The sequence below is a fragment of the Bacillus sp. FSL H8-0534 genome (assembly GCF_038005885.1).
Taxonomy (GTDB): Bacteria; Bacillota; Bacilli; order Bacillales; family Bacillaceae_G; genus Bacillus_A; species Bacillus_A pseudomycoides.
Map to the genome: position 1 here is coordinate 1,557,132 of NZ_JBBOUC010000001.1, position 115,343 is coordinate 1,672,474.

123 protein-coding genes, 2 pseudogenes, 3 riboswitches and 3 other annotated features (2 of these 131 cut by a window edge) are annotated in these 115,343 nt (G+C 35.7%); of the genes and pseudogenes, 37 read left to right on the forward strand and 88 right to left on the reverse strand.

Features of this window, described 5'->3' with window-relative positions; all coding sequences use genetic code 11:
* The 10 genes from ccsB to MHH71_RS08235 form a co-directional block, all read right to left on the reverse strand.
* Positions 1 to 640: the 5' portion of a c-type cytochrome biogenesis protein CcsB gene (gene ccsB / locus MHH71_RS08190; RefSeq protein ID WP_003196285.1), read on the reverse strand. 518 nt of this gene lie to the left of the window's left edge; 640 of the gene's 1,158 nt are visible here — the first part of the coding sequence; its start codon is at positions 638 to 640; the stop codon falls past the left edge of the window.
* Positions 641 to 654: 14 nt separating this feature from the next.
* On the reverse strand, positions 655 to 2,280 hold the full coding sequence (locus tag MHH71_RS08195; RefSeq protein WP_033799629.1) for a cytochrome c biogenesis protein ResB: 1,626 nt from the start codon (positions 2,278 to 2,280) through the stop codon (positions 655 to 657).
* A 149-nt stretch (positions 2,281 to 2,429) separates the two neighbouring features.
* Complete coding sequence (gene resA, locus MHH71_RS08200) at positions 2,430 to 2,951, reverse strand: thiol-disulfide oxidoreductase ResA (protein WP_003206580.1); 522 nt, start codon at positions 2,949 to 2,951, stop codon at positions 2,430 to 2,432.
* A gap of 187 nt (positions 2,952 to 3,138) precedes the next feature.
* Complete coding sequence (gene rluB / locus MHH71_RS08205) at positions 3,139 to 3,867, reverse strand: 23S rRNA pseudouridine(2605) synthase RluB (protein WP_018764251.1); 729 nt, start codon at positions 3,865 to 3,867, stop codon at positions 3,139 to 3,141.
* A gap of 288 nt (positions 3,868 to 4,155) precedes the next feature.
* Positions 4,156 to 4,686 carry a spore maturation protein SpmB gene (spmB, locus tag MHH71_RS08210; protein WP_018780997.1) on the reverse strand — a complete coding sequence of 177 codons (531 nt, stop codon included), beginning with the start codon at positions 4,684 to 4,686 and terminating at the stop codon, positions 4,156 to 4,158.
* Positions 4,683 to 5,279: a spore maturation protein SpmA gene (spmA, locus tag MHH71_RS08215; protein ID WP_016114058.1), complete on the reverse strand. Its 597-nt coding sequence runs from the start codon at positions 5,277 to 5,279 to the stop codon at positions 4,683 to 4,685. Before spmA ends, spmB begins: the two co-directional genes overlap by 4 nt.
* Entirely contained in the window at positions 5,272 to 6,393 is a 1,122-nt protein-coding gene (locus MHH71_RS08220; protein WP_006094225.1) for a D-alanyl-D-alanine carboxypeptidase family protein, read from the reverse strand. Before MHH71_RS08220 ends, spmA begins: the two co-directional genes overlap by 8 nt.
* 109 nt (positions 6,394 to 6,502) lie before the next feature.
* Entirely contained in the window at positions 6,503 to 7,417 is a 915-nt protein-coding gene (locus tag MHH71_RS08225; protein ID WP_003206588.1) for a superoxide dismutase, read from the reverse strand.
* 350 nt (positions 7,418 to 7,767) lie between these two features.
* Positions 7,768 to 8,259 (reverse strand): DUF3907 family protein, encoded by a 492-nt coding sequence (locus tag MHH71_RS08230; protein WP_018764247.1) that lies wholly within the window; start codon positions 8,257 to 8,259, stop codon positions 7,768 to 7,770.
* A gap of 23 nt (positions 8,260 to 8,282) precedes the next feature.
* Positions 8,283 to 8,672 (reverse strand): hypothetical protein, encoded by a 390-nt coding sequence (locus tag MHH71_RS08235; protein ID WP_003196277.1) that lies wholly within the window; start codon positions 8,670 to 8,672, stop codon positions 8,283 to 8,285.
* Positions 8,673 to 8,891: 219 nt separating this feature from the next.
* Between MHH71_RS08235 and mprF the strand changes: the two genes are divergently transcribed.
* Positions 8,892 to 11,474, forward strand: a complete 2,583-nt coding sequence (gene mprF, locus MHH71_RS08240) for a bifunctional lysylphosphatidylglycerol flippase/synthetase MprF (RefSeq protein WP_006094224.1) — start codon at positions 8,892 to 8,894, stop codon at positions 11,472 to 11,474.
* Between the two features lie 5 nt (positions 11,475 to 11,479).
* Here the strand turns inward: mprF and MHH71_RS08245 are convergent, their stop codons facing one another.
* Positions 11,480 to 12,262 (reverse strand): hypothetical protein, encoded by a 783-nt coding sequence (locus tag MHH71_RS08245; RefSeq protein ID WP_006094223.1) that lies wholly within the window; start codon positions 12,260 to 12,262, stop codon positions 11,480 to 11,482.
* A 429-nt stretch (positions 12,263 to 12,691) separates the two neighbouring features.
* On the opposite strand from MHH71_RS08245, the gene deoD reads away from it, so the two are divergent.
* The 4 genes from deoD to MHH71_RS08265 all read left to right on the forward strand — a co-directional run bounded on the left by deoD (position 12,692) and on the right by MHH71_RS08265 (position 16,365).
* Positions 12,692 to 13,399 (forward strand): purine-nucleoside phosphorylase, encoded by a 708-nt coding sequence (deoD, locus tag MHH71_RS08250; protein ID WP_000110708.1) that lies wholly within the window; start codon positions 12,692 to 12,694, stop codon positions 13,397 to 13,399.
* 187 nt (positions 13,400 to 13,586) lie between these two features.
* Positions 13,587 to 15,401 (forward strand): sensor histidine kinase, encoded by a 1,815-nt coding sequence (locus MHH71_RS08255; protein ID WP_006094221.1) that lies wholly within the window; start codon positions 13,587 to 13,589, stop codon positions 15,399 to 15,401.
* A 107-nt stretch (positions 15,402 to 15,508) separates the two neighbouring features.
* The gene (locus MHH71_RS08260; protein WP_033798761.1) at positions 15,509 to 16,039 is read left to right on the forward strand and encodes a tyrosine-type recombinase/integrase; all 531 of its coding nucleotides are present in this window, start codon (positions 15,509 to 15,511) and stop codon (positions 16,037 to 16,039) included.
* 131 nt (positions 16,040 to 16,170) lie between these two features.
* Positions 16,171 to 16,365, forward strand: coding sequence for a DUF3924 family protein (locus MHH71_RS08265; protein WP_003206602.1), 195 nt, complete (start codon positions 16,171 to 16,173; stop codon positions 16,363 to 16,365).
* Between the two features lie 66 nt (positions 16,366 to 16,431).
* On the opposite strand, the gene MHH71_RS08270 is transcribed toward MHH71_RS08265, so the two are convergent.
* The 3 genes and pseudogenes from MHH71_RS08270 to MHH71_RS08280 all read right to left on the reverse strand — a co-directional run bounded on the left by MHH71_RS08270 (position 16,432) and on the right by MHH71_RS08280 (position 17,927).
* Complete coding sequence (locus MHH71_RS08270) at positions 16,432 to 16,683, reverse strand: hypothetical protein (RefSeq protein ID WP_240516943.1); 252 nt, start codon at positions 16,681 to 16,683, stop codon at positions 16,432 to 16,434.
* Positions 16,684 to 16,747: 64 nt separating this feature from the next.
* A pseudogene (locus MHH71_RS08275) lies at positions 16,748 to 16,894 on the reverse strand (zinc ribbon domain-containing protein); the annotation flags it as partial.
* A gap of 187 nt (positions 16,895 to 17,081) precedes the next feature.
* A complete protein-coding gene (locus MHH71_RS08280; protein ID WP_006094213.1) occupies positions 17,082 to 17,927 on the reverse strand; it encodes a DUF72 domain-containing protein in 846 nt (281 codons plus the stop codon).
* 134 nt (positions 17,928 to 18,061) lie between these two features.
* Between MHH71_RS08280 and MHH71_RS08285 the strand changes: the two genes are divergently transcribed.
* Positions 18,062 to 19,315, forward strand: a complete 1,254-nt coding sequence (locus tag MHH71_RS08285) for an ATP-binding protein (protein WP_006094211.1) — start codon at positions 18,062 to 18,064, stop codon at positions 19,313 to 19,315.
* 400 nt (positions 19,316 to 19,715) lie between these two features.
* On the forward strand, positions 19,716 to 20,153 hold the full coding sequence (locus MHH71_RS08290) for a hypothetical protein (protein WP_018764239.1): 438 nt from the start codon (positions 19,716 to 19,718) through the stop codon (positions 20,151 to 20,153).
* A gap of 70 nt (positions 20,154 to 20,223) precedes the next feature.
* Here MHH71_RS08290 and MHH71_RS08295 read toward each other — a convergent pair whose 3' ends face one another.
* Positions 20,224 to 22,263, reverse strand: a complete 2,040-nt coding sequence (locus MHH71_RS08295) for a transglycosylase domain-containing protein (RefSeq protein WP_029426973.1) — start codon at positions 22,261 to 22,263, stop codon at positions 20,224 to 20,226.
* Between the two features lie 312 nt (positions 22,264 to 22,575).
* Here MHH71_RS08295 and MHH71_RS08300 point away from each other — a divergent pair, with 312 nt between their 5' ends.
* The 3 genes from MHH71_RS08300 (at position 22,576) to MHH71_RS08310 (ending at position 25,124) form a co-directional block, all read left to right on the forward strand.
* A complete protein-coding gene (locus tag MHH71_RS08300) occupies positions 22,576 to 23,196 on the forward strand; it encodes a DUF47 domain-containing protein (RefSeq protein ID WP_000231447.1) in 621 nt (206 codons plus the stop codon).
* 11 nt (positions 23,197 to 23,207) lie between these two features.
* Positions 23,208 to 24,206, forward strand: coding sequence for an inorganic phosphate transporter (locus tag MHH71_RS08305; RefSeq protein WP_006094199.1), 999 nt, complete (start codon positions 23,208 to 23,210; stop codon positions 24,204 to 24,206).
* 117 nt (positions 24,207 to 24,323) lie between these two features.
* Positions 24,324 to 25,124, forward strand: a complete 801-nt coding sequence (locus MHH71_RS08310) for a sulfite exporter TauE/SafE family protein (RefSeq protein WP_018764237.1) — start codon at positions 24,324 to 24,326, stop codon at positions 25,122 to 25,124.
* A 292-nt stretch (positions 25,125 to 25,416) separates the two neighbouring features.
* On the opposite strand, the gene MHH71_RS08315 is transcribed toward MHH71_RS08310, so the two are convergent.
* On the reverse strand, positions 25,417 to 25,641 hold the full coding sequence (locus MHH71_RS08315; RefSeq protein WP_003196257.1) for a hypothetical protein: 225 nt from the start codon (positions 25,639 to 25,641) through the stop codon (positions 25,417 to 25,419).
* A gap of 373 nt (positions 25,642 to 26,014) precedes the next feature.
* Between MHH71_RS08315 and MHH71_RS08320 the strand changes: the two genes are divergently transcribed.
* Positions 26,015 to 26,527, forward strand: a complete 513-nt coding sequence (locus MHH71_RS08320; protein WP_033798759.1) for a Crp/Fnr family transcriptional regulator — start codon at positions 26,015 to 26,017, stop codon at positions 26,525 to 26,527.
* A 22-nt stretch (positions 26,528 to 26,549) separates the two neighbouring features.
* Here the strand turns inward: MHH71_RS08320 and hmpA are convergent, their stop codons facing one another.
* A complete protein-coding gene (gene hmpA / locus MHH71_RS08325) occupies positions 26,550 to 27,758 on the reverse strand; it encodes an NO-inducible flavohemoprotein (protein ID WP_018781005.1) in 1,209 nt (402 codons plus the stop codon).
* A 308-nt stretch (positions 27,759 to 28,066) separates the two neighbouring features.
* Between hmpA and MHH71_RS08330 the strand changes: the two genes are divergently transcribed.
* Complete coding sequence (locus MHH71_RS08330) at positions 28,067 to 28,264, forward strand: hypothetical protein (protein WP_016131282.1); 198 nt, start codon at positions 28,067 to 28,069, stop codon at positions 28,262 to 28,264.
* 53 nt (positions 28,265 to 28,317) lie between these two features.
* On the opposite strand, the gene MHH71_RS08335 is transcribed toward MHH71_RS08330, so the two are convergent.
* On the reverse strand, positions 28,318 to 29,154 hold the full coding sequence (locus tag MHH71_RS08335) for a hypothetical protein (RefSeq protein WP_006094191.1): 837 nt from the start codon (positions 29,152 to 29,154) through the stop codon (positions 28,318 to 28,320).
* A gap of 126 nt (positions 29,155 to 29,280) precedes the next feature.
* Here MHH71_RS08335 and MHH71_RS08340 point away from each other — a divergent pair, with 126 nt between their 5' ends.
* Positions 29,281 to 30,057: a class I SAM-dependent methyltransferase gene (locus tag MHH71_RS08340; RefSeq protein WP_018781007.1), complete on the forward strand. Its 777-nt coding sequence runs from the start codon at positions 29,281 to 29,283 to the stop codon at positions 30,055 to 30,057.
* A gap of 35 nt (positions 30,058 to 30,092) precedes the next feature.
* On the opposite strand, the gene MHH71_RS08345 is transcribed toward MHH71_RS08340, so the two are convergent.
* On the reverse strand, positions 30,093 to 30,302 hold the full coding sequence (locus MHH71_RS08345; RefSeq protein ID WP_016114037.1) for a hypothetical protein: 210 nt from the start codon (positions 30,300 to 30,302) through the stop codon (positions 30,093 to 30,095).
* 306 nt (positions 30,303 to 30,608) lie between these two features.
* On the opposite strand from MHH71_RS08345, the gene MHH71_RS08350 reads away from it, so the two are divergent.
* Positions 30,609 to 32,147 carry a bifunctional metallophosphatase/5'-nucleotidase gene (locus MHH71_RS08350; protein WP_018764232.1) on the forward strand — a complete coding sequence of 513 codons (1,539 nt, stop codon included), beginning with the start codon at positions 30,609 to 30,611 and terminating at the stop codon, positions 32,145 to 32,147.
* A gap of 43 nt (positions 32,148 to 32,190) precedes the next feature.
* Positions 32,191 to 32,451, forward strand: a binding site (T-box leader).
* A 57-nt stretch (positions 32,452 to 32,508) separates the two neighbouring features.
* Positions 32,509 to 33,864 carry a branched-chain amino acid transport system II carrier protein BrnQ3 gene (gene brnQ3, locus MHH71_RS08355; protein WP_006094185.1) on the forward strand — a complete coding sequence of 452 codons (1,356 nt, stop codon included), beginning with the start codon at positions 32,509 to 32,511 and terminating at the stop codon, positions 33,862 to 33,864.
* 27 nt (positions 33,865 to 33,891) lie between these two features.
* Here brnQ3 and MHH71_RS08360 read toward each other — a convergent pair whose 3' ends face one another.
* The 9 genes from MHH71_RS08360 to gltP all read right to left on the reverse strand — a co-directional run bounded on the left by MHH71_RS08360 (position 33,892) and on the right by gltP (position 41,757).
* Positions 33,892 to 34,155 (reverse strand): DUF3992 domain-containing protein, encoded by a 264-nt coding sequence (locus MHH71_RS08360; RefSeq protein WP_003196240.1) that lies wholly within the window; start codon positions 34,153 to 34,155, stop codon positions 33,892 to 33,894.
* Positions 34,156 to 34,425: 270 nt separating this feature from the next.
* Positions 34,426 to 35,058, reverse strand: a complete 633-nt coding sequence (locus tag MHH71_RS08365) for a response regulator (RefSeq protein WP_003196238.1) — start codon at positions 35,056 to 35,058, stop codon at positions 34,426 to 34,428.
* A gap of 1 nt (position 35,059) precedes the next feature.
* Positions 35,060 to 36,112, reverse strand: a complete 1,053-nt coding sequence (locus MHH71_RS08370) for a sensor histidine kinase (protein WP_003196236.1) — start codon at positions 36,110 to 36,112, stop codon at positions 35,060 to 35,062.
* A complete protein-coding gene (gene liaF, locus MHH71_RS08375) occupies positions 36,112 to 36,852 on the reverse strand; it encodes a cell wall-active antibiotics response protein LiaF (protein WP_016114031.1) in 741 nt (246 codons plus the stop codon). Before liaF ends, MHH71_RS08370 begins: the two co-directional genes overlap by 1 nt.
* Positions 36,853 to 36,960: 108 nt before the next feature.
* The gene (locus tag MHH71_RS08380) at positions 36,961 to 37,623 is read right to left on the reverse strand and encodes a PspA/IM30 family protein (RefSeq protein WP_003196232.1); all 663 of its coding nucleotides are present in this window, start codon (positions 37,621 to 37,623) and stop codon (positions 36,961 to 36,963) included.
* 44 nt (positions 37,624 to 37,667) lie between these two features.
* On the reverse strand, positions 37,668 to 38,024 hold the full coding sequence (locus MHH71_RS08385; RefSeq protein ID WP_006094181.1) for a lmo0954 family membrane protein: 357 nt from the start codon (positions 38,022 to 38,024) through the stop codon (positions 37,668 to 37,670).
* 200 nt (positions 38,025 to 38,224) lie between these two features.
* Positions 38,225 to 39,541 carry a Na+/H+ antiporter NhaC family protein gene (locus tag MHH71_RS08390; RefSeq protein WP_006094179.1) on the reverse strand — a complete coding sequence of 439 codons (1,317 nt, stop codon included), beginning with the start codon at positions 39,539 to 39,541 and terminating at the stop codon, positions 38,225 to 38,227.
* A gap of 105 nt (positions 39,542 to 39,646) precedes the next feature.
* A riboswitch (SAM riboswitch) is annotated at positions 39,647 to 39,751 on the reverse strand.
* 150 nt (positions 39,752 to 39,901) lie between these two features.
* A complete protein-coding gene (locus MHH71_RS08395) occupies positions 39,902 to 40,420 on the reverse strand; it encodes a DUF402 domain-containing protein (protein WP_018781009.1) in 519 nt (172 codons plus the stop codon).
* A gap of 65 nt (positions 40,421 to 40,485) precedes the next feature.
* Complete coding sequence (gltP, locus tag MHH71_RS08400) at positions 40,486 to 41,757, reverse strand: glutamate/aspartate:proton symporter GltP (protein WP_003196226.1); 1,272 nt, start codon at positions 41,755 to 41,757, stop codon at positions 40,486 to 40,488.
* Positions 41,758 to 42,254: 497 nt separating this feature from the next.
* On the opposite strand from gltP, the gene MHH71_RS08405 reads away from it, so the two are divergent.
* Positions 42,255 to 43,496 carry a murein hydrolase activator EnvC family protein gene (locus tag MHH71_RS08405; protein ID WP_006094176.1) on the forward strand — a complete coding sequence of 414 codons (1,242 nt, stop codon included), beginning with the start codon at positions 42,255 to 42,257 and terminating at the stop codon, positions 43,494 to 43,496.
* A 206-nt stretch (positions 43,497 to 43,702) separates the two neighbouring features.
* Entirely contained in the window at positions 43,703 to 43,867 is a 165-nt protein-coding gene (locus tag MHH71_RS08410) for a hypothetical protein (RefSeq protein WP_006094174.1), read from the forward strand.
* Positions 43,868 to 43,951: 84 nt separating this feature from the next.
* On the opposite strand, the gene MHH71_RS08415 is transcribed toward MHH71_RS08410, so the two are convergent.
* The 12 genes from MHH71_RS08415 to MHH71_RS08470 all read right to left on the reverse strand — a co-directional run bounded on the left by MHH71_RS08415 (position 43,952) and on the right by MHH71_RS08470 (position 55,391).
* Complete coding sequence (locus MHH71_RS08415; protein WP_033798758.1) at positions 43,952 to 45,310, reverse strand: sodium-dependent transporter; 1,359 nt, start codon at positions 45,308 to 45,310, stop codon at positions 43,952 to 43,954.
* Between the two features lie 111 nt (positions 45,311 to 45,421).
* Positions 45,422 to 45,667 (reverse strand) — a binding site (T-box leader).
* 176 nt (positions 45,668 to 45,843) lie between these two features.
* Positions 45,844 to 46,461, reverse strand: a complete 618-nt coding sequence (locus tag MHH71_RS08420) for an NAD(P)-binding protein (protein WP_033798757.1) — start codon at positions 46,459 to 46,461, stop codon at positions 45,844 to 45,846.
* Positions 46,436 to 47,188 (reverse strand): sirohydrochlorin chelatase, encoded by a 753-nt coding sequence (locus MHH71_RS08425; RefSeq protein WP_006094168.1) that lies wholly within the window; start codon positions 47,186 to 47,188, stop codon positions 46,436 to 46,438. Before MHH71_RS08425 ends, MHH71_RS08420 begins: the two co-directional genes overlap by 26 nt.
* A gap of 1 nt (position 47,189) precedes the next feature.
* Positions 47,190 to 47,966, reverse strand: a complete 777-nt coding sequence (gene cobA / locus MHH71_RS08430) for a uroporphyrinogen-III C-methyltransferase (protein ID WP_033798756.1) — start codon at positions 47,964 to 47,966, stop codon at positions 47,190 to 47,192.
* A 249-nt stretch (positions 47,967 to 48,215) separates the two neighbouring features.
* Positions 48,216 to 48,428, reverse strand: a complete 213-nt coding sequence (locus tag MHH71_RS08435) for a DUF3906 family protein (protein WP_006094165.1) — start codon at positions 48,426 to 48,428, stop codon at positions 48,216 to 48,218.
* Between the two features lie 11 nt (positions 48,429 to 48,439).
* Positions 48,440 to 50,062, reverse strand: a complete 1,623-nt coding sequence (locus tag MHH71_RS08440) for a nitrite/sulfite reductase (protein ID WP_006094164.1) — start codon at positions 50,060 to 50,062, stop codon at positions 48,440 to 48,442.
* An 11-nt stretch (positions 50,063 to 50,073) separates the two neighbouring features.
* A complete protein-coding gene (cysC, locus tag MHH71_RS08445; protein ID WP_006094163.1) occupies positions 50,074 to 50,667 on the reverse strand; it encodes an adenylyl-sulfate kinase in 594 nt (197 codons plus the stop codon).
* Between the two features lie 12 nt (positions 50,668 to 50,679).
* Positions 50,680 to 51,816: a sulfate adenylyltransferase gene (gene sat, locus MHH71_RS08450; protein WP_018781014.1), complete on the reverse strand. Its 1,137-nt coding sequence runs from the start codon at positions 51,814 to 51,816 to the stop codon at positions 50,680 to 50,682.
* A 45-nt stretch (positions 51,817 to 51,861) separates the two neighbouring features.
* Positions 51,862 to 52,566: a phosphoadenylyl-sulfate reductase gene (locus tag MHH71_RS08455; protein ID WP_006094159.1), complete on the reverse strand. Its 705-nt coding sequence runs from the start codon at positions 52,564 to 52,566 to the stop codon at positions 51,862 to 51,864.
* 85 nt (positions 52,567 to 52,651) lie between these two features.
* On the reverse strand, positions 52,652 to 52,795 hold the full coding sequence (locus MHH71_RS08460; RefSeq protein WP_003196202.1) for a YezD family protein: 144 nt from the start codon (positions 52,793 to 52,795) through the stop codon (positions 52,652 to 52,654).
* A 69-nt stretch (positions 52,796 to 52,864) separates the two neighbouring features.
* A riboswitch (SAM riboswitch) is annotated at positions 52,865 to 52,973 on the reverse strand.
* 106 nt (positions 52,974 to 53,079) lie between these two features.
* Positions 53,080 to 54,396, reverse strand: coding sequence for a diaminopimelate decarboxylase (gene lysA, locus MHH71_RS08465; protein WP_018764217.1), 1,317 nt, complete (start codon positions 54,394 to 54,396; stop codon positions 53,080 to 53,082).
* A gap of 331 nt (positions 54,397 to 54,727) precedes the next feature.
* Positions 54,728 to 54,910: riboswitch (Lysine riboswitch) on the reverse strand.
* Between the two features lie 88 nt (positions 54,911 to 54,998).
* Positions 54,999 to 55,391: a DUF3888 domain-containing protein gene (locus MHH71_RS08470; protein WP_018764216.1), complete on the reverse strand. Its 393-nt coding sequence runs from the start codon at positions 55,389 to 55,391 to the stop codon at positions 54,999 to 55,001.
* Positions 55,392 to 55,598: 207 nt separating this feature from the next.
* On the opposite strand from MHH71_RS08470, the gene MHH71_RS08475 reads away from it, so the two are divergent.
* Together MHH71_RS08475 and pssA are read left to right on the forward strand one after the other, a co-directional pair.
* Positions 55,599 to 57,485 (forward strand): LTA synthase family protein, encoded by a 1,887-nt coding sequence (locus MHH71_RS08475; protein ID WP_033798754.1) that lies wholly within the window; start codon positions 55,599 to 55,601, stop codon positions 57,483 to 57,485.
* Positions 57,486 to 57,864: 379 nt separating this feature from the next.
* On the forward strand, positions 57,865 to 58,572 hold the full coding sequence (pssA, locus tag MHH71_RS08480; RefSeq protein WP_026008425.1) for a CDP-diacylglycerol--serine O-phosphatidyltransferase: 708 nt from the start codon (positions 57,865 to 57,867) through the stop codon (positions 58,570 to 58,572).
* A gap of 30 nt (positions 58,573 to 58,602) precedes the next feature.
* Here pssA and MHH71_RS08485 read toward each other — a convergent pair whose 3' ends face one another.
* The 21 genes and pseudogenes from MHH71_RS08485 to MHH71_RS08585 all read right to left on the reverse strand — a co-directional run bounded on the left by MHH71_RS08485 (position 58,603) and on the right by MHH71_RS08585 (position 77,258).
* Positions 58,603 to 59,574 carry a 2-hydroxyacid dehydrogenase family protein gene (locus MHH71_RS08485; protein ID WP_006094154.1) on the reverse strand — a complete coding sequence of 324 codons (972 nt, stop codon included), beginning with the start codon at positions 59,572 to 59,574 and terminating at the stop codon, positions 58,603 to 58,605.
* A gap of 150 nt (positions 59,575 to 59,724) precedes the next feature.
* The gene (locus tag MHH71_RS08490; RefSeq protein WP_003196190.1) at positions 59,725 to 59,889 is read right to left on the reverse strand and encodes a DUF4025 domain-containing protein; all 165 of its coding nucleotides are present in this window, start codon (positions 59,887 to 59,889) and stop codon (positions 59,725 to 59,727) included.
* Positions 59,890 to 59,958: 69 nt separating this feature from the next.
* Positions 59,959 to 60,981 carry a histidinol phosphate phosphatase domain-containing protein gene (locus tag MHH71_RS08495; RefSeq protein WP_006094153.1) on the reverse strand — a complete coding sequence of 341 codons (1,023 nt, stop codon included), beginning with the start codon at positions 60,979 to 60,981 and terminating at the stop codon, positions 59,959 to 59,961.
* Positions 60,982 to 60,993: 12 nt separating this feature from the next.
* Complete coding sequence (gene hisE, locus MHH71_RS08500; RefSeq protein WP_006094152.1) at positions 60,994 to 61,317, reverse strand: phosphoribosyl-ATP diphosphatase; 324 nt, start codon at positions 61,315 to 61,317, stop codon at positions 60,994 to 60,996.
* A gap of 12 nt (positions 61,318 to 61,329) precedes the next feature.
* Positions 61,330 to 61,635 (reverse strand): phosphoribosyl-AMP cyclohydrolase, encoded by a 306-nt coding sequence (hisI, locus tag MHH71_RS08505; RefSeq protein ID WP_016114006.1) that lies wholly within the window; start codon positions 61,633 to 61,635, stop codon positions 61,330 to 61,332.
* Complete coding sequence (gene hisF / locus MHH71_RS08510; protein WP_018764211.1) at positions 61,632 to 62,390, reverse strand: imidazole glycerol phosphate synthase subunit HisF; 759 nt, start codon at positions 62,388 to 62,390, stop codon at positions 61,632 to 61,634. Before hisF ends, hisI begins: the two co-directional genes overlap by 4 nt.
* A complete protein-coding gene (gene hisA / locus MHH71_RS08515; protein ID WP_018781017.1) occupies positions 62,384 to 63,103 on the reverse strand; it encodes a 1-(5-phosphoribosyl)-5-[(5-phosphoribosylamino)methylideneamino]imidazole-4-carboxamide isomerase in 720 nt (239 codons plus the stop codon). The genes hisF and hisA overlap by 7 nt, the downstream gene beginning before the upstream one ends.
* Positions 63,076 to 63,705 (reverse strand): imidazole glycerol phosphate synthase subunit HisH, encoded by a 630-nt coding sequence (hisH, locus tag MHH71_RS08520; RefSeq protein WP_006094151.1) that lies wholly within the window; start codon positions 63,703 to 63,705, stop codon positions 63,076 to 63,078. Before hisH ends, hisA begins: the two co-directional genes overlap by 28 nt.
* The gene (hisB, locus tag MHH71_RS08525) at positions 63,706 to 64,290 is read right to left on the reverse strand and encodes an imidazoleglycerol-phosphate dehydratase HisB (RefSeq protein WP_006094150.1); all 585 of its coding nucleotides are present in this window, start codon (positions 64,288 to 64,290) and stop codon (positions 63,706 to 63,708) included. It lies immediately after the preceding gene.
* Positions 64,290 to 65,579 (reverse strand): histidinol dehydrogenase, encoded by a 1,290-nt coding sequence (hisD, locus tag MHH71_RS08530; RefSeq protein ID WP_006094149.1) that lies wholly within the window; start codon positions 65,577 to 65,579, stop codon positions 64,290 to 64,292. The genes hisB and hisD overlap by 1 nt, the downstream gene beginning before the upstream one ends.
* A gap of 14 nt (positions 65,580 to 65,593) precedes the next feature.
* Positions 65,594 to 66,229: an ATP phosphoribosyltransferase gene (gene hisG / locus MHH71_RS08535; protein WP_018764206.1), complete on the reverse strand. Its 636-nt coding sequence runs from the start codon at positions 66,227 to 66,229 to the stop codon at positions 65,594 to 65,596.
* Positions 66,205 to 67,467 carry an ATP phosphoribosyltransferase regulatory subunit gene (gene hisZ / locus MHH71_RS08540; protein WP_006094148.1) on the reverse strand — a complete coding sequence of 421 codons (1,263 nt, stop codon included), beginning with the start codon at positions 67,465 to 67,467 and terminating at the stop codon, positions 66,205 to 66,207. Before hisZ ends, hisG begins: the two co-directional genes overlap by 25 nt.
* A gap of 350 nt (positions 67,468 to 67,817) precedes the next feature.
* On the reverse strand, positions 67,818 to 68,396 hold the full coding sequence (gene leuD / locus MHH71_RS08545; RefSeq protein ID WP_018764205.1) for a 3-isopropylmalate dehydratase small subunit: 579 nt from the start codon (positions 68,394 to 68,396) through the stop codon (positions 67,818 to 67,820).
* Entirely contained in the window at positions 68,374 to 69,768 is a 1,395-nt protein-coding gene (gene leuC / locus MHH71_RS08550) for a 3-isopropylmalate dehydratase large subunit (protein ID WP_006094147.1), read from the reverse strand. Before leuC ends, leuD begins: the two co-directional genes overlap by 23 nt.
* A complete protein-coding gene (gene leuB / locus MHH71_RS08555) occupies positions 69,768 to 70,832 on the reverse strand; it encodes a 3-isopropylmalate dehydrogenase (RefSeq protein WP_003196166.1) in 1,065 nt (354 codons plus the stop codon). The genes leuC and leuB overlap by 1 nt, the downstream gene beginning before the upstream one ends.
* A gap of 87 nt (positions 70,833 to 70,919) precedes the next feature.
* Positions 70,920 to 72,440 (reverse strand): 2-isopropylmalate synthase, encoded by a 1,521-nt coding sequence (locus MHH71_RS08560; protein WP_033798753.1) that lies wholly within the window; start codon positions 72,438 to 72,440, stop codon positions 70,920 to 70,922.
* 1 nt (position 72,441) lies between these two features.
* The gene (gene ilvC / locus MHH71_RS08565; RefSeq protein WP_006094145.1) at positions 72,442 to 73,452 is read right to left on the reverse strand and encodes a ketol-acid reductoisomerase; all 1,011 of its coding nucleotides are present in this window, start codon (positions 73,450 to 73,452) and stop codon (positions 72,442 to 72,444) included.
* 27 nt (positions 73,453 to 73,479) lie between these two features.
* Complete coding sequence (gene ilvN, locus MHH71_RS08570; protein ID WP_016113993.1) at positions 73,480 to 73,992, reverse strand: acetolactate synthase small subunit; 513 nt, start codon at positions 73,990 to 73,992, stop codon at positions 73,480 to 73,482.
* Positions 73,989 to 75,689, reverse strand: coding sequence for an acetolactate synthase large subunit (gene ilvB, locus MHH71_RS08575; protein ID WP_006094143.1), 1,701 nt, complete (start codon positions 75,687 to 75,689; stop codon positions 73,989 to 73,991). Before ilvB ends, ilvN begins: the two co-directional genes overlap by 4 nt.
* Before the next feature lie 73 nt (positions 75,690 to 75,762).
* Positions 75,763 to 75,991 (reverse strand) — a binding site (T-box leader).
* A 16-nt stretch (positions 75,992 to 76,007) separates the two neighbouring features.
* Positions 76,008 to 76,904 (reverse strand): branched-chain-amino-acid transaminase, encoded by an 897-nt coding sequence (ilvE, locus tag MHH71_RS08580; RefSeq protein ID WP_006094142.1) that lies wholly within the window; start codon positions 76,902 to 76,904, stop codon positions 76,008 to 76,010.
* Between the two features lie 157 nt (positions 76,905 to 77,061).
* Positions 77,062 to 77,258: pseudogene (locus tag MHH71_RS08585) on the reverse strand (hypothetical protein).
* Positions 77,259 to 77,315: 57 nt separating this feature from the next.
* On the opposite strand from MHH71_RS08585, the gene MHH71_RS08590 reads away from it, so the two are divergent.
* Positions 77,316 to 77,555, forward strand: coding sequence for a DUF3911 family protein (locus tag MHH71_RS08590; RefSeq protein WP_016113990.1), 240 nt, complete (start codon positions 77,316 to 77,318; stop codon positions 77,553 to 77,555).
* 193 nt (positions 77,556 to 77,748) lie between these two features.
* The gene (locus MHH71_RS08595) at positions 77,749 to 77,988 is read left to right on the forward strand and encodes a YkuS family protein (RefSeq protein ID WP_003196153.1); all 240 of its coding nucleotides are present in this window, start codon (positions 77,749 to 77,751) and stop codon (positions 77,986 to 77,988) included.
* A gap of 351 nt (positions 77,989 to 78,339) precedes the next feature.
* On the opposite strand, the gene MHH71_RS08600 is transcribed toward MHH71_RS08595, so the two are convergent.
* Positions 78,340 to 78,429: a hypothetical protein gene (locus MHH71_RS08600; RefSeq protein WP_016113989.1), complete on the reverse strand. Its 90-nt coding sequence runs from the start codon at positions 78,427 to 78,429 to the stop codon at positions 78,340 to 78,342.
* A 115-nt stretch (positions 78,430 to 78,544) separates the two neighbouring features.
* A complete protein-coding gene (ytfJ, locus tag MHH71_RS08605; protein ID WP_018764198.1) occupies positions 78,545 to 78,946 on the reverse strand; it encodes a GerW family sporulation protein in 402 nt (133 codons plus the stop codon).
* Between the two features lie 355 nt (positions 78,947 to 79,301).
* Here ytfJ and MHH71_RS08610 point away from each other — a divergent pair, with 355 nt between their 5' ends.
* The gene (locus tag MHH71_RS08610; protein ID WP_003196147.1) at positions 79,302 to 79,664 is read left to right on the forward strand and encodes a hypothetical protein; all 363 of its coding nucleotides are present in this window, start codon (positions 79,302 to 79,304) and stop codon (positions 79,662 to 79,664) included.
* 33 nt (positions 79,665 to 79,697) lie between these two features.
* Here the strand turns inward: MHH71_RS08610 and MHH71_RS08615 are convergent, their stop codons facing one another.
* From MHH71_RS08615 to MHH71_RS08625, 3 genes are all read right to left on the reverse strand, one after another.
* Positions 79,698 to 81,041 (reverse strand): TrkH family potassium uptake protein, encoded by a 1,344-nt coding sequence (locus tag MHH71_RS08615; RefSeq protein WP_006094139.1) that lies wholly within the window; start codon positions 81,039 to 81,041, stop codon positions 79,698 to 79,700.
* Between the two features lie 715 nt (positions 81,042 to 81,756).
* Positions 81,757 to 81,912: a hypothetical protein gene (locus tag MHH71_RS08620; protein WP_016113985.1), complete on the reverse strand. Its 156-nt coding sequence runs from the start codon at positions 81,910 to 81,912 to the stop codon at positions 81,757 to 81,759.
* Positions 81,913 to 82,084: 172 nt separating this feature from the next.
* Positions 82,085 to 82,504, reverse strand: coding sequence for a MarR family winged helix-turn-helix transcriptional regulator (locus MHH71_RS08625; RefSeq protein ID WP_003206336.1), 420 nt, complete (start codon positions 82,502 to 82,504; stop codon positions 82,085 to 82,087).
* A gap of 508 nt (positions 82,505 to 83,012) precedes the next feature.
* Between MHH71_RS08625 and MHH71_RS08630 the strand changes: the two genes are divergently transcribed.
* Together MHH71_RS08630 and MHH71_RS08635 are read left to right on the forward strand one after the other, a co-directional pair.
* Entirely contained in the window at positions 83,013 to 83,456 is a 444-nt protein-coding gene (locus MHH71_RS08630; protein ID WP_006094138.1) for a YrvL family regulatory protein, read from the forward strand.
* 67 nt (positions 83,457 to 83,523) lie between these two features.
* On the forward strand, positions 83,524 to 84,078 hold the full coding sequence (locus tag MHH71_RS08635; protein ID WP_006094137.1) for a thioredoxin family protein: 555 nt from the start codon (positions 83,524 to 83,526) through the stop codon (positions 84,076 to 84,078).
* Positions 84,079 to 84,106: 28 nt separating this feature from the next.
* Here MHH71_RS08635 and bacA read toward each other — a convergent pair whose 3' ends face one another.
* A complete protein-coding gene (gene bacA / locus MHH71_RS08640; RefSeq protein ID WP_003196138.1) occupies positions 84,107 to 84,901 on the reverse strand; it encodes an undecaprenyl-diphosphate phosphatase in 795 nt (264 codons plus the stop codon).
* Between the two features lie 193 nt (positions 84,902 to 85,094).
* On the opposite strand from bacA, the gene MHH71_RS08645 reads away from it, so the two are divergent.
* The 4 genes from MHH71_RS08645 (at position 85,095) to MHH71_RS08660 (ending at position 88,007) form a co-directional block, all read left to right on the forward strand.
* Entirely contained in the window at positions 85,095 to 86,453 is a 1,359-nt protein-coding gene (locus tag MHH71_RS08645; protein WP_006094136.1) for an MATE family efflux transporter, read from the forward strand.
* Between the two features lie 74 nt (positions 86,454 to 86,527).
* Complete coding sequence (locus MHH71_RS08650) at positions 86,528 to 86,701, forward strand: hypothetical protein (protein ID WP_006094135.1); 174 nt, start codon at positions 86,528 to 86,530, stop codon at positions 86,699 to 86,701.
* 18 nt (positions 86,702 to 86,719) lie between these two features.
* Positions 86,720 to 86,869 (forward strand): hypothetical protein, encoded by a 150-nt coding sequence (locus tag MHH71_RS08655; protein WP_003196135.1) that lies wholly within the window; start codon positions 86,720 to 86,722, stop codon positions 86,867 to 86,869.
* A gap of 229 nt (positions 86,870 to 87,098) precedes the next feature.
* On the forward strand, positions 87,099 to 88,007 hold the full coding sequence (locus MHH71_RS08660; protein WP_006094134.1) for an aminoglycoside phosphotransferase family protein: 909 nt from the start codon (positions 87,099 to 87,101) through the stop codon (positions 88,005 to 88,007).
* Between the two features lie 255 nt (positions 88,008 to 88,262).
* Here MHH71_RS08660 and MHH71_RS08665 read toward each other — a convergent pair whose 3' ends face one another.
* The 4 genes from MHH71_RS08665 to MHH71_RS08680 all read right to left on the reverse strand — a co-directional run bounded on the left by MHH71_RS08665 (position 88,263) and on the right by MHH71_RS08680 (position 91,075).
* Positions 88,263 to 89,036 carry a hypothetical protein gene (locus tag MHH71_RS08665; RefSeq protein WP_006094132.1) on the reverse strand — a complete coding sequence of 258 codons (774 nt, stop codon included), beginning with the start codon at positions 89,034 to 89,036 and terminating at the stop codon, positions 88,263 to 88,265.
* A 23-nt stretch (positions 89,037 to 89,059) separates the two neighbouring features.
* The gene (locus tag MHH71_RS08670; protein ID WP_016113977.1) at positions 89,060 to 89,506 is read right to left on the reverse strand and encodes a flavodoxin; all 447 of its coding nucleotides are present in this window, start codon (positions 89,504 to 89,506) and stop codon (positions 89,060 to 89,062) included.
* Positions 89,499 to 89,651: a hypothetical protein gene (locus tag MHH71_RS08675; RefSeq protein WP_167535671.1), complete on the reverse strand. Its 153-nt coding sequence runs from the start codon at positions 89,649 to 89,651 to the stop codon at positions 89,499 to 89,501. The genes MHH71_RS08670 and MHH71_RS08675 overlap by 8 nt, the downstream gene beginning before the upstream one ends.
* 245 nt (positions 89,652 to 89,896) lie before the next feature.
* Positions 89,897 to 91,075, reverse strand: a complete 1,179-nt coding sequence (locus MHH71_RS08680; protein ID WP_371391149.1) for a M20 metallopeptidase family protein — start codon at positions 91,073 to 91,075, stop codon at positions 89,897 to 89,899.
* 314 nt (positions 91,076 to 91,389) lie between these two features.
* Here MHH71_RS08680 and MHH71_RS08685 point away from each other — a divergent pair, with 314 nt between their 5' ends.
* The 5 genes from MHH71_RS08685 (at position 91,390) to dltD (ending at position 95,708) form a co-directional block, all read left to right on the forward strand.
* The gene (locus MHH71_RS08685) at positions 91,390 to 91,536 is read left to right on the forward strand and encodes a teichoic acid D-Ala incorporation-associated protein DltX (protein ID WP_006094128.1); all 147 of its coding nucleotides are present in this window, start codon (positions 91,390 to 91,392) and stop codon (positions 91,534 to 91,536) included.
* Positions 91,537 to 91,548: 12 nt separating this feature from the next.
* The gene (gene dltA / locus MHH71_RS08690; RefSeq protein WP_006094127.1) at positions 91,549 to 93,063 is read left to right on the forward strand and encodes a D-alanine--poly(phosphoribitol) ligase subunit DltA; all 1,515 of its coding nucleotides are present in this window, start codon (positions 91,549 to 91,551) and stop codon (positions 93,061 to 93,063) included.
* Complete coding sequence (dltB, locus tag MHH71_RS08695; protein ID WP_018781031.1) at positions 93,060 to 94,226, forward strand: D-alanyl-lipoteichoic acid biosynthesis protein DltB; 1,167 nt, start codon at positions 93,060 to 93,062, stop codon at positions 94,224 to 94,226. The genes dltA and dltB overlap by 4 nt, the downstream gene beginning before the upstream one ends.
* A 70-nt stretch (positions 94,227 to 94,296) precedes the next feature.
* Positions 94,297 to 94,536, forward strand: a complete 240-nt coding sequence (gene dltC / locus MHH71_RS08700; RefSeq protein ID WP_003196126.1) for a D-alanine--poly(phosphoribitol) ligase subunit DltC — start codon at positions 94,297 to 94,299, stop codon at positions 94,534 to 94,536.
* Positions 94,533 to 95,708: a D-alanyl-lipoteichoic acid biosynthesis protein DltD gene (dltD, locus tag MHH71_RS08705; protein ID WP_018781033.1), complete on the forward strand. Its 1,176-nt coding sequence runs from the start codon at positions 94,533 to 94,535 to the stop codon at positions 95,706 to 95,708. Before dltC ends, dltD begins: the two co-directional genes overlap by 4 nt.
* Before the next feature lie 17 nt (positions 95,709 to 95,725).
* On the opposite strand, the gene MHH71_RS08710 is transcribed toward dltD, so the two are convergent.
* Entirely contained in the window at positions 95,726 to 96,823 is a 1,098-nt protein-coding gene (locus tag MHH71_RS08710; protein ID WP_006094124.1) for an NAD(P)H-dependent flavin oxidoreductase, read from the reverse strand.
* Between the two features lie 117 nt (positions 96,824 to 96,940).
* On the opposite strand from MHH71_RS08710, the gene MHH71_RS08715 reads away from it, so the two are divergent.
* Positions 96,941 to 97,849, forward strand: a complete 909-nt coding sequence (locus tag MHH71_RS08715) for a S66 peptidase family protein (RefSeq protein ID WP_006094123.1) — start codon at positions 96,941 to 96,943, stop codon at positions 97,847 to 97,849.
* Positions 97,850 to 98,202: 353 nt separating this feature from the next.
* Here MHH71_RS08715 and MHH71_RS08720 read toward each other — a convergent pair whose 3' ends face one another.
* The 3 genes from MHH71_RS08720 to MHH71_RS08730 form a co-directional block, all read right to left on the reverse strand.
* Entirely contained in the window at positions 98,203 to 98,601 is a 399-nt protein-coding gene (locus MHH71_RS08720; RefSeq protein ID WP_003196121.1) for an SseB family protein, read from the reverse strand.
* A 112-nt stretch (positions 98,602 to 98,713) separates the two neighbouring features.
* Complete coding sequence (locus MHH71_RS08725; RefSeq protein ID WP_006094122.1) at positions 98,714 to 99,283, reverse strand: cysteine hydrolase family protein; 570 nt, start codon at positions 99,281 to 99,283, stop codon at positions 98,714 to 98,716.
* Entirely contained in the window at positions 99,283 to 99,705 is a 423-nt protein-coding gene (locus MHH71_RS08730) for a carboxymuconolactone decarboxylase family protein (RefSeq protein ID WP_018764186.1), read from the reverse strand. Before MHH71_RS08730 ends, MHH71_RS08725 begins: the two co-directional genes overlap by 1 nt.
* Before the next feature lie 126 nt (positions 99,706 to 99,831).
* Here MHH71_RS08730 and MHH71_RS08735 point away from each other — a divergent pair, with 126 nt between their 5' ends.
* Positions 99,832 to 100,290, forward strand: a complete 459-nt coding sequence (locus MHH71_RS08735) for an Lrp/AsnC family transcriptional regulator (RefSeq protein ID WP_003196118.1) — start codon at positions 99,832 to 99,834, stop codon at positions 100,288 to 100,290.
* 96 nt (positions 100,291 to 100,386) lie between these two features.
* Positions 100,387 to 100,569: a DUF3913 family protein gene (locus MHH71_RS08740; protein ID WP_003196117.1), complete on the forward strand. Its 183-nt coding sequence runs from the start codon at positions 100,387 to 100,389 to the stop codon at positions 100,567 to 100,569.
* Positions 100,570 to 100,628: 59 nt separating this feature from the next.
* On the opposite strand, the gene MHH71_RS08745 is transcribed toward MHH71_RS08740, so the two are convergent.
* On the reverse strand, positions 100,629 to 101,642 hold the full coding sequence (locus MHH71_RS08745) for a CPBP family intramembrane glutamic endopeptidase (protein ID WP_033799626.1): 1,014 nt from the start codon (positions 101,640 to 101,642) through the stop codon (positions 100,629 to 100,631).
* Positions 101,643 to 101,870: 228 nt separating this feature from the next.
* On the opposite strand from MHH71_RS08745, the gene MHH71_RS08750 reads away from it, so the two are divergent.
* Positions 101,871 to 103,328 carry an alanine/glycine:cation symporter family protein gene (locus tag MHH71_RS08750; RefSeq protein WP_006094120.1) on the forward strand — a complete coding sequence of 486 codons (1,458 nt, stop codon included), beginning with the start codon at positions 101,871 to 101,873 and terminating at the stop codon, positions 103,326 to 103,328.
* Between the two features lie 30 nt (positions 103,329 to 103,358).
* Here MHH71_RS08750 and MHH71_RS08755 read toward each other — a convergent pair whose 3' ends face one another.
* From MHH71_RS08755 to MHH71_RS08810, 12 genes are all read right to left on the reverse strand, one after another.
* Entirely contained in the window at positions 103,359 to 104,135 is a 777-nt protein-coding gene (locus tag MHH71_RS08755; RefSeq protein WP_003196114.1) for an ABC transporter permease, read from the reverse strand.
* Positions 104,135 to 105,037 (reverse strand): ABC transporter ATP-binding protein, encoded by a 903-nt coding sequence (locus tag MHH71_RS08760; RefSeq protein WP_018781039.1) that lies wholly within the window; start codon positions 105,035 to 105,037, stop codon positions 104,135 to 104,137. The genes MHH71_RS08755 and MHH71_RS08760 overlap by 1 nt, the downstream gene beginning before the upstream one ends.
* A gap of 14 nt (positions 105,038 to 105,051) precedes the next feature.
* Entirely contained in the window at positions 105,052 to 105,843 is a 792-nt protein-coding gene (locus tag MHH71_RS08765; RefSeq protein ID WP_018781040.1) for a hypothetical protein, read from the reverse strand.
* A complete protein-coding gene (locus MHH71_RS08770) occupies positions 105,840 to 106,538 on the reverse strand; it encodes an ABC transporter ATP-binding protein (RefSeq protein WP_006094117.1) in 699 nt (232 codons plus the stop codon). Before MHH71_RS08770 ends, MHH71_RS08765 begins: the two co-directional genes overlap by 4 nt.
* On the reverse strand, positions 106,538 to 106,915 hold the full coding sequence (locus MHH71_RS08775; protein ID WP_003196110.1) for a GntR family transcriptional regulator: 378 nt from the start codon (positions 106,913 to 106,915) through the stop codon (positions 106,538 to 106,540). The genes MHH71_RS08770 and MHH71_RS08775 overlap by 1 nt, the downstream gene beginning before the upstream one ends.
* Positions 106,916 to 107,042: 127 nt before the next feature.
* Positions 107,043 to 108,260, reverse strand: coding sequence for an acyl-CoA dehydrogenase family protein (locus MHH71_RS08780; RefSeq protein ID WP_006094116.1), 1,218 nt, complete (start codon positions 108,258 to 108,260; stop codon positions 107,043 to 107,045).
* A gap of 13 nt (positions 108,261 to 108,273) precedes the next feature.
* On the reverse strand, positions 108,274 to 109,461 hold the full coding sequence (locus MHH71_RS08785) for a CaiB/BaiF CoA transferase family protein (RefSeq protein WP_006094115.1): 1,188 nt from the start codon (positions 109,459 to 109,461) through the stop codon (positions 108,274 to 108,276).
* Positions 109,462 to 109,560: 99 nt separating this feature from the next.
* Positions 109,561 to 110,943, reverse strand: coding sequence for a putrescine aminotransferase (locus MHH71_RS08790; protein WP_006094114.1), 1,383 nt, complete (start codon positions 110,941 to 110,943; stop codon positions 109,561 to 109,563).
* Positions 110,944 to 112,437 (reverse strand): aldehyde dehydrogenase family protein, encoded by a 1,494-nt coding sequence (locus tag MHH71_RS08795; RefSeq protein ID WP_033798752.1) that lies wholly within the window; start codon positions 112,435 to 112,437, stop codon positions 110,944 to 110,946.
* A 204-nt stretch (positions 112,438 to 112,641) separates the two neighbouring features.
* Entirely contained in the window at positions 112,642 to 114,771 is a 2,130-nt protein-coding gene (locus MHH71_RS08800) for a sigma 54-interacting transcriptional regulator (protein ID WP_003196105.1), read from the reverse strand.
* Between the two features lie 138 nt (positions 114,772 to 114,909).
* Positions 114,910 to 115,158, reverse strand: a complete 249-nt coding sequence (locus tag MHH71_RS08805) for a hypothetical protein (protein ID WP_003196104.1) — start codon at positions 115,156 to 115,158, stop codon at positions 114,910 to 114,912.
* Positions 115,159 to 115,185: 27 nt separating this feature from the next.
* Positions 115,186 to 115,343 carry the 3' portion of an SAV0927 family protein gene (locus tag MHH71_RS08810; RefSeq protein WP_006094112.1) on the reverse strand. The gene runs 133 nt beyond the window's last position, so the window shows 158 of its 291 coding nt (coding positions 134-291); its start codon lies beyond the right edge, outside the window — the gene reads right to left on this strand; its stop codon occupies positions 115,186 to 115,188.

The window sequence follows — 115,343 nt, forward strand, 5'->3', positions numbered from 1 at the left end:
TATATTTCATCTCGACTTTTTGTTCATTTTTATCCACCCATTGAAACTTTGCTTCATATTTTGTTGCCGAATAAACTGTTGTTACCGCTATGAATCCGACAGCGCAAACGAGTGTAAACACAACTGTTTCTAACCAAAATGTCCGTTTCGTCCTTTTTGACTGATCTACATTTTTAAGCAAATATATGACACCTGTAATAAAACTAATTGCTAAAATAGCTTGTCCAGCTGCGGCCGTTGTTACATGAATATGTAGCCAATTACTTTTCAACGATGGAATAAGCGGTGAAATTTCTCTCGGAAACATACTTGCATATGCAATTAACAAAAGGGCTACTGGTAAAGCGAATAATCCGACTATGCTTACACGATACATGAAATACATAACAATAAAAGCACCAACAAGCATCATGCCGAAGAATGTACCAAACTCAAAGAAATTACTTACTGGTGCATGCCCTGAAGCGATCCACCTTGTTACAAAGTATACAGTTTGAGCGACAAATCCTAAAATTGTTATGGTTATACCTATATTTGCCCACTTCCGACCTTTTTCTTTAATCGCCCCCCCGAAGAACAGTGTTGCAATTAAATAGAAGATGAAAGCGGCAAATAAGAAATTACTGCTGATTTGCACCATATATTCTCCCCACCTCAACTAATTTTTTGATCATTTACTTTGTCGTATGGTTGTGGAATTGTTGTTCCTTCAAGCACTTTCTCAATATCTTTCCGCAAGCCAAACCAGTTTTTATTTGTATGGCCAGCAATCCACCATTCATCTTTAACACGTTGTATCCAGATACGACGATGATTCCAATACATCCCTTGAATCACACCAACCATGAAGATAAATCCTCCGATTCCAAGAATCCATAGTGTCAAATCTTTTCTCACAATAAGCCCCGTTGCATTTCGCATTTCTACTCCTGCAAAGGTCATTTTATATTGATTATTTCCTTCTGGTTCTATGTTTTGTTGTATACCTACAAAACTCACTTCTCCTTCTGGCGTCTCTGGTGTAAACATTTTAAAAACGAAAGCTGGGTTGTTCGGAATCTTTGTTTTTGTATTGGGCTGACCATTCTCATCAAAATAAAAATCAGGAAAATAACTTAATAATTTTATAGAATACCCATCTCCTAAATCGTATGTTTCTTTTGGATTTTCTAAGTTAACTTTAATGGGTTTCCATTTTTTCTGATTGTCTTTTTTCTGTAAAGAAAAAGACATACTACCAAATTCATTTTCTTTAAAATCTAGTTGATATAGAGCAAACTGATCAAATTTTAACGGTTCATTCACTTTAATTTTAGATTCCTTTACCTTTTCTAACTTTGGTTTTTGTCCAGCTATATTTTCTTCTACAACTTTATACAATACAGCATTTGTTTGGTAGTTTTTAGCGATCATTTTATCGCCTACACGCTCAATCGCATCATTAAATACTTTATCATCTTTACTCTTGTCATAAACTTCTTTTATAAACTTTTCATTCTTCAAATAATATTTCCCATCAGTTCCTGGGATCTCTTTTGTTTCCCCATCACGTAGCCACAGTGCTTCATCCACATACATACTCGGAAGAAAACGTAGCATTGCTCCGAATAGAAAAATGATAAGACCGATATGATTCACATATGGACCCCAGCGAGAAAATCTTCCTTTTTCCGCTAAAATATTTTCGCCTTCGACTCTTACACTGTAATTTTTTTTCTTTAAATTGGCTTGAATCTGTTCTAAATCCCCCTCTTTTGGAGAACCTGTCCCATACAATCGTTGTCTCTTTAAAAAACTTGGGTGTCTTTTTACACCCTGCTTTTTTAAAGCTTTATAAAGCGGAATTACACGATCTAAACTACATATCACAAGTGACACACCAATCGACGCAATTAAAATTATATACCACCATGAGCTATATAATTTATTAAAACCCAATTGGTAATATAGTTGTCCAAGAAAACCATATTCCTGTTCATAATATTCACTTGGTGTAACACCTGGAGGTATATACATTTCTTGCGGAAATATGGTTCCAACTGCTGATGCTAATAGAGTGATAACAATGAGCCATACCCCCACCTTTACGGAAGAAAAAAAGCTCCAAACTTTATCTACTATCGTTCTCGTATGAATAAGAGAGCGCCGGGCACTCCCCTCATATCGCATATCTAATAACCTCGTATCTTCCTTGTTTTCAAAAGGTTTCCCGCAAGCTTCACAAAAAATTGTGCCTATTGGATTTACATGTCCACATTCACACTTTATCTGTTCCAATATTCTCACCGCCTCTTGTTTCTATTTATCATTGTATCTTCCAAACGCAAGTTACCGCAATACTCAGAATTTTCAAGATAGGTACTAAGACGAAGCAAAGCACCTTCATCTATCAAACTCTTTTACTATTCGTTATGTAAAGGCTTTCTTTACTAAGGAGTAATTTTCTTTAAATATTCCTCCATTTGTTCCTTTGTTTGTGTACCAGTAATTTTCTCGATTACATTTCCTTCTTTATCAATTAAAAATGTTGTTGGCAGTGGACCAACGCCATATGTACCAATTATTTCTTGCCCTTTATCAATCGCAACAGGGAACTTTAATCCATATTGATTCACAAAATTCTTCACCGCAATATTCGTTTCATCTGCATCTAATGCGATGATTTCAACGCCTTTTTCTTTATATTTAGGATATAATTCATTCATATAAGGCATCTCTTTTTCACACGGTTTGCACCACGTTCCCCAAAAATTTAAAAATATCCCTTTTCCTTTCAGGTCATTTAGCTCGATTTTTTTTCCTTCTAAATCTGAAACAACAAAGTTAGGTGCTTTTTTCCCGATTTGCATTTTTTCCTTATCAACAAAAAAACCTTGATAAAGTGTGAATCCTACTGCCACGCTTAAAATAAGCAAAATGAGAATGCGAAATAGTAAGCGATTCTTCTTCATACTCTCTCCCCTCTCTTTGATGAATTTATATGTAAAAAATTTCTGTAACTACTAACTTGTCCTTTATTTCAAGCATTTGTTTATTTTAATATATATGCCTCCATAATCACTCACCAAAACGATCGGTTCAACTAATCATCCATAGGGGATAAAACTCCCCCCACGGATGGAAGTTTCACTTTACCACTTATCTCGGCTTTGTAGAAGCAAGCGCACGTAATTGTTTTACTTCATGAGGTGATAACTCTCTTGCATCACCAGGGCGTAGACTTCCTACTTCTAAGAAAGCATAACGTTCACGTTTTAATTTCATTACTTTACAGCCAAGCGCTTCAAACATACGACGAACTTGACGATTACGCCCTTCATGGATCGTTAATTGTACAATTGCCATCTCTTTACGCTTATCCCAAGAAAGGATTTTCACACGTGCTGGTGCTGTCTTTCCATCTTCTAATACAACACCTTTTTCTAACATGCGAATTTTCTCTCCTGTTAATGGGCCTTTTACTTTTGCAACATATGTTTTCTCAACTTTATATTTTGGATGCATCAATATGTTTGCAAAATCACCATCGTTTGTCATAAGAAGTACGCCAGACGTATCATAGTCTAAACGACCAATTGGGAATAGGCGCTGTGTGATTTCAGGGAAAAAGTCTGTAACAACTTTTCTTCCTTTGTCATCTGATACGCTCGAAATTACGCCAGTTGGTTTATATAGTAAGAAATAAATAGGTTCTTCTTTTTCAAGAGGGATATTATTTACTTCTACTTTATCTTGAGGAGTTACCTTCGTTCCTAACTCAGTCACTACTTTACCGTTAACTTTAACTTTTCCTTGCTGAATAAGTTCTTCAGCTTTTCTTCTTGATGCAATTCCTGCTTGCGCAATCACTTTTTGTAATCGTTCCATTTCCATTATTCACCTCAAATTTATCTTACCTTCATTAGAAGGAGTTGGCAACCGCCAGAACATATAGCAGCCAGCCTAACATATCGTAAACAACATAGCTATGTTTCTAAACTTATAAAGGCCGAATTCGGTTTCAATTCTTTATTATTGTTTACCCTCATATAGTTGTTCACAACAAAAGTTCATTATTTTGTCAAAAATATTCCACAAAAAAACCACTATTAAGCCTACCCTTAATAGTGGTCGTATACGTATTATAAGCGAATTAACTCAAAAAATGAATACCGATTACTGAAACAATAAAGAAACAAACACAATAGAACAAATAATCCCAATTAAATCTGCAAACAACCCTACCTTTAAAGCATCACCCATTTTACGAATACCAACAGCTCCAAAGTACACTGTTAAAATATAAAACGTTGTATCTGTACTTCCTTGCATTGTGGAAGCGAGCCTACCAATAAATGAATCTGGTCCATATGTAGCAATTAAATCTGTAGTAATACTTAATCCTGCCGAACCAGAAATGGGGCGTATGAGCGCAAGTGGTACAATTTCTGCTGGCACGTGAATCATATCCAACACTGGCTTCATTACAGAAATCATGGCATCTAAAGCCCCAGATGCCCTGAAAATAGAAATGGATACGAGCATCCCCACCATAAATGGTAAAATAGAAATAGCAATTTGGATTCCTTCTTTCCCACCTTCTACAAATGATTCGTACGTTGGAACTTTTTTTATCGTGCCATATAATAGAATAAAACCAATCACACAAGGTATCACCCATAATGAAATTGTATTAACAATACTCACTTTTTCCGCCCCTTTCTACTCCGTCTGCGGTAAAAATAGCGGTCAATCCAAATAGCCCCAATCATCGATAGTACTTGTGCAATAAACGTAACACCAACAATTTCAGTCGGATTCGCCGATTCATACGTCATTCGGATTGAAATCACAGTAGTCGGTATCAATGTAATTGCAGATGTATTCAAAGCTAAAAATGTCACCATAGAACGACTTGCTGAATCCTTTCCTCCATTCAGTTCCTTAAGTTGTTCCATTGCTTTAATACCAAGTGGCGTCGCTGCATTTCCTAACCCAAAAAAGTTTGCCATCATATTTGACAAAATAAATCCCATCGAAGGATGATCCTTTGGTACTTCTGGAAACAATCTTTTTACAACTGGCATGAAAAATGAGACTAATTTCTTTAATAAGCCCGCTTCTTCAGCAATCTTCATTAACCCTAGCCAAAAGACTAAAACACTAATCAGCCCAATACAAATGGTTACTGCATCTTTTGACCCTTCAAAGACTGCTTTATTCACTTCCTCCATCGTTCCGTTTATCATCGCATATACAATCCCAATAACCGCCATCGCCACCCATACGAGGTTAACCATCTGTTCCAACACCTAACATATGAGAGAAGATTTCTATCACATCATTCCAATATACTCCAGTTGTAGCAACCAACTTTCGCTTACTATAAAACAAATTACGTTCCCCTACTTTTTCTTCATTAATATAAACTATTGTCTTACCGACTTTCTCTCCATCTACTAATTTTGCACTCCTATCAAGTTCAACCTTTAGCATAACCTGTTTCTTCTCATCTTTCGTTAGCGGTATAGCGAAATCATTTTTTATATAAACATGATTTGTATACTTCTTTTCCTGCAGTCCAGAGAGCGCTCCTTGCCCTAGAACCTTCGTTAACTCATATTGCTTAAACCCTTGATCAAACAAATACATATGGTCGTCCCAATCATTAGACGCATTAAGTGTCACTACAATTAAATCTAATCCATCTTTCGAAGCTGTTGTAACAAGTGTACGCCCTGCTTTTTTTGTAAATCCCGTCTTGCCTCCTGTTGCAAATTCATAATAAGAAGTTACAAGTTTATGCTTGTTTTTCCATGGATAATCCCACATTTTCGATTGATATGTTTTTGTTCCAAAAATTTTCCGAAACGTTTCATTTCCCATTGCATAACGTGTTAAAAGTGCCATATCATATGCAGACGAATAGTGCGTTCCATCCCCATCTAGACCATGTGGATTTGAAAAATGTGTATCTTTCATTCCTATTTGTTTCGCTTTTTCGTTCATCAAATAAACAAACCCCTCTATGCTTCCCCCAACATTTTCAGCAATTGCTTGTGCTGCATCATTACCGGAACGAAGCATTAAACCATAAACTAAATCCTCTAGCGGTACTTTTTTTCCAGGTTGTAAATAAATTGCCGACCCCTCTACTCGAACAGCCTTATCGCTAATAGGTACAACTTCTTTCATTTTCCCTGATTCGGCAGCGAGTAAGGCAGTCATAATTTTCGTGATGCTAGCAATTTTTTGTGATTCATGTTCTAACTTTCCATATAACACACGTCCTGAATGTTCTTCCATCAATATGGCATTATGGGCGCTTACATCATTCATTTGTGCATATGTATGAATCGGTATAACACTTGCACACATTATAATAAGTGCAATTACAATCCAAGTTCGTCTCATATTCCCCCACGTCCTTTTGGCACTTTTTGTACAAGTGTATGCTTGGCCCCTTAAAATATGAACGAAATATTCTTTTCTATACCAGCAAAAAAGACGCACAAATATGCGTCTAATACGGTGTCCACTCAAGCTGTTTCGCACTTTCAAATCGCTTTTCCACATCGGACCAATTCACAACATTCCACCAATTTTTAATGTACTCATCTTTCCGATTTTGGTATTGCAAATAATATGCATGTTCCCATACATCAAGCACAAGTAACGGTATCGTATCCCACTGTGTGAATAATTGATGAAGGGTACTTTGTAAAATTTCTAATCTTCCCGAGCGAGGTACCCACACAAGAATAGCCCAGCCAGATCCTTCTACCTTCGATGCAGCTTCTGTAAAATGCTTTTGAAAACGTAAAAAACCCCCAAAATCTTTCTCGATTTCTCGAGATAATGCACCTCTTGGACTTCCCCCTCCATCTTTTTTCATGTTATTCCAAAATATCGTGTGCAAATAATGACCTGAACCGTGAAAAGCCGCTTCTCTTTCCCAATGCTTGATTAAATCAAACTTATTTGTTTTCCTTGCTTCTTCCATCATTTTTTCTGCTTTATTCAGCCCTTCCACATAACTCCGATGATGTTTATCATGATGTAGCATCATAATCTCTCGAGAAATATATGGTTCCAGCGCATTATATGGATAGGGTAACGGAGGAAGCGTGTGACCCCCAATTGGAACAGATCTCTCAGTATACGTTCTTTCATATAACTCATATTGCTCATTTTCTTGCATAAATACTTCTTGTAAATGATTCTGGATGTGTTCCACATCATCACTTATCTCATACAGGAATTCAGCATCTGTTTCATACTCATTTTCTTTCATACGGTCTAATAGCATTTGAATTTTATAAGCAAGCATATGGACGTCATAAACTTCAGTTGCACGACTATCTAATACGTGAAGAACGCTTTCACACCAATTTTCTACTTCATGAAAATAATCCGTAAATACACCTTGCTGATTCATACGACACCTCCTCTATGCTATCCACTTTAACTATATTCAGCGTCCGCATCGTATATACCGTACAAAACAGCAAAAGAAGCTAGTCTTTCTCTAGCTTCTTTGAGTATTCTCTAATACTTATATAAAACATATACTAGAGCTATTCATCCCTACAATCAAAGACAGTAGTTCCCTCATCTTATTATATACATCCATTTTAATTCCCCAACATATAAGTCGCGGTTATAAAAATAAAAAGGAACCCCTACTCACTTTCTCCTTTTGTTCTCACTTCGCATGGGGCTGAAAAAGGATCTGACCACTTCTATCCATGGCCGGATCCTCTCTCACACCTAAAGAAAATGGTTTTATTAATACTTGTGTAACATCTTTGTTTGATAGTCCGTTTCGTAATATTCCAGCTCCTCACGCATTGTTTGAAACTTTCCTTCTAATTCTTGCATTACTTTTTCAATTGAGCTAGGCGGTATTTGTTGAAAAGCAATGGAATTTTTCCCTGTATATGCCGAGCGACTATTTTCATACCACTGATCACTTTTTGGCGAAAAGAATTCAGCAATTACTTGATGATAGATTTTATATAATGTTCTCTCAGCAGCCGTTTTTCGAAATGGTTGACTACTCAATAAAACAAGGCACGCATCCAAGCCTTCTTCACAAAATACAAGGAGTCGTCTTAATGATGATAATAAACCTTCATAATAATGTTTATTCCCTTCTGGTGACTCTTCTAATAAAGAAGGTAATGTATGATAATTAACAAAATCAGTCATTAAATCAATAACTTCTTCTAAAAATTCAGAAACTTGATGCGTTTGATTTTCAACCATTGAATTAGACATATCCTTTTCTCTCCTTTTCCATTTTACGCTATTTCTACTTTTTTATTTTTATGTAACTCAGCCATTATGTCTTGTACTTTTACCACTGTTTTATCATCAAAATTTTTTTGAAAATCTTCTATCCTGTTAATATATACACGCTTTTGCCCACGAAATTCTTTATTTTTAATAAAACAAGCTAGAGCAACGATATCACGTAAATATATGTCTTGTTCTTCTATTTTAAAAACTGGATTTCCTTCAAACGGAGTAATTCCTTGTAAAATTTCTTCAAAATAACGGACATATAATACAGAAAATGTTTTTTCTTGTTCACCCAAAATATAAGTTACTTCGGATCGATTAAAGAAATCTTCTGATGTATTAGGTTGTGCTTTTTCTAGCTCATGGCCTGCGTAACCTACTATAACCATCCGCTTTCCCCCTCTTCCTTATTTCGTTCTATTTTAACTTACTTTTCTGAATAAACAAAACTTTAATTTATTATTAATTCTTAGCAAAAAAATATATAACATTTCTATATTTATATAAAAAATAGTTTTTATATCCTGCAATTTACCTTTTTATTTTTCATGAAGTTTGTCATAATAAGAATATTGTCTCAGTTTTCTTATGCAAGGAGAGTTGTATTTATGTCGTTTTCGTGGAAACGTTTCTTACAAATCGGAAAAATTATTTTCCCATTTGTTGTCTTGACAATTGTATTCTTTCAAGCTCGGAAAGAATTGTCAGGTATTTCATTTCGAGAAGCAATTGAAACAATTAAAAACATTCCGACTGGAGGAGTCTTTTTAGCTATTACGCTCGGTGCGTTTGCTGTTTCAACAATGTTCTTTTATGACTTTGTTATGCTCCGCTATTTAAAAGCAGATGTACCTGTTCAAAAGATTTTCCGTGTTTCTTGGATTGCTAACACCTTAAATGGATTTATCGGTTTTGGTGGACTTGTTGGAGCAGGTATACGGACAATGTTATATCGGCCTCACGTAAAAGAGAATGGTAAACTTATCAAAAGCATCGCTTGGATGACAACTGCTTTTATAAATGGATTATCCCTTCTCTCATTCCTCGGTCTTATAGGAATACTAGATACAAGTTTTATTTTACATGAAAAACCTTGGCTATGGCCTGTCCTCATCTTTTTTGCTCTTTTTGTACCGCTATATATTGGATTTTCCAAAATTAAAAATCGAAAAAAGCAACACATAGAAGGACAGGAAGAAATCAAAGAGAAGAACCCAACCGTTCTATATTCACTTGTTTCATTAGTGGAATGGCTTTCTGCCGGCATCGTTATGTATGTTATTTTAATATTATTTGGAATTGACATCGATTTCCGGAAATTTTTAGGGGTTTATGTTATTGCAGCATTAGCAGGGGTTGTTAGTCTTGTACCCGGTGGTCTTGGTTCCTTTGACCTTGTCTTTTTAACTGGATTAGGACAATACGGTATCGATACAGGCGTATTATTACCTGCCATGTTATTATACCGCCTCGTATACTATATTTTACCATTTTGTCTTGGGTTAATTTTTGCCGCTTTTGAAATGACCGGAGCTGCCCTAAAAAAGATTGAAGATAAACCATTTATTGCACCCGCCTTAGAAACAACAGGTGTCATTTGGACATTACAACGTGATTTTTTAGGAAAGCTAGGTCCATGGGCATCAGCTGCTTTAACAGTCTTTACCGGCCTAATGGTCATCTTATCGACCATTTTACCGACGAGTATAAATCGTGCTCACGCATTACACATTTTAGCTCCAAAACATCTTATTCAATTTTCTTTTAGCTTATCATTAACATTTGGAATTCTGCTCCTTATTCTATCAAGAGGTATTTATTATGGAACAAAACGTTCCTACTATATGACTATTGTTTCTTTAATTGGAGCAGCCATTTTTAATACACTGAAAGGAATCGATATTGAAGAAACCTTTATTTTACTAATCGTGCTAGCCGTATTATATATGCTTCGCAAAAGATTTGTACGTGAAAAAATGTCAGTTTCGCTTTCCGATGTAGTAAAAGTATTTATATTTTTACTACTAACATTATACTTGTATAAAAACTTAGGCATCCTATTCGCAGGAGCAAAAGAAGCTTTCAAGCCCGATTTTGTCGTTCGTAATATTACGCAAGTAAAGAGAAGTGCACTTGCAGCTGCTTTCTTTGTTCCAACTTTTTTACTCATCGGTTCTCTTATCGCGAATCGCTATCGTAGTGTATTCCCTGAGCAATCAGCAAACGATAAACGTCTGCAAAACTTCTTAGATGAATATGGCGGAAATGTACTAAGTCATTTAGGTTTTTTAGGAGATAAACAATTCTTCTTTAGTAGTGATGGAAAAGCACTTCTTTTATTTTCAACAACAGGAAAACGACTTGTTGTACTCGGCGATCCAATTGGGGATCCGTCTTCTTTCCGTAACGTACTACAAGAATTTTTAGCTGAAGCGGATCGATTTGGATATATTTGCGTTTTCTATCAAATTGAAAGCAAATGGATGAGTTTATACCATGATTTTGGCTATAACTTCTTTAAACTTGGTGAAGAAGCTGTTGTTGATTTAAATACATTTACTATATCAGGGAAAAAGCGTGCTGGATTACGTGCAACTTTTAACCGTTTTGAACGTGAAGGTTATACCTTTTCCATTCATCAACCACCATTTTCAGACGAGTTATATGAAGAATTAAAAAATGTTTCAGCCGCTTGGCTTGGGGGAAAAAAAGAAAAAGGCTTTTCTCTTGGATACTTTGATCGTGAGTATATAAGTCGCGCCCCTATTGCAACTTTATCTGATGCTGAGGGAAAAATCATTGCATTTACAACGTTTATGCCTGTTTATCAAACTGGTGAACTTTCTATCGATTTAATGCGTTATTATCCAGATGCACCTGGCGGGATTATGGATGCAATCTTTATTCATTTATTCCAATGGGCAAAAGAAAACAGTTATCATTCCTTTAACATCGGTATGGCCCCGCTCTCTAATGTTGGTTTATCCACACAATCCTTTTGGTCTGAGCGCGTCGCTGCAGCAATTTTCAATAACGTTCGTTATACATATAGTTTTAGTGGTTTACGGCATTTTAAAGAAAAATATAAACCGGCGTGGAGTGGAAAATATTTAGCATTCCGGAAAAATCATTCCTTGCCAATTACAATGCTTGCCGTAACAAAATTAATAGGAAAACGAAAAAGCAGCTAGCATCACTAGCTGTTTTTTCGTTTCTGAACTTGGAGTATAAACTCTTTTTCATACTTTTTTCCGTTTATATAAAATGTTCCCCATATTTTATACGTCCCTTCCTCTGGGAATGTAATACGATATTGCAATTGCTCTTCTTCATTTACAGGGACTGCATATAAAAAATGTTCTCGTTTTTCATCGATTATATAAAGCGTCGCTTGTTCTCCAGTATTGGAATTAAATTTCACACTTTCTCCTTTTTTTATTTGCAGCTGAAATGTCAATGTAGCTGCTTCATTTGGGTGTAGCGCTCCAAATAAAAGCGACATTTGGTAATCACCAATTTTTTTGGTGAGCACTGTATCTTCTATTACATTCTTTTGTTTCTTCTCTTTTTCCTCTTCCCCAAAATTCTTCCTAGAAAAGAACTGTTCTGTTTTACCATGATCCTCATATAAGAAAATCGTATATGCTTTATCTTTCGTTTTGCCTGAGGATAGCTTATATGAACCATTTCCAGCAAATGCAGGAGTGATTCGCTGAATTCCCTTTAACTGCTCGTCCACGATAATAGCTCTAATACGATCATTAACTCCACGAATTTCGTTGTTATTTTTATTAAACAGTTGAAATGTAATATCTATTTTTTCATTTCCCTTTCTATTTTTTATATCCCATTTTACCTCTCGAATGTCCCCTACTGTTTCTGTCGTTCCTTTATACTTTTGCATGTAAAATCCACCAGCTACAATAAATAGTAACGCAATTAGCCCAATGACAAGATTTTTCAAACAATCACCTGCCATACTTTTTTTATAAATTGTAACATAATTCTGACTATTGTACCTATAAAAAGAACATTGCTACACCTTCTTTCTACATATGTCCATTTTGATTTTCCAACATATAAGTAGTTGCTATGAAGAATAAAAGGTGACCCGCACTCGTTTTCTCTCTTTGTTTTTACTTGGCATGGGGCAGGAAGAGGGTCTGACCGCTTCTATGCATGGTCGGATGCTCTCTCCCCCCTAAAAAGAAAAGGTTTATATCGGTTTTTCAACTTGTATTTATATATTTCTTTTTTACAAAAACCCGCTATGTAATAAATAACAACCTATTGAAAACGTTGAATCTTGCATATACTACAAATAAGAAAAAGATTTTAATTGGTAGGATTCCTAGTGTATAATGCAGGTGATGTTGATTTATATCTATACATAACAAGGAGGATTTTTATGAGCGTTCATATTGAAGCAAAACAAGGTGAAATTGCTGAATCTATTTTACTACCTGGTGATCCACTACGTGCAAAATATATTGCAGAAACATTTTTAGAAGATGTAACTTGCTATAACAATGTACGTGGTATGTTAGGATTCACTGGAACTTATAAAGGAAAACGTGTCTCTGTTCAAGGGACAGGCATGGGTGTTCCTTCTATTTCTATCTATGTTAACGAATTAATCCAAAGCTATGGAGTGAAAAACTTAATTCGCGTAGGTACATGTGGCGCGATTCAAAAAGATGTAAAAGTACGTGACGTAATTATTGCAATGACGGCTTGTACAGACTCTAATATGAACCGTTTAACATTCCCTGGATTTGATTTTGCACCAGCTGCAAACTTTGATCTTTTAAAGAAAGCATATGATGCAGGAACAGAAAAAGGATTACATGTTCGTGTTGGTAATGTTTTAACAGCAGATGTATTCTACCGTGAAAGCATGGACATGGTGAAAAAACTTGGTGAATACGGTGTGTTAGCTGTAGAAATGGAAACAACTGCTCTTTATACATTAGCAGCGAAATACGGTGTAAATGCATTATCTGTATTAACAGTAAGTGACCACATCTTCACTGGAGAAGAAACAACATCTGAAGAGCGTCAAACTACATTTAATGAAATGATTGAAATCGCTTTAGACGCGGCAATTCAACAATAATACACAAAAGAACTTGTCATACGTCTGGCGAGTTCTTTTTATTGTTTTCTAAATCAAATAATTACTTTATATGACTTTTAATAAAAAACTATTCCAGATAGAGACAGATTTTCAGCATCTACTTTCTTTTATCGTTTGTTATAATAGAGAAAATATTTATGCGAGTATTCTTTTATGAGGTGAAGAAGTGAAAAAAAGAAGCATTGTCTTTAAACTATTTTTATTAACATCAACATTATTTACTGTTACCTTCCTCCTTTTTTTCGTTGGGCAATCATTGTTTTTAGAAACATTTTATATTAATAAGAAGGTTCAAACTGTCCAAACTGCCTTTGAAAAATTTTTATCAAGTTATGAAAAGAGTGAGGGAACATTTGAGGAAATAAGAAAGCTCAAACAAGAATTTCACGAAAAAACAAACGCTGACGTCGTTTTATTAGATCCAAATGGAATTATAAAAGATGAAAATAATTACTATATTGAGATTGTGGATAAATCAAATAAATCGTATTCCATTCCACTCAACAATATTTTAACAATCGATGAATATACGAAGTTTATGAATTTACAGTTAAAAAGTAATGATTTTATTTCCATAGATGGAATTTTAAAAAAAGATGTAATTATACCTGTTACGATTGCGACTCGTTATAATACATGGAAAAATGATAACATCATTTCTGACTTTAAATTATTCAATATTGATTGGACAAACGCTAAGAAAAATAAATATGCAAAAGACACAAGACTTGGCGCCCATACATTTGAAGGGGTTGTATCCAAAATACACCTTCCTTCCAAAAACGACCTTCGTCTCGCAAATAATTTAGAGACATTACAAGGAATTCAGCATTGGGAACTATCTGTAATGCTAGGTAAAACAAATTCAAATGAATTGACAACATTTACAATCGGAGAAGAGGAGAATGGAAAAAGTCAAGTTTTTGTAAAGCCAGTTATCGAAAACGGTAAAATTAAAGAATTTGCTTTTGCGATGACCTCCTTACAACCTGTTAATGAAGCAATGCTCGTTTTAAAAGATTATTACGTTTATGCCTTAATTGTCGTATTTCTCGTCATTATTTTATTATCCTTTTATTATTCAAAAATCATTGTTAAACCGCTTATTAAAATGAACCGAGTCACAAAAAAAATGGCTAATTTTGATTTCACTGAAAAATTACCGGTTTCAGTAGATGATGAAATTGGCGGTTTATCTAGTAGTATTAATACATTATCAGTAAACTTAAAAGATCGCATAGATCGATTAAACATTGCGAATACAAAATTACAGCAAGATATCGAACGAGAACGCCAATTAGAAAAAACTAGAAAAGAATTTATTTCTGGCGTATCTCATGAATTAAAAACACCACTGAGTGTTATTAGAAGCTTTGCAGAAGGTATTAAAGATGGCGTCAGCAAAGATAACACATACTATACGGATGTTATCTTAGAAGAAACAGAAAACATGAATCGACTCATCGTCGAAATGCTAGAATTAGCAAAACTAGAATCTGGCACGTATAAACTAGAAATGAGTACTTTTTCACTTGGTGAACTTGTCCAACAAGTGTATACGAAGTTATTATTTAGTATGGAAGAAAAACAATTACAAGTAGAAATCGATGCAAATCCCTCTATATACGTTGAAGCGAATCGCAATCGCATTGAGCAAGTTGTTGTGAATTTACTCAGCAATGCAATTCGCTATACACCTGATGGTAAAGAAATTCGTATTCGTGTTATAGAAAATGAAGAAAAAGTAAAAGTGGAAATTGAGAATACCGGTAATCCAATCCCAGAGGAAAGTTTACAAAAGATATGGGATCGCTTCTATCGTCTAGACGCTTCCCGTAGCCGCCATACTGGAGGAACTGGACTTGGTTTATCAATTGTAAAAAACATTTTGGAACTACACCATGCCAAATATGGTGTATATAATACCAATGATAGTGTCGTCTTTTATTTTGATTTACAAAAAATAAAAGAAGTCAAATAATTTGTCTTAATTTCACGAGGAGTTCACATGAAATTCACACTCTCCCTTTATAGTAGTAAGCAAGTTAATCCTTTCCTTTACACATATAAAAGAGGAGAGTGCGTGAAATGAAACAAGCAGGACAACCTATTCAAAACGAAAAACAATTAGAAAAAATCAAAAATATACTTTTACAATCTTCGAAACGTGATGGCTTATTATTCGTATTAGCTGTAAATTCCGGTCTAAAAGTAAGCGAGATTTTACAATTAAAAGTTGGTGATGTCATCGATGAGAATGAAACTGTTCGTCACTCCATTTTATTTTACAATGAAAAAGTTAAAAAACATAAATGGTTCGCTGTAAACGAAGACTTACAGCATGCAATCGAAGATTATATGAGAGAACGTAAAACATGGAAACGAAATGAACCATTATTAAAGTCTCAAAAAGGAACAAAATCCATTACAAGACAGCATGCATGGTATATTTTAAACAAAGCTGCAAAAGAAGTTGGTTTAGAAGGGATTAGCTCACATACACTTCGAAAAACTTGGGGATATTGTGCATATAAATCTGGTGTTGATATTGCATTTTTACAACACTTCTTTGATCATAGTACCCCATCAAAAACTTTAAAATATATCGGTATTGCATAAAAAACAGCCATGGTTCTTATACATAAAAAAGGTTACCAACTTTAAACTTGGTAACCTTTTTTATGTTTCATATTCTCTTTTCTTGTTTCTCCTATATTGTAGTGGTACTCTAATAACAAGGGGGAGAAATTATGAACACATTAACAATTGAATTACCAAAAGAAATAGCAGAAAAACTTGGTTTATTAAAACAGGCTTATCAAAAGAAAACAGGTGCTACAATCTCAGAAAGTACACTCGTTCAATCACTTATCTCGAAGGAGTTTATTCAAGAAATCACTCCTTTTGATTTACAACAATATGTAATAAAAAAGGAACAGCGCTAATCGCTGTTCTTTTTTATAAACCATACAACTTTATTGCAAACGGTTAAGCTTTGTTTTAAATACACATTAAGCGTACCAATACTTCTTATATACACCAGGACCATCTATTTCAACTTTTAAACTTTTCGATGCGTTGACGCTCCAAAATGGATTTACTAATAAAGGCCTTCCGATTGCTATTACGTCTGCACGTTGATTCCTTAATATTTCTTCAGCTTGTTTACCACTTTCAAGTGAATGACCCCTCCTTAACACTCTTACGAGTCGTTTGAAGAAGGGGCTTCCTGTTTCATAGAGTGTTGCTGCTTGAGAATCCAAGCAGTCTTACATACTCTCCACAGGCGTCGTTTATACTGTTTGGACACAACCTTGCCCTACAGTTTCAGTCTTCAGTCGTTCTCACAAGTAATTGTTCTAACCCTTTTCGCAAAATGTTTAGACTTGCATTATGATCCCTGTCTAATACCGTTCCACACTTTGCACAAATATGCGTCCGAATAGAAAGTGATTTTTTCACACGATTTCCACATAAACATCAAGTTTTTTATTTTATTTACGAAAAAATATTGACAACGATAATGATAACCATTATCATTTATTAAGAAGCCAACAATTGATGAATCAACCAAACGCTCAGTAACATTGTTACCCCTCTTTTTCATATAGAAAAACACTGTACATTCCCCCTGTTTGTACAGTGTTTTTCTTTTTTGCGTTTATTCAAATAAATTGAGTTGCTCCGGTTTTGGTTCGCCGTATGTAATATGCATCATCTCCATGAGTTGTTTTGCATTATCAGCAGCATCCCCGCCTGAATTATTATTAAATAGTACATATATGTTTTTTGTCTTTTTCTGCAATGTATGTAATCGCTCTGTCCATTCTTCTAGCTCTTGTTTATTATAACGATATAAGCAGCGAACTGCTCGCCAATTTTCTCCTTTATCAAGCCATCCATGAATATTACGACCATGAAAGCGTATCAGTGCCATTTCAGGATGAGTTGCTTCTAATACAAGTGGAACAGAACCAATGCCAGCTTGTGGTTCATCACAGATCGTATGAATCCATTCTTCCTGTTCTAAAAATTGCAACGTTTTATCATGCATACTAGGATGAAACCACGTTTGATTTCGGAACTCTATGGCACATGGTAAGCCTTCCATCTTTTCTTTTGTATAACGAAGTAAATCTACATTTTTCTTCTGACAATCAAACCAAGGTGGATATTGGAATAATATCGCCTTTAATTTATGCGCTTCTTGAAGCGGAATAATCGATTGTTTAAATATTTCAAACATCTCATCAATATTTGAAAATGGAATCTCTCCTTGCATATGTCCCGTCATCCCTTGATACGCTTTAACAACAAACGAAAAATTTTTTGGCGTTTCCCCCGCCCATTTCATATAATTTCGAACCGGTTGCATAGCATAAAATGAACTATCTACTTCAACAATAGGGAAATACTCACTATATGTTCGCAATTTATTTCTATTTTCATAGGAATCTGCATATAAAGAATCATGATCTCCCCATCCTGTTAATCCAATAGAAATCACCTTTTCTCCTCCTTATCCCATTTCTATAAATCCGTACACACCTAATTAACAAAGTTTCAATCTTCTTCAAGAGCATCTTTATAAAATATGATATACTAGATGGAAGAATTTTTAAATTGAGGAGTTATTTATTTATGATTCAAGAGGATACTACTTTATCTCATGAAAAGCAAATAAAAGAATTAGAAAGAAAAGTACAGTTTTATGAGCAGTTGGTGAATCAACTACCACATCATTTTACATATAAAAACTCACAACTAGGTTTACAGTTACATAAAAAAGGGACTTCTCATTCCATCAATCGCATACCAAAGCAAGAGAGAGAATCAAACCTTGTACTAACTTGCGATTCCTTATTTCTATTTGAGCAACTTGAAAAGCACTTTGTTCATATTTTTGATGCATTTTCGCATCATGTCACCTTTATTGACAATAAAGGCATCATTACATTATGTAATCAATCTGCAGTAGATGATTTGGGAATATCACGGAGCGATATCATCGGCAAACCGATTCAACAGTTATTAAACCTACCTGAAGAAAAAATTAAGGCATTAGAAACATTAAGAAGCGGAAAAGAAATTTATAACGAAGAAGTGTTAGATACAAATTATGGAATTTCTAATAACCGAATTATTCGTGACTATAATGGAGAGATCTTCCGTGTGATTAGTGTCTTTCATTATTTAAATACCGAACGTGATGCTGAAAAACTTGCATTAGCGGGTCGAATTGCAGCTGGAATTGCACATGAAGTTCGTAATCCACTTACAACAGTACGCGGTTATTTACAATTTTTACAAGAAAGTGTTTCACCTTCTAATAAAGAGCTTTTTCAAAATTTACTCATTCCTGAATTAGATCGTGCCAATAGTATCATCACGAAATTTTTATCTATTTCAAAAGCACACGAATTTAAAAGAGAACCATTTCCCATCAATACTTTTTTACGTGAATATATCCAACAGCTACTAGCTAGTGAAGTATTTTTGCATAACATTTCTATTGAATATAATTTATCCTCCGATTTAGAAGACATATTAGTGAATATTGATCGACATGAGCTCGTTCAAGTTTTCCTAAACTTATTTCAAAATGCTGTGGATGCAAAAAGCGATAAACCTTTGTCCATTCAAATCACTAGTCATCGTTTGGATAATTTTGCTCGCATTACTTTCCAAGACAATGGAACTGGTATTCCTCCAGCGATTCAAGACTATATATTTGATCCATTCTTCTCTACAAAAGATGCAGGAACTGGACTCGGATTATCAGTAACAAGAAAAATCATTCAAAATCACAATGGAACTTTAAAAGTTTCTAGTAATGAAAACGGAACAACATTTATCATCTCAATTCCATTAGCACAAAAAGGGGCTGGCTTATAGCATCTCCCTAAAAATAATCAGTGGGGATGAAGCCCCACTGATATAATCAAATAAATATATTCAAAATATGCGATTTGTAAACTTTCAGCACACGTCATTAGCTCTCCGCCAATCCATTCCCCTAATCAATATGTATTATCTATTCCTCTTTCATGAGAAATGCCACAAAGCTTAATTCGTTCGATGTCTATTCCTGTTTCTTTTTTCACTTTTCTAACTGCTGTCTCTTCCTCCATTCCAAATCTAACATACATACACAATAAGGAATAACTAGATGCTATTCATCTCATCTTAAATATTTGATTTCCTTCTTTACGTTTCTTTACTTCAAATTTACTCTAGCTTAACGCTTATTTTGTATGATAGATAAAGAAGACAATGATATGAAAGAGGGATGAAAATGAACGTCTTATTGTCAATACGCTTTTGGATTTCCCTTATGTCATGTATATTTTTATGCTCAGCATTCTTTTTAACTTTAGAATATACGGCTACATCAAAAGCAGCAGAAAACAGCAATATAGCTCCATATGAGCTACTATATGCAAAACAAAATACAGTCCCTCTATCTTCTTCCTCATCTAAAGAAAAAAAAGTTATCAAAGGAATGATTATTACAAAAGCTGCTTCCCATCATGACCTGAATCAGATTGCTAAAAAAATTAAAGAACAATATAAAAATCAGAAAATCGATGAAATTACATTATCCATTCACAATAAAAATATTGGAAAATACGAAGAAGACCTACCTTATGAGCCAATTAGCAAAGGAACAATTTCCATTATTTACACTTCACAATCCCATTCCAACGTAATCATTCGTCTCAATGAACAATAATACACCTGCTAAAAATTTTTTTCCCTTCATAAAAAAAGAGACGAATATAATCATTCGCCTCTTTTTATTTTTACAAAAATGGAATCCACTCTTTTACTTTATCAATCCATTCTTTTTGTTGTTCTCTTCTCTGTTTTTCTTCTTCTTGACGCTTTTTCTCTTCTTCTTTTCTTCTCTTTTCTTCTTCAATTGTCTTTAATTGTTTCGAATAGTCAGCCTCTGATATAAGTGATAATTGAAATGCTTTTTGACTAGGGTTTTCATCAGCTTTTTTCATAATATCTCGAAACATTGTCGTTGTAATTTGACTACCACCTGGCACATAATGCTCACTGTCTGTTTTATCATATCCTATCCAAATAGCTCCCACTAAATCCGGTGTATAGCCAACAAACCAAGAATCTTTCGCTCCGCTGCTTGGACCATCCACAAGCTGAGTGGTTCCCGTTTTTCCAGCAGTATCAATATTTTTCACCTTTGCTTTTTCACCCGTTCCTTTTTCAACAACACCCTTTAATAAGTACGTCATTTTTTGAGCAACTTTCTCACTCGTTACACGGGTTTCTTTTTTATACCATTTCCCAACTGTTTCTCCCTCAGCATTCTGTATTTCCCGGATTGCATGCCCTTCAACTTGTACACCATCGTTAGCAAAAGTAGCATAAGCTTGAGCCATTACAAACGGAGAAGTTCCAGTATGCATTCCCCCTAAAGCAATAGGAAGAGTACGGTCTTCTGCTTGTAGTGGGATACCAAAACGCTCTAATGACTTCAAACCTTTTTCCAATCCAATTTGTTCTAACAACCAAACAGCTGGTACATTATAGGACTTAGCAATCGCTTCATACATTGTAACATCACCATGAAAAGCATGATCACTATTTTGGGGCGCATAATCTTTTATATTAAGCGGCTCATCTTTTAAAACATCATACACTTCATATCCTTGTTCTAATGCTGGTACATATACGGCAAAAGGTTTTAGGGTTGAACCAGGTTGCCTTTTTAATTGCGTTGCATGGTTAAATTGCAAAAATTGATACGTCCCCCTCCCGCCGACTAGTGCGGGTACACCACCAGTTTTCGGGTCCATCAAAACAACGCCCGTTTGCATAAGCTGATCAGCGTTACTCCCTTGGAAATAATTATCATTATTCACAACATCTTCTACTGCTTGTTGTTTTTTCGGATCAAGTTCTGTATAAATACGATATCCACCAGCTAAAATTTCATTTTGCGTCAATTCATATTTCTCCATTGCCTCACGTACAATATAATCCACATACTGCGAATATTTTCCTTTATACTTATCATCAACACCTCGTCGTAATGCAAGGCCTGTCTCTTGCTCTTTCTTGTATTGATTTTCTGTAATATACCCTTGCTCTTTCATTAGTGCTAAAACAACATTCCGTCTTTCAATTGACTTATTAAAATTTTTATATGGTGAATAGGTTGATGGTGCCTTAATTAATCCTGCTATTGTCGCAGCTTCTGCTATTGTTAAATCTTTTACTTCTTTATCGAAATATGATTTCGCTGCTTTTTTTATCCCCCAAGCTCCTTCACCAAAATAAATTTGATTCATATACATTTCAATAATTTCATCTTTTGTATACGTACGCTCTATCTTCTTCGTCAAAAAATACTCTTTAAACTTCCGTGAAAATGTACGTTCTTGTGTTAAAAATACATTTTTCGCAAGCTGTTGTGTAATTGTACTGCCACCAGCAACTACTTCTCCCGCCGTAATATTTTTTAATAGGGCACTCATAATCCCACTATAGTCAATACCATGATGACTAAAAAACTCTTTGTCCTCTACTGCTACAACCGCTTGAATCATAATATCGGGAATATCTTTTCTTTTAATACCTTCCGCCTTGGAAGAAGATAGCTTTGCTGCCACTTCTTTATTTGTATCATAAATAAGTGTTGGCTGCGGAACAGCCTGTTTTAATGCAGATATGTCTTGAATGGAGATCATTATATTTACCGCAATAAATAGGGTAACGAAAAAACCGCCAAAAATTAATAATATATTGCGCAATTTCTTCCTCTTGTTGAACCACTCAAGCATTTTCTTGAAATGAGTGTTGTTCAATTTCATTTATTCACTTCCTTCATTTATTTACACTTTCATCAGGAAAAGGAAGAAACTCCCTCCTTTTGAATTTATTATAATAACGTAATAGTTCTTCAAGTGTAAAGTATTTCTTTCTCATTCATACTTTTTGCAAGAAAAGGACATTCTACAAGTAAGATATTCATTAGTCGTTATTAATATTATTAATGCATCAATATGTATTATGTTAAGTTTTTGTAAACTTTTCGATAAAATGTTTTAAAAACCGACAGTTTTTTGTTAGAATTGACTAGCCAATATATTTTACATATATTACTTTTCGTGGGGGTAACAATAATGGTATTTAAATCTAAAAAAGATAAATTTTCTGAAATGTTAATGAATGTTTCTGAAAATTTAAAAGAAGGCGCGCAATTTTTCGTGGAGTATAAAATTAAAAATGCTAGCGATTTAAAAGAATTTTCTATGCGCATGAAAGAATATGAGTCAAAAGGTGATTCATTTATTCATGAAATCATTATGGAGCTAAACAAAGCGTTTATTACTCCTATTGAACGTGAAGACATCCTGCAACTTGCAATGAGCATGGATGATGTACTAGACGGATTAGACCACAGTGCAGGTTTATTCGAAATGTATTCTATTACAGAGGCAGATGAATACATGATTAAATTTGTGGAGGCAATTAATCAATGTGCGATTGAAATTGCAAATTCCGTTGAACTTATGTCGAATAAGAAATTAGTGGACATTCGCACAAATGCAATTAAAATTAAGGATTACGAATCACAGTGTGATGATATTCGTCGTCACGCCATTAAACATTTATTCTCTCGTGAAAAAGATCCGATCAAGATCATTCAATTCAAAGAGATTTATGAAGAGCTAGAAGAAGTTGCTGATAGCTGTCAAAGCGTTGCAAACGTATTAGAAACAATTATTATGAAGAACGCGTAAGGAGTTTGATCATGGATACAGTCTTGATTTTAACTGTTTTAATAGTCATTTGTGCTTTAGCTTTCGACTTTATTAATGGATTCCATGACACAGCGAACGCCATTGCGACAGCTGTTTCTACCAAAGCTTTGAAGCCACGACAAGCCATTATCATGGCAGCTATTATGAACTTTTTAGGTGCAATGACATTTACAGGTGTAGCAAAAACAATTACAAAAGACATTGTTGATCCTTTTGCTTTAGAACATGGATCATATGTTATTTTAGCCGCTCTGCTTGCTGCAATTGTTTGGAACTTAATTACTTGGTACTATGGAATCCCAAGTAGTTCTTCGCATGCAATTATTGGTGCAATCGCAGGTGCTGCAATTGCTGCTGCTGGTCTAAGTGCAATTAATTTCAAAGGATTTATTAAAATTATTGAAGCTTTAATTATTTCACCAATCGTTGCATTTGTTATTGGTTTTATCGTGTATAGTATTTTTAAAGTTGTCTTTAAAAACTTTAATTTAACGAAAACGAATCAAAACTTCCGTTTATTCCAAGTGTTTACCGCAGCACTACAAGCTTATACACATGGTACAAACGATGCTCAAAAAGCAATGGGTATTATTACAATGGCATTAATGACAAATGGCCTTCATAATTCTGGAGATATTCCTTTATGGGTTCAATTCTCATGTGCTCTTGCAATGGGTCTTGGTACTTCTGTCGGTGGATGGAAAATTATTAAAACTGTTGGGGGACAAATTATGAAAATTCGTCCTGTAAACGGTGTAGCTGCTGATTTATCATCATCTCTTGTCATTTTCGGAGCAACATTTATTCATTTACCAGTTAGTACAACGCACGTTATCTCTTCTTCTATTTTAGGGGTAGGTGCTTCACATCGTGTAAAAGGTGTAAAATGGGGAACTGCAAAGCGCATGTTAATTACCTGGGTGATTACACTTCCAATTTCAGCTTCATTAGCTGCTCTATTCTATTATCTATTACATTTAATTTTCTAATCAAAAGTCGTCTTCCTTATTTTTCTAGGAAGACGACTTTTTTGTGAACAATCTTATTTCTTTTCAAAAAGTGTGTATAATGAATGTTGGATTAGTTATACAGAGGAGTTGGCAATTTTGGAATATATCATGTTACTTTTCATTGGATTAATCGCAGGAACAGTCGGAAGCCTAGTAGGACTTGGCGGAGGAATTATCATCGTCCCTTTACTAATTGGACTGCATAGTTTATCACCACAACTCGCAGTTGGAACATCAATTGTGACCGTAGTTTTCACTGGTCTCTCCTCTACTCTTACTTATATGAAACATAAGCGAGTAGATTATAAAAGTGGACTTATTTTATTTATAGGGAGCGGTCCTGGAGGGATTATTGGATCGTGGGCAAACAAATTTTTGAATCAGGATTCTTTCTCTTTATATTTTGGAATTTTCCTTATTTTTGTATCTATCCTTCTCTTGTTACGTGATAAATTGAAACCTCTTTCCCTCTCAAATGCAACTGTTATTAAACGATCTTTCACGGATTCTGAAGGTAAAACCGTTTATTATCAATTCCCACCGTTTCTTTCGATTATTATCGCATTTGTAGTTGGTTTCATATCTGGATTATTTGGAATTGGTGGCGGTGTATTGCTCGTTCCAGCAATGATGCTTCTTTTTGCATTCCCTGCACAAATTGCTGTTGCAACTTCAATGTTTATTGTCTTTTTATCAGCAATTGTAAGTTCTTTGACTCATATTTCTCTTGGCAATGTAAGCTGGATTTATGCATTGATTCTTATTCCTGGCGCTTGGATTGGCGGGAAAATCGGAGCTTACATTAATACAAAATTAAGCGGTAATGCGATTATCAATTTATTGCGTATCACATTAATTATTCTTGGAACCAAACTGATTATCAGTTCTTTCCTCTAACGCGTTCTTTTTAGAATGCGTTTTTTCATACGCAGGAATACAAAAACATCCCTAAAATAAAACATAATACTGTACACACACACAACAACATCAAATTTGAAACATGTAATTTGTCCATGGTGATCACACTCCTATAGCTGGGCTGTTACCCCTATGATAGCGAAAAAAAAGACACTTTGCCTTTACAATATGCTAACAATGCAAAATCAATTATTACAAACTTTATCTATTTATTACATAAATTCGTATAATCAATCGATTCAACAAAAAAAAGATGTCATATTGACATCTTTTAGTGAAGGAGTGACCACCCCATAAAATCTTCATGGACTTGACGTGCTCGTTTATCATTTCTATCATACAATTCAGCGTAGCTATCCGTTTCTTCGTCATAAGCCATTGTATAAATAATTTGACCATCTATTTCAACTGATAGAACGACTCCACCTTTCATCTCTTCCACATGTATGACAGCATTAGCTGGAATTTTCATATCAGTCATTTTCGCATCTAACAATATACTAAACCCCCTACAGCGTATTCATTGCTAGTACTATTACACACTAAATAGTATACTACTGTAATAGCATACGTTTCGTCAATAAAATTGCTGTTTATAACAATATAAATACAAATTGAAAAACTGACATAAAACCTTTCTTTGTAAGTGAGAGAGATCATCCGACTATGCATAGAAGCAATCAGCCCCTCTTCTTGCCCCATACCAAGTGAAAGCAAAGAGAAAAACGAGTGCAGTCACATTTTGTTCTTCATAGCAACGATTTATATATTGGAAAATCAAAATGGATATATACATCACCTTTTGTATTTAAATTTATATGTATATCACTTACAATAAACTAATAGAACTAAATAATGGGGTGCTAACATTGATTCTACATAAAGGGGATATACTATTTCGTCAAGGTGAAGAAGGACCTTTATATTTTATTAAAACTGGTCTATTAAAGGTCGTTCGGTTACAAGAAGACGGAACGCCATTTTTATTTAATATTATCGTTCCTGGTGAGACAATTCCTCACCATTCTTTAATTTCACCGAAAGAATATCATGGTACAGCCATCGCTTTAATTAAGACAGAGGTCCAGCCCATTGTATGTAATACATGGTACGAAAAACTACAGGAGAATCCAGAATTATATGCTGACATCGCCATGCAACTACAAACGAAATTGCGAATGATGCAGCAACGAATCGATCAATTAACAACTGTTTCTCCAAAAGAACGTCTCCACCGTCTACAAGAGTGGTTCGCACTCTATTTAGGAGAAATTCCCATTTATGAAATATTAACACAAACAGAAATTGGCCAACTTATCGGTGTACGCCGTGAAACAGTAAATCGCTTGTTACGAGAACAAACAAAAAACGAGGTAAACTAACACCTCGTTTTTTTTGTTTGCCTTATGATAAGCTTGCTGCCGGTCCGAAAAATTCATAATGAATGTGTTCAGGTGAAACTCCCCATTCTACTAAAGCCGCATTAATATGCTTCATAAATGGTACCGGGCCACAGAAGTAAAATTCTGCTTCAGACGTAGGAATGATAGATTGCAGCCAATCTAAATCAATAAAACCTTCTTTATCAAAGTTTTTCATTTGTAGGTCTTGTTCTGTTGGCGAAGAGTAACAAGTGTATGCTTCTACTTGTTCATAGTCGCTCGCTACTTGCTGTACATACTCTTTCATCGCATGCACATTGCTATTTAATGCTGCGTGAATAAAGTATACCTTACGATTTGAAGCTTGCTCAATTAATGTATTTAACATACTCATCATCGGCGTAATACCAACACCGCCACTGATTAACACAACCGGTAAGTTTGAATCCATATCTAATACGAAATCTCCTGCTGGTGCACTTAATGGAAGAATATCTCCTTCTTGGATGTGATCATGTAAATAATTAGATATCTTTCCATCCGGTGTCTCTGTAGCTGTTTCTCGTTTTACACTAATACGATAATAGTCTTTGCCAGAAGCATCTGATAAGCTGTATTGACGATTATGTGTATATGTTTCACCCTCTATATTTAATTGGATCGTTACATATTGACCAGGTAAGAATGAAGATAGCTTCCCTCCATCTTCTGGTTTTAAATAAAATGATGTGATTACGTCGCTCTCTTTCTCTTTTTTTACAACGATAAAGTTACGGAAATCTTTCCATCCACCTTCTTTTTCCGCTGCCTCTTCATACATTCCTGCTTCGACACTAATAAATGCATCAGCAATTACACCATACGCTTCTCCCCAAGCATCTAACACTTCTTGTGGTGCTTCTGCAACCTCTTTAATTGCTTGTAGTAAACATTTCCCTACAATTGGATAGTGTTCAGCTTTAATTCCTAAACTTCTATGTTTATGAGCAATTTGTTTTACAACAGGAATAATAACTTCTAAATTATCAATATACGTTGCTGCTGCATACACTGCGCTTGCTAAAGCCTGTTGCTGTCTTCCTTTTTTCTGATTTGTATGGTTGAAAATATTTAATAATTCTGGATGTTCCGAGAACATAATTTGATAAAAGCGTGTCGTAATTTCAACACCTTTTTCTTGTAATAATGGTACTGTTGATTTTACAATTTCCATTGTTTTTTCACTTAACATTGTATCCCACTCCTCTATTTCCTTGTCTATTGTTATTGTAAACGAAGCCAAAATGGAAGGTTGTGATTTTAATCACTATAAACATGGTGTTTTTGTGAAAAATATATGAACGATTTAGATTTATCCCGCTATTTGTTACTAAACTAACGAATTAAATATACACCTTTATATTTTTCCAAAAAAGAAATAAGCTAACCAAAATTTTGGATAGCTTATTTCTTTTTTTGTAGAGCGTGTTCAATTATTAAAAATGACGTTTATTTCATCCAATTTTAGCCAAAACTAATAACGAAAGGAGGTAGACAAAAATGAGATTACAATCTTTCATGATTAGTGCCCTTTCTTTTTTAGCTTCGGCATTAATCTTTTATACAGTTGGCTATGTCTTACTATTAGATTTGTTACCAAAGCATCTCTTTATTATTCTTATTATTCTTTCTGCTCTTATGATTTCCTATCTTATTACACGAAAATCGTTAAATGAGCCGTCTACCAAAACAAAATAATAGAGTGAACCTTTTAGGTTCACTCTATTATCATTTCCTAGGAAAGTTTTTGACTATCTTTGCAAATTCATTTTTTCACCATACTCTTTTACAATTTGAATAATATTTTGAAACGTACCTACTTTTTCTTTTTTATGATTCAATACTTGTAAATCATAATGATCATAATAAGTTTCTAATGCTTTTAACTGGGAAGTTGATGCCCCCTCTATAGGTACAGTAAGATTCACTTCATATTGTTTATATCCTTCTCTAACTTTTTCTCCTGCAATAGTTTCACTCATTTTCTTTCCGACTACCTGTTGCATTTTTTCAGGAAAGATCAATTGAAAATAATACTCCCCTTCTTTTTCTAAAGTTTTATATAAAGAATCCGAGATTGTATAAAATACTGTGTATTTTATTTTTTTCTCATCTGTTTTAATATGAAAAGCAGTAATTTGCATGTCCTTTTTTGTCACTTCTATTAAAGCGTTCACTTTTGTATCATCATTTTGTTGCTCAGTAGCACCTGGAAGTATAGATAAAAGTTGCTCTGTATCAGATTTTGTAAGCATATACGTCTCTTTTTCATCCTGCAGCCACCCTTGGCGAGATTCCCCTCTTAGCCATGCACGATATATTTTCTTCTTTCCGTTTTTCTCAATTTGGATTTCGTACTCTGGTTCTCCAAAACCCCCTGTTATTTGTTGTTTCTCAGCTTTATTAATAATATCTACCACTTTCTTTGCTTCCTCTTGCTTTAAAACCTTTTCAAGATTTCCTTTTTGTATAATTGTTACTTGTATACTTTCCTGCATAGGATTCACCGTCTCTTCTACTTGTTTTTTCTCCTTTTTTTGTTCAACTTGACTACACGATGCTAATAAAAAAAATAGTAAGAAAAACATCCATTTTCTTTTCAACTTTTTCCCTCCTATCTAGAACAATAAGAAAAGCTTATTGTTCTTGAAAATGAAACAAAAACGTTATGTATGATGAAATAAGATATACTAAATACGAAGGGAGGTTTTCACATGTCCATTAATTTTCATGATGCTCATAATAAGTACACCTACGCCACGCGAAAAGCAGATTCCTCTTGGTGTGAAATGATTCAAAATATAATTGATGTAAGTGGTAAAAACATAATTGATATCGGCTGCGGTGGTGGTATTTATACGAAAGAACTGGCTCTTATGAGAGCTAGCAAAGTCATCGGCTTCGATTTCTCAAAAAAAATGTTGCAAGCGGCAACAGAAAATTGCGCTTCCGTCCCAAACATCTCATTTATTCATGGTGATGCCCACCATATGCCATTTGCTAATGAAACTTTTGATATTGTGGTTTCTCGTGCTGTTATCCATCATTTACAAGACATCCCGAAATTTTTACAAGAGGCCTCACGTATCTTAAAGAAAAATGGAATGCTCATTCTTCAAGATCGTACCATTGAAGATTGTACAATTCCTGGAAGCCCAGAACATATTCGTGGGTATTTCTTCTCCATCTATCCTAAACTCATTCAAATAGAGGAAAAGCGAAGACCAAAAGCAACGCACATACAACAACTAATCGCACAAAACGGCATGTATCCACTTCCCCTTCAAACAATGTGGGAAGTGCGAAAAATCCATGATTCTATTGAAACATTATTACAAGATTTATCACCACGCACAGGCCGATCCATTTTATACGAATTAACAGACAATGAACTTTCTCAATTACTCCATCACATTCACTCTAAACTAAACAATATAGCTCCGATTATTGAACAAGATCGTTGGACTATTTGGAGTGCCACAAAATTTTAAGAAAGCCTCACATAATTTTGTGAGGCTTTCTCCTTTCATAACCTAATTTTGCAACATTCTTGATACCCTCCACTTCTGGCCTGTGCACTTCCACACTTTGGACATACTAAGTATCTGGATTGACTTGTCAACAAACTTCCTTTTTGAAAAAGTAACACTTCTGCTTGTTTAAATGACCGCGAATAATATAACCATATGAAACCACAAATTACTATAATTCCGAACAATACACCCATCGCAAGCATTTCCGTCACCTCTTTTTGGTTTGTTCTTTCCAGCAAGTGGATTGTAGTATTATTCTCTATTAATAAAAAAGATTCCTGCCTTCCTGTTCTAATTGTCATATTTATCAAAAAATTTTTACATAACCTCTATACTTTTACGTACTTTTTACAAAAGATTCCCTTCCACTTCTCATACAATAAAGTGAAACGTCCATCAGTAAGGCTTTTCTTCATCCCTCACTGATTATCAACTCTCACCAATCGGGTCTTTACGGGCAGTAAGTAAAAATCCACACCCTAAAATAATTTTAATTGAGGAGTGTCAATATGAACTATTTCTTATTACTCCCTTTTCTTATCAAACTAATTTTTTCTTTTCTATCCCCTTCTTCTCCACCTACCGACGTATCCGTGCAAATTCTCGGCCTCAATGATTTCCACGGCCAATTAAATACGACTTCAGCGTTGCACGATAAAGCTGTAGGGCGTGCTGATTACATATCTGCTTACATTCAATCCTACCGCGATAAAAACCCTAACACCTTACTTGTTCATACAGGAGATATGATTGGTGGGAGTCCTCCGATTTCAGCACTTTTTCATGATGAACCAACGATGGAGTTTTTAAATAATCTTCAATTTGATGTTGGTACAATAGGAAACCATGAGTTCGATAGGGGTCCCATTGCTCTGCAACAACTAATTAATGGCGAATCCGTTACACAAACAAGTTCATTTTCAGGTAGCTCCTTTCCTTATATATCCGCAAATATTGTATACAGTGAAACGAATCAACCACTCTTCCCCCCCTATATAATTAAATGGATTGATGGGATTCCAATCGCCTTCATCGGCGTTTCTACAAACGATACTCCTTTTTTAACAATGTACAACGATATGTCTTCTATTCGTTTTTTAGATGAAGCTTCTTCGATTAATCTTTATGTGTATCAACTACAAAAGAAAGGCATTCATGCATTTGTTATTCTTGCCCACCTAGGTGGTAATACGACAGAAAGTAATACAAATGGACCTTTAGCTGATTTAGCTAATCAAATAGATCCTGATGTTGATATCATTTTTGGTGGCCATACCCACTCCTATATAAATGGAAATGTGAACGGCAAATTGCTTGTTCAAGCCTACTCATACGGAAAAGCATTTTCAAACGTCACCTTTACATTAAATCGTAAAACGAAAGATATTACGAAAAAAGCGGCAACAATTGTCCCTGTCTATCAAAATGCAATTTCTCCTGATTTACACACAAGAAACTGGATAGATTCTTACGCCTCAAAAATCCAATCTAAAGTAGAGGAACAACTCGGAATAACGGACCATGAGTTAACTCGTAATCAAAATGAACACGGCCAATCAAATTTAGGAACAGTTCTCGCAATAGCCCAGCGCCAAACTATGCAGGCGGATATTGCTTTTGTAAATCCTGGGAGCATCCGGCATAATTTAAAAAAAGGAACAATTACATGGGAAGATACCTTCCTCATACAACCATTCGGCAACAAATTAATTAAAATGTATTTGTCTGGAAAAGAAATTCGAAACGTCTTGCAAGAGCAATGGAAAGAAGAAACTCGCATGCTACAAATTTCAGGGATTCGTTATAGTTGGAAAAATAACATCGTCCAAACAATTTCATTAGATGACGGAACACCATTACGCGATGATCAAATATACTCTGTAGTAGTCAATTCTTTCTTAGCAAATGGAGGAGATAAATTTTTGACATTTAAAGAGGGCAGAAATCGCTCCGAAGGCCCGACAGATCAGGAAGCTTTTGCAAATTTTATTCGTTCTATTTCTCATATAGATACACTCCCTCAAAATTTTTTACAGAAAATCTATTGACTTTATGAAAAAAACATGTAAAAATACTGTCAGAATACTTGAACAAAATTCATTGACGAGAACGAGTACGTTATATAAAGCTGTTCCCCAGAGAGTTGGCATCTTGCTGAAAGCCAACGTACAGCTCGTAACCGAAAATCATCTCCGAGAAGTAGAACCGAAGGATGTAGTAAGTTCTTACCGGTCGTCCCCCGTTACAAGGAACACGTATCATGTTGTACGTTGCAAAGCCGCATACATATAGATGTATTTCTACGTGTATGAACTAGGGTGGTATCGCGGGTAAATATAACTCGTCCCTTTTTAAGGGGCGAGTTTTTTGTGTTCTTACGAATGAATTTTTATAAAAGGAGGAAACACAATGAACACTGTATCAAAAAAACATGTTTTTTTCACAGGTCTTATGCTATTTTCTTTATTTTTTGGAGCAGGTAATTTAATTTTCCCTCCAATGCTTGGACAAAACGCTGGTGAAAACTTCTGGCCAGCAATGCTCGGGTTTTTACTAACAGGAGTTGGCTTACCGTTATTAACTGTTATTGCAATCTCTCTTTCAGGAAATGGAATGCAACAACTTGCAAGTCATGTCCACCCTTTATTTGGAATTTTATTTACAGTAGTTGTATATATTGCAATTGGCCCTTCCATGGGAATTCCACGTGTCGCTAACGTCGCTTACGAAATGGGTGTTAGTTCTTTCTTACCAGAAACAATTCGTACTAGTAGCTTATCCTTATTTATATATACGGTCATTTTTTTCACTATCGTATTTTGGCTTAGCTTAAATCCTTCTAAACTCGTTGATCGTATCGGAAATGTGCTAACACCTATTTTACTATTCTCTATTTTCTTATTGTTTGCAAAAAGTGTTTTCACACCACTTGGAAATTCAGGTCCAGCGATGCAAGAGTATCAAACTTCTCCTATTTTCAAAGGATTTATGGAAGGATATTTAACAATGGATACAATCTCGGCACTTGCATTTGGGATTATCGTCGTGAATGCAATTCGCTCAAAAGGTGTAGAAGATCGTAAAGCTGTTGCAATTGCAACGACAAAAGCAGGACTTATTGCAGCTACAGGGCTCGTACTCGTATATGGAGCACTTGGCTGGCTAGGTGTAACTAGTGTTTCACTTGGATATGCAAAAAATGGCGGTCAATTACTAACTGTTATTGTACAACAGTTATTCGGCCCATATGGCCTTGCCTTATTAGCGGTTATCGTTACACTGGCTTGTTTAACAACATGCGTTGGACTTGTATCAGCATGTAGCCAATATTTCTCAACATTATTTACAAAATTTTCTTACAAAGGAATAGCAGGTATCATTTGTGTATTAGGACTTCTAGTAGCAAACCTAGGCTTAACAAAAATCATTGCAATCTCTGTTCCAATTTTACTAGTTGTATATCCAATTGCTATCGTACTCGTACTATTATCATTACTCCATAAGTACTTTGGTGGTTACCGTTCTGTTTATGTTGGTGCTTTAATCGGGGCTGCAGTAATAAGTATGTTTGATGGGCTAAAGCAAGGAAATGTATCTGTTACATTCATTACCTCTTACTTTGAATTCATTCCATTTTATAATGAAGGAATTGGTTGGTTATTACCAGCGATTGCTGGAGCAACAATCGGGCTTGTAGTCGCAAAATTAAAGAGCACAAAACCAATACCACTAACTGAAACTCCTTCTGAACCTAAAGTGTCTTAGTGAAAAACTCCCGATTAAGGGAGTTTTTCACACTTGGTAGGAAGTATGATTGAAACTACTTATTTTATACGCTTTCGTATAATACTCAAGGTTTGTATCAACTGTTTCTACTTTCACAACATCATAGCAATCTGTTTGTTTTACTAGAAATAAATAATATTCTTCTGTCGCTTCAATTATCGCAATACAACCTGTTTCAATATCGTATTGCACCTTAAGTGCTTGCAATGCATTCACGTAGTTTCCTAACTTTTTATTTTTACCCATTTCAAATACTGTTTGAACTAACATACACAATCTCCCCCTTTATATGTACTATTTCTAATCGAATGATAACGCTTACAAATGAATGCATCAATAACGTAAAACTTTAATCAGTGGGGTTTTCTTCATCCCCCACTGATTATTAACTCTCACCAATCGGGCTTTTACGGGCAGTTGCTCCACCCCTAGCCTCTTTGCTTTCACTGAATTTTGAGGTGGAGATCTTACTGCCCGTAAATAGCGAAATAAAGGCAACTTCCACCAATGAAACAAGTCATATACAGTGGAAGCCACATTTTATTTCGTTAATTGATGTCGAAATGCATAAATAACAGCCTGTGTACGATCGCTTACATTCAACTTGTTTAATATATTACTTACATGTGTCTTTACGGTTTTTAATGCAATAAATAACTCATCCGCAATTTCTTGATTACTCTTTCCCTCTGCAATTAATAATAAGATTTCAAACTCTCGTTCTGTTAAATCTTCATGAAGTGGCTGTTCTTTCTTTTGACGCATACGGGACATCATTTTCCCAGTAACTTTCGGCTCAAGTACTGTTTCCCCATCATAAGTCGCTCGTACTGCATCTGCGATATCGCTCGCTCTTGATGTTTTTAATAAATAGCTCGTTGCACCTGCTTCAATAACAGGATATAGTTTTTCATCGTCTAAAAAACTTGTCACGACAACTATTTTTGCTTCCGGCCATTCTTGAATAATGGCACGCGTTGCCTCAACACCATCCATTTCATCCATAACAAGATCCATTAAAATAATATCTGGCTTTAATGCTAATGCTAATTCTGAACCTTTTCTCCCATTTTCAGCTTCGCCAACCACTTCGATATCCGGCTGAGTTGATAAATACGCTGATACACCCATCCGCACCATTTCATGATCATCTACAAGCAGTACTTTAATCATGCTACTCCCCCTCTCTCTCTATTATAATTGGTACTTTCACTTCAATTTGTGTACCTTTATTCGGAAAACTTAGTACCTTTAGTGTTCCACCAATTTCATGAACACGCTCTTGAATAGACCTCAGACCATATGATCCAGCTTTATTGACACCTACTTCAAACCCAACACCATCATCAATGATTTTTAAAATTGCATATTGATCGATTTGACGAAGACGAACTTCTGTTTTCTTTGCCTTCGCATGCCGTAACGTATTGGATAAAGCTTCTTGCACAATACGGAATAAATGATCTTCCACACCTTTTTTCAATTGAATTGGCTCAATCAACCATTCAATTTTCATATGCTGTTTTCTTGAAAGCTCTGTTAGTAACTCTTCTATACCTTCTGTTAATTTTTTACCTTCAAGTTGTACAGGACGTAAATGAAGCAGCAATGCTCTCATTTCTGATTGTGCATTTACGACCATATTTTCCACAAGCTGCAATTGCTTTTTTGTTGTTTCTGGAATTTGAGCCACCTGTTCATTAATAGCTGACATCATCATAGACATTGCAAAAAGCTGCTGACTCACTGAATCATGCAGTTCTCTAGCTAATCGATGCCTTTCTTGAGAAATAGCTTCTTGTCTCATCTCTTCATTCCAATGAGCTCGTTCATTCGTTACTTTTTGAAATAATCCGGCTTGTTCCTCTAATCGCTTAGCAAGCGCAATTACCTTTCTCTCTACTTCATGAAATTCATCCTCTGCAGTAAACGAAACGTCTTTTGGAAAATTACCTCGCTCTACTTCAAATAAAAAAGTATTTAAACCTTGAATACGCTGCTGCATATAGTAACCAATTGCATATCCAACAATTCCTCCAATAAGAAGACTTGTGCTCATAATGAACAAGCTAATTGGAACAGAAGCAATGGATTCTTTCCACAATAAATCGTATACATCTTCTCTACTTTTCCATACATATACAATCGTACAAATAATTGCAATACTAACAGAAGATAACATAGAGTAACGAATATACATCCATGAAATATTCTTTTGCTTTTTCATTATACTTTCCTCACTTCCGTATCGCCTACGACAAGCGAAGAAATTATTTTAATACGCCGAGGAGCTTCCCTATACTGTTCTGTTTTGAATGTAACATTTCGATTAAATCCTGTCTCTTCATGTCCTGGAAGTAATACTCTACCAACAATAACAGAATGATTTAAAGATAATTCAATATCGTACGGAACATACAAACGAATGTTACCAATAACGCCACGAATAACGATAACCGTTTCTCCTTCAGGAATCATCGCCGTCGTCAAGTCAATTTCAACATCACCGACTCCGTACTGGACATTAATATCCTCTAATTCATAAATATGATCCATCATTCTTACGTTACCTACCATCATATTTTTAAGATATGGTTCTGTACGATAGATTTGTTTTTCTTCATCTATATATCCTTTTTCCTTAATTTCTACCTGTACAGTTTTTGGCTTCTGCTGTCCTTGTATAAGCTGATAACCGATGAAAGCTAAGCAAGTAACTACAACAAGTACGAAGGCTGCTGATGAAAACAGGAAGAATAAAAAAATAAGTCCTCCGACAAATAAAAACACATTACCTCTCACATAGCGATTCTTTTTCCGATAATGTCTTCCGAACATAATCATAATAAATGCAAAAATAAGAGCACCCGGTTCAAAATGTCCGAGAATCATATCAAGAAAAAGACCAAATCCAAATATGATGAGGAGCATCCCCACTAGTTGTGATTTTGAAAATTGTTTCTTCATTTCAGCTCCCCTCCTTCTTGTCACATATAAATAGAAGAAAAAGGTATTGCTTTCCAACACCTTTTCTTCTATCACTATATCATAAGCTCGTTTTATAATGTACTACAATTATTTTGTTACTTCTTTTGTTAAGGATACTTCATCCTTTTCTTTCATTTCACGCTCAAGCTTTGCAATTTTCATATCAAATGTATCACGCTCATGATCTTCATTCATGCGAAGTTCTAAATCACGAATGTGATCTTCAATTTCTTCAAATCGTAAGAATGGGTTGTTCTCATCCATTTTATGAAGAGCTGTATTCATGCGACGGTTCGCATGAGCCATGTTTTCACGTGCCATTAATTCCATACGCTTTGCATTCATTTCTTTTAGTTTATTTTTCATTTCAGAAAGACGTCGTTCTAACTCATCGATTTGCTCCACTACACCTGCATACATTTCTTCTAGTCGAGCTACTTGCCCTTCATAATATGCTACTTCTTCTAATGCACGTTCATGCAATTGCATTTCCCCTGCTTCTTGTGCAATTATCGCCTGTTTTGATCGCTTATTTACGAAATAACGAGCCTGCTCAAGTTCACGAGCAAAATTAGATTTTAGTGTTTTATGACGCTGAATTAATTTTTCAATTTTTGTTACTTCACGCTCGCTATCGCGTAAATATTGATTTAACATAGCGATTGGATTTTTTCTTTCTTTCTCATCTAAAACATTATGAAAATCTGCTAAAATTGCATCGCGTACACGTCCGAATAAAGATTGTTTCATTATAATCTTCCTCTCTTCTACTTTATGATTTAAATTGTTTTATATTAGTTTTTCATTAACTTGTTCCACTCATCTTCAAAGTTGCTATATCGTTTAGAGCCTTCTGAAGCAGAATCAACTACTACATCTTTTTCTTTTTTCCACTCACGGTATCCATAGTATAGAACTACTAATGCTACGATACCGATTAATGCTGGGGAATGGGAAAGGGCAATTGACAAGCCGATTAAACCGCCAATACCCCAAACTAACTTTCCAAAAAATGATTGTGCTCGCACAAATGATTTATAGCTCCAGTACACAATCCCTGCTCCAATTGCGAATCCTACAATACCAGCAAGACTACCAAGAGCAATCAAAGCCAAAATACCGGCCGCGATAAACGCTAAAAATTGTTTCATCTTGTGCTTGCCTCCCTTCGATTTGATACTCTTATCTTAACTATTTTTTTGACTTTCCATAACGAGCTTAAGAACCGTTTTCGAATCAGACTTAAGACCTATTCCGGGTCAGCCCTACATTAATATGCATATAAAGTTAAACAAAGCGTATATACGCTTCATAAAGAAAAGAGGATGCCTTATATAAGACATCCTCTTCTTTACGCTGTTTTATGATATTCTTTTTTTTCCGCTACCTTCGAAAACCGCGGAAAACCAATTAAAATGGAGACTATACCACATACTCCAACTAAAATTGGATAAAACGCATATGGTAACAGTTCAATTGGAGATAATGCGGCAAATCCTGCTGCTGTTAACATTTGTGCACCGTACGGAATTAATCCTTGTATGCAGCAAGAGAAAAGATCTAACACACTCGCTGATTTTCGTGGATCAATTTCATATTGATCGGCAATATTTTTTGCAAGCGGTCCTGTGAAAATAATAGAAATTGTGTTATTCGCTGTACACATATTCGTCATACTCACTAAACCGGCGATTCCAAACTCCGCGCCTTTTTTCGAACGAATATTACGTGTTAATATATCCATTAAATATTGAATACCACCATTATATTGAATGAGTTCAACCATTCCACCGATTAAAATTGCTAGTAATACTAACTCCATCATACCGCCAATGCCAGTCGTTACACTTTTAAAGAAACTCGCTAATGTATAACTTCCATCTATTAGGCCGATAATGCCAGATAATACAGTTCCACCTGTTAATACGATGAGCACATTCCATCCAAGCAACGCTGTAACAAGTACACCTGCGTATGGTAAAATTTTCACCCAATCAAACATATGAGCTTTAATTTCTGTATGATTCCCTAATGTAATAACTACTAATAGTACAATCGTTATAATTGCAGCTGGCAGTACAATTAAAAAGTTCGTTTTAAACTTATCTTTCATTTCTGTTCCTTGCGAACGAACAGCTGCAATTGTCGTGTCAGAAATAAATGATAGATTGTCACCAAACATTGCCCCACCGACAACTGTTGCCATCGTTAACGCAATAGAAATATCTGTTTGCTGGCTAATCCCTACAGCAATTGGTGCTAACGCTGCAATAGTTCCCATCGAAGTTCCCATCGCTAGTGAAATAAAGGCCCCTATAACAAAAATCCCAGCAACGATAAACCCTTGCGGTAAAATAGACAGTGCTAAATTAACTGTAGAGTCAACTCCACCCATTCCTTTTGCTGTTTCAGAAAACGCACCAGCAAGTACAAAAATCAACACCATAATCATAATATCCGGATTACCAGCCCCTTTGGCAAACCGTTCAACTTTCACTGTAAAGCTTTCCTTACGATTCATCACTAACGCTGTTCCTACAGCTATTAAAATCGCAACAAGTATCGGCAATTTATAGAAATCACCTGTAATAATGCCAGAACCAATAAATAGCCCCAAAAATATTCCAAGCGGTAATAACGCCAAACCATTCCCTCTCGTTTGTTTCAAAATAACATCTCTCCCTATTTCTAAACTATTTCTAAACCTTTTCTATTCAATAACAAAAGACCTCTTCCGAAAAGAAGAGGTCTTATAATTCTATAAGAAACACTCTCCTCATCTTTCAAGCACATGCTTGCTGGATTTGGCACAGCACTCCATCGTGAGTCCGCTGCCGAGGCATCGTAGGGCCAGTCCCTCCGCCTCTCTTTATAAGAAGGTTTCATATTTTATTTTTAATAATAATTTCTTTCCTAACTTTACTCGCTTACAAATCAAAAGTCAATTATTATTTGTATAAAAACAGTTGGTATTTTTTTGATATTTATACAAAAACACGAATAAATCAGCATAAAGAAAGGAAAATAGTCATTTTAATTTTTGAATTTCTTTTTCTAAAATTGCAATCCAAGGAAGCTTTTCTTTTTCAATTTCCTCCATAAGCCATTTGGCCGTATCCCACGCTACATTATGTTCTTCTTCAGAAATATCTCCAGCTATATACGCTTCTTCTAATTCATCTTCATCCAGTAAATATACCTCACCGTTAGGTAATAACACTACATCCAAATATAAATCGTCGAAATAGGGCATACCTCGCCCATCTATTCTAAATTTTTTTGCCACATCAATATAATACTGCACTAAGTTCTTCTTTTCATCGAGCATAGCTGTAATCGCAAAGTTCTTATCATTTATAAAATACTGCACCCATGTGTATCCATCATTTACAATGCAAAGTTCTTGATTATTATATTGCTTGTAACTAGGCTCTGTCACTTTGGGCGTATGCAGTATCCCTAACATTCCTTGCTCTATGATCTTCACTTCATATGTTTTCTCTATTAGCCGTTCCCAGGACGAACCATCTCCGTATTTCCGTTTCATTATTCTCTCTCCTTTACTATGCAAAAAAGCCCCCACATCTTATGTGAGGGCTTTTACGACAATTATTACGCTGCTTGTTTCTCTGAAATCTCTTTTAAATAGGCTTGTCCTTTTGCATCGTCATATTGACCTTCCCACTTAGACATAACAACAGCTGCTAAAGAGTTACCTACAACGTTAACTGCTGTACGAGCCATATCTAAAATACGGTCAATACCTGCGATAAATGCTAAACCTTCTGCTGGAATACCTACTGTACCAAGTGTCGCTAATAGTACAACGAATGATACTCCTGGTACACCGGCAATCCCTTTAGATGTAACCATTAATACAAGTAATAATGTAATTTGTTGTGTAATGGATAAATCAATACCGTACATTTGCGCTAAGAAAATTGCCGCAATCGCTTGGTATAGCGTCGATCCATCTAAGTTAAACGAGTAACCAGTTGGAATAACGAAAGATGTAATTGCTTTCGGACAACCGAATTTCTCCATTTTCTCCATCAGTTTCGGTAAAACCGTTTCTGAGCTCGCAGTAGAATACGCTAAAATCAGCTCATCTTTTAAAATTTTGAAGAATTGGAAAATATTAATCCTGAATAATTTTGCCGTAAGTCCTAATACAACTACGACGAAGAAAATCATGGATCCATAAACGACGATTACTAATTTCCCTAACGGAATTAATGAAGCTAAACCAAATGTAGAAACTGTAACACCGATTAATGCGAATACACCAAATGGTGCGAACTTCATAACTTGGTTTGTTACGTAAAACATTGCATCTGCTACGCCTTGGAAAAATTGAAGAACCGGTCGTCCTCTTTCACCAACCGCCGCAACTCCTAAACCAAATAGTACAGAGAAGAAAATAATGGCAAGCATATCGCCATCAACCAATGATTTCATAATATTCGTCGGAACGATATTTACAAATGTATCTGCAAACGAATGACTTTGCACTTGAGCTGTCGTTTCTGCATATTTAGAAATATCAGTCTTTGTTAATTGATCCATATTCACGCCTTTTCCTGGTTGAAAAATATTCGCTACCAGTAGGCCAACAACAATCGCAATCGTTGTAATAATTTCGAAGTAAATAATTGTCTTTCCGCCTAATCGACCTAGCTTTTTAACATCACCAACTCCTGCAACCCCAACAATGATGCTCGCTACGACGATTGGTACAACAATCATTTTAATTAATCGGATGAAAATATCACCAATTGGTTTTAAGTATCCTACCACTGTGCTATCGCCATAAAAAATTGCCCCAACTGCAATACCAAGCGCAAGACCTATTAAAATTTGCCATGCAAGTCCTATCCTTTTCATACTTGCTGCAACCCCCTTCTTAGATGCATTAACTCTCCCCTTCTCTTGTTCTATGAAACTAAGAAATTAAGAGTATTACATATTATTCGACAATTCACTACATTTTGTCCCTGTTAAAAATCATAAATCAAAAAATGAAATCTGACAACAAAATAAATTTGTGTGAATACAAATAATTTTCTTGACAAAAATAAAACTCATGTCAGAAAACCTAACATGAGAACGATTCCTCACTATTCACTTATAGATTTTAAAACAAAGCTTTATTGTGTAAAATGAAATCATTTTTATTCATTTTATGTGCTGCTAAAATTAAAAAATTCGATTCTTAATACCAATTTCAACTTTACAATTAGACGACAAACTCTCCTAAAATATTCTTAATTCCGACAATACTTAGCAATTTTATAAAATTTTCTTTACAGTATGATTACAACAATAGACACCCTTCTTCTTCTTATGATATATACATTCATAGGGAAAGGAGCTAGACAACAATGAAAAAATTTGCAACTTTCAGCGTTTTAGCAGCAGGAACTATTTTTGTTTCTCCGTTACTTTCACCAGTACACGCGGAAACAAATCAAGATAAATTATCTACAATTGAATCAGAATTAGAAGGACAACAAAGCGACTTACAAAATAAATCAGCAGAGAAAGAACAAATTGAAAAAGAAATACAAGAATTACAAAAAAAGATTGATGAACTAACTATTTCTATTAATAAAAATGAAGCTGATTTAAATGATACAAAGAAAGAAATTAGCAAGACTCAACAAGTCATTGCTGAGAAAAAGAAACATATTGAGCAATTACAAATCAACATAGATACACGTCAAGATGTCATTAAACAACGACTGCAATCTATGCAAGAAAAACCTCGCACAAATATCATTACGGAAGTGTTAACAAATTCAAATAACATCGCAGATCTTGTTGACAATATATATTCCGTAAGTTTGATTTTAAATAATGATACCGATATTGTAAAAAAACAAACAAGTGATCAAGAGGCTGTAACAGCAGAAAAAGAGGCTGTTGAGAAAAAGGAACAGCAATTAGAGGAATCCAAACAAAAATTAGAACATAAGCAACAAGAATTGCAAGCGAATCAACAGCAGCAACAAGCGCTCATTAACGATTTACATACGAAAGTATCCAAAGTAGATTCTGAGATTGAGGGATTAGAAGAATCGAAAAGCATTTTAGAAAATCAACGACAAGCGGTTCAAAAAGCAATTGAAGAAGAAAAACGAGCGGAAAAAGCTCGTAAAGCTGAAGAGGCACGCAAGGCAGAGGACGCAAAAAAACAATCTGCACCAACACCGCAAGATACGAACAAAGGTGGATTTATTAAGCCAGCCGCTGGTTCAAAAACTTCTGGATTCGGCGCTCGTTCCCTAGATAATCATAAAGGCATTGATATCGCAGCCGCTGGAACAGTTCCAATTATCGCCGCTGCAGACGGTGTTGTTATTCGTTCCGAATTATCATCCAGTTATGGAAACGTCGTTTACTTATCACATCGTATAAACGGAAAAACTTATACAACAGTATATGCTCATATGAGCAGCCGTTCTGTATCTAATGGACAAACTGTAAAACAAGGTCAACAATTAGGATTTATGGGAAACACCGGTCAATCTTTCGGACAACATTTACATTTTGAACTTCATATTGGCGAATGGAACGTGGGTAAAACAAATGCAGTTGATCCTTCTAGTTATATCGGATTATAAAGTGAAACTTTAATCATTGTTTTTTCCTCCGCATGTGGAAATTTTGAGGCATGGGTTTTACTGGCGGATAAATAGAAGACTCGGTACATACCGAGTCTTCTATTTATCCCGAAAGCAATGGTTTTGTCCCCAAAATTATTTTTAACACTTTATAGGCATTTTACATAAACTAAAACAAAATGCCTATTCATCTAGGGGGGATACACATGAATACAGAACAACAAGCAGAACTACAAGAAGCCCAAGAAACATATGTTGGCCGATTATTTACGCTTGGTAGTGCGATCCTATTTTTAATTGGTTCCGTTATATCAATTGCTACAGCTTATAAAACATATACTCGTTTATTAAAAACATCTGCATCACAATAAATTGAAACTTTAATCAGCGAGAGTATTACTGTCCGTGAATAGCGGGATAAAATAAAAAAGGCAGGGGAATCTCCCCTCGCCTTTTTATTTTGCAAACATCTTAAATATACCAATTGCATTTAAAAATACGATTACTACTGTAATTGGAATTATATAACGTAGTAAGAAAAACCAAATGTTAAATAATGTTTTTCCCTTTGTTTCTATAACTTCTAATTCTTTCATTAGTAAATCTTTACTCATTTTATTCGGTACAAACAATGAAATTGCTAGTACCCCTAACGGCAGCAATACATTACTTACCGTAAAGTCCACTAAGTCAAAAAATGTTTTTCCGAAAACTTTTACATCACTCATAATTCCAAATGATAGTGCAGATGGAATTCCAACCGCAAAAATTAGTAATCCAATAACAAATGATGCCGAAGGACGTTTTTTCTCATTATCTTTCGCTACAGATGCAACAACAATTTCAAGCATCGAGATTGCAGAAGTTAAGGTTGCAAAGAAGAATAAAATTAAAAACATAATAAAGAAAAATTGTCCGAATGGTATTTTCGCAAATACAGCTGGAAGAATAATGAACAATAAACCTGGTCCTTCTGTCGGTTTAACCCCTAATGCGAAAATCGCCGGGAAAATTGCTAGTCCCGCAAGCACTGTAATAAAAATCGTTAAGCTTACAATTGATGTTGCTGATTTCGCTAAATGCTCCTCTTTCTTTAAGTATGAGCTGTATGTTACCATTACCGAAGCACCTACTGTTAGTGAAAAGAAAGATTGTCCCATCGCATATAAAATCGTATCGGCTGTTAGCTTTGAAAAATCCGGTTTTAAGAAAAACTCTACACCAGCCCATGCACCATCAAGTGTAAGAGCACGAATAATAATAGCAATAAACAAAATAAATAATAGCGGCATCATATACTTACTTGCCTTTTCGATTCCTTTTTCTACACCTTTACTTACAACAAAAATAGTACAAAGCATAAAGATTAACTGAGCACCTACTGCGCTAGCAGGATTCGAAATTGTTTGTTCAAACAATTTTCCATATTCAACTGCCCCACTCCAAAAGCTTCCTGTCACACTATAATATAAATATAATAAAATCCATCCACCTACGACGCTATAAAAGGATAATACACTAAAACAAGTGACAACACCCATACGACCAATCCATGGATATAATTTACTATTTGGTACTAACAATTTATATGCAGTAACCGCTTCTTTTTGTGTACTACGACCAATAACAAACTCTGCTAAAAGAAGAGGCATACCAATAAATAAAGTTAATAATAAGAAGACTAGAAAAAACGCTCCCCCTCCGCCATTACCTGCAACGTACGGAAACTTCCATATCGCTCCAAGTCCTACTGCGGCTCCGGCTGCTGCGAGTACAAAACCTATTTTCGATGTCCATTGCTGTGTTTCTTTCATTGTAAATTCTCCTTTTCTGAACATTTCCGCTTTTCTTAATTATACACTTTCATTTCATACTCGCACACCTCCTTTAGAAAATAAAAAAGCCCCCTACACGCTACTATGCATGTAGAGGACGATATATGTAATAATACCGTGGTACCACCTCGATTGGATTAAACAATCCCACTTGTTCAGGTACAGGAAAAATTCCGATACCCTATCCTTGTAACGGCGGAACCCGGGGTGCCTACTAAATAGTTCAGCATACCTCTCGCAAGCCCATTCTGTATATTTTATCGTACCAGGCTCACACCTTATCCCAGCTCTCTGAACGCATCAAATATACGTACTCTTCTTGCTCATCGATTTCATCTATTGAAGTTACTTGTGATTATAGAGTAGATTGCTATATTTGTAAAGAGGAATTTAATTTGTCCGGCTATATAAAAGGATCTGACCGCTTCTACGCATGGCCGGATGCTCTCTTCCACCTAAAAAGAAAGGTTTATCTCAGTTTTTCAATTTATATTTTAAGCAATACGTGTATTCTATTCTACACATACTCTTTCAGCTAACTCTTGTAAAAACCTTCCTCTTTTCTGCTGGTTTCGAATATACTCAAGCTTCAACACTTCTTGCAATAAAATATTCTGTTGTCTTTTTTCTAGTCGTAATTGTTTCACCTTCATCCTTACTTCATATAAGAAATCAAGATAGTCTTCATATGTCTCATCATATTTCATCGCAATATCATCCCGAATTTTTTTCGCAAGTTTTGGACTTGCACCTCCAGTAGAAACGGCAACATTGAGCTTTCCTCTATGCATAGTTGCTGGAAAATGAACATTTCCACTTTCAGGATTAGTAATCACATTCACAAGCTGGTTTAATGATGCATCTTGTGCAATATGCTCATTTAATATTGCATCACTTGTAGCTGCTACTACTAAAAATGCATCTTCTAGATCACTTTTTTCATAGTCTTTTTGAAACCAGTGAATTTTCTTTGATTCTACAAGCTTCATTAAACTCTTATCTAAACCACGACTCACTACTACTATATTCGCTCCTTCTTTTAGTAAAGGCGCGATTTTAAATGATGCCACTCGGCCACCACCAATGACAACAACTCGTTTATTTCTAATTCGAACTGTAAGTGGGTACACGCTCATCTCCCCTTAAAATTTCTTCCGTTTTCTGAATCAACATTTCTTGAAATACATGATTTTTCCCCAAATAGGGACATACATGTATACTCGAATAACTATAATTGCGAACCTCTCGTTCAATATGTTTCATTAACAATCCTGTAAATAGTAGGTAAGGAAGAACAACGATGTTCTCATTAGCTCGGTTTACAACTGCTTTTAACTTTTCCTCAAATCGCGGCTCCGCTGCAGCTAAATAACATACTTCTACCTTTCCAACTTTCTCTTCTTGTTCAAACAAAAAAGCAATACGCTTAATACCTTGTAACGTCTCAGGATCACTACTGCCCCTTGCAACAAGCAATAGGGTCACTTCATTTTCATACTCTTTAATGCCACTTCCCTTATACGCAGCCGATACGAGTGATTCCGAAACACCAAACGGATTCCCGTAAGTCATTACAATGTGAGGATATTTATTTTTCATTTTTTTTAACTCATTTGGGATATCTTCTTTCACATGCCCTGCTGCTAATAAAAAGACCGGAACAACAACAATTTCTGTTGCGCCTCTTCTTACGCAAGCAGCAAAGCCTTCTGAAATAAAAGGCTTTGCTAACTCTAAAAAACATAGCTCTTGAATAGGAGCTGATACACGATTCATACAAGAAGAAACAAAGTCTATCGCTTCCTCTTTCGCCTCTCGCAACCTACTTCCATGGCATATATATAACACAGCTTTCATTTTATAACACTCCGCTTACTGGATACGTAATGTCAGCCTGGCGTTCAAACCAATGAATTTTTTCACGAAAACGAACAACTTCTCCAATCACAATCATACTCGGATTTTGAATCCGCTCTTTTCCAGCAATCGTTACAATTGTTCCTAACGTTCCTGTAATGGTTCGCTGAGATGATGTAGTTCCCCACTCCACAATAGCAACTGGCGTATCTTCTCCTTTTCCATGTTTCAAAAGCTGTTCACATATATAAGGAAGATTGCTTACTCCCATATAAACAGCAAGCGTGTCAACACCTTTCGCTAAGCTTTCCCACTTCACTTCTTCTCCAGCCCCCTCTTTCCGATGCCCTGTCACAACAGCGAAACTTGCGCTCGCGTCCCGATGTGTAACAGGAATACCAGCATATGCTGAAGCAGCAATCCCAGCTGTAATACCAGGTACAATTTCAAACAGAATACCATGCTTTGCTAACGCTTCCGCTTCTTCACCACCTCTTCCGAATACAAATGGATCTCCACCTTTTAAACGGGTTACAATTTTTCCTTTTTTCGCATATTTAACAAGAAAAGCATGAATCGTTTCTTGTTTCATGGTGTGATAGTTTGGTAGCTTCCCACAATATATTAAGTCTGCATCTGACTTTGCATAAGAAAGTAATTCCTTATTTACAAGACGATCATATAAAATGACATCCGCTCGTTCGATACACTTTACCCCTTTTACAGAAATTAACTCTGGATCTCCCGGCCCCGCACCAACGATATATACTTTTCCCATCATCTCTCCTCATTTCTACTATAAGGTGAAACTTCCATCCCTATTACGAATAGAAGTTACTATATAAATCCATTTTGATTTTCCAACATATAAATCACTGCTATAAAGAACAAGAGGTGACCCGCACTCGTTTTCTCTCTTTGTTTTCACTCGACATGAGGCAAGAAGAGGAGCTGACCGCTGCTAGGCATGGTCGAATGCTCTCTCCCACCTAAAAAGAAAGGTTTGATATCGGTTTTTCAATTTGTATTACACTGTCTCCTGCTCATGAATGACAAATGCTGCACCTTTTCGAATCTTCTTCTTTTCATATAGAGAGATTTCCTTCACTTCTGGAAGCGGTAAAAAATACTTCTCTAATTCTACTTCCACAAGTTTAAAAGCCTGTTCTTCACTTTGCGCAACAACCACTACAGGAACAACACCATTTGCCAATACTGCTTCAAAACGATACAAATCCATATTGCTCCCTCCTAAGATGCAATCACTTCTTCTAAAATATGATTTAAGGCCCCTTGTAAATCTTCTATACCAACGCGTCCTACAAACTCATAAAATGTTTCAGCTGGCAGTTTATGTTCTTTAAAATATGTTAAAAACGATACAAGAACATTGGGAAGGTCTTCTCCATCAATCTTTCCTTTTAATTTTTGATTATAGACACCACCATCTAATAACGTACCACCTACATAAATTTCAAATGCTTCAACAATTCCTTTTTCTTTCGTTTTCAATTTCACCCCTTGCAAACCAATGTCCGCAATTTGTCTTTGTCCACATGAATTTGGACATCCTACCATATGAATACGAACCGGAACATCTAAAGCAAACTGTGTATCTAAATAATCTGCAATATTACGTAGTCTTTCTTTCGTTTCTACTAATGCAAGGTTACAATACTCAATACCTGTGCATGATACCGCATATCCGATGAAAGATTTTGGACTTGCAGAAATAGATTCAAATAAAGGTTCTTTTAACAGTCCTTCTACATTACCTTTCGGAACATTCGGAATAATGAGGTTTTGTGAGTTACATGTACGAATTTCACCATTTCCGTACTGTTTCGCAATTCTAGCAATTTCAAAGAACTCCTCAGAGTGTAAGCGACCAACCGGTACGTTAAAACCAACGTATGATAAATCCCCTTGTTTTTGCTTATGAACACCGTAGAAATATCCAGCATTCCATCCTTTTAAAGCACCCTTCCCCTTATCATGTAAATGTCCTGTATATTCTAATAATTTTTCTTTGAATTTTTCCGGTCCCCAATCCGCAACTAAGAATTTCAAACGTGCCAAATGTCGTTTTTCACGATATCCAAAATCACGGAAAACAGTAGCAATTGCAATCGCAACTGTTTTCACTTGCCCAGGAAGTATGAATAAATCTAGTTCTTGTGCTAAATACGGACGGGCAGATAACCCCCCGCCTACTCGTAAATGAAATCCCTCCACCGTTTTTCCATCAATCTCTTTTGTAGCCGGAATGAAGGCAGCACAGTTAATTTCAGCATTTGCTGCATTATATACGTTTGTACTGATCGACATTTTAAACTTTCGAGGTAAGTTTGAAAATTCTTCATTATGTTGAAAGAAATCATATACCTCTTTTACAATTGGTGCTGTATCAAATAGTTCATCACCATCAATACCAGCAAGGGGGTTCCCAATAATATTTCTTGTAATATCACCACAAGCTCCCGCTGATGATAATCCTACTTTTTCTAAGCGGTTAAAAATATCTGGTATTTGACCAATTTCAAGCCAATGGAATTGAATCGCCTGTCTTGTAGTAATATCAAGAACATCACGACCATAATCTTCCGCAATTGAAGCCAATACCTCCACTTGTTCATTCGTTAAAATACCAGAAGGAATATTAACGCGCATCATAAAATACCCTGCCTCTTTTGGACGTTGTAAATATAACCCCGCCCACTTAAATGAATCCCACTCTTCTTTCGGAATAGAATCAAATCCATTTTCAGCATAATACGGAATAGCTTTAAAGATTTCTAAGCCATCTTTTTCTAATTTCTTTTTCTCTGTAGCATTTAACTTTTCATTGTTTGCCCACACTTTGTCATAACTCATTTTTATTCCCCCTATATAAAGCTACGCTCTTGTAAGTAACCGATGATTTGTTCTGCACATTGTTCAATCGAATAAAGCTGCGTTTCTACAACCACTTCTGCTCCAAACGGCTCTTCATATGGCGAATCAATGCCGGTAAATTGCTTAATATCACCTTGCCTCGCTTTTTTATAGAGCCCTTTCGGATCACGTTTCTCACATTCTTCTATTGGACACTTTACAAACACTTCGAGAAATTCGTCCTTTTCAAGAATATCCCTTACTTGCTGGCGATCCACTCGAAATGGAGAAATAAATGCTGTTAATACAATTGTCCCTTGATCTACAAATAACTTCGCCACTTCACCAATACGACGAATATTTTCTGTCCGATCACTTTCGGAAAATCCTAAATCTTTATTTAAACCATGACGAATATTATCGCCATCGAGTACATAATTACCAATATTTTTTTCAAATAATTTTCGGGCAACCGCATTTGCTACTGTTGATTTTCCAGAAGCTGATAAGCCTGTGAACCAAAGGACAAAACTGTGGTGACCACTTTTCTTTCGTCTTTCCTCTTTTAAAACAGATGCTGTATGCCAAGTGATATTTGTTTCCATCCTACTCTCTCCTTATTTTGTAACGACTTCTTTTTGTAAACCACGAATTAATATTTCTATAACTTCTTTACGGCTAAATTCACTTGGTGGAATTTCTCCATTTCGCAACATTTCTCTTACTTTCGTCCCTGATAAAATAACATGTTCTTCTTTACTGTGCGGACATGTTTTTGTAGAGGCCATCGCCTCACATTTTGTACAGTAAAAACTATGTTCAAAGAAGAGTGGTGCAATCCCTAACTCTTCTACTGTAAAATTCGTAAAAATCTCTTGCGCTTCGTACGTACCGTAATAATTCCCTACCCCAGCATGATCACGTCCCACAATGAAGTGTGTACAACCAAAGTTTTTTCTAACCAGTGCGTGAAATATCGCTTCACGTGGTCCCGCATAGCGCATTGCTGCTGGAAAAACACTTAAAAAGACACGGTCACTCGGATAATAATTTTTCAAAAGCACTTCATAACTTTCCATACGTACATCAGCTGGAATATCATCTGATTTCGTTTCACCAACGAGCGGATTTAAAAATAAGCCATCTACAATTTCCAGTGCAGACTTTTGAATATATTCATGTGCACGATGAACAGGATTTCTCGTTTGAAAACCTACCACTGTTTTCCAGCCACGTTTTGCAAACTCTGCACGTGTTTCACTTGGATCTAAATGATAAGAAGCAAACTTATCATTTTCAAAACGCTTCACAAGCGTAATTGTTCCTCCAACATAAACATTTGGTCGATCATATAACTTTTTCACACCTGGATGGGCAGTATCAGTCGTTTTATAAACAAGCAATGCTTCCTTGTCTTTATCCGGTGTAAAAATATCTTCTATTTGAATCACACCATATGTGGTCCTTTCTTTGACAAGACGAACCTCTTCACCAATTTTTAATTGCTTCGCCTTCTCTTCTGTTATTGGTAGTGTAATAGGTATACTCCATACATCACCACTTACTAAACGCATGTTTTCTATAACAGATTGATAATCTTTCTTCCCTAAAAATCCAGTAAGCGGGCTATAACCACCTATTGCAATAAGCTCTAAATCACTTAAAGCAATTTTGTCCAATTCAATTTCTTTTGTAATCCCCTTTATTTCATATGTTTCATCAATACGATTTACTAATATTTTGGTTTTACTCATTCCCCTGTCCGCCTCTTTCACATATATTTAAAATCAACCATGTCCTTATTGATCATGAAGGCCACATTCCGTTTTCATCTTTCCAGCCCATCGTCCATCCCTTGAATCTCGCCCCTCTCCCACAGGTAACGTACATTTTTCACACCCTATACTTGGGTAACCCATGTCGTGCAATGGATTATAAGGCAAATCATGCTTATATACATAACGCCACACTTCCTTCCACGTCCAATGAATAAGCGGACAAATTTTAATAGATTGGAAGCGGTGATCCTGATTTATAAACCTTGTATGTTTACGCGTTTCAGATTGTTCCCTTCTTAGCCCTGATATCCACGCTTTTCCATTCGATAAAGATTCTTCAAGTGATAAAATTTTCCTTAATTTACAACAAAGATTCGGATTATGTTCCCACAAACGATCCCCATGCTTTTTTGCTTGCTCCTCAAGTGTTAGCAAGGGTTGCTTTTCAATAATTTCAAGATCCGGAAACCTTTCGCGCACCCGTTTAATTAAATCGTATGTTTCTTGAAAATGAACGTTTGTATCTAAAAATACAACTTTTGCAGATGGATTTACTTGGTTTATAAGATGTAACAACACCATCCCCTCTACACCAAAGCTACATGCGTATACAATTTCATTTTCATAATGTTTATAGGCCCACTCTAATACTTGTAACGCTCCTTTTGTTTCATCTTTCTCAAAAAAAGAAACGAAATCCTCTTTCCACGTTTCATACGTCAGCATGTTCTCCCCCCCTGTAACGCAAAAAGACGGTTTTAACCTAATAAAATAGATTAAAACCGCCTCTAGTTTTTCTAGTCAGCGCTTTTTACTTTAAGCGTACCTTTTCACTTTTTTCAAGCTGAATCACTTTTCCATCTTGCACAACAATTGTAATAGAACCATATTTCATATCCGCAAGCATCGTTTGAATTTTCTCAGCTACTTCGTCAAAATGTCCACGCACTCCCACGAACAGCCCCCCTTTTTATTCATAAAAAAAATCTTTTCCATTTCGAAAAGACTGTTCGGTAATATATTTACCTTATCTTTCAAAATGGATGCCATTTTGCTGGACTTAGCACCTTGCTTCTTATAAGCAGGTTGCTGAGCTTCGTAGGGCCAGTTCCCTCCGCTTCTCTTGATAAGCTTTGTATTTGTATTTTATCATAATTCTGATTTTTTTCAATCCTAGTTTTCCGATATATTTTATATTTTTAAAAAGGGGTTGCTCTATTTGAACAACTCCTTTTATCATTACACAAGCTCTTTTATACGTATGCGATCGTTCCCAATTATATTTTCATATGTTTCACGTTCAACAACAATTTGTGATGCCCCACCTTTTGCAAATACTACAGCCGGTCTGCGAATACGATTATAATTATTAGCCATAGAATATCCATATGCTCCTGTACAAGAGATCGCTAACAAATCTGCTGTAGCAACTTGCGGCAGTTCTATATCCCAAATAAGCATATCTCCACTCTCACAACACTTTCCAGCAATTGAAACAACTTCTTCAGCCTCTTCTTTCCCTCGATTTGCTAGCATCGCCTCATAACGAGCTCCATATAAAGCTGGTCTTAAATTATCTGTCATTCCCCCATCGACTGACACATATTTACGAATGCCAGGGATATCTTTTACAGCTCCTACTGTATAAATTGTTGTTCCTGCATCCCCAACAATACTACGACCTGGTTCAATCCATATTTCAGGAAGTGGATAATTATTTCTTGTAAATTGTTCTCTCACTGCATCTGTTACAGCATGCACATATGTTTCAAGGGTAAGTGGTCTATCAGCTTCCGTATAACGAATACCAAAACCTCCACCAACATTTAACACCGTTACAACATAACCAGTCTGCTCCCTTATCTCTTCTAAAAAATTATGCAATACTTCAACCGCTCGAACAAATCCTGCTGTTTCAAAAATTTGTGACCCAATATGTGAATGAATACCTAACACATTATAATTTGATTTCTCTAGCGCTATTCGAATCGCCTGCATTGCCTGACCAGCCGAAACTCCAAAACCAAATTTCGAATCATCTTGCCCTGTTGTAATATATTCATGTGTATGCGCCTCTACTCCAGGTGTAACTCGAATTAATATATTTACAATTTTTCCATACTGCTGTGCTAAGTCATGTAATATTTCCATTTCAAAGAAATTATCTACCACAAAGCAGCCAACATCTGCTTGCAGCGCCATGACAATCTCTTCTTCGGTCTTATTATTACCATGAAAATGAATGCGTGATGCAGGAAAACCAGCTTGCAAAGCAGTATACAATTCGCCCCCAGAAACAACATCTAAAGACATATTTTCTTCACGAGCTACTCGGCACATCTCCATGCACAAGAACGCTTTACTTGCATACGCTACTTGGTAAGAGAATCCACTTTCCTGGAAAGCACGATGAAACGCGCGGCATTTTTCCCGAATAGAAGCCTCATCGTATACATAAAGTGGGGTCCCATACTGTTTAGCTAGCTGCGTTGTATCGCATCCTCCAATTTCTAAGTGTCCTTGCTCATTGATTCGGCTTGTGCCGTGTAAATACATTTGAATTCCTCCCTTATTTCCTCTAAAACTCATAACCCCAATCTTCTTCTATTCATTGCAGCGCGTTTTTAGATAAAGTGAAACTTTATTCAGTGGGAGTTTCATCCCAAATGATTATTAGCCTTCACCAATCGGGCTTTTACGGGCAGTTGATCCTCCACCTAACTTCTTTGTTTTCTCAGAATGTTAAGATATGAGATCCTACTGCCCGTTAAAGCGGGGTAAACAAAAAACGCGCGGAACAATGTTCACACGCGTTTCTTATTAGGAATAATGTATCATGAAAAAATAAACGAGTTGTTATCTTCTCAAATAAGAAACCGCATCAACATCTCCAAATAGCTCTCCATAAAATAAAATCTTATGACAGTACTACATTTATTCAATGCAGTCCCAATATATGAATGACGTGGTCACTCTTATATTTCGGCAATAGTCCCTTTCAATCTATGATCACAGATTCCACTAAATCTCCCATAGCTTACTCTTTCCTATCGCGGCCTCTACCTTTGAGAGTAGATGAGGTAAGTCTATTTAATTTTCAAACATCTTATATTGGTATTAACAATACCAAACGAATAAATTATTTGTCAAACAATTTTTCACATTGTTTTTTTACAATTTAATTTCGTATCATCTGGTAAGCGCTTTATATCTATTTTTTTCACAGTCCATTCTCCCTCATCATTATTAAACGTAATTCTTATTTTTTCGAATGGCGGAAGTACTTTCCCACCTATGGCTTCATATTTCGTCACTTCAATTACCGCTTGAAATAAATATGTACCACTATACATTTTTTTCAAACTAACAATCTTCGGGCATTCATACGGTTTTTGTTTCCCATAATGCTTCTCAATCGCTACATTTATTTGCGGAAACAAAACGGAATAAAGAGCATCTTCTAATAATGGCGCATCATATTGTGCAGCAAAAACTGTAGGGGTAGAAAAGAATAAAAAACCACTACATATGAAACAAAATAACTTTTTCATCATAACCTCCGTATCAAAATGCGATATGGTTATTGTCTCCGTTTTCTCTTTTTCTAACCAATTCTTATAAAAATTATCCACAATTCTGCTTTGTTTTCGTATAATAGTACATAAAGATATACGACTGTTCGTATATTTAAAGTGAAACTTCTATCATTAGAACTACAATCACTAGAACCGTCACTTACAGTAGGAGAGGAGTATGTTATGCTACAACATTTGTTTCCAAAATTACGATTTGCACTTGTTGCAGTCGTTTTATTATGGATAAAAACATATATAGTGTACAAGCTAGCCTTCGATATTAAAATTGATAGCTTCTTTGAAGAAATGATGCTTTTGTTTAATCCAATTGCTTCATTGCTTTTATTTTTTGGTCTAGCTTTATTAGCATCAAAGTATCGAAATCGAATTATTATTGGAATCAGCTTTTTGCTGTCATTTATTTTATTTGGAAACGCGATGTTCTACGGTTTTTATAATGACTTTGTCACATTCCCTGTTTTATTCCAAACAAATAACATGGCTGATTTAGGAACCAGTATTAAAGAACTATTTACGTACAAGACATTACTTCTATTTGCGGATGCAATTATTCTAATGTTTATTTTACGTAAGTTCCCGAAATTTTGTGATAATACGCCACTATCTCGCTCTGAAAAACAAAGCTTTTTTAGTGGTATAACAGCTCTGTTAGCATTGCAAGTTATTGTTTCTGTCGTTCATAAACCGCAGTTATTTTCACACTCTTTTGATCGTCAAACCGTTGTGAAAAATCTTGGTTTATACACATATCATCTATTTGACATTACACTTCAGTCTAAATCTTCTGCAGAGCGTGTATTTGCAAGTGGAGACGGTTTTTCTGAGATTAAAAACTACGTGAATTCAAAAAATAAACAAGCTGATAAAAGTTTATTTGGAGTTGCAAAAGGAAAAAATGTCATTTTAATTTCAATGGAATCTACACAAAATTTTGTTATCAACAAAAAAATAAATGGAAAAGAAATTACTCCATTTTTAAATCAATTTATAAAAGATAGTTATTACTTCGATAACTTTTATCATCAAACTGGACAAGGAAAAACATCCGATGCCGAATTTATTGTAGAAAATTCATTATATCCATTAGACCGTGGCTCTGTATTCTTTACACATGCAAACAATGAGTACACAGCAACTCCTGAGCAGTTAAAAAAATATGGATATTATTCCGCAGTCTTCCATTCGAATGATAAAACTTTCTGGAATCGTGATGTAATGTATCCAGCACTCGGATACGATCGTTATTTTAACCTAAATGATTATACAGGAACAGAACAAATGTCTGTTGGATGGGGACTAAAAGATAAAGAGTTCTTTGAACAATCGATCTCCAAGCTTAAATCTTTACCACAACCGTTTTATACAAAATTTATTACATTAACAAATCATTTCCCATTTCTTTTAAATCCAGAAGATCAATATATTAATGAGTATAATTCTGAGAGTGGTGTACTAAATCGTTATTTCCCAACCGTTCGCTATACAGATGAATCTCTGAAACTATTTATCAATCGATTAAAAGATGAAGGGTTATACGATAACTCAGTTATTGTTATTTACGGAGATCATTACGGTATTTCTGAAAATCATAATGCTGCTATGGCACAATTTCTCGGTAAAGAATCCATAACTCCATTTGATTCGATGCAATTGCAACGTGTACCACTTATTATTCATGTACCTGGTCAAGAAGGAAAAGTTATTTCTAAAGTATCTGGACAAATCGATATAAAACCAACATTGCTCCATTTACTTGGTGTCAAAACAAACCAATCCATTGAGTTTGGTACCGATTTATTTGCAAAAAATGAGCATCCACTTATGATTATGCGTGATGGTAGTTTCGTAACAAACGATTATGTTTATACAAAAAATATGTGCTATAAAAAAAGCACAGGTGAATCTATTGATTTAGCAATTTGCCAGCCATATATTGAAAAATCAAAAACAGAATTAAGTTATTCTGATAAACTTATCTATGGCGATTTATTACGATTTGATCCTAACAATAAATACAAAACGGGAACAATGATAACTAAATTTGAATAACCCTAAAAGCAACCTTAAATGATAACAATTTGAGGTTGCTTATTTCTTAATTAAATTTTTACCCTTTCATAAACATGATGATCTTATCTAACAAAATCTCTCCCCAACTCAAAGCTCAGTAGAATTGAACTCCCCCCACCTTCACTTCGTTTAGAGGAGGGGGTCTTCTCGGTTAAAATGATAAAAAAGTTAGACAAGGGATAAACTACTCATGAAAGCCTGCCTTAATGAACCACATCACTGAATACGATTTCACTTGATGAAATCTTTCACAAAATGGGAATTTTTTCGTACGTGGAAAGAAATTTATGTTATGATAAAACAAGTAAACTTTCATACACTAATTAAGAATTTATTACAGAAAGCAAGGGATCAGATTTTGTATAGAGCAGCAATTCCAAACTTATTTACGCTCGGAAATTTATACAGTGGATTTTTATCAATCGGCTATGCATCTTTAGGGTATTATAAACCAGCTGCTATTTTAGTACTAATCGGGATGATGTTAGATAGTCTTGATGGTCGGGTTGCTCGTTTATTGCGTGTTGATTCACAAATGGGAAAAGAACTTGATTCACTCGCAGATGTTGTAACATTCGGTGCTGCGCCTGCAGTTTTAATGTACTACACTTCCTTTTCCAATTACGGAATTATCGGACTATACATAGCAGGCCTATTCCCTCTGTTCGGAGCATATCGCTTAGCAAGATTCAATGTAACGCCTTCCTCTACTTCTATGAAATATTTCACTGGCGTTCCTATTACTGCAGCAGGAGGACTTGTTGCCTTCTTAACATTGTTTTCACATACCATTCCAAAAATTGTCCTCATTACAGTATTTGTAACGTTTGCATTTTTAATGGTAAGCCGTATTCGCATCCCAAGTTTAAAAGATGTGCCAATTCCACGATACAGTATCATTGTTACACTATTTTTAATTGGCAGTATTTATACAATGTATAAAACAAGTTTTGGCAACATTTCAGTATTTCTATTCATTGCTATTCCACTTTATATTTTGTTTATGTTATCTCAATTTATTAGGCAAAGACCTTCTCATAAAAAACGAGCAAATAAAGAAAAATAGAAAGAACCCTTCCAGTTGGAAGGGTTCTTTCTATTTTGTAACAAATTCCTTTTGGTTTACAGGTGTTAATGGTTCTTCTCCTTCTAATACAGCTAAAATGTTACGCACTGCCATTTCAGCCATAGCGTCACGAGTTTCAAATGTTGCGTTTCCAACATGCGGAGTAAGGACAATATTTTTCAGTCCCTTTAATCTCTCTGTAATTTTCGGTTCAAACTCAAATACATCAAGAGCTGCCCCTTCAATTTCATTTGTCTCTAACGCATGAGCAAGCGCTAGTTCATTCATAATTGGACCACGTGCTGCATTTATAATATATGCTGTTTTCTTCATCATTTTAAATTGTTCTTCATTAATCATATGATGAAGACTTGGATTATACGCACAATTAATCGTAATAAAGTCTGCTGTTTGTAATAGTTCTTCTAATGTTACATATGTTGCTTCTATTTCACTTTCTGTCTCATACTTACGGTTTGGACCTGTATACATCACATTCATTCCAAATGCTTTTGCACGTTTCGCAACTGCTTTTCCAATTTCACCAAGACCGATGATTCCAATTGTTTTCCCATATACTTCTCGGCCGAGGAAAAAGAGTGGTGCCCAGCCATTAAATCCCACTGTACGACATAGTGTATCTCCTTCTGGAATTCGTCTTGCAGCCGCTAAAAGAATAGCAAATGTTAACTCTGCTGTTGCTTCTGTTGAAACTTTCGGTGTATTTGTAACTACAACTCCTTTTTCTGCTGCATACTTGTAAGCAATATTATCGTAACCTGCACCATAGTTGGCAATAATTTTCAAATTTGATGCTGCATCAATCACTTCTTTTGTTACCTTTGTAGAAAGTAAACTTAACAGTGCATCTTTATCCTTAACTCGCTTTGCTAATTCTTCGGTACTGATTAACTCTTCTTTGTCATACATTTCTATTTCATGATTTTGTAATAACTGTAATCCGATTTCTGGAATATTTCCTGCTACTAATATTTTCGCCATTACTAAGCACCTCTTCTATTTAAAAATGAGAACTTCCTTACATTTTATTGTAAGAAATCTATGTCAAAAAAGCCAAGAAATTTGATTACAGTTTTGAAAATCGACACTTTTTCTCATAAGAAAAGGGGAGATGGATATCTCCCCTTTTACTTATTGTTCTTCACTAGATTGTTTTCCCAGCTTTGCATCAATCGTTCCCTCTGCTACCGTATCACTAATTTGTTCTTGTACTACAGAATCAACTTCCTCGTTCGTTTGGGAAGTATAACTTTGATTCGTCACTTTCATACTCTGTTTATTATTTTGTTTTACCATTTAAAACCCTCCTTTATCATTCTTTCTTATTTTGAGCAAAAAGAAAGGTTTTCATCACGAAATCATGTTTTACTTTGAAACAATTACCGATTCTTCTTCAAGCAGTTGCATCTTCCTCACCCGTTTTTCAAATGTAGCAACATGAGAAATACCATGATTACGTAATGTTTTCACATTTTCTTGGACATAATTTCCTAAATCATTTGGGTAATGAGCATCTGATGAAAGAGTAATTGGCACTTTATATTTTGCCAACACTTGTAAATAAAGTGGACTTGGACACATCTCTCGAACAGGATAACGATAATATAATCCAGCATTTACTTCCGTTGCTGTATTTGTTTCTATTAATGCCTTAGCAATTCTTTCGTAATGTGGAATCTGTACATTTTCATCTAATCGATAATTAAATACTTTTATATTATCAAGATGCGCTACAATATCAAACACTCTCGAACGAACGGCCTTTTCAACTGTTGTGAAAAATACATCATACAATGTACTTAGCTGATGGTTTTCGAAATATTCTTTCGTATCTGGGTTATCAAATCCCCATCCATCAATAAAATGCACAGAACCAATTACGTAATCCCAATCTCCTAATGCCAATAATTTTTGTAATTCATCTTCCCCACCCATAAAATAATCAGCTTCAATCCCTAGACGCAGTACTACTCCTCTTTTTCTCCAGCGCTCCTTTGCCTCTTGGATTGCTTTTGTAAAATCAGAAATCGATGCTACTCGCACTTGATCTAGCCATTCTTTCTGCAGACGACCGAGCTTTGACTCACTAATGTCTACATATTTCTCATAATATTCCTTCGCCTCATAAAAACGATATAAGTGATCAACAATACCAACTTCTTTTATTCCTTTTCGCAGTGCTTCTTCTAAATAGAAATCAATCCACTCTATTGTAAATGGACCCTCTTGTACTCTTTTTTGCAAGCGTTCTTGTGTTTTCATAAGCCATTCAATCGAATGCCGCTCTTCTTCTAACGGTTGATAATATTCTATTGATTGATTTATTCTCGCCAACCACCCTAGCGAATACGGCCCCTCTTCTAAATGAAGGTGATAATCCACTTTCATAGTTCCCCCCCCTTATAACGTATCAATTTCTTTACGCTCTCCTGTTTTTGAGAGCTTTCCTTGTCTCTCTTTCACTTCTTCTAACACATCTTCTAATGGAATATTTTTTGCGGCTAGTAAAACAAAGCAATGATAAATCACATCGACCATTTCTTTTATAAGTTCTTCTTTATCATCATTTTTTGCAGCGATTACCACTTCTGTACACTCTTCCCCTATTTTTTTTAAAATCTTATCTTCACCTTTTGTAAATAAATAATTTGTATATGATTCCGAAATTGGACTTTCTTTACGCTGCTCAATGGTTTCATATAAAGACTTCAGTACGTCTTCCATCCTCAGGTCCCCCTATATGATTTTATAATGAAAGCATGTTTTCTCTCCTGTATGACAAGCTGGTCCTACTTGCTTAACAATAATTACAATCGAATCTTGATCACAATCTAAATAAAGAGACTGAACATACTGCATGTGCCCAGACGTTTCTCCTTTGTTCCATAACGCTTGCCGCGAACGTGAATAAAACCATGTTTTCTTCGTTTCTAACGTTTTTTTATATGCTTCTTCATTCATATATGCTAGCATCAAAACTTCTTTTGTTTCTTCTTCTACCACAACAGCTGGCAACAATCCCTTGGAGAAATCAGGTGTCATATTCTCACCTCAATTTTCGCTTCTTGTAATTTTCGCTTCACCTCTTGCACTGTTGCCTCACCATAGTGAAAAATAGAGGCTGCTAATGCTGCATTTACCGATGTTTTTTGAAACACCTTTACAATATGCTCTGCGCTTCCACATCCTCCTGACGCAATAACTGGAATCGAAACAGCTTCTGAAATTGTTTCTGTTAAACGAATATCATAGCCATCCTTCGTCCCATCTGCATCCATACTCGTAAGTAAAATTTCACCAGCTCCTAACTGTTCTATCTGTTTTGCCCATTGTACAGCATCGATTCCCGTATCAATCCGTCCACCGTTTACATATACATTCCATTTATTTTCTTTTACTTCCCTTGCATCAATTGCGACCACAATACATTGAGAACCGAAATGTTCGGCACCTTCCTCAATTAAATTTGGATTTCGTACTGCCGCTGAGTTAAGTGAAATTTTGTCCGCGCCTGCTCTTAGCAAGGCATACATATCTTGAACAGTTGCAATCCCGCCACCTACTGTAAGCGGAATAAACACTTTCGACGCCGCTCTCTCTACAACATCTATAATTGTTTTTCTCCCCTCATGCGTCGCCGTAATATCTAAAAAAACAATTTCATCTGCACCTGCTTTATTATACAAAGCAGCTATTTCAACAGGATCACCAACATCTTGTAATCCTACAAAATTCACGCCCTTTACAACGCGGCCGCCTTTCACATCTAAACATGGAATAATTCGCTTCGTTAACATATCTTTGTCACCTGCAATGCCTCTTCTAAATCAATTGTTTTTTTATATAGCGCTTTTCCAATAATAACGCCATATACATTCATATCGTTTAACTTCTGTACATCTTGCAATGAGCATACGCCGCCTGATGCAACAATACGGATTGCCACCGCCTTCTGTAGTAATTGCAATTGCTCAAAGTTCGGACCCTCTAACGTACCGTCTTTTGCAATATCTGTAAAAATGATTGTTTGTACGCCGACACTTTCCATTTTCTTCGCAAGGTCGATATAAGAAATTTCAGATACATCTAACCAGCCTCTCGTTGCAACGTAACCGTTTTTCGCATCAATACCAACAATAATGTTTTCTCCATATAAACGAACTGCTTCTTCTAAAAAAGGACGATCATACAATGCTGCCGTTCCTAAAATGACTTTTTTCACTCCTACTGACAGTAACATTTCAACCGTTTCGAGAGAACGTATTCCTCCGCCTACTTGAACCGGAATTCGAACTGCTTTACATATATCCTCAATTACGGAAAGATTCATTGATTGACCTGCAACCGCTCCATCTAGATCAACAATGTGCAATGTTCTTGCTCCTAATTTTTCAAACAATAATGCTTGAGCAACTGGATCTTCATTCATAACTGTTTCTTTATTAAATTCTCCTTGATAAAGCCTAACACACCGTCCTTGTTTTAAATCGATAGCTGGGAAGATTTCCATGATTCTACCACTCCTTTAAAATTTCTTAACATTTGTATTCCGATATCACCGCTTTTTTCAGGGTGAAACTGTGCCCCAAATATATTTCCTTTCGCAACAATCCCTGGAATATCAATCTTATAGTCACTACTGCCACATACAATCTCACTTGGACAATCTGCATAGTAGGAATGAACGTAATACACAAATGAACCATCTTCTACTTCATTCCACAACTTAATTTCTCGTTTCTTCTTTAATTGATTCCAACCCATATGCGGGATTTTATAAGGAACTTCCAGCTTTCGAATTAGTCCTGGCAACAAACCTAACCCTTTCGTTCTCTCTATTTCTTCACTTTCTTCAAATAAAAGCTGCATCCCTAAACAAATGCCAAGGAGTGGTTTTCCTTGCACTCCAATTTCTTGAATCACTGAAACAAGATCTTTTTCCTGCAAAGCGATCATCGCTTTTGGAAAAGCCCCAACTCCTGGTAAGATCACACCGTCACTTTGTAATATCCTCTCTTTATCATCTGTTACAATATGCTCAGCCCCAATACGTGTTAACGCTTGTTCAACACTGCGAATATTCCCCATTCCATAATCTACAATTGCAATCAATTACAACAGTCCTTTCGTAGAGTTTACACCAACAATTTTGTCATTTTTGTCTACCGCTTCACGCAGTGCACGTCCAAACGCTTTAAATAACGCTTCAATTTTGTGGTGGGTATTACTGCCATATAAAATGCGAGCATGTAGTGTTATATTCGCTGCATGAGCAACCGCTCTGAAAAACTCTTCTGTCAGTTCTGTATCAAAATCTCCTAACTTAGGGTTTTTCAATTCACCTTGAAAGACAAGATAAGATCGTCCACTTATATCAATCGCTACAAAACCTAATGCTTCATCCATTGGTACATATGCTGCTCCATAGCGGTTAATACCTTCTTTATTTTGCAATGCTTCTTTCAAACAGTTTCCAAGCACAATCCCAACATCTTCAACAGTATGATGAGCGTCAACAAACACATCACCTTCTGCTTCAATTTGCAAACCAAATCTGCCATGCTTCGCAAACAAAGTTAGCATATGATCAAAGAATCCAACCCCTGTTTGAATTGAAACGTCTGTACTTTCATCTAAGTGTAAACTCAGTTTAATTTTTGTTTCTGTCGTTCCCCGTACTTGACTTGCCTCACGCATTATTTCTCCTCCTCAAATCGAATTTGAATTGCTCTCGCGTGCGCGTGTAATCCCTCTTTATCGGCGAGCATTGTAATATGGTGTTGAACGTTTTGTAACGCTTCTTTTGTATATGATACAAAGCTCGATTTTTTCACAAAATCATCAACTGATAACGGCGAAAAGAAACGCGCTGTTCCGCTTGTTGGCAGTACATGATTCGGTCCTGCAAAATAGTCTCCAAGAGGCTCTGGGGCATACGGTCCAATAAAAATCGAACCCGCATGCTGAATATATGCCAAGGCATTCATCGGCTCATTTATATGCAACTCTAAATGCTCCGGTGCTATTTCATTCGACAATTGAAACGCGTGATTTAGCGAAGGAACAACGAGAATTGCTCCGTTTCTTTCTATCGACTCACGAGCTATTTCACTTCTTGGTAATACTCGAAGTTGCTGCTTTATTTCTCTTTCTATCTCTTTAGCAAGTTCTACACAAGTTGTAATACAAATCGCTGTTGCCCTCACATCATGCTCAGCTTGAGATAATAAGTCTGCTGCGATAAAAGACGCATTTCCAGTTTTGTCAGCAATTACAACGATTTCAGATGGTCCAGCAATCATATCGATATGAACAGCTCCAAATACCTCACGTTTTGCAAAAGCCACATATATATTCCCTGGACCGACAATTTTATCGACTTTCGGAATCGATTCCGTCCCATATGCTAATGCCGCTATAGCTTGTGCACCACCTACGGTATAAATTTCATCTACACCGGCAATTTCAGCAGCTGCTAAAATATGTGGATCTATTCCCTCTTTCCCTGGTGGTGTTACCATTACAACTTTCTGAACACCGGCAATTTTAGCAGGTAATACATTCATGAGTACCGATGACGGATAAGATGCAGTTCCTCCTGGTACATATACACCAACTGTTTGCAATGGTCTAATCAGTTGCCCACGAATCACACCTTCGTTTTCACAATCTAAAAAGGATTGCCTTTTTTGTTTTTCATGGTATGAGATGATGTTTTTCTTTGCGCATTGCAATGCTTCTAGAAATGAAGATTCTACATATTCACTCGCTTTTTCAATTTCTTCTTTTGCAACACGTAACTTTTGTAATTCAATTCCATCAAAAGTTTTTGTATAAGAAAATAGCGCCTCATCTTTCCTTTCTCTCACCCGCTCAACAATTTCTCTTACGCGTATCTGTACAGTTTCTTCTATTATATTAGCCTGTTCTCTTAACTGTTTTATTCTCTTCAGCGCTTCCGTGTAGTTTTCAGATATTACCTCCACCCAGGGTCCCTCCTTTATTTATCTGCAGTGATTACACACTCCATATTATTGATAATATCGAATATTTCGTCTTTTTTTGTTTTTAAAGCAGCTTTATTTACAATCATGCGAGCTGATATTGAATACATTTCTTCAAATACAATCAATCCATTTTCTTGTAATGTTTTTCCCGTCTCTACAATATCAACAATCGCATCTGCTAATCCAAGAAGTGGAGCGATTTCTACCGAACCTTCTATTTTAATAATTTCTACATCTTCTCCCTTATCACGAAAATAAGTGGAAGTAATATGCGGATATTTTGTAGCAATTCTCTTTTTCCGATAGCCTTTCGGATTATATGTTGGGATAGAAGCGACACAAAACTTACAACATCCTACTTCTAAATCCACCATTTCATATATATCTTTCTCATATTCCATTAAAATATCTTTTCCAACAATACCAATGTCTGCAACACCATGTTCCACATAAGTTGCAACATCTACTGCTTTCACTAGAATGAATGAAACATTCCTACTAGCGCTTTGGAATACAAGCTTTCTTCCTTTATCCATCAGTTCCGAACAATCAATCCCAATCTTTTCAAACAGTGGAATGACATGTTTTTCAAGCCTCCCCTTTGTTAACGCAATTTGAATGTTACGCATGAGGTTTCCCCTTCTTTCTGTATCACCCATTTTTCTTTCCACACATATTCCACTAATGCTTTTCCAGTCGCTTCGATCACTTTTATAATCCCTTTCTTCTTCGCAAACTGAAATGTATCTTGCAAATTCTCAAACATAGATAATTCCACTTTCCACCCATCTTTCTGAAGTAAACCACATAGTCTTTCTGCTTCTGCTATCCTATCCAAAGAATAATGAATGATCATATCTAATTTTTTTCGTTTGAATTGTTTTTGCTGTTCTTGTAATGTCCGGACAATTTGATTTACTTGTACAGCTAAGCCGACTGCTGACATCGGTTCTCCAAAATTACCAAGCAATTCATCATATCTTCCGCCACTAACAATTTCTCCCCCAACATCATATATATAACCTCTAAAAATAACTCCTGTATAATAATGCAAATGTTGAATCATCCCAAGATCAATTGATATATACGAACCATATCCTAATTTTTCAATCGTTTTATAGATTTCTTTTATCCGCGCGATTGCTTGCTTCATCTCATAGTTTGAAGCAAGCTTTTCCGCTTCTTCAATTACTTCGAGTTTTCCGAATAATCTTGGTAATTTTTCAAGTAACTGTACAGTTTCATCACGTCGATCTAAATTCTTTTCTTGTAAAAAACGGGATAACTCTGCATAATTTTTACTTTCAATATACGTACGTAAGAGCGACTCCTCTTCTTCTCCAAATGACAGCTTTTTAACAATACATTTGTATAACTGAACTTGCCCTAATTCTATTGTAAAAGCCTGAATCCCTACAGCTTGAAGAGCATGAATTGCACTTACGATACATTCAATTTCAGCACGTATATTATCAATCCCAATTATTTCAATACCTGTTTGAATGATTTCATTGTATTTTCCAGATAGTGATTCATTCGCTCGAAACACGTTCCCGCTGTATGTTAATTTTACAGGCGCTTCCTCACCGTGGGTTCCTATTACTCTTGCAAGTGGAATTGTCATATCAGGCCTTAACACGATAATGCGTCCCTGTTGGTCAAAAAACTTATACATTTTCTCTTCATCTATCGGCCGATTCCGAAAAGAAAAGACATCATAAAATTCAATCGTAGGCGTTCGTATTTCCTCATAGCCTCTTTCTAAAAAAGTACGTCGTAATTTTTGTTCAACTTCTTCTATTAATGTACACTCTTCAAATACATAATCTCTTGTTCCATCTGGATTTGCTCGTTTCCATTTTGTCATACTGCTTTACACTCCTTTCAATTCTGTTCACCAAACTTTCCCCTTCTAGTGTATGCACACTAGAACAATCACGAACAAAATAAAAAGAGCCTTGTAGAAAAAATACCTACAAGGCCCCTTCATAGGATGTAGGTACAACGGGAATAACCCTTGTACCTACACGTTGTTCACGCTAGGTTCAAGGGTTTATGTATGATGATGTAGTTGTGTAAGCATATTGATAGATTGTAATGTAAACATTATCCTTACTCCCTTTCTCCTCTTATTTTCACATAGTATATAACACAGAATTCAGAATGTAAACAAAATTCAAACCTTTTTGTGTTTTTTATTACAGCTCACTAAACAAATTAGCGAGCTGTTTCTCGTTCATATTCTTCAATGTTTTGTTCATATTGAAGCGTGATTCCGATTTCATCTAAACCACTTAATAGCTTTTCTTTCCACATCTTTTCGATTGTAAAATGAAAACGATGTAGCGGAGTTGTAATCACTTCATTCTCTAAATCAACTTCTATCACATCTCTTGGATCCACAGCTGCTAGCTTTTCACGCATTTCCTTTTCCATAATGATAGGAAGCATACCATTTTTCGTACAATTCATATAAAAAATGTCTGCAAATCCCCCCGCGATAATAACACGAAATCCATAGTCAGCAAGTGCCCATGGCGCATGCTCTCTTGATGAACCACAGCCGAAATTTTCACCTGTAATTAATATGCTTGCTCCTTTTCGCTCAGGTGCATTTAGTGGGAAATCTGGATTCTCTTTCCTGTCGTCCTCATAACGCCATTCATCAAATAAAAATTTCCCAAAACCAGTTCGTTCAATCCTCTTTAAATACTGTTTTGGAATGATTTGATCTGTATCAATGTTATCATTCATTAGTACAGCAACAGTACCTTTATGAATATGAAATGGCTCCATCATAACTCTCCTTTCTCACATCAACGAAATGACCATAAAGCGCTGCTGCGGCCGCCATCGCAGGGCTGACTAAATGTGTTCTCGCACCCTTCCCTTGTCGTCCTTCAAAATTCCGATTGGAAGTAGATGCACAATGCTCTCCCTCAGGCACTTGATCTGGATTCATCCCCAGACACATAGAACACCCAGGCTCTCTCCATTCAAATCCAGCTTCTTCAAATATACGATGCAGTCCTTTTTCCATCGCTGCTTTTCGTACTCGTTTGGATCCTGGTACAACAAGTGCTCGCACTCCTTCTTTTACCTTCTTTCCTTTTACAACAGCTGCGGCAATTTCTAAATCTGATAAACGGGAATTTGTACAGGAACCAATAAATACATGCTGAACTGGAATTTCAAATGCACTTTGTCCTGACTGAAGCCCCATATATGCAAAAGCTCGTTCATCATTTTTATCACGTGTTTCTGGTAACTGTTCATCAATACGCATACCCATACTCGGGTTTGTTCCCCATGTTACATATGGCGCTAGTTCAGCAACATCTACCAAAATATAAGTATCATATATTGCATCTGGCTCAGTATAGAATTCCCTCCAATTCGCCACTGCCAAGTCAAACTCTTCCGGCGCATACTCACGCCCTTTTACATAAGCAAATGTTTTCTCATCCGGCGCAATAATCCCTGCTTTTGCTCCACCTTCAATCGCCATATTACAAAGTGTCATACGCTCTTCCATTTCCATATTTGTAATTGCTTCTCCGTAAAACTCCATCACATATCCAGTTCCAACTGCTACCCCATATGTAGCTAGAAGGTGTAAAATTATATCTTTTGCATATACTCCTTTAGGTAATTTCCCTTTTAATTCAATCCCCAGCGCTTTCGGCTTGCTCTGCCACAATGTTTGAGTTGCTAATACATGCTCGACTTCACTTGTACCGATCCCAAACGCCAACGCTCCAAAGGCTCCATGTGTTGCCGTATGACTATCGCCACATACAATGGTCTTTCCCGGTTGTGTAAGTCCTAGCTCTGGACCAATAACATGAACAATCCCTTGATTTTCATCATCAATATCCGCCAACGGAATATTAAATTGCTTACAATTTTCACGAAGCGTATCTAATTGTTGCTTAGCAATACGATCTGTAATGTTCCAAACATCTTTTGTTGGAATATTATGATCCATCGTTGCAAATGTTAAATCTGGTCTCCGAACATTCCGATTTGCAAGCCGCAAGCCCTCAAAGGCTTGCGGTGATGTTACTTCATGCACGAGATGAAGGTCAATATATAATAAATCTAACCCATTTTCATTTGTTGTAACAACGTGTCTCTCCCACAGTTTATCTAGTAACCTTTTTGCCATTATCTCCCTCTCCCTACTAGCGCTTGTTCTTCCATTTCTTGTAGTACATATTTTGTAAAAGACGATGTTGTTTCATTTCCACCTATATCAGCTGTACATTTCCCCAATCGGAGAACAGCAGAAATTGCTTCTTCAATCGCTTCTCCTTCTCTTCTTAAATCAAAAGATTGCCCAAGCATCATTGCAACTGAACGCATCATTGCAATTGGATTCACTTTATTTTTCCCTGCAATATCTGGTGCTGATCCGTGAATTGGTTCATATAGCGAAGGTCCATTCTCTGCATGACTCGCCGATGGAAGCATCCCTAAAGACCCTGCTAATACAGAGGCTTCATCACTTAAAATATCCCCAAATAAATTCTCAGTTACTATGACATCAAACCGGCCCGGATTACGAATCAACTCCATAGCAGCTGCGTCTACTAAAATATGTTCAAGTTCAATATTCGGATAGCGAAGTGCTACTTCTTCTGTTACTTCCCTCCAAAGTTTACTCGACTCTAAAACATTTGCTTTATCAATGGAAGTAACTTTTTTACGACGTTTACTTGCCAATTGAAAAGCGTAAGAAACAATGCGCTCAATTTCATGACGATGATAAGTAAGTGTATCTGTTGCTACCTCTTCTGTTTTTTCTTTTGGAAAGGAGAAATAAATCCCTCCTGTTAACTCACGAACGACAACAAAATCCACCTCATCAGCCGCCTTCAATGGGGATAAATGAGCAGTTGCTGCATCTACAGTGACAGGACGAACATTAGCAAATACACCAAGCCCTTTTCGAAGCGCCAGCAATCCTTTTTCCGGTCTTTCTTTCGCTTCATCCCAGCGAGGTCCACCAACCGCACCTAGTAATACAGCGTCACTCGCTAAACATGCTGCTAATGTTCTTGACGGCAATGGTTGCCCAAACGAATCAATCGCAGCGCCTCCAAATTGTTCATCTTGTAAATAAAAACGGTGACCATATAACCTTTCTACCATGTGTAAAACTTCCTTGGCACTCTCCATAATTTCTGGTCCAACACCATCACCCGCTAAACAAACAATACGTTTTTCCAATGATCAGCACCCCTTTTTTATAATTTTACTGATTATTCAGAATTATCTTTCGGTAAGTAGGGGTATCCCCCCCCACTTATCAAAACATTACTTTGCAAGGAATAACAAAGCCTTTAGTTTTCCCGCTGCATGTACATAAGCTCTAGCTGATGCTTCTAACACGTCTTGCGCAACACCAAAACCTGCAACTTGATGTGTTCCTTCTTTCAATTCAACATGAACATGAGCAAGTGCATCCTGTCCCTGTGTAATGGATTGAATACGATAATCGGCTAACTCACACTCAAGTCCTAGAATTCTTTGAATTGCATTATAAATCGCTTCAATACTACCTGCTCCTGTTGCTGCATCTTCGTACACATTACCTGCCTCATCCTCCAGTGCAACTGTTGCACATTGTGTACTGTTGGATACAAAATGCACTTGTAATTGTTTAATGTTATACTGCTGTGTTGAAAATGCTGTTTCTCCTAGTACTAATGCACGTAAATCTTCTTCTGTAACCTCTTTTTTACGATCTGCTAATCTCTTAAATGCACTAAATGCTATATCTCGCTCTTCTTCCGTAAACTCATAACCGAGTTCTTTCATTTTTTCAGTAAAAGCGTGGCGACCAGAATGTTTTCCAAGTACAAATAAATTTTGTGCTTCTCCAATTAGTTCTGGCTCAATAATTTCATATGTCGTTACTTCTTTTAATACACCATCTTGATGAATACCTGATTCATGCGCAAATGCATTCGCTCCAACAATCGCCTTATTTTTTGGAACTACCATACCCGTTAACCGGCTTACTAATGTACTTGTTGCTTTAATCTCTTTTAGTGTTATAGAAGACTCGGCTTCATAATAGTCTTTTCTAATGTGCAAAGCAACTGCTACTTCTTCTAAAGCAGCATTACCTGCACGCTCTCCAATCCCATTCATCGTCCCTTCTATTTGCAGTGCCCCACCTTCAATGGCTGCCAATGAATTTGCTACTGCCATACCAAGATCATCATGACAATGACAAGAGAAAATAGTTTTTTCATAAGAAGGAACATATTCTTGTAAATATTTAAAAAGAGAATAATATTCTTCTGGATTTGTATAACCTACTGTATCCGGAATATTAACAACATCCGCTCCAGCTCGAATCGCAACTTCCACAGCTTCTGCTAAAAAAGGGCGAGCCGTTCTCGTTGCATCTTCTGCCGAAAATTGCACTGTAGGAAATAAGGATTTCCCTAAAGTTACAGAGCGATGAATACTATCTAATACATCCTCCTTTGACATACAAAGCTTATATTTCATATGAATATCACTCGTTGCCAAAAAGACGTGTAACCGCGGAGATGCTGCACCTTTCAATGCTTCATACGCTCTCTGAATATCACTTTCCTTCGCCCTTGCTAGACTCATAACGGAAGCATTTCGAATCGTTTCCGCAATTCGTTTTACTGAGCAAAAATCACCTTCAGAAGCTGCTGCAAATCCTGCTTCCATCACATTAATCCCGAGTTTTTCTAACTGCCTGGCAATCTGTAACTTTTCTTGTTCATTTAAATTGACTCCGGGTGATTGTTCGCCATCACGAAGCGTCGTATCCATGAACAAAATCTGTTTCATATTATTTAACCCCCGCCTTTACTTTCGGTTGTACAAACGGCATCATTTCACGTAATTTACGCCCAACAACTTCAATTTGATGTTCATTTTCCTTAGCATTCGTTGCATGGAAATGCGGTTTTCCTGCTTTATGCTCTGCAATCCACCCTCTTGCAAATGTGCCATCTTGAATTTCTTTTAACACTTCATCCATCGCTTTCTTCGTATGTTCTGTTACAACGCGTGGTCCTGATACAAAATCTCCCCACTGCGCTGTATCAGAAACGGAATATCTCATATTTTCAAGTCCGCCTTCATACATAAGATCAACAATGAGCTTTAGTTCATGTAAGCATTCAAAGTAGGCAAGTTCCGGCTGATAACCAGCATCTACTAATGTTTCAAATCCCGCCTTTACAAGTGCAGTAACACCTCCGCAAAGTACAGCTTGTTCTCCAAATAGATCCGTTTCTGTTTCTTCTTTAAATGTAGTTTCTAATACTCCAGCCCTCGTTGCTCCAATTCCATCTGCATAGGATAATGCTTTTTCAATGGCTGTTCCTGTTGCGTCTTGATATACAGCAAATAACGCTGGAACCGCTCCGCCTTCAGCAAAAGTCCGACGTACTAAATGTCCAGGTCCTTTTGGCGCTACTAGAAATACGTCTACATCTTCTGGTGGTGTAACTTGATTAAAATGAACGTTAAATCCATGAGCAAACACAAGTGCATTTCCAGCTTGTAAATTCGGTTCAATTTCTGTTTCATACACTTCTGGCTGTAGTTCATCAGGCAAAAGAATCATTACTACATCCGCAGATTTTGCAGCTTCTGCCACTGAATATACAGAAAAACCATCCTCTTTCGCCTTTTCCCATGACTTTCCTTTCCGAAGTCCAACTACTACTTCAAAACCATTATCACGTAAGTTTTGTGCATGAGCGTGACCTTGTGATCCATATCCAACAATCGCTATTTTCTTCCCTTTTAATACATTTACCGCTACATCTTTCTCATAATAAACTTTTGTCATATTCTTTCTCCCCCTATATTAAAATGATTAATGAATTAACATAATTTGTTTATCTTGTTTTTTCATACTCCGCGTAAATGCAGTAACACCTGTTCTTGCAATTTCTTTTAAACCATATGGACGCATTAGCTCTATAAGAGCTTCTACTTTTTCTTGTGTACCCGTTACTTGTACGACGATGGAATCCTTTCCAACATCTATTACAGCGGCTCGGAACGGTTCAATTAAACTATATAATTCTGCTCTCGATACACTTGTTGTCGCTACTTTAATAAGAGCCAACTCTCTTGCAATCATTGCTTCTTCTGTTATATCAGATACTTTTAACACATCAATTTGTTTATGAAGTTGCTTGATCAGTTGCTCCACTTGTTGCTCGTTTTCAACATGAACAACAAATGTCATCCGTGAAATATCAGACGACTCTGTATGTCCAACCGAAATACTTTCAATATTAAAATGCCTCCTGGTCATAACACCCGTAATCCGATTCAGAACCCCACTTTGATTTCGAACTGTCGCCGTAACAATCCTTTTCACTGTCCCTTCACCCCCTCCATTTGATGAACTCCTTTTCCAGGAGCAACCATCGGCATAACTTTTTCAGACTGTAGTACCCTGCAATCAATTACAACAGGCTCTTGCAAATCAATCGCTTCTTGCAACTGTCCCTTCGCAAGTAACGGATTTTCAATTCGCACCCCTTTTATGCCGTATGCATGGGCAAGCGCTACGAAATCCGGTTGACAAGAGAGCAACGAGTGAGAATATCTTTGCTTATAAAATTCGTCTTGCCACTGTCTTACCATCCCTAAAGCTTCATTATTTAAAATCAAAACTTTAACCGGTAAGGAATGTTCTTTCAATACACTAAGTTCTTGTAATGTCATTTGAAAACCCGCATCACCAACAATCGCTACAACTAATTCTTTTGGTCTGGCAATTTGTGCACCAATGGCAGCTGGAAATCCAAATCCCATTGTGCCAAGCCCTCCTGATGTTACCCACTTATCTGGGTCTTCAAGTGGATAATATTGAGCAGCCCACATTTGATGCTGACCAACATCCGTCGTGACAATTGCTCTTCCTTTTGTAATTTCATACAACATATCAATTGCTGATTGTGGTTTAATCACTTCAGAATCTTGATCATAGAAAAATGGATATTGTTCTTTTCTGCTTTTTAAAAGCGATAGCCATGCACTATGATTTTCTTTTCCTCTTTTACAGGAGAGCAGTGCCTCCAAAGCATGTTTCGCGCTAGCCACAATCGGAATTTCTGTAGGAACGTTTTTTCCAATCTCTGCTGGATCAATATCGATATGTGCAACTGTAGCCTCTTTAGCAAAGTACTCTAAATTTCCTGTAAGACGATCGTCGAATCTTGCTCCGATATTTATGAGTAAATCACACTCATACAAAGCCATATTCGCTGTATAAGAACCATGCATTCCTCCCATTCCAAGAAATAATTTATCATTTGGCGGAAATCCACCTAGTCCAAGAAGTGTATGAACAACAGGTATACGATACATTCGTGCAAAATCTGTTAATTCTTTTGCAGCTTTCGCATGAAGTACACCTGCTCCGGCTAAAATCAACGGTTTTTCAGCAGTATCAATCGCTTGTAATAATTTGTTGATTTGCAATGGATTCGCCTCATAATTTGGTTGATATCCCGGTAAATCCATTTGCACGTTACTACATCGCTCACCTTTTTCTACTACCATATTTTTAGGAAGATCGATAACGACCGGTCCTGGTCGACCCGTTTTCGCAATATGAAATGCCTCTTTAATAATTCTTGGTAAATCTGATGCCTTGCGCACTTGATAATTATGTTTTGTTACCGGCATCGTAAGTCCCATAATGTCCGCTTCTTGAAAAGCGTCACTTCCAATCAACGTTGTAGCTACTTGACCTGTAAAAACAACAAGCGGTAAAGAATCAATCATTGCATCTGCAAGACCAGTAATCACATTTGTCGCACCTGGACCACTTGTTGCAATGACAACGCCAGGTTTTCCTGTAATTCGCGCGTACCCTTCTGCTGCATGAATCGCTCCTTGCTCATGTCTTGTTAAAATATGAGGAATTTCGCAATCATAAATTGCATCATAGAGCGGCAATACAGCACCTCCTGGATAACCAAAAATAACTTCTACATCTTCCTTTCCTAACGCTTCTAACAACAGCTGTGCACCAGTTGCCATCTGTTCTTCCGTTTTTGAAGACATTGCTCTTACGAACCTCCTTTAAAATTGTTTTTTTACAATAAAAAAATCCTACGTCCACACTCCAGCTATGTGCTGAAGGGACGAAAGATTTCGCGGTACCACCCTTCTTCGCAAGAATACTTCTTGCCTCAGTGACTCGGGGATGAGTCTAGCTAATAACGGAGCTACCGTCTAAACCTAGGCAAATGCTTCAGTTTAGCACTCAAGGGCGATGTTCGTCGATGTGAACCATCGGTTTCCAGCAACCACCGACTCTCTGTGAGGCTTCACAATCAACTACTCCTCCCTATCAACGCTTTACAACTTTATAATGAGTTATCATCCAACTTTATTTTCTTCGTAAATTTTCTCTCCATCTTCTACAACTAATTTACGAAACTCTTCTAATAAACGATTTGTATGTGGACCCGTTTTCCCAAGCCCAATCGTTCTTCCATCAACTGTCGTAACTGCAATAACTTCAGCTGCAGTTCCTGTTAAAAATACCTCATCAGCTACATATACATCGTGTCTTGTAAATAATTCTTCTCTTACGTCATATCCAAGCTTTTCTCCAATTTCCAAAATAGCGTTTCTTGTAATGCCTTCTAATGCCCCTGCAGAACTTGGTGGTGTAATTAATTTATTTCCTTTTACAATGAACACATTATCGCCAGACCCTTCTGCAACATAACCTTGTTCATTTAACATAAGTGCTTCTTGCACACCAGCAAGCTTCGCTTCAATTCGAACTAAAATATTATTTAAATAGTTTAAAGACTTTACTTGTGGTGTTAATACGTCTGGGCGATTACGACGTGTGGCAACTGTCACAACCGGTATACCTTTTTCGTAATATTCCGACGGAAATAAAGATAACTGTTCCGCAATTACAACTACATTCGGTTTCGAACAAGAATCAGGATCTAGCCCAAGATTCCCAGCACCTCGTGATACAACTAAACGAATGTATCCGTTAGATAACTTATTTTGACGAGTCGTTTCAACAACAATATCTGTCACTTCTTCTAACGTATATGGAATTTCCAACATAATGGATTTTGCTGACTCGTATAAACGAATAAGATGTTCTTTGAGCCTGAAGACATTGCCACTGTAGACACGAATCCCTTCAAACACTCCATCGCCATATAAATAACCATGATCATATACTGAAACTTTTGCTTCGTCTTTTGGAACAAATTCTCCATTTAAGAAAATCCATTGCTCATTCACTTAAAAGCGCCCCCTATGTTCTATGAATTTTTTATTGTTTCCTAGTTTACTCTCCTTTTTAAATAAATCAAGACAATTTTTAGAAAATTTATAATTTTTAATTTATATTAACCCTTGTTTATATTGATTTATCAACATTGTTAACGTTTACAAAATGTCAAAAATTTTTTTCGCCATTTTTCATCCTAAAAAATATTTGCTTAAAAGAAGGAGTTTTGTCAAATGATGCGAATCTATTGTATTCAATAAACGGGCGTCCGATTTCGTATATTCGGGAATAAAAACGACTTTTGATTGAAAAGGAGGAAAATAAGCAAAATAACATTGTATAAAAATAACAATCATATTTTTCATGCAGCTTTCATAATCCTATTTAAAAAAACAAATTGTCAAATGAAGGAGGAAAATAATATGGCATGTGTACAAATTAAAGGAACGAGACAAGAGGTAGTAGAAATGTTACAACTATTTGATTTAATGGATACGAAAGGTTTGTGTAAATTTAACAATTACGTAGAGGTATCTCCAAATGAAGAACAGAATAACAACTTCACTGCCTCAATTGACATTCAATCAAATGATGAATCTGCTCAAGATCAATTAAATGATCAGTTTGTAAGTCAAATGCTCACAGGTGTATATAACGACTAATACATTACGTATTTTTTCTTCCCCTCTCTAATCGAGCTTTTCTGAGCAGCTATCCCCCACCTCTTTGTTTTAGGAGGGGGATTTCCCTGTTCGTAAATATTAAATACATCAACATTTCTACCATATTTTCCTTAAAAACATAAATATTTCCTAAAAAATGGAGCATATTACTAGATGGTAGGAGGTGAAGAGTATGGCGAAAATTGGTGTTGAAAATTCTTTAACCGATGTTCAACAAGCTTTAGAACAACAAGGACATGAAGTAATTTCACTACGTTCTGAAAATGACGTGCAAGGGTGCGATTGTTGCGTCGTAACTGGACAAGATTCTAATGTAATGGGAATTAGTAATGCAGTAATAAAAGGGCCCGTTATTGAAGCAAGTGGCTTAACAACCGATGAAATTTGTCAACGAATTGAAAGTAGTTTATAAAAAAAAGAAGCCTCCTTATAACAAGGAGACTTCTTTTTTTATATTCACCTAAACGGGAAAGTAACATATACTGGATGAAAGCCCTACCTCTCTCTCATCAACACGGTTCCTCTGACCGCTCCTGATACACTAGCATGTGTATAAGCTTACAAATACAACTTTTTGGGTCTATTCACAAAAGTTGTTGGTAAAATTACCCGATCTTTCGCAAATTTTTCATATTGCATTTACAAGAAATATCCAATATATACTAGCTGTAACCGAGACACGAAATGTCATCATAACACTTAAAAACAAATTCGTCAATATTTATTTTAACAAATTAAAAACAGACATCACAATCTGTCTGTTTTAGAATGGAGCCTTTTCTTTTACTACATACACAACAAATCCGCTTACTAACATACATAAGCCGACAGCAAAATTCTTGATATTAATCATAACTACCTCTCCCTTATTTCATAAATCATATATATTTACATTCCAATTATATTTGTCGTTTCTGAACACACTTTTTCTAATATATCATAATTCCTAAAAAATGCAAGTTTACTTTTTAACGACCGTTTACAAACTTATCTATAGTACTTGGAACTGTACTCAAAGCCTTTTCAATCAAGTGTGTGCCACTATGTAAATGTAACACTTGTACACCACTAGATCCTACTACTAAAAACGCAACAGGATCAATTGAAACTCCTGCACCACTTCCACCTCCAAACGGATGCCCTTGTTTCGCCTCTTTTTGTTGTCCTTGTCCTGCCAAACTTTTCCCTACAGACGTTTCCCCTTTAAAATCGCTTCCCCCTGCGCCAAAACCAAAGGCAACTTTTGAAACAGTTAAAACAACCTTTCCGTCCGCTGTTGAAACAGGGCTTCCGACAATTGTATTTACATCGACCATCTCTTTTAAATTTGTCATTGCCGTTTTCATTAAGTTTTCAATTGGATGTTCCATCATTTAAACCACCTTTTTCCTCTTAATTCTTTTTTATACTTTCCAAAATAGAGGAACTCATACCAAGTTTTACAATTCATGAAAAAACACTGTTCCATTATCAGCTTTCTTCAGCTTAGAATCTAAAAACAATATACATATCCTTCACTTCAGTCTGATAAAGTGAAAATTTAATCAGCCCTCACTAATCAGACTTTTACGGGCAGTTTATCTCTCACCTAACTCCTGTGCTTTCACTGAATTTTGAGGTGGGTGTGTTACCGCCTGCAAATAGCGAAATAAAGTAATGATATGCCTATCTATTTCTTGCCGGATAAAAAAGAAAAAGATATACATACTACTAATGAACCTTGCTATGAAAGGAGACTTTACGTTGACTGATAAAATTAATGAACAACATAGAACCGAAGAAGGGGACTATAAAGAAGAGTACGCAGCAGAGGTTGCTCCTCAGCATATCAACTATAACGATAAAGACGATGTAAAATCAAAAACAGCAGGATCCACAGCAGGGTTTATCGCTCTTGCTCTTGCTGTATTATCACTCTTTACATTTCCTACACTCTTCGGACTTGTTTCTGTTTTACTAGGTATTTATGCCTATAATCGTGGAGCTACTGTAACCGGTGGCATCGCTGCTATTGTGGGCGGCATTGCTGCTATTGTTGCTCTGTTATTCCGCGCCGCAATCATCGGTTTATTGTTCTCACTTTTTTAAAGAAAAAAGGTATCTCGCGCTTTGCGAGATACCTTATCCTGTGAAAACATCTTCTGATGGGTATCGAATTTTTTGTTTAGCTGGTCGCGCTAGAGAGAATACAAGCGTTAACGGACCAATTAACCCACAAAACATAACAAACATAATGATACATTTTCCAATTACAGATAACTTAGCCGTAATTCCCATTGATAACCCCACTGTACCAAACGCTGAAATTGTTTCGAATAAAAGTTGAATAAAACTAAAGTTTTCTGTAAGCATTAATAAAAATACTGCTGTAAAAATAAGAATTTGACTGGCAACTACAATCGCTAACGCTCTCGTTACCGTTGACATTTTGATTGTACGATGAAATAAAACAAAGTCTTCCTTCTTTCTAAAAAAGGAAATAACCGATGTAATTAAAATCACAAATGTTGTTAACTTAATTCCGCCACCTGTCGACACACTTCCTGCACCGATAAACATTAAAATCATCGTAAACAATATTGATGATTCTTCCATTCCTCCATAATCAACCGTATTAAATCCTGCTGTACGCGGTGTAATCCCCTGGAAAAATGAAGCCCATATCTTTTCACCTAAAGATAGTGATCCTAATGTTTTCACATTATTATACTCCAATATAAAAATCACAATCATCGCAATAACATTAAGCGCTACTGTTCCAACAATCATAATTTTCGAATGAAGTGATAGTTTCTGAAAACTACGGCTATACCATATATCAATTAACACCGTAAAACCTAAACCACCTATAACAATTAAAGAACAAATTCCAATATTAATAATAGGATCTCCTACATATCTTGTTAAATTATCTGGCCATAGTGCAAATCCCGCATTATTATAAGAGGCGATAACATGAAAAATACTATAATATAAACCTTTGCCGAAACCAAATTCCGGGATAAATCGAATGGATAAAAAAACAACTCCTACTAATTCAATACAAATAGAAAAAATAAAGACACGCTTCACTAATTTTACAAGACCACCAATATTCGTTTGGTTAAACGCTTCTCCAATTAATAATCGATGACGTAAACCAATTTTTTTCCCTAACACCCATACAATTAAAATTGCGATTGTCATTAATCCAAGACCACCTGTCTGAATTAACAACATAATGATAATTTGACCAAACATTGTAAAAGTACTAGCAGTATCTACAACTCCTAAACCGGTTACTGTCGCTGCCGAGGTTGCTGTAAAAAACGCATCTACCCAACTAATTGATTCTTTTGTCGCGAATGGTAGTTTCAATAACATTCCCCCGACAACAATTAAACAAAAAAAGCCCATTGCTAAAATTTGCGGCGGACTTAATCGTATAAAACGATTATAAAATCCTTGTTTTTTTGTTGCTTCCATATCACTAACTCCCTTAATAAAGTAAAACCTCTTTCCATACACTAATCGTTCGTTTTGACCGGACCAAATCTTACGGAAAGTAATTTTTCACCTAACTTTTTTCAATTCCTCATACTTTTAGAACAAACTCATTATTTTGGATAAATCTTTATAATCTCATAATATAGTTGAGCATAATCCTTTTTTCCATAGATTTCAACTGAAAAATTCCCATACCTTTCACTTCGAATTCACATTGAAGTCACACCTATCTTTTATATTATATCTATCGAAGCTGTTCCTCCCTAATAATGAGACATTCCCCAGTGTCTCGAACAGCTTTCCATCCCTAATTAAAATTGACATAAATTGTCCCCTTCCATGGCCATCTTGTATTAACGAGATGGTCTATTTTTTATCCACTATTCATTAGACTATGGGACCTCTAACTATGTTCTACCTTCCCTCTATTATTTAAAAAGAGGGAAATTTTTAAAATTCCCATACCTTTCACTTCAAGTTCACATTGAGGTCACATCTATCTTTTATATTATATCTATCGAAGCTGTTCCTCCCTAATAATGAGACATTCCCCAGTGTCTCGAACAGCTTTCCATCCCTAATTAAAATTGACATAAATTGTCCCCTTCCATGACCATCTTGTATTAACAAGATGGTCTATTTTCTTATCTTAAAATACAATTCAAATTTCCTAGCAAAAAAGGAGTGAATCTATTCACTCCTTTTTTGACTTACTTCCTTTGTTCGAACGATATTCTTTTCCCTTATTATCATTACCAGTTATAAACTCCGAACTAAACTCTTGTTGAAACTGCCCTGTTTTTGGTGAACCTTGATTTCCACTTCCTTGACTCCCGTTGCGATTCGTCATCTTTCTTCCTCCTTTCATCTTCCATCATTGTTAGTATGTCTTTCCTATCCCAATCATACACATCGCATTCTTCTATGTAACAAATTTCAATTTTTCATTTTAGTATGAATAAAAAAACCTCCCTAAAACAAGGAAGGATTCTCGATTAGCCATAGTTCATCTGGCTTTTTTTCTATATAAGTTTTTTCGAAATAGATATCATTAGATGCATTTCTTCTTCAGATAGGGCCGAAAACCTTTCTTTTAAATACTGTTTTTTTGCCAATTCCATTTTTGCAACTAACTCTTTTCCTTGTTCCGTAATTTCCAAATATACAACACGACGATCAGATGTAGAACGTGAACGCGTTACAAAACCTTTATTAATTAGCTTTTCTGTAACAGCTGTAATATGACTGTTTGATACATGTAGTTCATTTGCTACGCGAGAAACCATCTCTTTTTCATTACGATTTAATATACGGAGCACGAGAAATTCATTCCATGGTATGTAATCTCCAAAAATTTTCCCCATATCATTCCGCAATGAACGAAACATAGCAAAAACATTTGCAGATAGATCCTCCATTAATTGTTCGCGATTATGAGACACCGTTTACATCTCCCTTTTATTTCATATAGTTAAATAAAAACATTATGAATTATATTACCTTATATTTTACATTTTGTCATCTTTTTTTCCCATACAATCACTCATAATGTATTCACTTATTTGATAGATACACTCCCAAAACAAAACCCAATAGTAAAAATCTCCGTTATTCACTAGAGCACGTATCATTTATTATCTATTTGGAAATAAATGATACAGGTTGCTTTTCTAACATGCTGAAACTCACATCAGCCACAAAAAGGGTGCGATTCGTCGCACCTTTTTTGTTTTCACTTCCCATCAAGTATTCATGATATAATAAAATATGAATTTTTTTCCTTTTATCCCGCATTAACGGGCAGTCAGCCCCCCACCTCAAAAATTCAGCGAGAGCAAAGAAGTTAGGTGGGGGCAAAACTCGATTGATGAGGGCTAATAATCAGTGGGAGATGAAGCCCCCTACTGATTAAAGTTTCACTTTATAAGATGAACTTTTTGGGGGGATATCATGAATCCAGACGAAGAAAAGTTTTCAGATCTAAGTGGAAAAGATAAAACGATTGTTATTAGTAGTATTACCCTTCTTATAATTATTGCTTTTGCACTCATTTTCTTTATGTATGTCGGAGTTTTTCGCCTCATTGGTGTAGAATATACATCACGAACTGCACTGCTTCTCTTTTTTTTATTAGCCCTTATACTAGATGGAATTAGTAGTTTCTTGATTTTATTTTTCAAAGTACTTTTAACCCCTCTGCTCACGCACATGTCAAAATGGCTATCCTTTTTACTGCTTTCCCTCATAGAAATCTCGCTTGATTGGCTCGTTATTCATACTGCAGATGATTGGATAGAAAGTATAACGATCTCCAATAAAGCTGAATTACTTATTGTCCTTTTCTTTTTTATCTTGGATAAATTATGGTCTACTGATAACAAAAAGAAAGAGTAAGATTACAAGCATTTCACGATAAAAATTGATACAATAAAAACAAAAATATAATAAAGAGGTGTTACATATGACATTACAACAATGGGCTGATAAAGGTATGTCCTTTGATACATACGTAAATAACATGACTGTGAACCAGTATGAATTACTACATATTTATAATAACTTTTTAATTCCGAACGAATTGCTTCCTGTTTTAGAAGAACGTCAAAACGACGGATGGCGTGTTATTGTACTATCCGCTGATTGGTGCGGAGACGCTCTTCTTTGCGTACCTGTTATGAAACGTATTTGCGAAGTTTCCAATATTGAAATGAGATTACTCATCCGTGATGAAAATTTAGAGTTAATGGATCAATATTTAACAAATGGAACAGCCCGTGCCATTCCAATCTTTATTTTTATTGATAAGGATGGAAAAGAACAGGCGGTTTGGGGACCACGTGCTCCAAAAGTGCAAGAATTAGTAACTTCTATGCGTGCTACATTACCTGAAAAAGATGATCCACAATTTGAAGAAAAACAGAAAGACATGTATGCTAATTTCCGTGCTACATTAGCTGACGACACTTCACTTTGGGAACATGCGATGGAAAATATGATTGAAAAAATAGTAAAATAAAAAAAACTGCCAAATGGCAGTTTTTTTATTACATAATGAAGAAATAATAGAACACCGCAGCTAAAATAAAACGATAATAAGCAAATGGTGTTAACTTTACACGAGCTAATAATTTTAAGAATGAAACAATCGCAAGCATTGCTACAAGGAAAGCCGTAATAAAACCAGTTGCAAATAATGTGATATCTGCTGAACTTAATACGTCCCAGCTTTTAATTAAATCTAACCCTGATGCTGCAACCATCATTGGTACCGCTAAAATAAATGTATATTCAGCAGCGGCTGTATGAGATACACGAGCTAATAATCCACCACTGATTGTAGATCCAGAACGTGAAAATCCTGGCCACAGTGCTAAACATTGGAACATTCCAATTGTGAATGCTTGTTTATACGTAATCTCGTCCAATGTTTTCGCTGTACTTGGTCTTGAAAATTTCTCAGCAACAATCATTAAAATACCACCAACGATTAAACTGATAACAACGGGGCCTGGTCCAAATAAAACTTCTTTAATTTTACTATGGAATAAAACACCAAGTACTCCTGCTGGAATCATACCGATAATGATATGTAATAAATTTAAAGATGGTCCTTGTGTTACCTTGCCAATCCCAACTAATGACCATAAACGTTTCCAAAATACAACGACAACCGCTAAAATCGATCCCAATTGGATGACAACTTCAAATACTTTTGCTCTATCATCATCAAATCCAATTAAATGTCCTGTTAAAATCATATGTCCCGTTGATGAAACCGGTAAAAATTCCGTTAATCCTTCAACAGCTCCCATGATTAAACCAATTAACCAATCAGCCACGAGTAGTGCCTCCTTAATACCTTATATATACTTTTTTCACACCTTATCATAATACCTTATCCAATTTCAAAGTGCATCTCTTTTTTCATTCTTTCAAAATATAACAATACATTCACATATGTGTATTTCTTTTCTATTTTCTTATTAAATTGTATGATAGAAAGAGTTTGGTCCTACATAGAAAGGAGCTTTTATGAAAGAAACCAATTCATTTTCACAAAAAATAAAACAATTTGTATTACTATTTTTCCCGATTTTTGTAACGCAAATGTCTTTATTTGCAATGAGTTTTTTTGATACAACAATGTCAGGGCATGCAAGTGCTACTGACTTAGCAGGGGTCGCAATTGGAACAAGTATATGGATTCCGATTAGTACGGGATTAACAGGAATCTTAATGGCTACCACGCCTATTATCGCTCAACTTGTTGGCTCAAAACAAAAAGAGGATGTTCCTCATATCGTGATACAAGCCGTGTATTTGGCAATCGGAGTTAGTTTACTTGTTATTCTCATTGGTTTCTTTGCCGTTTCACCAATTCTAAAAGGCATGCATTTAGAAGAGCAGGTCGAACACATTGCTTCTCAATTTTTAAGCATTATTGCAATTGGTATCATCCCTTTATTTGTCTATACTGTATTACGTGGGTTTATTGATGCATTAGGAAAAACACGTACAACAATGATTATTACATTACTTTCCTTACCTATTAACATCATTTTAAACTATGTATTTATTTTCGGTCATTTCGGCTTTCCGAAACTAGGAGGCGTTGGTGCAGCAATTGCTTCTACCGCAACATATTGGTGCATTTTATTTATTACGATTATTATTATCCGTATGAAAGAACCGTTTACATCTTTTGGTATCTTCAGGCGCTTATACCGACTTTCTATTTCAAGCTGGAAAGAATTATTAAAACTTGGGGTACCTATCGGATTTGCCATCTTTTTTGAAACGAGTATTTTCGCTGCCGTAACACTCATGATGAGTAATTTTAGCACAACAACAATCGCTGCACATCAAGCAGCAATGAACTTTGCTTCCCTTTTATATATGACACCTTTAAGTTTAGCAATGGCTATGACAATTGCAGTTGGTTTTGAAGTTGGAGCAAATCGCTGTGAAAACGCAAAACAATACAGTTTTATTGGAATTGGTTTGGCACTTGCTTTTGCCTTGTTATATTCTATCTTACTCTTTTTCTTTGACGATCAAATTGCATCTATTTATACAACAGATATTGCTGTTCATGATTTAGCAAAAGAGTTTCTCATTTTTGCGATTTTATTTCAAATTTCCGATGCAATTGCTACTCCAGTGCAAGGTGCACTCCGTGGTTATAAAGATGTGAATGTTACCTTGATTATGACACTTATTGCCTACTGGATCATTGGTTTACCTCTAGGTTATATATTAGCAACCTATACTTCTTTGGCAGCTAAAGGTTATTGGATTGGTCTTATTATAGGGCTAGCATTTGGAGCTACCTTTCTGCTTGTTCGTCTCTTTCAAGTACAACGTAAATATACATCACAAAAGAGTCGCTAATCCTAGCGGCTTTTTTCATCATGCATAGTTCCTCTTTAAACGTGTAACATAATAAAAAAGAAAGGTGTAAATCTATGGATGAAAAGAAAAAACAGCAGTCCTACGATGAAGAGTTTGCTCCTGAAATCTCACCTGGATACAGGCAAGATATTCATAAACCGCCTCAATATAAAAATACTTCCTTTTTAGTTGGGATTGGTATTTTCGGGACAATATTACTTGTACTCATCATTTTCGTCTACTTTTAATGGGAAGGGAACTATATTATGACTAAACAATCCTCACTCTTTTCTAAAAGAGTTGTAAAAACACAAAAAGGTTATGCTGGTGATTCTATAAATGTGCATAAACAAGTCGAACAAGGCAATCTAGAAATTGCAAAAAAAGAAATTGGACAACAAAACGAGAACCTGTGAATACAAAAAATGTCCCCACTTTTCGGGGACATTTTTATTCTACACGTTGCCGTTGCTTCGCAATTTTAAACGTATTATCTTCTTTTATAATCTTCATTCTATAACTTAACTGCATTTCATTTAAACATTATGTCCCTCTCTTTTTTCAATATATTTATTCCATATTATCACAGAGTTTAAAAATTCTGATAATATTAATGCATATATCCAAAAAAAAGGAGAGAATCATATGACATCTTATATGCGAGATATCCAGCAATCACTACCCAATATTCCTATACACTCTTATGAACAAAACGATAATGGCTGGGATAATGTAGCCATTATCATTAACAATGAATGGCTCTTCCGTTTTCCACGTAAATCCCAGTATGCAAAACGAATACCTCGCGAAAAAGAACTATGCGAAATACTTTCTCAATCGTCACAAGAGATAAAGGTCCCAAAATACCACATCTTATATAAAAATGAATTAGATTTAATTCCATTTTGTAGTTATTATAAACTCATTCATGGGGAGCCATTAACAGTACAAACAATAGAAAGATTAACTGTAAAAGAACGTGAAACAGTTATCTCGCAGCTTGCTATCTTTCTCGCTTCTTTACATACCATCCCAATAGAACATGCTGTAAAATGGGGATTTGATACTGAGAAACCTATCTCATATTGGCGACAGATTCAAACGAAATTACACGTTCATCTTGCTTGCACACTTACATTGTTAGAAAAAAAAGCTTTTGATTGTTTATTCGAGGATTTTTTTGAACATATGTATGCATCTGATTTCCAAAAAACAATGATCCACGCTGACTTTACACATCATCACATTTTATTTGATGGGGAGAAAAGAAGCATTGCTGGTATTATCGATTTTGGTGATGCTCAAATTGGAGATCCTGCCTTTGACTTCGCTGGATTATATAACAATTTTGGTAGTGAATTTACAAATGCCATATATAAACGGTACTGTACTCTCACTCCCCATCATGATTTATCTTTCTTTAAGCGTGTCATTCAATTTTATCAGTATAGTCCATTACTCCATAACCTTGTTTATAACTTTGAAACAAATAACGAACAGGAGATACAGAAGCATCGAAAACATTTACAAACTATACTTCAGGGAAGGAATTAATTTCTTTCCCTATTCTTCTTTTCCTCGTATATCATTAATTTTTTATCCATTTCTACAATTAATTTATACATTTGAAACACCTGCAAAATTTACAATTGGACCCAAAAAGGAGCCTGTTGTTCTTTTAACCATTGAAATACTTTCACTCCATTTCCCATTAAGTATTCCTCCCATCATAAGTTCCCCTACGTATATACCGTAAATGATGAAAAGCTTTTCATGTCAATACCAAAAAGAGATACAAATTTGCACCCCCTAATGTAGTATAGTATTCTTCGCTATCAATGCATCTTGCATCTCGTCTACTTTGCATTCATTACGAAAAGCACATCCAATACATTCAGAACAAAATGTACGTTCTGTGTAATATTCTGGTTGCTGTAACATTTCTTTCATTCTATATAAATCGTTCATTCCATCCATAATATCTTGCTCTTTTGGAACAGATTCGTACCTAGTTCCTTCTATTAAATTAACAACTTCAATTCTTTCGGGAAGAATCCCAAAAACTTTGTAGCTAAACACTGCCGTAAGCTTTTGAAAAAGAGCAAGCATTTCTTCATTTGCATCAACAACATACTTTTTAATTACAAACGATTGTGTAGACCATTCACCCACTTCAAACGTTAATGAAATGTGCACATCTAACTCGTCCATATATGTTTGTAACTTCTCATATAAAAATAAAGGTGGTGTTTTACTCGCATCATTTTTCACAAACTGTATTAGATGGTCCGTTAACTTTGCAAGAACAATATAATATTCTGCTTTAGAAGCGAACATTCCAATACGCACTTTATCCCAATGTTTCTCTAATCGTTTTAACAACAGCATTGTTGTTTGTTTTTCTACAGGTGATGTGTAATAGTCAATAATAATTTGATTTACAATCGATTGAACCATTTGTTTCCATTCAAACGAAGAAGGTTCTCTTCTTTTTATATAGCGAAAATAAAACTTATGTGGACAACGCATAAAATCATATAAATGATAATCTGTCATCGTTTTAATTGATATTTTCCCCTGCACCCATCTTCATCTCCCTCTCACCATTAAGAAAGGTGTTTTACAAATTCAGCACCAAACTGAAGACATTTCTCTACATCTTCATCTTCTGGCGTTAGTTCTACTTTTAGCCCTTCCATTACAACTTCAGCACCGCGCTCTTGTAACTTTTCTATTAAGATATCAACAGCTGCCCCGTATTTCGGATAAGCAGAATCACAAGATCCAAATACTGCTGCTTTTTTACCTGCTAAATGAATTTCTTCCATTTCGTCATAAAAATCTAAGAAATCATCAGGAAGCTCACCATCTCCCCACGTATACGCTCCTAAAATAATCCCATCATATTCCTCTAATATAGAAGCTTCTGGCGTCGTCATAATATCAATCACTTCAATATCATTGCCTGTTTCACGAATCGCTCCAGCTATATGATCAGCCATCTCCTCTGTATTTCCACTCATACTTGCAAAAATCATTACAAATTTATTCAACTGAATCTCTCCCTTGATTATGTATCGCTTCTTCTTCCTTGTTTCCTTTCTTCTCCTCTACATATTCAGCACGAATTACACGCCGTTGCCATTTTATATCTTTATTTTTAATTTCCCTTTGCCCAAGGCGAAATATCTTTTTCATCTCTCCCTCATCCATTCTGCACTTGTGAATACATTGATAATAATTATCAATTTCAACTATACTTTTAGGTTAAATAAAAATGATTATCAAAGTCAATAACTATTTTTTAAAAAATAATGAAAAGGTACAAGCTTGTCCGCCAGCTATTCATATACTATAAATGAGCATAGTTCTTTCTCAGCCCTCTCTAACGGAAAGAAATAGAAGCAACTGCGATAAGCGCAGTTGCCTTTTTTTGTACTCTTTTAAGCTTTTAGTAAATTCATTGTCGCCTGTAAAAATAACTCTGCCCCATTAATTAAAGCTGATTCATCCACATCAAACTTTGGATGATGATGAGGATAACAAGTTTTGATTTTCTCATTTCCAGTTCCTAATTTAATAAAACAGCCTGGCGCTTTTCTTAAATATGCCGAGAAATCTTCCCCTCCCATCGAAGGAGCTAGCTTTACAATTCTCTCCTTTCCAAACAACTCTACCGCACTTTCTTCTACTATTTTTGTAATAAACGTATCATTGATAACCGGGTCATATCCATAGCGATATGTATACGTATACGCTGCACCATGTGCCTCTGCAATCCCCTTAGCAATTTGTTCAATCATCTCTTCCGATTCTTTCCTTAGTTTTTGATCAAAGGACCGGACTGTTCCCATTAAATATGCTGTATCAGGAATAATATTATCTGCTGTTCCCCCGTGAAATTGTGTTATGGAAACAACTCTTTGCATAAAAGCGCCTGTATTTCTAGATACAATATGTTGTAAGTTCGTAATGATTTGCGCACCAACTGCTATCGGATCTACTGTTTCTTCCGGCCTAGCAGCATGGCCACCTCTTCCTTTTACTTCAATCGTAAATACATCGGGAGCAGCCATCATAGGCCCATATACAACTCCAACCTTCCCCGTTTCTAATCCAGACATTACATGTAGGCCGATAATATAATCCACATTATCCATCACACCAGCTCTCACCATTTCCTGTCCACCACCAGGATACACTTCTTCAGCATGTTGAAATAAAAGACGAATTTCTCCTTCCCAATCCTCATTCTTATTTGCTATCGCTTCTGCTGTACCTAATAAAATAGCGGTATGTGCATCATGCCCACATGCATGCATAACCCCTGAAATAACTGATGCATATGGTTTAGACGTTTCTTCCTGAATTGGCAGGGCATCCATATCTGCACGAATTGCTATTACTTTGCCTGCCTTCTTTCCTTTTTTCTTTGCCATCACACTATACCGCGTCGGTCTTGTCACCTCGAAAGCTGAAAATGAACATAATGTATCATATATAAATTGTGAAGTTTTTTCCTCGTGGAATGATAGTTCAGGAAATTGGTGAAAATGTCTCCGCCACTTTATAATATTTTCCTCTGACACATATGTCTGCCATACCTTTTTCAAACGCTCCATTCCTGACAACCTCCTTTTCATTCTTCACATTTCTTATTTCACTGTGATTATTTAATTTCCTTGTAAGATTTTCATTTTCAAAAAATCGATTTATACACTCACAACTCATTAAAAAAAGACAAATCCATTACAAATTCATATAGAATGTAATATAATTGCTAAGTTAGGGATTTTCTTTTTTAGTATTTAGTGCTACTATCAAAAAAGAGCCTTTTTGTCTTAATTTTACCTAAAATGTGGAATTTTGTTTTTTTCACAATGATGTAGGACATGATACCTACATATAGTTACTATTTCATAAGAGAGGGAAAGACATGGAAAGATTAAAAGAGATATGGTCTCGACCACTCACACAATGGTTTGCAAAGACGGTTTATTACCTTGCAATTTTATTTGCACTACTTTGGTTGTATGGATTCCATGATACAAACACAAGTACATTTATTTACAATGAATTTTAGGGTGGGAACGTTATGAAGTTATTAGAACAAATCGAAAAGTGGGCGACAGAAACGCCTGATCAAACCGCTTTCGTTTGGCGAGATGCGAAAATTACGTACAAACAATTAAAGGAAGATTCTGATGCATTGGCGCACTGGATTTCTTCTGAGTATCCAGATGATCGTTCACCAATTATGGTTTATGGCCATATGCAACCTGAAATGATCATCAACTTTTTAGGGTGTGTGAAAGCTGGACATGCTTACATTCCTGTAGATTTATCTATTCCAGCTGATCGTGTGCTACGTATTGCTGAAAGTTCTGGTGCGAAATTACTTCTATCTCCGGTAGAAGTTGCTGTAACTGACTTACCAGTTCGCATCGTATGTGAAGACAACTTAAAAGACATTTTCTTTACTCATAAAGGGCAAACGCCAAACCCTGAGCATGCGGTAAAAGATGATGAGAACTTCTACATTATTTACACATCAGGGAGCACAGGTAACCCGAAAGGTGTGCAGATTACTTATAATTGCCTTGTTAGCTTTACAAAATGGGCTGCCAAAGATTTCAACTTACAAACAGGACAAGTATTCTTAAACCAAGCACCGTTCTCATTCGATTTATCTGTAATGGACATTTACCCATCGTTAGTAACAGGTGGTACACTTTGGGCAATCGATAAAGATATGATTGCACGTCCAAAAGACTTGTTTGCTTCTTTAGAGCAATCGGATATTCAAGTATGGACTTCCACACCATCTTTCGCAGAAATGTGTTTAATGGAAGCTTCTTTCTCTGAAAGTATGCTACCAAACATGAAAACATTCTTATTCTGCGGTGAAGTATTACCAAATGAAGTAGCTAGAAAATTAATTGAGCGCTTCCCGAAAGCAGCAATTATGAATACGTACGGTCCTACAGAAGCTACTGTTGCTGTAACAGCCATTCACGTTACACAAGAAGTTGTTGATAAATATAAATCTCTTCCTGTTGGCTACTGTAAATCAGACTGTCGCCTTCTTATTATGAAAGAAGATGGCACGATTGCACCAGATGGTGAAAAAGGTGAAATCGTAATTGTCGGTCCAAGCGTAAGCGTTGGTTATTTAGGAAGCCCTGAATTAACAGAAAAAGTATTCACAATGATTGATGGTGAGCGCGCCTACAAAACAGGTGATGCTGGCTATGTAGAAAATGGTCTTCTATTCTATAATGGTCGTCTTGATTTCCAAATTAAGCTTCATGGTTATCGAATGGAATTAGAAGAAATCGAACATCACCTTCGCGCGTGTTCTTACGTAGAAGGAGCAGTTGTTGTTCCAATTAAAAAAGGTGAAAAATACGATTATTTATTAGCGGTTGTTGTTCCTGGAGAGCATTCATTTGAAAAAGAATTCAAATTGACATCTGCAATCAAAAAAGAACTCAATGAGCGATTACCAAACTACATGATTCCACGTAAATTCATGTATCAATCTTCTATTCCAATGACACCAAATGGAAAGGTAGATCGCAAAAAATTATTGAGTGAGGTTACAGCATGACCGCATATGGATCATTTTATTTTTTCGCTATAGTGGGCATTTTATTAATACCTACTATCATAGCTGGATTAAAAGGTAAAATGTTGCGTAAATATAATGCCGTTCTAACGTTAGTAATGCTTGCACTTATTTTCTCTGACAAACCGAAGCAAGCAATGATGTTAGCAGCATTTATCATTTGGCAATACATCCTTATTAAAGGCTATTTATTATTAAGAAAACAAAATAATAATACGTCCATGTTTTACATGGCTGTTATTTTATCGATTTTGCCACTAATTCTGGCAAAAATCGCACCATTTGTACATGAATTAAAATTCATTGTATTTGCTGGTATGTCTTATGTAACATTCAGAGCAGTACAAATGGTATTTGAGATTCGTGACGGTTTAATTAAAGAATTCTCATTCTTTAATTTCTGGGAATTTGTTCTGTTCTTCCCAGCTATCTCGACTGGACCTATTGATCGTTATCGTAGGTTCCAAAAAGATATTCAAAAGCCACCAAGTGCTGAAGAATATCAAAAGTTACTCTATACAGGTATTAATCGTATTTTCCAAGGTTTCCTGTATAAGTTTATTATCGCTTATTTATTGCAGAAGCATTTTGTTGATGCAGTATTTGCGAATCAAGATACCATTTTCTCTAATGCGATTTATATGTATAGTTACAGTTTATACCTATTCTTCGACTTCGCAGGTTATAGTGCATTCGTAATTGGTGTCAGTTATATGATGGGTATTAAAACACCAGAAAACTTTAATAAACCATTTATTAGTCGTAACATTAAAGATTTCTGGAACCGTTGGCACATGACCTTATCATTCTGGTTCCGTGATTTTATTTATATGCGCTTTGTCTTTTTCGCAACAAAGAAAAAGCTACTTAAAAATCGCTACACGATTTCATATATCGGTGCATTTTTAAACTTTTTCATTATGGGCGTTTGGCATATTCTAGGTGAACATGTTTACCAGTACATTATTTACGGCCTTTACCATACTGTTTTGTTTATTTCGTTTGATATTTTCGAACGAAAGAACAAGAAACATAAATTTTGGCCAAACAATAAATTCATGCATGTTCTTGCAGTAGTGATTACGTTCCATTTCGTATGTTTCGGTTTCCTAATCTTCTCTGGTCACCTTAACAGATACTTTTAATGAATAGCTTCTTTTCTTACAGCTAAGAAGTTACACATAATATATTTCGGATATAAAGGAGATTTTAAAAATGGCAGAATTTAAAGATCAAGTATTAGATATTTTAGAAGAAGTTTGTGAAAATGATATTGTAAAAGAAAATCCAGATGTACAATTATTTGAAGAAGGTATCCTTGATTCTTTCGGTACAGTATCTTTATTAGTAGAATTCCAAGAACGTCTAGATATCGAAGTATCTATTTCTGATTTTGATCGTGATGAGTGGGCAACACCAAACATGATTATTAAAAAGTTGGAAGAAATCCGATGAAAAAAGCAACTTTTGGACCGATGCTCTTAGCATTGGCCCTTTTTGCTGTATTCTTACTTATTCCAACACGCTTTCTACTTCCGCTTGTCAGTGATAAGAAAGTAGAAGAGGCGGCAACTTCTCTAAAATCAGAGAAAATACAAAGTATGATTTTACAGCAAAAAATGTTAGAAGATCCGAAATACCTTCCGATGTATGGTTCATCGGAATTTGCGAGAATGGATGCTTTTCATCCATCCAATTACTTTAAAGTAAAACCTGAAGGATTCACACCATTTCTTCTTGGTCGTGGCGGAACGCAAGACCTTATCCATGTGCTAAACTTTGCATCTACAATGGATCAATTAAAAGATAAAAAAATGGTCTTTGTTCTTTCACCACAATGGTTTGTGCCACAAGGCATTGATGAAACACACTTTGCACCTAACTTTTCAAAACAACAAGGCTACCATTTCATTTTTAACAATGATTTAAAGCCTGAAATGAAAAAACAAATTGCAAAACGTTTATTGAACTTTGAAATTGTAAAAAAAGAGACGTTATTAAAAACATCTTTAGAAGGCATTGTCTATGATGATACTAAACATAAGATAAAAGCAATTGCAGCGAAACCATTTGCTTATCTTTACCGTAATATTTTAGATCGCAAAGACATATTTACAGTGATGTTCGATATTAAACCGCATAAAGAACAACTTGATCCAGCATTGAAACAAATGAACTGGAATGAAGCACGTAAACACGCGGATCAAACTGGTGAATTAGAATCAAAATCAAATCAGTATGGTATCGAAGATGATTACTTCAATAGCAAAATTAAAAAGAAATTGAAGCAACGCAAAGATTACTTAAAAAATGACGCTTATGATCACTCTCCAGAATATGAAGATTTACAAATTGCGCTCGATTTATTAAAACAATCTGGTGCAAAACCACTCTTCATTTCTGTTCCTGTAAAAGGTCCTTGGTATGATTATGCTGGATTCCCGAAAGAACGACGCGAATTATACTATAAGAAAGTTCATGAGCAAATTAAACAAGCTGGCTATCCAATTGCTGACTTTTCAAACCATGAGTATGACAAATACTTCTTAAAAGATCATATGCACTTAGGCTGGAAAGGCTGGGTATACATCGACGAAGCGATCCAGCAATTTTATAAAACAAACTAATAAAAAGACCGCTTGAATTATTCAAGTGGTCTTTTTGTATATATGCTTTGTAAATTTTCTACGGTTACCTTTACTTCTCCCAACACTCGTTCAACAATTTGCTGAGCTGATTCTTTTCTTGCTAATGAAGAAGCTTGTCCAGCCCAGAGTGACATATATTCCCCTTTGTTTTGTTTTGCAGCTTCTTGACGTATTTTAGCGGTTAATACATTTTGAACTGGATACATTGGGAGCATTTCTTCTTTTTCTTCATGTTGTTCTATAAATGTATTTCGAACCCCCCTTGCATATTTTCCAGAAAATGATCTCGTTACAGTTGTACTCGTATCTGTACTGTGCAGTACCGCTTTTTTATGTACATTATGTGTAATACTTTCTTCACTTGTTAAAAATGCTGTTCCCATTTGAATGCCTTCTGCACCTAGTGCCATTGCTGCAACAAGACCTTGTCCATTCATAATGCCTCCTGCCGCTACAATTGGGATATTTGATACTGCGGCTACCATTTGTGGAATTAATGCAAATGTACCGATCATAGAATCTTTTTCTTTCCCAATAAAAGTCCCGCGGTGTCCTCCAGCCTCGCTACCTTGTCCAACAATTACATCTACCTCTAATTCAGCAAGCACCTTCGCTTCTGCCACATTTGTAGCTGTTCCAATTATCTTTATGCCCTCTTTCTTCAACGATACAATTTCCTCTTGTTCTAACGTGTGAAATGCAAAGCTTATAACCGGAACTTTTTCTTCCTTTAACACGTGCAATTGTTCTTTATAACTTTTCGGAAGTTGTAATGATTGATTATACTCATCTATACCTAATTCTTTTCGTATCGGCTCTAATAAATTTCTTGCTACTTGTACTTTTTCTTCCTCAATTTGTATTTCTTTCGTAAGTAACAAATTTACTGCAAACGGTCTATCTGTTAACTCTCTTATTTTATAAATAGATTGACGAATTTGTTCCGGACTCATATAACCAGCCCCGAGCGTCCCTAGGCCGCCGCTATTACACACAGCCGCAACAAGCTCTGGTGTCGTAATTGCACCTGCCATACCAGCCTGAATAATTGGATACTTTATTTGTAATACATCATTTACTCTGCTTGTAAACATCCTTCTCCCCCTCCCTATGCCCTCTTATATCTTCTCGACTCAACAAACTTTTCCCTTCTTTTAAAAGGATCGAACTGCTTATAAACGAATATATTGAAAACGAAGGAGGAGATTTAAATGATTCAGCCAAATGTCTTACAACAAGGTGATACGGTAATGATTATTGCTCCAGCAGGCCCTCCAGTAATAGAACACGTTCTTGCAGGAAAAAAAGTATTAGAAACAATGGGCCTATCCGTAATAATTGGTCAAAGTGTTTACGAGAAATACGGCTATCTAGCTGGAAATGATGCAATCCGCCTTCAGGATTTACATGAATCTTTTTCCAATCCTGAAGTGCAAGCCGTTTTTTGCGCAAGAGGTGGATACGGAAGTGGTCGTCTCCTTCCTCATATTCAATATGAACTCATTCGAAACAACCCGAAGATTTTTTGGGGATATAGTGATATTACTGCTTTACATATTGCCTTTTCACAATATGTAGGACTCATTACATTCCATGGACCTATGATTGAAGAATTAGGAAAAGGAGTGAATTCTCTTTCTTTATCTTCTTTCAATCAACTATTCTATCCGTATTCAACTATTTTACCAGCAGCAGAATGCATTACCACTACATCTACTTGTACAGTTTCCGCACCATTAGTTGGAGGTAATTTAACCGTTTTAGTAAGTACACTGGGTACCCCCTATGAAATCTATACAGCGAATAAAATTGTATTACTTGAAGATATTGGAGAAGAACCGTATCGTATTGATCGCATGTTCAATCAATTACATTTAGCAGGAAAATTGAATGAATGTGCAGGAGTTGTATTCACCAGCTGCCATGATTGTATAGCCTCAAAGCAGTCTCTATCATTACAAACCATATTGTATAACTATCTCGCTCCATACAATATTCCTGTGTTATTCGGCCTTCCTATCGGGCATATACAGCCAAATGTCGGAATACCACTCGGTGTTACTGCCACAATGGACACGGAAAGAAATACACTTTCTATCCCTTCAGGTGTGAAATTTTAATCATCCTCACTGATTAAGATTTCACTTTATATTAGGTTAGAAGGAAATACTCTATATAATTTTTCATTCACAGCAAAAAAAGGAAGAGCGTGTATCGCTTTTCCTTTTTACTATATATATCCATTTTGATTTTTCAACATATAAGTCGCTGTTATGAAGAAAAAGGTGACCCGCACTTACTTTCTCTCTTTGTTTTCACTTAGCATGGGGCAGGAAGAGGGTCTGACCGCTTTTATGCATGGTCGGATGCTCTCTTCCACCTACATATTAGGTTTTATGTCGATTTTTCAATTTGTATTTATATATATTTCCTTATACCGAGTTGACTATAAGGAGTGCTGACAACAATTTTTTTACTGATAATAATTAAATATACGCCCAGATGCTATATCCGCAACCTCTTCTGGAATAAACGTTTTGCTAAGCTCTGTACCAACATTCAATACCGCCGTCGCTTCTTGATCTAGATTTTCAAATAATTCTTTCCCACGTATCGTAATAAGGGGCGTTTCTTCCGGCAACACATCTTTCACAAATTCCAATTGTGTAAAGAACGGTACGATCCATCTACCCTCTCCTTGGAAATAACGCAAACGAAGTGTTCCTTCTGATGCAGAATCATCCGCCTCTATAGATCCAGCAACATAAAAATGAGTTGTTAGCAACAATTCATAAAATTCCTTTTGTTTTTGTTTATCCTCTTCTGCTAAAACGAGTACTGTTTCTATTTTCTTTACTGGAATTTGCTCCATATGCTGCCACCCCTATTTTCAAAATAATTATACTTTAATTATACGAAATATTCTTATTTTTTTCCACATAATTATTCAAATATTTTATTGAAATAGTATCAATCATTCATCGTTACAACTGAACCAATCTTACCTTCTCTAATATTTCCGATGTTGTAACGATGGTAGCGAATTCCTCATGAAGATTTACGAGGGTCATATTATGAATTTCTTCTGCACAATATTGTAAACCATCCGGCCCTTTTCGATTAAATGTAGCTGTTGCATCACTTACTAAATACGTTGAAAAGCCTAAGTTTCCAGCCATCCGTGTTGTTGTTTCCACACAGTGATTCGTCGTTAACCCAACAATAATAACCGAGTTACAGTTCTTCTCTTTTAATTGCTTTTCTAAATTTGTTCCCATGAATGCACTGTTCACACACTTTTGAATAACTATCTCCCCTTGTAATGGCTGTACTTCCTCTTTAAACTGACTTGTTTCTGCATTTGGATGAAACATCGATTCTATATTTTCTTTGTTTACATGTTGTATATGAAAAAGCGGCAAATCTCTTCGTCTCCACTCTTCTAATAAACTTTTCATATTCTCTTCTGCAAAAGGATTATTTCGCTCGCCCCAATAAGGTAGATTAAACGCTTTTTGTACATCAATAATAATAAGTGCTGACTGTTTCAGCATTATTCCTTCTCCTCTCCTGGCTGTAATTGAAATAAAAATCCAAGTTGTTGTGAAGCAGTAATAAAGCAAATATATACACAGAGTTCTACAATCTCTGCCTCACTCCAATACTGTTTCAACACATCAAACATCTTATCATCTATCGCTGAACGATTATGTACAAATACATGTGCAAAGGTTACAGCAGTACTAATCTCTTCTACCTTTTGCACATCATCTGGCTTTCCTTTTGCCATGCAATACAAACACTCATTTCCAAAAGCAAGTGTTCTACGTACTTGTTCTTTTAATTCTGCAGAAAGTGCCCCTTTTTCATATAATGTATTTTCTAATACACTCCAAGTATGTAGTATATCTGGACAATGCCCTAATAATTTTTGAAACTTTGTTTCTCCTACATCTGATAATGAAATTCTCTCCATCATTTCTCCTCCTATTCCTTTCTGTTTTATTGTAAAATAAAGTATAGCCTTTTCACATTTCATATGAATCTTTATTTATATATTTTCTTTACAAAAATCATTATTTTACTGGAGGTATAGTTACATATGCAATTAGATCGTGTAGATCGTAAAATTTTAAATGAATTATATAATGATAGTCGCCTCTCTATGCGAGAATTATCAAAACGCGTAAACTTATCCGCGCCTTCTACTGCAGAACGTGTTCGTAAGTTAGAAAATGAAGGAGTCATTCAAAAATATACAATTGATATTGATTATAAAAAAGCCGGGCTCGTCTTAGATTGTATTTTAGAAATCACCTTAAAAAATGGTGATACAACGCGCATGCAACAATTTATTCAATCGTATCCATCGGCAAGCTTTTGCTATCGCGTAACTGGAAGTCTTTGTTATATCGTTAAAATTTCTGTTCCTTCATTAGTTGAACTTGAAGAGTTTATTAATGATGTTTCTTCATATGCAACAACTGTTTCTCATATCGTATTATCGGAAGTATCCCTTACTCCTGATATCGAACATATTTTTCCAGAAGAACAAAATTAATTTTTATTCAAAATATAATAAAAAACCCCTTACAAAAAGAATAAAAATGTTTTATTATGTATTAAAATACATAAAGTTCGAGAAAGGGGCATTACATTGAAAATTTGGTTTTACGAAAAAACGATACAAGAAGATGATTTACTTGGCATTTGGGATAATGTTCCCACCATCCCTCGAATTGGGGAAAAGGTGGAAATTTTAAAAATGGTTCGTACAGTCACAGATATTAAATATGTAAAAAACGGAAACAACTTCCACGTTGAAATTGTTATCCATTAAAATAGCAGCTCTCCTCATTTATATTGGAGAGCTGCTATTTTTCATTTCCTATACTCTTATCAGTGTTCTGCCTTTGTTATAATAATTTTTTCATTCTCTACTACAACCGTTACATAATCATTCTCTTCTAATCTCAACTGATTCACAGCCTCATCTGGCAACTCTACAGCCATAAGTTGATCCGTTAAAATGACTTGACTATACATTTTATTTTGTTGTAATGATACAACTGCCTTATCTTCATTGATAAAACGAAGAGGTGGTACCCCCACTTCTTTTACAGTTCGCCAATTTTTACGAATAAAAGGTGCCAACCATAATAAACTGATCAGAATTACAACGAGTCCAATCCATAAATTACTTTGTCCTTGTAATTCAGCAATCGAAATGACATCATCTGTTCCTTCACCACTCGTTAATTGGATGGTAGTTGCTATACAATTATTCAACGCATGAACAGCAATATTCGTCCATATATTTTTCGTTTTTATGTAAAGAAGACACATGACAACACCAAATACAAAAGCACCGACTACATCAAAATGTCCTAAACCAAAAATAAGAGAGGACACAATTACAGCACGTTTTATCCCCCACTTAAACGTCATACGCTGTAAAAAGAAACCTCGAAAGATAACTTCCTCCATAATAGGTGCAAAAATACATGCTGAAATAAAGCTAAAGATTTTTGTATATGTGCTACTCATATCAATTACACTATCATCACTTAATACACCCATTAAGAAATCTGGAACAAGATGTGCTAATATGTAAAATTGAATAAAAGATACACCGAATGCAAAAATCATTCCCATTGCGGTTGCAACTATGATTATCTTCCAGTTTAACCGTGATGGTTTATCAAAGAAGCTAGTAAATATAACATTATTTTTTCGTGTTTTTAAATATAACCATAGTAGTGGAAATACAAAAAACACCGAAATTTGCACTGCAACATCCATGACATTTTCTGAAGCGCCCGCAAAGGATAGCGGTAGCACCATTACTACTATACCCAAAATCATCCATGCAAAAAAATTCCGAAGTCGTATACGTGAAAATGCGTATTGAATAAAAAACACCCCCAAGATGATATATTTATATTTTAATATGAATATCATTAAAATTCTTCCTATTTTTCTCAGTTCGCTTTTAAATACTATACCTATTAAAATATATAATAAGGAATCTATTTTGTAATTTCCTCTTTGCAAGATTTTCTGTTATAATGTTAAACGTCGCTTTTTATACCTGTTTTTTCAAAACATATTATCATGATAGGAATAAGGAGGATTACGCACATGGATTTTTTTGAAAATGTCATTACTCCGATTCATAAGTTTATTACAACAACAAACGAATATTTATGGGGTTATATTTTAATTACATTGTTAATCACTGTAGGTTGTTATTTTACAATAAGAGCTGGATTTGTTCAATTCCGTCAAATTCGTGAAATGATCCGTTTGCTAGGCGATGGCGCAAGCCCTTCTACACGTAAAGCACAAAAAGAAAAGCATGGTGTTTCTTCATTCCAAGCGTTTTGCATGAGTACAGCATCACGTGTTGGAACAGGTAACTTAGCTGGTGTAGCAATTGCTATTTCTACGGGTGGACCAGGTGCTGTCTTTTGGATGTGGCTTATCGCTATGATTGGCGGCGCATCTGCTTTCGTTGAAAGTACACTTGCACAAATTTATAAAATTAAAGACGGTAAAACATTCCGTGGTGGACCAGCATACTACATGGAAAAAGGTTTAAACAAACGCTGGATGGGTATGATTTTCTCCGTTTTAATCACAGTTAGTTTCGGTTTAGTCTTTAACGCTGTACAAGCAAATACCGTAACATCTGCATTCGATGGTGCTTTTCATATCGATCCAAAAATAGTTGGAGTTTCATTAGCTGCTCTATTATCTGTTATTATTTTTGGTGGCGTAAAACGAATCGCACGTGTTGTAGAAATGATTGTACCAGTTATGGCAATCATTTATGTTGCAGTTGCACTATTTGTTGTCGTGACAAATATTACATTGATTCCAGAAATGATAAAAGAAATTTTAGCACACGCATTTGGCATAAAAGAAATCGCGGGCGGTAGCTTTGGTGCAGCTGTTTTACTTGGTGTCAAACGTGGTTTATTCTCCAATGAAGCTGGTATGGGTAGTGCACCAAACGCAGCTGCGACTGCTAATGTAACACACCCTGTTAAACAAGGTTTTATTCAAACACTTGGTGTCTTTACAGATACATTATTAATATGCAGTTGTACTGCTTTTATTATCCTTTTATCAGACGTTCATACTGGAACAGATTTAAACGGTATTCAGTTAACACAAGAAGCGTTAAAAGCACATATTGGTCCTTGGGCTCCAATCTTTGTCGCTGTAGCAATTTTCTTGTTTGCTTTCAGTTCTCTAATCGGAAATTACTATTATGGTGAGACAAATATCGAGTTCTTAAAAGGAAGCAAAACAACACTTATGATTTACCGCATCGCTGTAATTGGTATGGTATTCCTAGGTTCTGTTGCAACCATTCAAGTTGTTTGGGATTTAGCCGACCTATTTATGGGCGTTATGGCAATCTTCAACTTAGTTACAATCATATTCTTAAGCAAATACGCATTTGCAGCATTAAAAGATTATATGAAGCAAAAAGAGGCTGGAAAAGATCCTGTCTTCTACGCCGACAGCATTCCTGGTTTAGAAAATACAGAATGCTGGGATCGTGAAAAAACAGAAGAAAAAGTTGGTTAAGAAAAATCCCCGCGAGCGGGGATTTTTCTATTATAGTACATCACGCTTTTGGAATAATGTACTTGATGCAACGAGTAATACTACAAAATAAGCAAGTACTAGCAGTAAAGATGTTGTGAAATTAAATTCTGTAAATGGTGGTTCAGCGCCGCCACTAATTAATTTGTTGCTGTCGTACATACTTAAGTTCAAATGGAAAAACACAACAAATTTCACAGTACCTTTTCCAAACATCATAAGTGCCATCTTAATTGGCCCTTGTAGGAAAAATAGGAACAATGTAATAATTAATGGCAACACAGATTTTCTAAATACATTTGCCAAGAAAAAGGCAAGTGTTGCAAAGAAGAACGGTGCAAGAAGTTGATATGAGATTGATTTAAGCAATATGCTTAACGTTAAATCTGTTTTCCCTCCGTCCATTGCAATTGCACCGATAATCATTGCAATTAACATACCAGCAAAGACAACAAATAGCATTGTTAGTAATACAGAAATGTATTTAGAAAATAAAATCATAATTCTTTTTCTCGGACGAATTAATAATTGCTTAATCGTTCCTTTTTGAAACTCCTCTGTAATCGTACGAGAAGCAATCGTAATACCGAAAATTGTTGCAAATAAAATAACTAAACTAATATCTGACTTCGTAAAATCTAAATATGTTCCATTAAAATCTTTAGCTTCACCCCATTTTAATATTGCGAGGACACCTAAAATTTCTAATGCAGCAATTACACCTATTAAAATATACATACCTTTTTTTGCATGTAATTTTAGCAATTCATTTTGAATTAATTTAAACATTACGCTCTCACTCCCCCTGTAATCGCTAAGAACTCATCTTCTAACGTTTTATTTTGTACTGTAACGCCATATACAAGTACATCAGCATGCACAAGTTGTTTTACAATTTGCGGAATCTTTTCTTTCGCTACAGATGTCTCAACTACGCTCCCCTGTGCCTTACCTTTAATAATTTCATTCGCTTTCTGAATTTGATCTACCTCAAATGCCACTACAACCGTTTCACCATGCTTTGCTTGCTCATGTAAGTTATACTCTTGCACAAACTGTCCTTGCTTAATAATAACAACACGATCGCACATCAATTCAATTTCACTCAATAAATGACTCGATACGATGACAGCGATATTTTCCTCTTTCGCTAATCGTTGTAAATAATCACGAATTTGACGAATACCAGCCGGATCTAATCCGTTCGTCGGTTCATCTAAAATTAAAATTTTCGGATTATGTAAAAGTGCTTGCGCAATCCCCAGACGTTGTTTCATTCCAAGTGAATATGTTTTCACTTTCTTATGGATAGCGTGTTCTAATTCTACAAGTTTTACAATTTCAGTAATTCGTTCTTTACTAATCGGCTTAACTGCCATATTTGCAAAATGCTTTAAATTTTGCATTCCTGTCATATAGTCATAGAGTTCCGGATTCTCGACAATCGCCCCAATTTGTTCTAACGCCTTCTCACGTTCTGTCTGAATGCTATGACCACAAATTGTAATATCGCCTTTTGTCATTGAAATCAGACCAGTCATCATCCGAATTGTCGTCGTTTTCCCGCTTCCATTCGGTCCAAGAAATCCATATACTTCCCCTTCACGAACCTCAAATGAAAGACCACGAATAATTTCATTTTTCCCTATTTTTTTATGGACGTTTTCTAATTTCACTACTACGTTTCCCAATGATTGTTCCTCCTTTAGACTTCTAGTTTTTTGTCGATGATATGACTTGTTATTACCATCAATAAAAAAGTTAATAATAAACTAAAAATTAAATAAGAAATATTTGAAGCATCATTAAAATAAAAAGATGTTTCGAAAAAACCATTTTTATCTATAACTCCAACATTTTTTATCGAAAATACATATATATTTATTTTGTCTAGCATATTAGTTATAACAAACTGGATTCCACCGAAAACAACAAAGAAAATTATAAATAACATTTTATTTAATGAGGATTTCACATTAAATAGTTTTACAACTATGATTATGAAATACAGAGAAACTAATGTACTCACTAAATCTATAATCCATAAGAAGATAGAGAACAAATGGTGTAAAAGCCCATAATTGTATAACCTATTAATGGCTTGTTGTACCCCTCCATTTGCTTTATTCTCATATATATTGATAGAAAGAAGATGTAAAAAAGCAATTCCTATTAACGACAATAGAGTAAACATTATTATAAAAAATAATAAATTCGCATATATATATTTCTTTGATGGGATGGCAACATATTGAATCATAGACCCTCTTACTATTTTTCTGAAAGAAGAGATCGCCAATAAGAAGATAGAAAATGCAGTCATACAAAATAAGAATATAAATATGATTAATGCTATATCTTGTCTATTTGAAACCCTTATCCCTGAGGACCCCTTCATATTAAATAATAAAATTAATGAAATAGTAATAAATCCAAAATAAATTATCCATACCTTCTTTTTATTACAATTATATAAATATCGAAGAAGTGAACTCATTTCCTGAACACCTCCTTAAACAACTCATTTACAGCTTTTCCCCTCTGAAAACGAAGCTCTTCTACATTCTCATGCAGTACAATCTCACCATCCTTCAAAAAGATAACCTCATCAAAAATGTTTTCAATTTCGCCAATTAAATGGGTCGAAATGATGATAGTACAATCTTCACGATAAAATTGTAATATAAGTTCTAGCACATGCTCCCGTGAAACAGGGTCGATTCCACCAAGTGGTTCATCTAATATATAAAGTTTTGCTTTTCTCGAAAATGTTAAAATCAGCTGTAGCTTTTCAACCATTCCTTTTGACAGTACTGTAATTTTTTCTTCTAGCGGTATTTTAAATTCAGCTATCGTATCAACCGCCTTTTGAATATCAAAATCTTGATAAAAGTCTCTATAGAAAAATAAAGCCTCTTTTACAGTCATCCATTCATCAAATACTGGTCTATCAGGCATAAATGAAACAATCTTTTTTGTTTCTAAACCTACTTTCTCACTTGCTATTGTGATATTTCCTTCCGAAGGGTGCTGCAAACCTGAGATCATTTTCAATAATGTTGTTTTTCCACTACCGTTATCTCCAACAAGACCAACGATTTTTCCTTCTGTAATCTCTATGTTTAGCTCACGAATCACTGCTTTTAAACCATATCGCTTCCATAAGTTCTCTATTTTTAATAGCTCTGTCATCAGCTCTCCTCCCTTTTCTCTTCCAATGAGGAACGAAGGATTGAGAGAATTTCCTCTTCTGTAAAACCTAAATTGTCCATTCCGTTTATAAAAGAATGAAGCAACTCTTTTGCCATATCTTTGCGCAGCTCCATAATTTTCTCCCCTTCGCTCGTTACATATCTCCCCATCCCTCTGCGTGTTACAACGATACCTTCTCTCTCTAGTTCTTGAAATGTACGCTGAATTGTATTTGGATTGACTTGTAACTCACTCGCTAATTCACGTACAGAGGGAATTTTGTCACCAGGTAATAAATGACCTGTTACAATTTCCTTTTTTATGTATTCCATCATCTGAATATAAATCGGTATGTTAGGAGAAAACTCAATTTTCATTTCTCCCCTCCTTTCGTCTTAGTGTACTAGTTAAATAGTACACTAAGACGAAAGGGATGTAAATACTTGTAAGTTAAAAATATAACAAAAAAAGGTAGTGCAACCTTCGTTGCACTACCTTCCTATTTTATTTCGTTACCATTTCTGCTTCACTTTCTTCAAAAGGCCACTTCGGTAACATATTACGGAGTTCCTTATCAGAGCGATAACCCAGTGCGTATTCTGCCTGCATAATGGTATGAATCTCACGTGTTCCTTCGTAAATAACTGGAGCTTTTGCATTTCGCAAATATCGTTCTACTGGAAATTCATTTGAATATCCATATGCCCCGTGCACCTGCACTGCATCATTTGCCGCTTCAAATGCAGCGTCACAAGCGATCCATTTTGCTAAAGAAGTTTCACGTGTATTACGTTTCCCTTCATTTTTTAACCACCCAGCTTTATAAACCAATAAACGTGATATTTCAAGGTTTGCAGACATTTTCGCAATCATTTGCTGCACAAGCTGATGTTTCCCAATTTCTTTCCCAAATGTTTTTCTCTCTTCACAATACTTTACACTTGCCTCCAAACTTGCTTGAATCAGTCCGCACGCACCTGCTGCTACTGTGAAACGTCCATTATCTAATGAAGCCATTGCAATTTTAAACCCTTCACCTTCTTCTCCAAGAAGGTTTTCCGCTGGTACTTTTACTTCATCTAAAAATACTTCACCTGTGTTGCCAGCTCGAATGCCAAGCTTTCCTTTTATCGCTTTTGTCGATACTCCTGGAAATGTTCGTTCTACGATAAAACAAGAAATACCTCGGTGCTTTAATTCTGGATTTGTTTTCGCAAATATTAAGAAGTGATCTGCAACATCACATAACGAAATCCATGTTTTAGATCCATTTAATACATAGTGATCACCTTGTTTCACTGCTGTTGTTTGCATCGCAACGACATCTGACCCTGCATTTGGTTCTGTTAAACCGAAAGCCCCAATTTTTTCACCTTTCGCTTGTGAAACAAGGTACTTTTGTTTTTGTTCTTCTGTTCCCCATTGCAGAAGTGTCATACTATTTAGACCTGTATGTACAGATACAGCTGTACGGAAAGCTGTGTCACCGCGTTCTAATTCTTCACAAACAATAGCCAGCGTATTATAATCCATACCCACGCCGCCATATTGTTCTGGGATACAAACGCCCATAAATTGCAGTTCTGCTAAACGCTTCAAGATTTTTTGTTCAAAATGTCCTTTTTCATCCCATTCTTTAATATATGGAATAATTTCATTATCTACAAAGAACCTCACTACTTTTCTAACACTTTGTTGTTCTTCTGTTAACGAAAAATTCATTTGTACTGCCTCCTTATATCCATTGATTTTTTGTCATTCTCGTAATGATTTCCTGAGAATACCCTAATTTTCGCAAAATCTTTTCTGTATGTTCCCCGTGGAGTGGTGGATATTTTTGCATCTGTACTGGTGTCCTTGAAAGCTTTAATGGTGAACCTACAAGTTTAAGATTTTCAATTGTTGGATGTTTCATATGAACCGTCATATCTCTCGCCACGGCTTGCTCTGTTTCTAGCGCTTCTTTCACATTAAGAATTGGTCCATTTGGAATTCCTGCTTCATCCAAAAGTTGTTTCCATTCCTCTTTCTTTTTCTTCTTCATTTCAATAGCAATCATATTGACGAGCTCATCTTTATGCTGAAGGCGACTTGCATTTGTTTTATAACGTTCTAAGCTGGATAAATCTTGTCTACCTAGCAACAAACAAAACTTATGAAACTGCTCATCGTTTCCGACCGCAACAACAAGATCACCATCCTCCGCTTCAAATACTTGATACGGAACAATATTCGGATGCTGATTGCCAAGTCTCTCTGGTAATTCACCTGTACATAAATAATTGCTCGCTACATTTACTAATGCTGCTAATTGGGAATCAAATAAAGAAATATCAATTTCTTGCCCTTCTCCCGTTCTATTTCGGTGCTGCAGAGCCGCTAAAATCCCGATACACGTAAAAAGACCTGTGAGCACATCTGAAATTGCAACCCCTACTTTTGCAGGCTCTTCATCCTTTCCTCCTGTTATACTCATAAGCCCACTCATTGCTTGAATCATATAATCATAGCCAGGAAGATGTGAAGCAGGACCCTTTTGACCAAACCCACTAATAGAAGCTAGAATAATGTCTCCCTTCACTTCTTGTAACACATCATAACCAAGTCCCATTCTTTCAAGTGTCCCAGGCTTGAAATTTTGCACAACGATATCAGCATGAGAAACAAGCTTTTTCAAAATATCCTTTCCCATTTCTGATTTTAAATTTAATGTAAGCGACTCTTTATTGCGATTCGCACAAAGAAAATAAGCACTTTCTCCTTCTACAAAAGGCGGTCCCCATCCTCTTGTATCATCACCATTTCCTATATTCTCAACTTTAATTACCTCAGCTCCTAAATCACCGAGAATCATTGTACAAAAAGGACCGGCAAGAACCCGAGATAAATCAATAATTGTAATCCCTTGTAGTGCTCCCTCCAACTCCTTCTCCTCCTATAGTAAAAACCAGCAAAACCAATGAGAAAAAAAGGAGACATGTTGGTTTTACTGGTTTGTATTTACAAGCTATTGTGTAAAAAATTATTGTACTTTTACTTGTGCCAACACTGATTTAAATGCATTGATTACTGTATCTACTTCTTCATAACTAATTGTAAGCGATGGCTCAATACGAATTGTTTTCGAATTAATTAACGTTCCTGCAACAAGAATTCCTTGATCAAACATCGCCTTCGATACTTCATAACCAATTTCATCCTTATGGAATTCAATCCCAATCATTAAACCTTGGCCACGGATTTCAAATACTTTGTCTTCATGTCCTTCCGCTGCCTTTTTCAACCCTTTTAAGAAATACTCCCCAACTTCCGCAGCTCGTTCTGGTAATTTATCTTCCAATAATACATGGATTGTTGCAATTGCAGCAGCACATGCAAGTGGATTTCCACCAAACGTTGTTGTATGCATGAATGGATTTTCAAACCAGCTTTTGAATACTTTTTCTTTAGCAACAATTGCACCCGCTGGCATTACGCCCCCGCCAAATGCCTTTGCAAGACAAATAATATCCGGTACAACATCATATAATTCTGCAGCAAACATTTTCCCAGTGCGTCCCATTCCTGTTTGTACTTCATCAAAAATAAGTAGTGATCCGAATTCATCACAAAGCTCTCTCACTTGTTTCAAATAATTTTCTGGAGGTAAAATAATACCGCCCTCTCCTTGAATTGGTTCTAAAATAACAGCTGCAACATCTTCTCCAACTAAAGCGCATGTTTCAAATGTTTTTCTCATCATATCAATATCACCAAATGGGACGTGACGGAAGCCTGGAATTAATGGTAAGAATGGTTTACGGAACATTCCTTTTGCTGTTCCAGATAAAGAACCAAGACTCTTACCGTGGAAAGCACGTGTTGTGGAAATAAAAGTTGTTCGTTCACTGTACATTTTTGCTAGTTTTAATGCTGCCTCCACACTTTCCGTCCCACTATTTGTAAAGAAAGCATATTTCAAATCACCAGGTGTAATATCCGCTAAAATTTTTGCAAGAATCGCACGAAGTGGATCTAGTAAATCCTGACTATGCAATGCTTGACGCTTTAATTGATCCGTTACAGCTTTTACAACTTTCGGATTACGGTGTCCAACATTATAAATCCCGAATCCACCTAAACAATCAATATATTTTTTTCCATTGATATCCATGAAGCAAGATCCTTCATCAGACCATTCTACTGCTGCAAATTGCCCATCTTTTGTTACTGTTTTTCTATATGCGAGGAAGCCAGGATTTACGTGTTCTCTAAATCCATCTACTGTTTCTTTTTGGATCCAGTTCGCCTCTTCTGCAGAAACTTTCTCTTTTTCAATTAGTTGCAGTACTTTTGTAATATAATCATTTACACTCGTATTCTTCACATCTTGTTCATTAGATTTACTTTTCACATTTGTTCCCATCTATTTCACCTCTACAGTCTTTTTATTTGCAAACCAACCAATTGGTTCTACTTCTAGATTTATATTAATCTGCTTAATTTCTTGGAATTCCTCTAAACCAAACGTTCCTAAGCTACGACCGATACCACTTTGTTTATATCCGCCCCAAGGCGCCTCGTTGTATGTTGGGTGGTAACTATTAATCCACGTAATTCCTGCACGAAGCTTGCGGATTACACGCATCGCTTTAGCACCATCAACTGTAAATACACCTCCAGCTAAGCCGTAATCTGTACCGTTTGCTAGTTCAATTGCTTCTTGTTCATCCTTAAATTTTTGGATAACTACAACAGGACCAAAAATTTCTTCCTGCACAATACGCATATCAGGTTTCACATTGACAAAGACCGTTGGTTCAATAAAGAAGCCATCACCTTTCCCATCCGCCAGTATACGCTTTCCTCCGCAAACAATTTCTGCTCCTTCATCTTTTCCAATCTCTATATAGCGTAATACTTTTTCCATATGCTCCTGACTTACAAGTGGCCCCATCTCTGATTCTGGGTTATCACCAGGTCCAACATTAATTTGCTTTGCTCGTTCTACGAAACGATTAACAAATCTATCGTAAACGCTTTCTTCTACAAGAATTCTTGATCCTGCTGAACATACTTGTCCAGCACCTGCATAAATACCAAACAGAGCATAATCAACAGCTGTTTCAAAATCTGCATCTGCAAAAATAATATTTGGAGATTTCCCGCCTAGTTCTAGCGAAATCTTTTTCATATTATCTGCCGCTGTTCTCATAATGTGCTTTCCTGTTTTTGTTCCGCCCGTAAAGGAGATCATATCAACTTTATTACTTGCTGCAATCTCATTTCCTACTATTGGCCCGGCGCCCATTACCATATTGGCAACACCTTTTGGCAATTCTACTTTTTCCATTATTTCGAATATTTTCATTGCAGTGATTGGTGTAACCTCAGAAGGCTTAAATACAATTGTGTTTCCAGCTGCTAAAGCAGGTGCAATTTTCCAAACACTCATTAGTAACGGATAATTCCAAGGAACTATTAAACCACAAACACCAACTGGCTCTCTCACTACCATAGCTTGCATCGGATCAGCTACATGATACGTTTGTCCGTCTGGCTTTGTAATCAACCCAGCATAATAGCGGAAACAAGCTGCCGCATCTCCAATATCTCCTTCTGCCTCTCGATATGTTTTTCCATTATCCATTGTTTCAAGACGCGCAAGTTCTTTCAAATTTTTATCAATTTCATCTGCTATTTTAAATAAATAAGATGCTCTTTCCGCAGCAGAAGTTTCTGACCAAATTCCGCTATCAAAAGTAGCTCTTGCCACTTCAATCGCGTATTTCGCATCCTCGATCGTTCCTTCAGATGCATATGCGATAACCTTGCCATTCGCAGGGTTAATAATCGGTTTTTTCTCTTGATTACTAGAATCTCTCCATTCACCGTTTAGATACATTTTTAAATCTAGCACTGTATATAGCCCCCCTTTGTCAATCATTCATATATTATATAAGCAATAATTGTGCCAACATTTGAAATACGAAGCAATCATAAAAAAACTGACGATTTCCTTAAATAACCTATACAAAGTTATGCGTTTTTGCATAGATTATTACATTTCGCATAATTACAACAAAGAGAAGGGGCAGTCTATGTAGACTCCCCCCTTTCTCCTTTAAAAATACGAAATTGTATCAATTGCTATTTCCTTTTCATTCATGATTTTTTGATATTTACGACTAACAGAAGACTGGCTTATCCCAAGAGCCTTTGCTGCCTTTGTTGTCGTTTTATACTGCTTCATTGCAAGTAAAATTAATTGTTCTTCTACAGAATGCAATGCTTCTTGTAGTGGCAAAACTCTTGTAATCACTGGCTTTGATTTTTTAAAATCATATCCAGGATTAAGGAATTTACTAACAAATTCAGCATCAATGACTGAATCATCTGCCGATACTACTAAACGTTCAATCATATTCTGTAATTCTCTTACATTTCCTGGCCATGAATAAAACTCTAGTAAATTTAGTGCATCCGGAGTTAAATGATAGTTTTTATTATATTTTTCATTTAACTCTTGTAAAAAATGAAACGCGAGTAGTGGAACATCTTCCATTCGTTCTCTAAGCGGTGGAACTTGCAGTGGGATGACATTTAAGCGATAAAATAAATCTTCCCGGAACGTGCCCGCTTCCACCATTTTTTCAAGACGTTTATTCGTCGCGGCAATAATTTGAACATTGATTTTCGTAGGTATTGTGCTTCCAATTGGAATTACCTCTTGTTCTTGCAATACTCTGAGTAATTTTACTTGCAGATGTAAAGGCATTTCTCCAATCTCATCCAAAAATAAAATTCCTTGATCCGCCCGCTTAAAATACCCTTCTTTTCCATTTTTATCAGCACCAGTAAAAGCACCTTTCGTATAGCCGAACAGTTCACTTTCTAACAATGTCTCTGGAATCGCACCGCAATTTAATTTTAAAAATGGATTTGAAGATCTGTTTCCAAGTTGATGAATCGCTTGTGCAATCACTTCTTTCCCAACACCTGATTCTCCAGAAATAAGAACATTTGAAGAAAAATCAGCTATTTTTTTTGCTTGAGTAATAATTTGCTCCATTTTCGGACTACAATAAATAAGTTTCTTAAGAAAGCGATCTTTATTTTTAAAGCTGTCCAACTCTTTCTTATATTGTTCGGATATCTTTTTTATCTCATGCAATTCCGTCTTTAATCGCGTTGCTTCTGTAATATCTCTTGAGGCAATAATAATACGATGAAGCTCTCCATTTTCATTAAACACAGGATTTCCAACGGCTAATATCTTTCTACCTTTTTTTGTCTCTTGTACAATCGATACCTTTTTTTGTTGTTCCAACACTAATCGTGTAACTGATGGACTAAATAACCCTTTTTTCTCTAAGTCTAACAAATTTTTTCCTAAAAGATCCTTCAAATCTCTTCCCCAAAAATCATTGATAACGGTTTCACTATAACGGATTAATTCCCCTTTATGATTAACTACTAATATTTCATCATAAATGCTAGATAAAATTGCATGTAAGTCTTTATTTAAATCCTTTATATATTCAATTTCCATAGCCATATCCTCAACCATCGGTAAATCTTGCACAATAATGACCATTCCTTCGATTCTTTGATCGAAGCTTGGTATAGGACTGTAGTCAACTAATACTCCCATCTCATTTGTTATTTGTAATTGATTTAAAATCGTTTTTCCTGTTGCAAATACATTGTTAATATGTTCCCCATTAAAAATCTGTTCTGCTGGTGCATTCATTACTTTTTCAGGAGTGGATTTGATCATCTTCAAACCAGATTCATTACAATTCACAATTTTCTTTTCACGGTCTACTACAAAAATCCCCATTGGAATAGAAGTTAAAATAATTTTCAGTAGATCCACACTTTTATTTTCTTGTTTAAATAGTTCTGCAAAAACATCTTCTCTTCTTATGTATCCCGTTAACTCTCCTCTTTCATTTTTCACTATGGCAATAGGTGCCCCAATAATTTGAAAGAGAGCTGTTAAGGAAATATTTTTGCTAAGATGACATATTGTATCTAATGAAACAGCATTTGAAAGTAACATTTTAGTCGTTAAGCGCTCACTTCTTGATAGCAGCTCCTTAACATGGACGTATGCAGATAATTGATCTTCTCTTTTTAAAAACAGAAAAGATTCTTTCATATTTTCAGCGTCTATATTCCATTCCTGTTCAGATTGATCGATCGATATGGAAACAATAGGTCTAATTTTATCATGAGCAATGGAAAACATTTTGTTACTCCTCCTTTAAACTGCTTAACTTGTATTGTATCATTAAAATCGGAATTTTTTTAATTAATCTGACAATACATACTTTTTACTTACTTTACTAAAAAAAGAAGATGGATAGTTCCATCTTCCTCCCTAAAATTAATCACTACCACTAATTAAAATATCTTCTTGAATATACGCTAATACCATCCCTGGGATTACTTTATCTCCTGCTTCTACTTCTAAAGATTGTACTTCTCCGCTACATCCCATTTTAATTACTTCCAACTTACCATTCATATTTTTAATCGCAAACAGTGGTTCCCATTCATAAATTCGAGAGTCCTTATCAATAGCAACTTTTTCAACTGTTCCATAGCATGGGCTCGTAACTATTTCATAATACAAAATAAATCATTCCCTTCCTTTATTCTATTAATATTGCTCTGCCAACATTTGTGACTGGAGAATCATATGAAAAAAGCTTTGAAAATCTTCTACATCTTCTATTTCAATTCCTAGCTTAGGTGCCCAGTATTGCTCTTCTTCGATATCTTCCTGACTTAATAAAATCATTCTTCCATTTTGAATAG

Coding starts and splice junctions, on each gene's coding strand:
- MHH71_RS08715 (WP_006094123.1), top strand. CDS start 96,941: ATGATTCAGCCAAATGTCTTACAACAAGGTGATACGGTAATGATTATT.
- ilvB (WP_006094143.1), bottom strand. CDS start 75,689: ATGTCTTCAAAAACGGAAGAACAGATGGCAACTGGTGCACAGCTGTTG.
- MHH71_RS08260 (WP_033798761.1), top strand. CDS start 15,509: ATGAAACAAGCAGGACAACCTATTCAAAACGAAAAACAATTAGAAAAA.
- MHH71_RS08685 (WP_006094128.1), top strand. CDS start 91,390: ATGGAAAGATTAAAAGAGATATGGTCTCGACCACTCACACAATGGTTT.
- MHH71_RS08780 (WP_006094116.1), bottom strand. CDS start 108,260: ATGAATTTTTCGTTAACAGAAGAACAACAAAGTGTTAGAAAAGTAGTG.
- MHH71_RS08595 (WP_003196153.1), top strand. CDS start 77,749: ATGGCGAAAATTGGTGTTGAAAATTCTTTAACCGATGTTCAACAAGCT.
- MHH71_RS08360 (WP_003196240.1), bottom strand. CDS start 34,155: ATGTTAGTTCAAACAGTATTTGAAATGGGTAAAAATAAAAAGTTAGGA.
- MHH71_RS08675 (WP_167535671.1), bottom strand. CDS start 89,651: ATGAAAAAGATATTTCGCCTTGGGCAAAGGGAAATTAAAAATAAAGAT.
- MHH71_RS08340 (WP_018781007.1), top strand. CDS start 29,281: ATGTCCATTAATTTTCATGATGCTCATAATAAGTACACCTACGCCACG.
- MHH71_RS08620 (WP_016113985.1), bottom strand. CDS start 81,912: ATGACGAATCGCAACGGGAGTCAAGGAAGTGGAAATCAAGGTTCACCA.
- dltB (WP_018781031.1), top strand. CDS start 93,060: ATGACCGCATATGGATCATTTTATTTTTTCGCTATAGTGGGCATTTTA.
- MHH71_RS08380 (WP_003196232.1), bottom strand. CDS start 37,623: ATGAAACAATCTTTATTCGGACGTGTACGCGATGCAATTTTAGCAGAT.
- MHH71_RS08220 (WP_006094225.1), bottom strand. CDS start 6,393: ATGAGACGAACTTGGATTGTAATTGCACTTATTATAATGTGTGCAAGT.
- gltP (WP_003196226.1), bottom strand. CDS start 41,757: ATGAAAAGGATAGGACTTGCATGGCAAATTTTAATAGGTCTTGCGCTT.
- hisZ (WP_006094148.1), bottom strand. CDS start 67,467: ATGACAAAATGGAAACGAGCAAATCCAGATGGAACAAGAGATTATGTA.
- sat (WP_018781014.1), bottom strand. CDS start 51,816: ATGAGTAAAACCAAAATATTAGTAAATCGTATTGATGAAACATATGAA.
- MHH71_RS08245 (WP_006094223.1), bottom strand. CDS start 12,262: ATGGCAGGTGATTGTTTGAAAAATCTTGTCATTGGGCTAATTGCGTTA.
- brnQ3 (WP_006094185.1), top strand. CDS start 32,509: ATGAACACTGTATCAAAAAAACATGTTTTTTTCACAGGTCTTATGCTA.
- MHH71_RS08265 (WP_003206602.1), top strand. CDS start 16,171: ATGAACACATTAACAATTGAATTACCAAAAGAAATAGCAGAAAAACTT.
- MHH71_RS08290 (WP_018764239.1), top strand. CDS start 19,716: ATGAACGTCTTATTGTCAATACGCTTTTGGATTTCCCTTATGTCATGT.
- MHH71_RS08230 (WP_018764247.1), bottom strand. CDS start 8,259: ATGTCTAATTCAATGGTTGAAAATCAAACGCATCAAGTTTCTGAATTT.
- MHH71_RS08425 (WP_006094168.1), bottom strand. CDS start 47,188: ATGAAAGCTGTGTTATATATATGCCATGGAAGTAGGTTGCGAGAGGCG.
- MHH71_RS08775 (WP_003196110.1), bottom strand. CDS start 106,915: ATGAAAATTGAGTTTTCTCCTAACATACCGATTTATATTCAGATGATG.
- MHH71_RS08655 (WP_003196135.1), top strand. CDS start 86,720: ATGACTAAACAATCCTCACTCTTTTCTAAAAGAGTTGTAAAAACACAA.
- MHH71_RS08485 (WP_006094154.1), bottom strand. CDS start 59,574: ATGGCGAAAATATTAGTAGCAGGAAATATTCCAGAAATCGGATTACAG.
- MHH71_RS08635 (WP_006094137.1), top strand. CDS start 83,524: ATGACATTACAACAATGGGCTGATAAAGGTATGTCCTTTGATACATAC.
- liaF (WP_016114031.1), bottom strand. CDS start 36,852: ATGAAGAAACAATTTTCAAAATCACAACTAGTGGGGATGCTCCTCATC.
- MHH71_RS08305 (WP_006094199.1), top strand. CDS start 23,208: ATGGATACAGTCTTGATTTTAACTGTTTTAATAGTCATTTGTGCTTTA.
- MHH71_RS08410 (WP_006094174.1), top strand. CDS start 43,703: ATGAATACAGAACAACAAGCAGAACTACAAGAAGCCCAAGAAACATAT.
- leuD (WP_018764205.1), bottom strand. CDS start 68,396: ATGGAGCCATTTCATATTCATAAAGGTACTGTTGCTGTACTAATGAAT.
- rluB (WP_018764251.1), bottom strand. CDS start 3,867: ATGGAACGATTACAAAAAGTGATTGCGCAAGCAGGAATTGCATCAAGA.
- MHH71_RS08630 (WP_006094138.1), top strand. CDS start 83,013: ATGAATCCAGACGAAGAAAAGTTTTCAGATCTAAGTGGAAAAGATAAA.
- dltA (WP_006094127.1), top strand. CDS start 91,549: ATGAAGTTATTAGAACAAATCGAAAAGTGGGCGACAGAAACGCCTGAT.
- MHH71_RS08750 (WP_006094120.1), top strand. CDS start 101,871: ATGGATTTTTTTGAAAATGTCATTACTCCGATTCATAAGTTTATTACA.
- hisA (WP_018781017.1), bottom strand. CDS start 63,103: ATGGAAATCTTCCCAGCTATCGATTTAAAACAAGGACGGTGTGTTAGG.
- MHH71_RS08335 (WP_006094191.1), bottom strand. CDS start 29,154: ATGTTTTTCTTACTATTTTTTTTATTAGCATCGTGTAGTCAAGTTGAA.
- MHH71_RS08765 (WP_018781040.1), bottom strand. CDS start 105,843: ATGAGTTCACTTCTTCGATATTTATATAATTGTAATAAAAAGAAGGTA.
- MHH71_RS08435 (WP_006094165.1), bottom strand. CDS start 48,428: ATGGATTTGTATCGTTTTGAAGCAGTATTGGCAAATGGTGTTGTTCCT.
- MHH71_RS08350 (WP_018764232.1), top strand. CDS start 30,609: ATGAACTATTTCTTATTACTCCCTTTTCTTATCAAACTAATTTTTTCT.
- MHH71_RS08405 (WP_006094176.1), top strand. CDS start 42,255: ATGAAAAAATTTGCAACTTTCAGCGTTTTAGCAGCAGGAACTATTTTT.
- MHH71_RS08470 (WP_018764216.1), bottom strand. CDS start 55,391: ATGAAAAAGTTATTTTGTTTCATATGTAGTGGTTTTTTATTCTTTTCT.
- MHH71_RS08600 (WP_016113989.1), bottom strand. CDS start 78,429: ATGATTAATATCAAGAATTTTGCTGTCGGCTTATGTATGTTAGTAAGC.
- MHH71_RS08300 (WP_000231447.1), top strand. CDS start 22,576: ATGGTATTTAAATCTAAAAAAGATAAATTTTCTGAAATGTTAATGAAT.
- MHH71_RS08235 (WP_003196277.1), bottom strand. CDS start 8,672: ATGGTTATAGTAGGTTACGCAGGCCATGAGCTAGAAAAAGCACAACCT.
- cobA (WP_033798756.1), bottom strand. CDS start 47,966: ATGGGAAAAGTATATATCGTTGGTGCGGGGCCGGGAGATCCAGAGTTA.
- MHH71_RS08365 (WP_003196238.1), bottom strand. CDS start 35,058: ATGATTAAAGTACTGCTTGTAGATGATCATGAAATGGTGCGGATGGGT.
- lysA (WP_018764217.1), bottom strand. CDS start 54,396: ATGTATTTACACGGCACAAGCCGAATCAATGAGCAAGGACACTTAGAA.
- MHH71_RS08370 (WP_003196236.1), bottom strand. CDS start 36,112: ATGAAAAAGCAAAAGAATATTTCATGGATGTATATTCGTTACTCTATG.
- deoD (WP_000110708.1), top strand. CDS start 12,692: ATGAGCGTTCATATTGAAGCAAAACAAGGTGAAATTGCTGAATCTATT.
- MHH71_RS08720 (WP_003196121.1), bottom strand. CDS start 98,601: ATGGAGCAAATTCCAGTAAAGAAAATAGAAACAGTACTCGTTTTAGCA.
- hisI (WP_016114006.1), bottom strand. CDS start 61,635: ATGACACCTGATTTCTCCAAGGGATTGTTGCCAGCTGTTGTGGTAGAA.
- cysC (WP_006094163.1), bottom strand. CDS start 50,667: ATGGAAACAAATATCACTTGGCATACAGCATCTGTTTTAAAAGAGGAA.
- MHH71_RS08295 (WP_029426973.1), bottom strand. CDS start 22,263: ATGAAATTGAACAACACTCATTTCAAGAAAATGCTTGAGTGGTTCAAC.
- hmpA (WP_018781005.1), bottom strand. CDS start 27,758: ATGTTAAGTGAAAAAACAATGGAAATTGTAAAATCAACAGTACCATTA.
- MHH71_RS08800 (WP_003196105.1), bottom strand. CDS start 114,771: ATGTTTTCCATTGCTCATGATAAAATTAGACCTATTGTTTCCATATCG.
- MHH71_RS08660 (WP_006094134.1), top strand. CDS start 87,099: ATGACATCTTATATGCGAGATATCCAGCAATCACTACCCAATATTCCT.
- ytfJ (WP_018764198.1), bottom strand. CDS start 78,946: ATGGAACATCCAATTGAAAACTTAATGAAAACGGCAATGACAAATTTA.
- MHH71_RS08225 (WP_003206588.1), bottom strand. CDS start 7,417: ATGAATCAGCAAGGTGTATTTACGGATTATTTTCATGAAGTAGAAAAT.
- MHH71_RS08590 (WP_016113990.1), top strand. CDS start 77,316: ATGGCATGTGTACAAATTAAAGGAACGAGACAAGAGGTAGTAGAAATG.
- MHH71_RS08395 (WP_018781009.1), bottom strand. CDS start 40,420: ATGAAACGGAAATACGGAGATGGTTCGTCCTGGGAACGGCTAATAGAG.
- MHH71_RS08790 (WP_006094114.1), bottom strand. CDS start 110,943: ATGGGAACAAATGTGAAAAGTAAATCTAATGAACAAGATGTGAAGAAT.
- hisE (WP_006094152.1), bottom strand. CDS start 61,317: ATGGAAGACGTACTGAAGTCTTTATATGAAACCATTGAGCAGCGTAAA.
- MHH71_RS08645 (WP_006094136.1), top strand. CDS start 85,095: ATGAAAGAAACCAATTCATTTTCACAAAAAATAAAACAATTTGTATTA.
- MHH71_RS08725 (WP_006094122.1), bottom strand. CDS start 99,283: ATGCTGAAACAGTCAGCACTTATTATTATTGATGTACAAAAAGCGTTT.
- MHH71_RS08385 (WP_006094181.1), bottom strand. CDS start 38,024: ATGAAACAATTTTTAGCGTTTATCGCGGCCGGTATTTTGGCTTTGATT.
- MHH71_RS08610 (WP_003196147.1), top strand. CDS start 79,302: ATGAAAGGAGACTTTACGTTGACTGATAAAATTAATGAACAACATAGA.
- hisB (WP_006094150.1), bottom strand. CDS start 64,290: ATGCGTGAGGCAAGTCAAGTACGGGGAACGACAGAAACAAAAATTAAA.
- dltD (WP_018781033.1), top strand. CDS start 94,533: ATGAAAAAAGCAACTTTTGGACCGATGCTCTTAGCATTGGCCCTTTTT.
- MHH71_RS08495 (WP_006094153.1), bottom strand. CDS start 60,981: ATGAAAGTGGATTATCACCTTCATTTAGAAGAGGGGCCGTATTCGCTA.
- MHH71_RS08330 (WP_016131282.1), top strand. CDS start 28,067: ATGAGATTACAATCTTTCATGATTAGTGCCCTTTCTTTTTTAGCTTCG.
- mprF (WP_006094224.1), top strand. CDS start 8,892: ATGTCGTTTTCGTGGAAACGTTTCTTACAAATCGGAAAAATTATTTTC.
- MHH71_RS08730 (WP_018764186.1), bottom strand. CDS start 99,705: ATGGAGAGAATTTCATTATCAGATGTAGGAGAAACAAAGTTTCAAAAA.
- leuC (WP_006094147.1), bottom strand. CDS start 69,768: ATGGCAAAAAGGTTACTAGATAAACTGTGGGAGAGACACGTTGTTACA.
- MHH71_RS08490 (WP_003196190.1), bottom strand. CDS start 59,889: ATGGTAAAACAAAATAATAAACAGAGTATGAAAGTGACGAATCAAAGT.
- MHH71_RS08440 (WP_006094164.1), bottom strand. CDS start 50,062: ATGAGTTATGACAAAGTGTGGGCAAACAATGAAAAGTTAAATGCTACA.
- MHH71_RS08650 (WP_006094135.1), top strand. CDS start 86,528: ATGGATGAAAAGAAAAAACAGCAGTCCTACGATGAAGAGTTTGCTCCT.
- hisF (WP_018764211.1), bottom strand. CDS start 62,390: ATGTTAACGAAGCGAATTATTCCATGTTTAGATGTGAAAGGCGGCCGC.
- MHH71_RS08475 (WP_033798754.1), top strand. CDS start 55,599: ATGCTACAACATTTGTTTCCAAAATTACGATTTGCACTTGTTGCAGTC.
- MHH71_RS08755 (WP_003196114.1), bottom strand. CDS start 104,135: ATGTTTAAATTAATTCAAAATGAATTGCTAAAATTACATGCAAAAAAA.
- ilvC (WP_006094145.1), bottom strand. CDS start 73,452: ATGACAAAAGTTTATTATGAGAAAGATGTAGCGGTAAATGTATTAAAA.
- resA (WP_003206580.1), bottom strand. CDS start 2,951: ATGAAGAAGAATCGCTTACTATTTCGCATTCTCATTTTGCTTATTTTA.
- MHH71_RS08770 (WP_006094117.1), bottom strand. CDS start 106,538: ATGACAGAGCTATTAAAAATAGAGAACTTATGGAAGCGATATGGTTTA.
- MHH71_RS08615 (WP_006094139.1), bottom strand. CDS start 81,041: ATGGAAGCAACAAAAAAACAAGGATTTTATAATCGTTTTATACGATTA.
- MHH71_RS08560 (WP_033798753.1), bottom strand. CDS start 72,440: ATGAAACAGATTTTGTTCATGGATACGACGCTTCGTGATGGCGAACAA.
- MHH71_RS08345 (WP_016114037.1), bottom strand. CDS start 30,302: ATGCTTGCGATGGGTGTATTGTTCGGAATTATAGTAATTTGTGGTTTC.
- MHH71_RS08680 (WP_371391149.1), bottom strand. CDS start 91,075: ATGGAGCGTTTGAAAAAGGTATGGCAGACATATGTGTCAGAGGAAAAT.
- spmA (WP_016114058.1), bottom strand. CDS start 5,279: ATGGTTAACCTCGTATGGGTGGCGATGGCGGTTATTGGGATTGTATAT.
- MHH71_RS08285 (WP_006094211.1), top strand. CDS start 18,062: ATGATTCAAGAGGATACTACTTTATCTCATGAAAAGCAAATAAAAGAA.
- MHH71_RS08415 (WP_033798758.1), bottom strand. CDS start 45,310: ATGAAAGAAACACAGCAATGGACATCGAAAATAGGTTTTGTACTCGCA.
- MHH71_RS08735 (WP_003196118.1), top strand. CDS start 99,832: ATGCAATTAGATCGTGTAGATCGTAAAATTTTAAATGAATTATATAAT.
- MHH71_RS08455 (WP_006094159.1), bottom strand. CDS start 52,566: ATGCTGACGTATGAAACGTGGAAAGAGGATTTCGTTTCTTTTTTTGAG.
- hisG (WP_018764206.1), bottom strand. CDS start 66,229: ATGCGTAACATTCAAATTGCGTTAACAAAGGGGAGGCTTGAAAAACAT.
- MHH71_RS08710 (WP_006094124.1), bottom strand. CDS start 96,823: ATGTTTACAAGCAGAGTAAATGATGTATTACAAATAAAGTATCCAATT.
- dltC (WP_003196126.1), top strand. CDS start 94,297: ATGGCAGAATTTAAAGATCAAGTATTAGATATTTTAGAAGAAGTTTGT.